Annotated in this window: 97 protein-coding genes and 1 riboswitch (1 of these 98 cut by a window edge); of the genes, 57 read left to right on the top strand and 40 right to left on the bottom strand. The window is 70.6% G+C overall.

The window, feature by feature from the left end; translation table 11 throughout:
• Window positions 1-9 precede the first annotated feature (9 nt).
• A complete protein-coding gene (locus ABD297_RS02970) occupies window positions 10-1,344 on the top strand; it encodes a hypothetical protein (protein ID WP_344252820.1) in 1,335 nt (444 codons plus the stop codon).
• Between the two features lie 150 nt (window positions 1,345-1,494).
• Here the strand turns inward: ABD297_RS02970 and ABD297_RS02965 are convergent, their stop codons facing one another.
• Entirely contained in the window at window positions 1,495-2,469 is a 975-nt protein-coding gene (locus ABD297_RS02965; RefSeq protein ID WP_344252818.1) for a LuxR C-terminal-related transcriptional regulator, read from the bottom strand.
• A gap of 178 nt (window positions 2,470-2,647) precedes the next feature.
• Between ABD297_RS02965 and ABD297_RS02960 the strand changes: the two genes are divergently transcribed.
• The 7 genes from ABD297_RS02960 to ABD297_RS02930 all read left to right on the top strand — a co-directional run bounded on the left by ABD297_RS02960 (window position 2,648) and on the right by ABD297_RS02930 (window position 8,593).
• Window positions 2,648-2,941 (top strand): hypothetical protein, encoded by a 294-nt coding sequence (locus ABD297_RS02960; RefSeq protein ID WP_344252817.1) that lies wholly within the window; start codon window positions 2,648-2,650, stop codon window positions 2,939-2,941.
• A gap of 1 nt (window position 2,942) precedes the next feature.
• Window positions 2,943-3,221, top strand: coding sequence for a hypothetical protein (locus ABD297_RS02955; protein ID WP_344252816.1), 279 nt, complete (start codon window positions 2,943-2,945; stop codon window positions 3,219-3,221).
• Window positions 3,222-3,393: 172 nt separating this feature from the next.
• The gene (locus ABD297_RS02950) at window positions 3,394-3,921 is read left to right on the top strand and encodes a hypothetical protein (protein ID WP_344252814.1); all 528 of its coding nucleotides are present in this window, start codon (window positions 3,394-3,396) and stop codon (window positions 3,919-3,921) included.
• A gap of 19 nt (window positions 3,922-3,940) precedes the next feature.
• Window positions 3,941-4,375 carry a hypothetical protein gene (locus ABD297_RS02945; RefSeq protein WP_344252813.1) on the top strand — a complete coding sequence of 145 codons (435 nt, stop codon included), beginning with the start codon at window positions 3,941-3,943 and terminating at the stop codon, window positions 4,373-4,375.
• Between the two features lie 172 nt (window positions 4,376-4,547).
• A complete protein-coding gene (locus ABD297_RS02940; protein WP_344252811.1) occupies window positions 4,548-5,069 on the top strand; it encodes a glycine cleavage system transcriptional repressor in 522 nt (173 codons plus the stop codon).
• 500 nt (window positions 5,070-5,569) lie between these two features.
• Complete coding sequence (locus ABD297_RS02935) at window positions 5,570-7,459, top strand: glycoside hydrolase family 15 protein (RefSeq protein WP_344252809.1); 1,890 nt, start codon at window positions 5,570-5,572, stop codon at window positions 7,457-7,459.
• Between the two features lie 75 nt (window positions 7,460-7,534).
• The gene (locus ABD297_RS02930) at window positions 7,535-8,593 is read left to right on the top strand and encodes an NYN domain-containing protein (protein WP_344252806.1); all 1,059 of its coding nucleotides are present in this window, start codon (window positions 7,535-7,537) and stop codon (window positions 8,591-8,593) included.
• Window positions 8,594-8,610: 17 nt separating this feature from the next.
• On the opposite strand, the gene ABD297_RS02925 is transcribed toward ABD297_RS02930, so the two are convergent.
• The gene (locus ABD297_RS02925; protein WP_344252804.1) at window positions 8,611-9,081 is read right to left on the bottom strand and encodes a hypothetical protein; all 471 of its coding nucleotides are present in this window, start codon (window positions 9,079-9,081) and stop codon (window positions 8,611-8,613) included.
• Here ABD297_RS02925 and ABD297_RS02920 point away from each other — a divergent pair.
• Window positions 9,068-9,232 carry a hypothetical protein gene (locus ABD297_RS02920; RefSeq protein ID WP_344252803.1) on the top strand — a complete coding sequence of 55 codons (165 nt, stop codon included), beginning with the start codon at window positions 9,068-9,070 and terminating at the stop codon, window positions 9,230-9,232. The genes ABD297_RS02925 and ABD297_RS02920 overlap by 14 nt on opposite strands.
• 127 nt (window positions 9,233-9,359) lie before the next feature.
• On the opposite strand, the gene ABD297_RS02915 is transcribed toward ABD297_RS02920, so the two are convergent.
• A complete protein-coding gene (locus ABD297_RS02915) occupies window positions 9,360-10,715 on the bottom strand; it encodes a DUF6884 domain-containing protein (RefSeq protein ID WP_425581123.1) in 1,356 nt (451 codons plus the stop codon).
• A 68-nt stretch (window positions 10,716-10,783) separates the two neighbouring features.
• Between ABD297_RS02915 and ABD297_RS02910 the strand changes: the two genes are divergently transcribed.
• Together ABD297_RS02910 and ABD297_RS02905 are read left to right on the top strand one after the other, a co-directional pair.
• Window positions 10,784-11,341: a hypothetical protein gene (locus tag ABD297_RS02910; RefSeq protein ID WP_344252799.1), complete on the top strand. Its 558-nt coding sequence runs from the start codon at window positions 10,784-10,786 to the stop codon at window positions 11,339-11,341.
• A gap of 99 nt (window positions 11,342-11,440) precedes the next feature.
• Window positions 11,441-12,118: a hypothetical protein gene (locus tag ABD297_RS02905; protein ID WP_344252796.1), complete on the top strand. Its 678-nt coding sequence runs from the start codon at window positions 11,441-11,443 to the stop codon at window positions 12,116-12,118.
• Between the two features lie 137 nt (window positions 12,119-12,255).
• On the opposite strand, the gene ABD297_RS02900 is transcribed toward ABD297_RS02905, so the two are convergent.
• Window positions 12,256-12,858: a PASTA domain-containing protein gene (locus ABD297_RS02900; RefSeq protein ID WP_344252794.1), complete on the bottom strand. Its 603-nt coding sequence runs from the start codon at window positions 12,856-12,858 to the stop codon at window positions 12,256-12,258.
• A gap of 146 nt (window positions 12,859-13,004) precedes the next feature.
• Complete coding sequence (locus ABD297_RS02895; protein WP_344252793.1) at window positions 13,005-13,658, bottom strand: DUF4352 domain-containing protein; 654 nt, start codon at window positions 13,656-13,658, stop codon at window positions 13,005-13,007.
• A 174-nt stretch (window positions 13,659-13,832) separates the two neighbouring features.
• On the opposite strand from ABD297_RS02895, the gene ABD297_RS02890 reads away from it, so the two are divergent.
• The 10 genes from ABD297_RS02890 to ABD297_RS02845 all read left to right on the top strand — a co-directional run bounded on the left by ABD297_RS02890 (window position 13,833) and on the right by ABD297_RS02845 (window position 30,428).
• Entirely contained in the window at window positions 13,833-15,197 is a 1,365-nt protein-coding gene (locus ABD297_RS02890) for a sensor histidine kinase (RefSeq protein ID WP_344252791.1), read from the top strand.
• Complete coding sequence (locus ABD297_RS02885) at window positions 15,185-15,874, top strand: response regulator (RefSeq protein ID WP_344252790.1); 690 nt, start codon at window positions 15,185-15,187, stop codon at window positions 15,872-15,874. The genes ABD297_RS02890 and ABD297_RS02885 overlap by 13 nt, the downstream gene beginning before the upstream one ends.
• Before the next feature lie 275 nt (window positions 15,875-16,149).
• A complete protein-coding gene (locus tag ABD297_RS02880; RefSeq protein WP_344252788.1) occupies window positions 16,150-16,920 on the top strand; it encodes a hypothetical protein in 771 nt (256 codons plus the stop codon).
• Window positions 16,917-17,450, top strand: a complete 534-nt coding sequence (locus ABD297_RS02875) for a BREX protein BrxB domain-containing protein (RefSeq protein WP_344252786.1) — start codon at window positions 16,917-16,919, stop codon at window positions 17,448-17,450. The genes ABD297_RS02880 and ABD297_RS02875 overlap by 4 nt, the downstream gene beginning before the upstream one ends.
• Window positions 17,450-20,911 (top strand): BREX system P-loop protein BrxC, encoded by a 3,462-nt coding sequence (gene brxC, locus ABD297_RS02870; RefSeq protein ID WP_344252785.1) that lies wholly within the window; start codon window positions 17,450-17,452, stop codon window positions 20,909-20,911. The genes ABD297_RS02875 and brxC overlap by 1 nt, the downstream gene beginning before the upstream one ends.
• 13 nt (window positions 20,912-20,924) lie before the next feature.
• On the top strand, window positions 20,925-24,089 hold the full coding sequence (locus tag ABD297_RS02865) for a DNA methyltransferase (RefSeq protein ID WP_344252784.1): 3,165 nt from the start codon (window positions 20,925-20,927) through the stop codon (window positions 24,087-24,089).
• Complete coding sequence (pglZ, locus tag ABD297_RS02860) at window positions 24,086-26,410, top strand: BREX-1 system phosphatase PglZ type B (protein WP_344252782.1); 2,325 nt, start codon at window positions 24,086-24,088, stop codon at window positions 26,408-26,410. The genes ABD297_RS02865 and pglZ overlap by 4 nt, the downstream gene beginning before the upstream one ends.
• Before the next feature lie 4 nt (window positions 26,411-26,414).
• Complete coding sequence (gene brxL, locus ABD297_RS02855) at window positions 26,415-28,790, top strand: BREX system Lon protease-like protein BrxL (RefSeq protein WP_344252781.1); 2,376 nt, start codon at window positions 26,415-26,417, stop codon at window positions 28,788-28,790.
• Between the two features lie 193 nt (window positions 28,791-28,983).
• On the top strand, window positions 28,984-29,805 hold the full coding sequence (locus ABD297_RS02850) for an FHA domain-containing protein (RefSeq protein WP_344252779.1): 822 nt from the start codon (window positions 28,984-28,986) through the stop codon (window positions 29,803-29,805).
• A gap of 74 nt (window positions 29,806-29,879) precedes the next feature.
• Entirely contained in the window at window positions 29,880-30,428 is a 549-nt protein-coding gene (locus ABD297_RS02845; RefSeq protein ID WP_344252778.1) for a hypothetical protein, read from the top strand.
• Window positions 30,429-30,473: 45 nt separating this feature from the next.
• On the opposite strand, the gene ABD297_RS02840 is transcribed toward ABD297_RS02845, so the two are convergent.
• The 3 genes from ABD297_RS02840 to ABD297_RS02830 form a co-directional block, all read right to left on the bottom strand.
• Complete coding sequence (locus ABD297_RS02840; RefSeq protein WP_344252777.1) at window positions 30,474-31,580, bottom strand: hypothetical protein; 1,107 nt, start codon at window positions 31,578-31,580, stop codon at window positions 30,474-30,476.
• 163 nt (window positions 31,581-31,743) lie between these two features.
• Window positions 31,744-32,517: a glycoside hydrolase family protein gene (locus ABD297_RS02835; protein ID WP_344252775.1), complete on the bottom strand. Its 774-nt coding sequence runs from the start codon at window positions 32,515-32,517 to the stop codon at window positions 31,744-31,746.
• A gap of 43 nt (window positions 32,518-32,560) precedes the next feature.
• Window positions 32,561-34,285 carry a ribonuclease J gene (locus tag ABD297_RS02830; RefSeq protein ID WP_344252773.1) on the bottom strand — a complete coding sequence of 575 codons (1,725 nt, stop codon included), beginning with the start codon at window positions 34,283-34,285 and terminating at the stop codon, window positions 32,561-32,563.
• 358 nt (window positions 34,286-34,643) lie between these two features.
• Between ABD297_RS02830 and ABD297_RS02825 the strand changes: the two genes are divergently transcribed.
• Together ABD297_RS02825 and ABD297_RS02820 are read left to right on the top strand one after the other, a co-directional pair.
• Complete coding sequence (locus ABD297_RS02825) at window positions 34,644-37,526, top strand: MGH1-like glycoside hydrolase domain-containing protein (RefSeq protein WP_344252771.1); 2,883 nt, start codon at window positions 34,644-34,646, stop codon at window positions 37,524-37,526.
• Window positions 37,527-37,528: 2 nt separating this feature from the next.
• Window positions 37,529-38,296, top strand: coding sequence for an SDR family NAD(P)-dependent oxidoreductase (locus ABD297_RS02820; protein ID WP_344252770.1), 768 nt, complete (start codon window positions 37,529-37,531; stop codon window positions 38,294-38,296).
• Window positions 38,297-38,379: 83 nt separating this feature from the next.
• Here the strand turns inward: ABD297_RS02820 and ABD297_RS02815 are convergent, their stop codons facing one another.
• On the bottom strand, window positions 38,380-39,576 hold the full coding sequence (locus tag ABD297_RS02815) for a glycosyltransferase (RefSeq protein WP_344252768.1): 1,197 nt from the start codon (window positions 39,574-39,576) through the stop codon (window positions 38,380-38,382).
• 154 nt (window positions 39,577-39,730) lie between these two features.
• A complete protein-coding gene (locus ABD297_RS02810) occupies window positions 39,731-40,714 on the bottom strand; it encodes a glycoside hydrolase family 68 protein (RefSeq protein ID WP_344252767.1) in 984 nt (327 codons plus the stop codon).
• A gap of 110 nt (window positions 40,715-40,824) precedes the next feature.
• Between ABD297_RS02810 and ABD297_RS02805 the strand changes: the two genes are divergently transcribed.
• From ABD297_RS02805 to ABD297_RS02795, 3 genes are all read left to right on the top strand, one after another.
• Entirely contained in the window at window positions 40,825-42,471 is a 1,647-nt protein-coding gene (locus ABD297_RS02805) for an HNH endonuclease signature motif containing protein (RefSeq protein ID WP_344252766.1), read from the top strand.
• A gap of 227 nt (window positions 42,472-42,698) precedes the next feature.
• Window positions 42,699-43,088, top strand: coding sequence for a tautomerase family protein (locus ABD297_RS02800; RefSeq protein WP_344252764.1), 390 nt, complete (start codon window positions 42,699-42,701; stop codon window positions 43,086-43,088).
• 159 nt (window positions 43,089-43,247) lie between these two features.
• Complete coding sequence (locus ABD297_RS02795; protein ID WP_344252762.1) at window positions 43,248-46,469, top strand: glycoside hydrolase family 38 N-terminal domain-containing protein; 3,222 nt, start codon at window positions 43,248-43,250, stop codon at window positions 46,467-46,469.
• Window positions 46,470-46,710: 241 nt separating this feature from the next.
• On the opposite strand, the gene ABD297_RS02790 is transcribed toward ABD297_RS02795, so the two are convergent.
• The 6 genes from ABD297_RS02790 to ABD297_RS02765 form a co-directional block, all read right to left on the bottom strand.
• Window positions 46,711-47,988: a CehA/McbA family metallohydrolase gene (locus ABD297_RS02790; RefSeq protein WP_344252760.1), complete on the bottom strand. Its 1,278-nt coding sequence runs from the start codon at window positions 47,986-47,988 to the stop codon at window positions 46,711-46,713.
• Window positions 47,985-49,064 (bottom strand): ABC transporter ATP-binding protein, encoded by a 1,080-nt coding sequence (locus ABD297_RS02785; protein ID WP_344252758.1) that lies wholly within the window; start codon window positions 49,062-49,064, stop codon window positions 47,985-47,987. Before ABD297_RS02785 ends, ABD297_RS02790 begins: the two co-directional genes overlap by 4 nt.
• Window positions 49,064-49,897, bottom strand: a complete 834-nt coding sequence (locus ABD297_RS02780) for an ABC transporter permease subunit (RefSeq protein ID WP_344252756.1) — start codon at window positions 49,895-49,897, stop codon at window positions 49,064-49,066. Before ABD297_RS02780 ends, ABD297_RS02785 begins: the two co-directional genes overlap by 1 nt.
• A 26-nt stretch (window positions 49,898-49,923) precedes the next feature.
• On the bottom strand, window positions 49,924-50,805 hold the full coding sequence (locus ABD297_RS02775; RefSeq protein ID WP_344252753.1) for a carbohydrate ABC transporter permease: 882 nt from the start codon (window positions 50,803-50,805) through the stop codon (window positions 49,924-49,926).
• A 43-nt stretch (window positions 50,806-50,848) separates the two neighbouring features.
• The gene (locus tag ABD297_RS02770; protein ID WP_344252752.1) at window positions 50,849-52,276 is read right to left on the bottom strand and encodes an extracellular solute-binding protein; all 1,428 of its coding nucleotides are present in this window, start codon (window positions 52,274-52,276) and stop codon (window positions 50,849-50,851) included.
• A 100-nt stretch (window positions 52,277-52,376) separates the two neighbouring features.
• Window positions 52,377-53,141: a DeoR/GlpR family DNA-binding transcription regulator gene (locus ABD297_RS02765; protein ID WP_344252749.1), complete on the bottom strand. Its 765-nt coding sequence runs from the start codon at window positions 53,139-53,141 to the stop codon at window positions 52,377-52,379.
• 283 nt (window positions 53,142-53,424) lie between these two features.
• Here ABD297_RS02765 and ABD297_RS02760 point away from each other — a divergent pair, with 283 nt between their 5' ends.
• Window positions 53,425-54,498 carry a sodium:calcium antiporter gene (locus ABD297_RS02760; protein ID WP_344252748.1) on the top strand — a complete coding sequence of 358 codons (1,074 nt, stop codon included), beginning with the start codon at window positions 53,425-53,427 and terminating at the stop codon, window positions 54,496-54,498.
• A 32-nt stretch (window positions 54,499-54,530) separates the two neighbouring features.
• Here ABD297_RS02760 and ABD297_RS02755 read toward each other — a convergent pair whose 3' ends face one another.
• Entirely contained in the window at window positions 54,531-55,535 is a 1,005-nt protein-coding gene (locus ABD297_RS02755) for a cation diffusion facilitator family transporter (protein WP_344252747.1), read from the bottom strand.
• Window positions 55,536-55,767: 232 nt separating this feature from the next.
• Here ABD297_RS02755 and ABD297_RS02750 point away from each other — a divergent pair, with 232 nt between their 5' ends.
• Window positions 55,768-58,311 carry a fibronectin type III domain-containing protein gene (locus tag ABD297_RS02750; RefSeq protein ID WP_344252745.1) on the top strand — a complete coding sequence of 848 codons (2,544 nt, stop codon included), beginning with the start codon at window positions 55,768-55,770 and terminating at the stop codon, window positions 58,309-58,311.
• Window positions 58,312-58,684: 373 nt separating this feature from the next.
• A complete protein-coding gene (locus ABD297_RS02745; RefSeq protein ID WP_344252743.1) occupies window positions 58,685-61,057 on the top strand; it encodes a fibronectin type III domain-containing protein in 2,373 nt (790 codons plus the stop codon).
• Between the two features lie 48 nt (window positions 61,058-61,105).
• Here ABD297_RS02745 and ABD297_RS02740 read toward each other — a convergent pair whose 3' ends face one another.
• Both ABD297_RS02740 and ABD297_RS02735 read right to left on the bottom strand, forming a co-directional pair.
• The gene (locus ABD297_RS02740) at window positions 61,106-63,469 is read right to left on the bottom strand and encodes a glycoside hydrolase family 31 protein (protein ID WP_344252741.1); all 2,364 of its coding nucleotides are present in this window, start codon (window positions 63,467-63,469) and stop codon (window positions 61,106-61,108) included.
• 68 nt (window positions 63,470-63,537) lie between these two features.
• Window positions 63,538-64,902 (bottom strand): FAD-dependent monooxygenase, encoded by a 1,365-nt coding sequence (locus tag ABD297_RS02735; protein ID WP_344252739.1) that lies wholly within the window; start codon window positions 64,900-64,902, stop codon window positions 63,538-63,540.
• Between the two features lie 75 nt (window positions 64,903-64,977).
• Here ABD297_RS02735 and ABD297_RS02730 point away from each other — a divergent pair, with 75 nt between their 5' ends.
• Both ABD297_RS02730 and ABD297_RS02725 read left to right on the top strand, forming a co-directional pair.
• Complete coding sequence (locus ABD297_RS02730; protein ID WP_344252737.1) at window positions 64,978-65,421, top strand: cupin domain-containing protein; 444 nt, start codon at window positions 64,978-64,980, stop codon at window positions 65,419-65,421.
• An 18-nt stretch (window positions 65,422-65,439) separates the two neighbouring features.
• Complete coding sequence (locus tag ABD297_RS02725; RefSeq protein ID WP_344252736.1) at window positions 65,440-65,829, top strand: SRPBCC family protein; 390 nt, start codon at window positions 65,440-65,442, stop codon at window positions 65,827-65,829.
• Here ABD297_RS02725 and ABD297_RS02720 read toward each other — a convergent pair.
• The 3 genes from ABD297_RS02720 to ABD297_RS02710 all read right to left on the bottom strand — a co-directional run bounded on the left by ABD297_RS02720 (window position 65,801) and on the right by ABD297_RS02710 (window position 69,648).
• Complete coding sequence (locus tag ABD297_RS02720) at window positions 65,801-67,726, bottom strand: hypothetical protein (protein ID WP_344252734.1); 1,926 nt, start codon at window positions 67,724-67,726, stop codon at window positions 65,801-65,803. The two genes, ABD297_RS02725 and ABD297_RS02720, sit on opposite strands and share 29 nt — an antisense overlap.
• Window positions 67,727-67,982: 256 nt before the next feature.
• Window positions 67,983-69,212: a hypothetical protein gene (locus tag ABD297_RS02715; protein ID WP_344252731.1), complete on the bottom strand. Its 1,230-nt coding sequence runs from the start codon at window positions 69,210-69,212 to the stop codon at window positions 67,983-67,985.
• 1 nt (window position 69,213) lies between these two features.
• Window positions 69,214-69,648 carry a hypothetical protein gene (locus tag ABD297_RS02710; protein ID WP_344252729.1) on the bottom strand — a complete coding sequence of 145 codons (435 nt, stop codon included), beginning with the start codon at window positions 69,646-69,648 and terminating at the stop codon, window positions 69,214-69,216.
• A gap of 211 nt (window positions 69,649-69,859) precedes the next feature.
• Between ABD297_RS02710 and ABD297_RS02705 the strand changes: the two genes are divergently transcribed.
• Window positions 69,860-70,549, top strand: a complete 690-nt coding sequence (locus tag ABD297_RS02705) for a hypothetical protein (RefSeq protein ID WP_344252727.1) — start codon at window positions 69,860-69,862, stop codon at window positions 70,547-70,549.
• 155 nt (window positions 70,550-70,704) lie between these two features.
• Window positions 70,705-72,240, top strand: coding sequence for a S8 family peptidase (locus ABD297_RS02700; RefSeq protein WP_344252726.1), 1,536 nt, complete (start codon window positions 70,705-70,707; stop codon window positions 72,238-72,240).
• Between the two features lie 90 nt (window positions 72,241-72,330).
• Here ABD297_RS02700 and ABD297_RS02695 read toward each other — a convergent pair whose 3' ends face one another.
• Window positions 72,331-73,728, bottom strand: a complete 1,398-nt coding sequence (locus ABD297_RS02695; RefSeq protein WP_344252723.1) for an MFS transporter — start codon at window positions 73,726-73,728, stop codon at window positions 72,331-72,333.
• A 48-nt stretch (window positions 73,729-73,776) separates the two neighbouring features.
• Here ABD297_RS02695 and ABD297_RS02690 point away from each other — a divergent pair, with 48 nt between their 5' ends.
• From ABD297_RS02690 to ABD297_RS02665, 6 genes are all read left to right on the top strand, one after another.
• Window positions 73,777-74,760: a pirin family protein gene (locus tag ABD297_RS02690; RefSeq protein ID WP_344252721.1), complete on the top strand. Its 984-nt coding sequence runs from the start codon at window positions 73,777-73,779 to the stop codon at window positions 74,758-74,760.
• Window positions 74,761-74,836: 76 nt separating this feature from the next.
• Window positions 74,837-75,853 carry a zinc-dependent alcohol dehydrogenase family protein gene (locus ABD297_RS02685; protein ID WP_344252719.1) on the top strand — a complete coding sequence of 339 codons (1,017 nt, stop codon included), beginning with the start codon at window positions 74,837-74,839 and terminating at the stop codon, window positions 75,851-75,853.
• A 99-nt stretch (window positions 75,854-75,952) separates the two neighbouring features.
• Entirely contained in the window at window positions 75,953-76,714 is a 762-nt protein-coding gene (locus tag ABD297_RS02680) for an alpha/beta fold hydrolase (protein WP_344252717.1), read from the top strand.
• Window positions 76,715-76,868: 154 nt separating this feature from the next.
• Window positions 76,869-77,237 (top strand): iron chaperone, encoded by a 369-nt coding sequence (locus ABD297_RS02675; RefSeq protein WP_344252714.1) that lies wholly within the window; start codon window positions 76,869-76,871, stop codon window positions 77,235-77,237.
• A gap of 235 nt (window positions 77,238-77,472) precedes the next feature.
• Entirely contained in the window at window positions 77,473-78,255 is a 783-nt protein-coding gene (locus tag ABD297_RS02670) for a hypothetical protein (protein ID WP_344252713.1), read from the top strand.
• Window positions 78,256-78,281: 26 nt separating this feature from the next.
• Complete coding sequence (locus ABD297_RS02665) at window positions 78,282-79,079, top strand: class F sortase (RefSeq protein WP_344252711.1); 798 nt, start codon at window positions 78,282-78,284, stop codon at window positions 79,077-79,079.
• A 27-nt stretch (window positions 79,080-79,106) separates the two neighbouring features.
• Here the strand turns inward: ABD297_RS02665 and ABD297_RS02660 are convergent, their stop codons facing one another.
• Entirely contained in the window at window positions 79,107-79,817 is a 711-nt protein-coding gene (locus ABD297_RS02660; RefSeq protein ID WP_344252710.1) for a TetR/AcrR family transcriptional regulator, read from the bottom strand.
• A 316-nt stretch (window positions 79,818-80,133) separates the two neighbouring features.
• Here ABD297_RS02660 and ABD297_RS02655 point away from each other — a divergent pair, with 316 nt between their 5' ends.
• From ABD297_RS02655 to ABD297_RS02645, 3 genes are all read left to right on the top strand, one after another.
• Window positions 80,134-80,976 (top strand): mechanosensitive ion channel family protein, encoded by an 843-nt coding sequence (locus ABD297_RS02655; RefSeq protein WP_344252708.1) that lies wholly within the window; start codon window positions 80,134-80,136, stop codon window positions 80,974-80,976.
• 417 nt (window positions 80,977-81,393) lie between these two features.
• Window positions 81,394-81,582, top strand: a riboswitch (cyclic di-AMP (ydaO/yuaA leader).
• 4 nt (window positions 81,583-81,586) lie between these two features.
• Window positions 81,587-82,477, top strand: a complete 891-nt coding sequence (locus ABD297_RS02650) for a CHAP domain-containing protein (protein ID WP_344252705.1) — start codon at window positions 81,587-81,589, stop codon at window positions 82,475-82,477.
• Window positions 82,478-82,745: 268 nt separating this feature from the next.
• On the top strand, window positions 82,746-83,816 hold the full coding sequence (locus ABD297_RS02645; protein WP_344252703.1) for an alkene reductase: 1,071 nt from the start codon (window positions 82,746-82,748) through the stop codon (window positions 83,814-83,816).
• Window positions 83,817-84,427: 611 nt separating this feature from the next.
• Here ABD297_RS02645 and ABD297_RS02640 read toward each other — a convergent pair.
• A complete protein-coding gene (locus tag ABD297_RS02640) occupies window positions 84,428-84,964 on the bottom strand; it encodes a GNAT family N-acetyltransferase (RefSeq protein ID WP_344252701.1) in 537 nt (178 codons plus the stop codon).
• A gap of 86 nt (window positions 84,965-85,050) precedes the next feature.
• Here ABD297_RS02640 and ABD297_RS02635 point away from each other — a divergent pair, with 86 nt between their 5' ends.
• Window positions 85,051-86,049 carry a DUF389 domain-containing protein gene (locus ABD297_RS02635; protein WP_344252699.1) on the top strand — a complete coding sequence of 333 codons (999 nt, stop codon included), beginning with the start codon at window positions 85,051-85,053 and terminating at the stop codon, window positions 86,047-86,049.
• Window positions 86,050-86,051: 2 nt separating this feature from the next.
• Here ABD297_RS02635 and ABD297_RS02630 read toward each other — a convergent pair whose 3' ends face one another.
• The 3 genes from ABD297_RS02630 to ABD297_RS02620 are packed head-to-tail and all read right to left on the bottom strand — an operon-like array spanning window position 86,052 to window position 88,274.
• The gene (locus ABD297_RS02630; RefSeq protein ID WP_344252696.1) at window positions 86,052-86,780 is read right to left on the bottom strand and encodes a potassium channel family protein; all 729 of its coding nucleotides are present in this window, start codon (window positions 86,778-86,780) and stop codon (window positions 86,052-86,054) included.
• Window positions 86,781-86,823: 43 nt separating this feature from the next.
• Window positions 86,824-87,405, bottom strand: a complete 582-nt coding sequence (locus ABD297_RS02625; protein ID WP_344252695.1) for a P-loop nucleotide/nucleoside kinase family protein — start codon at window positions 87,403-87,405, stop codon at window positions 86,824-86,826.
• On the bottom strand, window positions 87,402-88,274 hold the full coding sequence (locus ABD297_RS02620; RefSeq protein ID WP_344252692.1) for an alpha/beta hydrolase: 873 nt from the start codon (window positions 88,272-88,274) through the stop codon (window positions 87,402-87,404). Before ABD297_RS02620 ends, ABD297_RS02625 begins: the two co-directional genes overlap by 4 nt.
• A gap of 77 nt (window positions 88,275-88,351) precedes the next feature.
• On the opposite strand from ABD297_RS02620, the gene ABD297_RS02615 reads away from it, so the two are divergent.
• The 3 genes from ABD297_RS02615 to yidC all read left to right on the top strand — a co-directional run bounded on the left by ABD297_RS02615 (window position 88,352) and on the right by yidC (window position 90,218).
• Window positions 88,352-88,873 (top strand): AAA family ATPase, encoded by a 522-nt coding sequence (locus ABD297_RS02615; protein ID WP_344252691.1) that lies wholly within the window; start codon window positions 88,352-88,354, stop codon window positions 88,871-88,873.
• A 44-nt stretch (window positions 88,874-88,917) separates the two neighbouring features.
• The gene (locus ABD297_RS02610; protein ID WP_344252690.1) at window positions 88,918-89,280 is read left to right on the top strand and encodes a hypothetical protein; all 363 of its coding nucleotides are present in this window, start codon (window positions 88,918-88,920) and stop codon (window positions 89,278-89,280) included.
• Between the two features lie 98 nt (window positions 89,281-89,378).
• Entirely contained in the window at window positions 89,379-90,218 is an 840-nt protein-coding gene (yidC, locus tag ABD297_RS02605; protein ID WP_344252689.1) for a membrane protein insertase YidC, read from the top strand.
• Between the two features lie 111 nt (window positions 90,219-90,329).
• Here the strand turns inward: yidC and ABD297_RS02600 are convergent, their stop codons facing one another.
• Window positions 90,330-91,253 carry a CHAD domain-containing protein gene (locus ABD297_RS02600; protein ID WP_344252687.1) on the bottom strand — a complete coding sequence of 308 codons (924 nt, stop codon included), beginning with the start codon at window positions 91,251-91,253 and terminating at the stop codon, window positions 90,330-90,332.
• Window positions 91,254-91,360: 107 nt separating this feature from the next.
• Here ABD297_RS02600 and ABD297_RS02595 point away from each other — a divergent pair, with 107 nt between their 5' ends.
• From ABD297_RS02595 to ABD297_RS02570, 6 genes are all read left to right on the top strand, one after another.
• Entirely contained in the window at window positions 91,361-92,290 is a 930-nt protein-coding gene (locus ABD297_RS02595; protein ID WP_344252686.1) for a S1C family serine protease, read from the top strand.
• An 82-nt stretch (window positions 92,291-92,372) separates the two neighbouring features.
• Complete coding sequence (locus ABD297_RS02590; RefSeq protein ID WP_344252685.1) at window positions 92,373-93,518, top strand: AAA family ATPase; 1,146 nt, start codon at window positions 92,373-92,375, stop codon at window positions 93,516-93,518.
• Window positions 93,497-94,411, top strand: coding sequence for a DUF58 domain-containing protein (locus ABD297_RS02585; RefSeq protein ID WP_344252684.1), 915 nt, complete (start codon window positions 93,497-93,499; stop codon window positions 94,409-94,411). Before ABD297_RS02590 ends, ABD297_RS02585 begins: the two co-directional genes overlap by 22 nt.
• Before the next feature lie 73 nt (window positions 94,412-94,484).
• On the top strand, window positions 94,485-95,477 hold the full coding sequence (locus tag ABD297_RS02580; protein WP_344252682.1) for a VWA domain-containing protein: 993 nt from the start codon (window positions 94,485-94,487) through the stop codon (window positions 95,475-95,477).
• A gap of 13 nt (window positions 95,478-95,490) precedes the next feature.
• On the top strand, window positions 95,491-96,603 hold the full coding sequence (locus ABD297_RS02575) for a VWA domain-containing protein (protein WP_344252679.1): 1,113 nt from the start codon (window positions 95,491-95,493) through the stop codon (window positions 96,601-96,603).
• 124 nt (window positions 96,604-96,727) lie between these two features.
• Window positions 96,728-98,788, top strand: a complete 2,061-nt coding sequence (locus ABD297_RS02570; protein ID WP_344252677.1) for a transglycosylase domain-containing protein — start codon at window positions 96,728-96,730, stop codon at window positions 98,786-98,788.
• Window positions 98,789-99,365: 577 nt separating this feature from the next.
• On the opposite strand, the gene ABD297_RS02565 is transcribed toward ABD297_RS02570, so the two are convergent.
• On the bottom strand, window positions 99,366-100,052 hold the full coding sequence (locus tag ABD297_RS02565) for an alpha/beta fold hydrolase (protein WP_344252675.1): 687 nt from the start codon (window positions 100,050-100,052) through the stop codon (window positions 99,366-99,368).
• 183 nt (window positions 100,053-100,235) lie between these two features.
• On the opposite strand from ABD297_RS02565, the gene ABD297_RS02560 reads away from it, so the two are divergent.
• A complete protein-coding gene (locus ABD297_RS02560) occupies window positions 100,236-100,946 on the top strand; it encodes a uracil-DNA glycosylase (RefSeq protein ID WP_344252673.1) in 711 nt (236 codons plus the stop codon).
• A gap of 130 nt (window positions 100,947-101,076) precedes the next feature.
• Here the strand turns inward: ABD297_RS02560 and cysM are convergent, their stop codons facing one another.
• From cysM to ABD297_RS02535, 5 genes are all read right to left on the bottom strand, one after another.
• A complete protein-coding gene (gene cysM, locus ABD297_RS02555) occupies window positions 101,077-101,991 on the bottom strand; it encodes a cysteine synthase CysM (RefSeq protein WP_425581122.1) in 915 nt (304 codons plus the stop codon).
• A 114-nt stretch (window positions 101,992-102,105) separates the two neighbouring features.
• A complete protein-coding gene (locus ABD297_RS02550) occupies window positions 102,106-103,428 on the bottom strand; it encodes an NYN domain-containing protein (RefSeq protein ID WP_344252671.1) in 1,323 nt (440 codons plus the stop codon).
• Between the two features lie 297 nt (window positions 103,429-103,725).
• Complete coding sequence (locus tag ABD297_RS02545) at window positions 103,726-104,499, bottom strand: maleylpyruvate isomerase family mycothiol-dependent enzyme (protein ID WP_344253110.1); 774 nt, start codon at window positions 104,497-104,499, stop codon at window positions 103,726-103,728.
• Between the two features lie 386 nt (window positions 104,500-104,885).
• Complete coding sequence (locus ABD297_RS02540) at window positions 104,886-105,719, bottom strand: hypothetical protein (protein ID WP_344252669.1); 834 nt, start codon at window positions 105,717-105,719, stop codon at window positions 104,886-104,888.
• Between the two features lie 193 nt (window positions 105,720-105,912).
• Window positions 105,913-106,707: an NYN domain-containing protein gene (locus tag ABD297_RS02535; RefSeq protein ID WP_344252667.1), complete on the bottom strand. Its 795-nt coding sequence runs from the start codon at window positions 106,705-106,707 to the stop codon at window positions 105,913-105,915.
• Between the two features lie 233 nt (window positions 106,708-106,940).
• Between ABD297_RS02535 and ABD297_RS02530 the strand changes: the two genes are divergently transcribed.
• Together ABD297_RS02530 and ABD297_RS02525 are read left to right on the top strand one after the other, a co-directional pair.
• Window positions 106,941-107,537, top strand: coding sequence for a hypothetical protein (locus tag ABD297_RS02530; protein WP_344252665.1), 597 nt, complete (start codon window positions 106,941-106,943; stop codon window positions 107,535-107,537).
• Between the two features lie 118 nt (window positions 107,538-107,655).
• Window positions 107,656-108,042, top strand: a complete 387-nt coding sequence (locus ABD297_RS02525) for a DUF805 domain-containing protein (protein ID WP_344252664.1) — start codon at window positions 107,656-107,658, stop codon at window positions 108,040-108,042.
• A 115-nt stretch (window positions 108,043-108,157) separates the two neighbouring features.
• Here the strand turns inward: ABD297_RS02525 and ABD297_RS02520 are convergent, their stop codons facing one another.
• The 4 genes from ABD297_RS02520 to ABD297_RS02505 form a co-directional block, all read right to left on the bottom strand.
• The gene (locus ABD297_RS02520; protein ID WP_344252661.1) at window positions 108,158-108,505 is read right to left on the bottom strand and encodes a YciI family protein; all 348 of its coding nucleotides are present in this window, start codon (window positions 108,503-108,505) and stop codon (window positions 108,158-108,160) included.
• 403 nt (window positions 108,506-108,908) lie between these two features.
• Window positions 108,909-109,508, bottom strand: coding sequence for an FHA domain-containing protein (locus ABD297_RS02515; protein ID WP_344252660.1), 600 nt, complete (start codon window positions 109,506-109,508; stop codon window positions 108,909-108,911).
• 106 nt (window positions 109,509-109,614) lie between these two features.
• Window positions 109,615-110,931, bottom strand: coding sequence for an ABC transporter substrate-binding protein (locus ABD297_RS02510; protein WP_344252659.1), 1,317 nt, complete (start codon window positions 110,929-110,931; stop codon window positions 109,615-109,617).
• Window positions 110,838-113,012, bottom strand: a complete 2,175-nt coding sequence (locus tag ABD297_RS02505; RefSeq protein ID WP_344252658.1) for a protein kinase domain-containing protein — start codon at window positions 113,010-113,012, stop codon at window positions 110,838-110,840. The genes ABD297_RS02510 and ABD297_RS02505 overlap by 94 nt, the downstream gene beginning before the upstream one ends.
• Window positions 113,013-113,305: 293 nt before the next feature.
• Between ABD297_RS02505 and ABD297_RS02500 the strand changes: the two genes are divergently transcribed.
• Window positions 113,306-113,644, top strand: a complete 339-nt coding sequence (locus ABD297_RS02500) for a hypothetical protein (protein WP_344252656.1) — start codon at window positions 113,306-113,308, stop codon at window positions 113,642-113,644.
• 68 nt (window positions 113,645-113,712) lie between these two features.
• Here ABD297_RS02500 and ABD297_RS02495 read toward each other — a convergent pair whose 3' ends face one another.
• Window positions 113,713-114,726 (bottom strand): SDR family oxidoreductase, encoded by a 1,014-nt coding sequence (locus ABD297_RS02495; protein ID WP_344252654.1) that lies wholly within the window; start codon window positions 114,724-114,726, stop codon window positions 113,713-113,715.
• A gap of 49 nt (window positions 114,727-114,775) precedes the next feature.
• On the opposite strand from ABD297_RS02495, the gene ABD297_RS02490 reads away from it, so the two are divergent.
• Window positions 114,776-115,343, top strand: partial view of a TetR/AcrR family transcriptional regulator gene (locus ABD297_RS02490; protein ID WP_344252652.1) — the 5' portion only. It continues 2 nt past the right edge of the window; the window shows 568 of its 570 coding nt (coding positions 1-568); its start codon is at window positions 114,776-114,778; the stop codon is cut by the window's right edge — 1 of its three bases falls inside, at window position 115,343.

The following is a 115,343-nucleotide window of genomic DNA, read 5'->3' as shown; positions in this document are numbered from 1 at the left end:
CCACAGCACATGACGATTCGCACCCTGACGACGGCGGCCCTGGCCGCCGGCGCCCTGGTGCTGGCGGCGGGCAGCACCGCGACGGCCAGCACGCACAGCACGACGAGCACCACGGGCTCGACCGCCGGCACGTCGGCGAGCGAGCCCCAGCTGATCAACGACGCCGACCTGAAGGCCCAGTCGATCACGATGGGCGGCGCCTCGGTGCTCCCGTCGACGAAGACGATCCCGCACTTCTACGGCAAGACCACCGACCCGACCAACGGCGTCACCTACGGCTACAACATGGTCGGCGCCGACCCGAACTCGTGCGCTGGCGCCGGGTGCGACGTCACGGTCCAGGTCGACATCACGCCGATCAAGGTCGTCATCGGTGACAAGACCTTCGACGGGTCCGACGTGCTCAAGGCCACCCTCGCGTCGCCGCAGTTCGCGGACAACGACTACGGCTCCACGCCGGCCGCCACCGACGCGCACTTCGCCCGGGGCACCGGCGGAGCGCTGTCGCAGCTCGACGGAGGCCACGGCCTGCAGCTGCAGGACGCGACGATGCGCGCCCAGTTCGCCCAGACGGGCGCGAGCGGCTACCACCTGCGCCTGCACCCCAACGTGCTCCCGGCGGTGACGATCACCGTCCCGAGCAACCAAGCCACGCTGATCCAGAGCGGGCGCGGGGTGCTCGGTGGCAACGTCGACGTCGGCTGGTGGTCCTCGAAGATCACCAACCTCGAGAGCAGCGCCGACCCGACGCACCTCCCGCTCTACCTCACCGACAACATCTTCCTGCACACCGCCAACGACCCGAAGCAGTGCTGCATCATCGGCTACCACGGCACCAAGGCCGCCGGTGACCGTCTCGGCAACGGCAAGACGCAGGGCAACGCGCCGGTGCAGACCTTCGCCTGGGCGTCCTACGTGCGGCCGGGCTTCTACTCCCGCGCCGACGGCGGTGCCAACTGGGCGCTCCAGGACATCCACGCCATCAGCCACGAGATCGCCGAGTGGGCCGACGACCCGTTCGTCAACAACTCGGTCAACCCGTGGGTGACGCCGACGGCGCCGCAGTACGGCTGCACGGGCGTCCTCGAGACCGGCGACCCCGTCGTCTCGATCGGCTTCGCGAAGGGCACGAACACCTACCTCCAGGGCCCGAACCCCAACGGCACCCAGAGCGCCGACGGCTACTACCACCCGGAGGACGAGGCGCTCCTGCCGTGGTTCCTGCGCCAGCCGTCGAACGCCACCGGCTCCGAGGCCAACCAGACGAGCCCCGGCGGCCGCTACACCCTGATGGGCGACCTCAACCCGTTCCCCGGTTTCCGGGCGCCGGCGACGGGCTGCTGAACCAGCGCAACCCTTTGTGACAGAGGCGTGCTCGCCTCACCCGCCATGCGGCATACGCGATCGTGCGTATGCCGCATGGCGCTTCCCGGGGGTCGGCGCAGTCGGGTGGTGGCTCCCCTTCGACGGGACCGCAGGGGTCGGTCGCGGGCTTCAGTCGCGGGCGTCGAGCAGGCCGCGGCGGGCGGCCTCGACCCCGGCCTGGAAGCGGCTCGTCGCGCCCGTCTGCGTCATGAAGTCGCTCATCAGCCGCCGCACCGTCCGGGTGGACAGGCCGAGTCGCCGGGCGGCGGACTCGTCGGTGACGCCCGAGGCGAGCATCTGCAGCAGCTGCCGGCTCGTGGCACTCGTCAGCGGCGCCTCGCGGCGGCGCTGGTCCCCGAAGGGCTCGGCGAGCAGCCACACCATCTCGACGTGCTCGACGAGCGCGGCGACGAGCGCCGGCGACCGCACCTCGATGGCGCCCTGGGACGGGTCGCCGACGACGCGCGGGAGCAGGGCGACCTCACGGTCGACGACGACGAGGAGCATCGGCACCTCGGGCATCGTGCGCGCCTGACCACCGATCTCGGTGAGCCAGCGGGCGTAGTCGAGCGTCGCCGGGTCGTGGCGGAAGCTGTCCTGGTAGACGGCCCGGATCGCCACGCCCCGCTCGAGCGCGCGCTGGTTGAGCGGCTTGCTGGCGGCCATGGCGTCGGGCTTGTGCGCCCGGCCCGGGTTGAGCGAGACGCACTCGGTGCGCGCCTCGAGCGACAGCTCCTCCAGCCGGTCGCGCACGGCCTCGACGGTGCGGTGGTGCACCAGCGCCTCGCGGTGCAGGTGGGCGTCGTGCTCGGCGGCCATCGTCTCCATGAGGGAGCGCACGGCTGCGACGCGACCGGCCTGCACCGCCAGCTCGGCCTCGGCCTCGGCGACGAGCCGCGCCATCCCGACCCGTGGTGGCGACGGGACGAGGACCATCGGGTCGGCGCCGGCCGGCTGCAGCAGTGCGACGTCGGCCAACCGGTCCAGCGCCTTGCGCACGCGAGGACGACTGAGCGACAAGGCTTTTGACAGGTCGGTGACGGTGCGCGTGTGGTCGTCGAGCATCGCCCGGTAGACGGCGGCTGTGTCGTCGTCGAGGTCCATGACCCACCCCCTCTGGGCGGTGACCGCGACGGTCGCGGACCCCCTGGTCGGCCGCCCCGCCCGGTCGTGTCCGCTAGCGGACAGGCCCGTTGCGGCCAGAGCATATCCCTTCCCGCAGGTCTCGCCGAGGAGCAACGTTCACCCCAGCAGACCACCCCTCGCGGAAGGCACCACGGACATGACGCAGTCACCCGCTCCGACCCACAGCCCCTCGCTCGCTGCAGCCCACCTCACCCCTCTCCTCGCCTCCGGCTCGGGCTCCTCGTCCCGAGCGGTCACGGCCATCGCCGCCCTTGCTGCCGCCGTCGGCCTCTGCCTCGCCGGCTCGGCTGGGGCCGTCGCTCCCACGGCCGGCTCGGCCGGCTCGGCCCCCGCGACCTCGACCGTCAGCCACTCGTCCCAGCTCGGGACCCCGGGCTCCGGCGTCGTCGTCGCCGGCGGCTTCGAGTGGGGCTCGACCCGAGGCCGATGAGATGTACCTCCTGTCGCTGACGCTCCGACCGGGGCCGCACGCCTCGCCGGACACGTCGGCGGCGGAGGCCGGCGAGATCATCACCGCCGCGATCCAGCGGATCCCCTTCGTCGAGCACGCGAGGGCCCAGGCCCACGCGGACCGCGTCGACGTCGGCGTCTTCGTCACAGCAGGCAGCCGCGAGCATGCGCTCGCCCGGCAGGGCGAGCTGCACGACGCGGTCGACGCCCTCGGCGGCGACCCCCCGTGGTGGGTCGCCGACCCCGCCGGTCGCCCCTGAGGGCCGGCGCCCCCGACGACCACCACCCCCAGCCCCGACCGGGCGGGCCTCCCGCACCGATCGGCCATGCCGTCCTGCCCACCGGGGCCGGCAGCGGCACCAGAGATGTCCCGCACCACCAGATCCGGCCACGTCGGCCACCACCCTCACCACCACACCAAGGAGAAGAACCATGTCGATCTCGAAGCTCGTCACCAAGGGCGTGGCGGTCGCCGTCGCCACCGCCGCCATCGGCGCAGGTGTCGCCGCCCCCGCCAACGCCGCCGGCTACAAGTGCGAGACCAGCGGCACGACCACCTACTGCTACCAGGTGACGAGCACCGCCGCCTCCAGCTTCGTGGCGCTCTACACCGATGCCCTCGTCAACTCGACGTCGAGCTCGGCGACCCTGACCTGCAGCGTCGAGTACTCGAAGTCCTACACGGCGAGCGCCACGGCGACGGTCAGCACCTCGATCAAGGCCTTCCTCGTGGCATCGGTCGACGCGTCGGTCTCGGCCACCGTCACCAACTCGGTCACGACGACGATCGGCTCGAGCGTCACCTCGAACGTGCCGGCGCACACCACCCGCTACTGCGACCGCGGCACCTACACCTACCGCGGCACCGTGCTGCGGACCGGCGCGAGCGGCATGAACCAGCTGCCCAACTACACCTTCTCGATCACCGCCCCGGCCGTGCTGTCCTGGCGCTTCCGCTGAGGTGACGACGGTGCGCTCCGTGATCTCCCCAGTGATCTCCTCAGTGATCTCCTCCGCCCTCGTGGCCGCGTGTGTGGCGCTGCTGACCGGCTGCGCCGGCGGCTCGACACCGTCGGCCTCCCCTGCGGCTGCCCCCGCCTCCTCCGCCGCGGTCGCGCCTCCGGCCGCACCGGCGGGCGAAGCGGTCATCGCCAGCGTCACGGGAGTGGGGAGCTCGCGGAGCGCCCGCGACATCGCCACCGACGGCAGCTACACGGCCTACCTCGTGTGCCGCGGTGGCGCCGAGGTGGTCGTGGCCTCGACGGCCTCCGGGTCGGACACGGCGGTCCCGTGCACCGGGCACGTCTCCCGGGTCCGCTACCTCACCGACGGCCACGCCGACTCCCTCAGCATCACGGCCGGCGACGGCCAAGCCTGGGCCCTGACGGTCGCCGACGCGAACGTCAGCGGCTGACTCCTCGCACGCTCGACGGCATACGGACCCTCCCCCTCCGTATGCCGTCGAGTGCCGCCCCGCCGCACCGGCACCGCTCGTGGAGGGCAGCACGCCTCGGCGCGGCGGCGCGAAATCCTCGAAATCGGGCGCAGCCCGGTGCGGCCGGGCGTCCGGTCAGTAGGCTGCAGACGTGCCCAGACTCGTGCTCACCGTCATCGGCGACGACCGCGCCGGCCTCGTCAGTGCTCTCGCGGACGTCGTCACCGCGCACGACGGCAACTGGGAGGACAGCCAGCTCGCGGAGCTGGCCGGCAAGTTCGCCGGCATCGTCGTCGTCGGGGTGCCGGCCGAGCGCGTCGAGTCGCTGACGAGCGCGCTGCGTGAGCTCGACGGGCTGCTCGAGGTGACCTCGCACCCGGGCGCCGAGGGGGTGGGCGGCGTCGCGGACGACGCCGATGCCCAGCGGCTGACCGTCGACCTGCTCGGCAACGACTCCCCCGGGATCGTGCGCGAGGTGTCGTCGGTGCTGAACCGTCACGATCTGTCGATCGAGACGATGACGACGGAGACGCGCGAGGCCCCGATGGCGGGCGGCCTGCTGTTCGAGGCGCACGTCGTCGTGCGGGTGCCCGGCGGGTCGGACACCGCGGCGCTGCGCGCGGACCTGGAGCGGCTCGCGACCGAGCTGCTCGTCGACATCGCCGTCGCCTGAGGGCTGCGGTGGGCCGCCGCGGGACGACGATGGGGCCCGCCTCGCGATGCGAGCTCGGGCCCCGAGACGGTTCACGTACCACAACGGGCCAACCGCCGAAGTCTGTGTCGCCGCAGGGGCGACACCATTCAGTGGACGCCTCTTCTGGCGGTGATACGTCCCGATTCGGGAGTCCTTGCGCAACTCTTGCAGTGCTCTTGCGTCGGCGCCTCGCCGCGGGAACCGGCAATCAACGACATTCCCAGTCGGCGGGTAGGACACTGGACTGACGGGGACGATCACGAGCCCACGAGGCGGCGTGAAACCCACGAGCCGCCCACCGACGGGCGATCACCGTCGTCGTGGCGCTGGGCCACTTCCCTCCCTGGCTGCGTGCAGCCGTGGCTCAGCGCTGCGACGACCCGCGCCGCGACGACCCGCGCTCGACGGCCCGCTCGTGCGACGGCTCTCCGGCGCGCTGTCCTCTTGCAGCCGTGTCGGGGTGCGCGCACGCTGAGGGCATGCAGGCACCCGGAGAGATGGCGACCCCGCTGACGCACGCCAAGGCCGTCCCGATCGCGGACTACGGCTTCCTCTCCGACGGCGAGGTGACCGCGCTTGTCGCGCCGGGTGGTGACGTCGACTGGATGTGCCTGCCGCGGCTGGACTCCCCCAGCGTGTTCGGTGCGCTGCTGGGGCGGCACGCGGGGCGCTTCCGGCTCGGGCCGTCCGACATCAGCGTGCCGACGGCGCGGCGCTACCTGCCGGGCACGATGGTGCTCGAGACGAGCTGGGGCACGCCGACGGGCTGGATCATCGTGCGCGACGTGCTGCTCATCGGGCCGTGGCACCACGACGACGGGGTGTCGCGCAAGCACCGGCGCACGCCGGCCGACTACGACGCGGAGCACACGCTGCTGCGCACGATCCGGTGCGTGTCGGGTGAGGTGCAGACGGTGCTGGAGTGCGAGCCGGTACTCGACTACGGGCGGCGGCCGGTGACGTGGGCGTATGCCGAGGACGGCTACCACCAGGGCCATGCGACGGCCGAGGGCGCCGACGTGTCGCTGACGCTGACGACGGACCTGCGGTTGGGCTTCGAGGGCGGGCAGGCTTCTGCCAGAACGCTGCTCAAGGAGGGCGACGAGCGTTTCATCGCCCTGTCGTGGGGTGCGGTGCCGCCGCCGAGGACGAGCGCCGAGGCGCACGACCGGCTCGAGTGGACGGCGCACCACTGGCAGCACTGGCTGGCGCGTGGGCGCTTCCCCGACCACCCGTGGCGCAGCTACCTGCAACGGAGCGCCCTGACCCTGAAGGGTCTGACGTACGCGCCGAGCGGGGCCATCGCCGCCGCCGCGACGACGTCGCTGCCGGAGAGCATCGGCGGGGAGCGCAACTACGACTACCGCTACACGTGGATCCGTGATGCGACGTTCGCGCTGTGGGGCATGTACTCGCTCGGGTTCGACTGGGAGGCAGTCGACTTCTTCTCGTTCATCGCCGACGTGGCCGAGCGGGACGAGGACCTGCAGATCATGTACGGCATCGGAGGGGAGCGTGACCTCCCGGAGTCGACGCTCGACCACCTGCAGGGGTATGCCGCGTCGCGGCCCGTGCGCATCGGCAACGCCGCGCACTCCCAGGTGCAGCACGACGTGTGGGGTGCGCTGCTCGACTCGGTCTACCTCCACTCGAAGGTCGCCGACCACGTCGACGGGCGCATCTGGCCGCTGCTCGGCAAGCAGGTCGAGGCGGCCCTGAAGCACTGGCGCGAGCCGGACGCCGGCATCTGGGAGGTGCGCGGCGAGCTGCAGCACTTCACGTCGTCGAAGATCATGTGCTGGGTGGCGGTCGACCGCGGCGCGCGGCTGGCCTCGACGATCGGGCAGGACTCGCAGGCCGCGGAGTGGCAGCTGGCGGCCGACGAGATCAAGGCCGACATCCTCGAGCACGGCGTCGACGAGCGGGGCGTGCTGACGCAGTACTACGGCACGTCGGCGCTCGACGCGTCGCTGCTGCTCGCGCCGCTCGTGCGCTTCCTCCCGCCGGACCACCCGGTGATCCGCGCGACGGTGCTCGCGATCGCCGACGAGCTGACCGTCGACGGGCTCGTGCTGCGCTACCGCGTCGAGGAGACCGACGACGGCTTCTCCGGGCAGGAGGGCACCTTCACGATCTGCTCGTTCTGGCTCGTGTCGGCGCTCGCTGAGATCGGCGAGACGAAGCGGGCGCACGAGCTGTGCGCCAAGCTGCTCTCCTTCGCCGGGCCGCTCGAGCTCTACGCCGAGGAGATCGACACCGCCACGGGCCGCCACCTCGGCAACTTCCCGCAGGCCTTCACCCACCTGGCGCTCATCAACGCCGTCATGCACGTCATCGCGACGGAGGAGTCGCCCAACCAGGACATGTGACGCGTCCCCGGGCACACGGCATACGCCCGCTCGAGCCACCGCGAGAAGGTGGCCGACTCGTGAGAGCCTGCCCCCATGCGGTCCTACTGCGCGCTCTACGTCGACGTCGGCTACCTGCTCGCGGCCGCGGCGACGCGGGTGACGGGCACGTCGCTGCGCAAGGGGATCGTCGTGAGCTATCCCGACCTCGTCGCGCGCCTCATCAAGGACGCCGAGGCCGCGAGCGGGCTGCCGCTGCTGCGGCTGCACTGGTATGACTCGGGCAACCGTCCCGGCGGCAACCCCGACTCGACGCAGGAGGCCATCGGCATGCTGCCGCGGGTCAAGCTGCGGCTCGGGCGCACGTCGCCGCAGGGTGAGCAGAAGGGCGTCGACCTGCGCATCGGCCTCGACCTCGCGGCGCACGGGCGCAACCGGTCGGTCGACGTCATCTACCTCCTGTCCGGCGACGACGACCTCAGCGAGGCCGTCGAGGAGGCGCAGAGCCACGGCATGCAGGTGGTGCTCATGGCCGTCCCGGACCGCTCGGGCAAGCCGCACGCCGTCTCGCGGCACCTGATCCGTGAGGCCGACGACCTCATCGTGCTCGACGGCGCCGTCGTCGACGACACGGTGCACGTGCGCCAGCTCCAGCCCGACGCACCTCTGCCTGCGGCCGCCGGCCACGTGACGGAGGGGGTGCCGTTGCCCGGTCCGCCCGTCGTCGCCGCCGAGGCGCCGGCTGCGGAGGTCCCGCCCAAGCCAGCTGCCGCACCTCGCCCGACCCCGGCGGTGCTGGCGGGCAGGCCGCAGCCCGCCGCTGCCCAGGGCGCGGCTCCCGGCCGGCTCGTCTGGTCGAGCGCGAGCGACGGCCTCGGCGGCGCCGAGCGCGCCGGGGTCGCCCCCGTCGTGGGCCAGGCCGAGCTCGACCTCATCGACGACGTATGCCGTGGGGTGATCGGCACGTGGTCGATCACCGCGAGCGCCGCCGACCGCACGCGCCTGATGAGCCAGAGGCCGTTCATCCCGGGCGAGCTCGACCGCGCCCTGCTGCTCGACCTGTCGGCGCGGCTGGACCGCTACGACGTCGAGGACCACCTGCGCTTCCTGCTGCGCGACCACTTCTGGGAGCAGGTCAGGCACCTCGACCGCTGACCGGCTGGAGACTGCGATCAGGACTCGCGATGGGTCCCGTCGTCGTTGACGGGGTCAATGCCCACGCTCTTGATCCACCAGCGTCCGCTGTAGGAGAGCTCGACGTAGAGGAACACACGGCCACCCTGAACGCTGCGCACCTTGCGCCCCTTCCTGTCGACCAGGTCGTGCTTCGGCTGCCGCACGTCGGCGACGACACGCACGTCCGGGCTCCAGATCACGACGGAGACTTTCGAGACGACCAAGATCGGGCCTTCATGACGCCTGCCCTCGCGGGCGAGGTTGGCTGCAGCATCACGGAAGTTGGTGCAGGTGCCGCAGTCCTTCGAGGCACGGTTGTCGAGCAACGACGCCTGCGGCCGGGTCCATGAGTCGTTGAGCCGGCTGAGGTAGTCCTTGACGTAGGCCTCGGCCCCCGACTGCGTGTGATCGTGAAGCAGGTCCGGCTCCAGTTCGCGGCGCAGCTTGGCAATCGTGGGCGTGGTCACCTTCGGAGCAGTCGTCGGCGACGACGCAACCGCTGCCGTCGTCGGCGTCGCCGCCGCCGCGGCCTTCACCGGGAGGGCCGGTGGAGGTGCAGAGCAGCCCGCCGACATTCCGACGGCCATAGCCACAGCAGCGAGGAGCGCGATGACCTGACACGGTGAAGACATGTGGGATCCCGTTCGTTGGGTGGACGTCTTCGACGACCCAACCGCACAGGCCCAGATCCATCGCGCCGTTTTCCACAGGGCCGGGAGGCAGCGCTAGCCCAGCGCGACGGGGGTCAACGACTCCGGTGTCGCCCCAACGGCTGGCGGGCCCGCTTCAGCTCCTCACGGACAGGGCTCGTGCTCATGCCCTTGAGGTTGAGAGGCGGGTCGAGTCGCTGGAGGACCGCATGCTCCACCACCCCCAGCACGTCGGGGTCGCCGATGGGCGAGGCAACGACCCGCAGATGGACGGTCATCCATGACGTCAACGCCGTCTCATCGACAGGGCCCGAAGGATCTCCAGGAGCCAGCAGGGCAGCCAAGGTTCGCCGGAAGGTCGAGAACTCGTGCTTCTTGCCGAGGTGCATGCCGACGACTCGGCCCCAGAGCGTGTTGCTCGAGCGACGACCACTGGGCCAGCGGGTCGCACCGGCCTGCCCCGCGTAGATGAGACCCGCGCCGACACGCTGGCCGTCCAGGGCGCGGCTCAGATCGTGCGCTCCCTCCGCGTCGACCCACCAGCTGTAAAGACCCGGACGCTGCAGAGGTCCACGGTCAGACGCCAGCAGCTGTGGCACTGTCACGGCCGACTCAGGGTCACCGAGGACGTGGATGAAGCCCTCCACAAGGTCGTCGACGCTCGCGGACGCATCGGGTGCTGCCGATGGACGGCTCGAGCCGCCCTCCACGCGCTGTTCCTGTTCGTGACGCGGCGACACTGCGTACCAGTGCAGCCGTTGCCCGTGGGACAGCCCCTCCAGCGGCAGCTCCATCCGAGCCCCCGCCTGCTCCAGCGGACCGGCCAGCGCGTTCGCGTAATGGGCGCCGGCGTGCACCTCCACAACGCGACCGCGGAGCGGGCCTTGCAGCAGTTCCAGACGCGCCACCACCCACTGTCCCCAGGCGTCGCGATACGCCGGTGGCGTGTCCGGCAGGTAACGCTCGTAGGGAGCCAGCCATTCTTCGGGCGCCAGCAAACCGTGCTCAGCGGAGAGGATGAACCATGGCCTTCCCGAGTCCTCGGCGTATCTGCGCTGCCCGCGGAAGAGTGGCGAGACGTAGAGATCCTTGGCTGGACCGGGCGTGGCTCTCTTCGTCTTGGCGCAAGAGACCAGCACGACATCTGCGGCTGCGATCGCGGCGGCATTGGGCTCGGCGGGGGTTGCTTTTTGGGCCGTCACCGAGACGCCACCAGTCCTGTAGTGATTAGGCACGAAGGTGACGGACTCGCCGAGTCTGACCGTCTGCAGACGAAAGCCGGCCGACGTCCAAGCGTGCACATGACTTCTGTCACCAGACCACCATGCCCGGTGCTTGCTAGCGGACGGGGGCAAGCCACCCACGATCTCTCGGAGGCTCTCCCACGACAACGACAGCTGATCCGTTCGCCCATCCAAGAAGCGATAGAGGGCGGCCCAGTCAGACGACACCGCGTCAGTGTCGCATCCGGGTCGGGTGGAGACTGGACGTTGGCGTAACCCCAAAGGATTGGAAGTGAATGGCCGTGTCTGACCAGGAGACCTACGTGACGCCGAAGGTGGCGCAGCCCTACTGGGCCAAGCACGCCTACGAGGTGCTGGTCGAGACGGCGGGTCGCTACAACGCGGTCATCACCTACTCAGAGCTGGCGGAGGAGGTGCAGCGCCGTTCGTCGCTCCACACGAAGTCGGCGATGCGCAACTGGATCGGCGGCCTGCTGGCGGACCTCGTCAAGGTCAACCACGTGCGCAGCGAGCCGCCGCTGACGTCCCTCGTCGTGCACAAGGACGACGGCCAGGTCGGCACCGGCTACGACGAGGTGCTGCGCGTCTACGGGCACGCCCCGATCCAGGACCAGCTCGAGCGGGAGACGCACGCGGCGGCCTCGCGCCTCGAGTGCTACCGGCACTGGGGCGCCGACGTCCCCGCTGACGCGAAGCCGACGCTGAGCACGCGGGCGCGCGAGGTGCGCGAGCGCCGCCCTCGAGTCGCGGCGGTCGAGCCCCGACGAGGCGCCGTCTGCCCGACCTGCTTCATGGAGATGCCGGTCTCAGGCATCTGCGCCAACTGCGACTGAATCCGTACGCCGGGTATGCGGGCACTTGTTGCCCGTCGTAACGACCTTTCGCCGTGGCAGTGGGCTTGACTGGCGTGAATCACCTGAAGGGGACATGCCATGACAGAACACGCCGAAGTGATCGCAGCCATTCACGAGCTGGACCTGAAGCCTCGCTCGAAGCGCTGGACCAGCCTGACCTACTGCATCGTCGATGCGGTGTGGAGCATCGGCGCGCGGTACGACTTTGTGGTGGTGCCGGTCGTTCGGGCCGTGGCCACGACCTTCTCCGACGATGAGCCCCTAGCCGATGGCCGGCGGATGCCCGCTGACCCAGTCCCGCTGTCCCGGTTCATGGAGCAGGTCCCCACTGGCGACGCGCTGGCATCCCTCGTCGGCAACCGTCAGCGCACGTCGACCCGCGGGGGCATCCTCAAGGCCGAGGCTGTGCTGCGGTATGCCGAGGTCTTCGCCGCACATGGGGTTGACTCCCTCGAGGGCGCAAACAAGCTGCTCAGCGACCCGAAGCTCGCCGAGGCGATCGAAGTCGACCTCCGCGTGGTTCCTGACGATGGGTCTGCCGGGATCCGTAGGTCCTACCTGTGGATGCTGGTCGGTGACGACACTCGCATCAAGCCTGACCGGATGGTGATGCGTTGGCTCGCTGCCCACGGATTCACTGAGGGCCCATTGGAGGCGAAGGCGCTCATCGTCAAGGCGGCCAAGGACCTCGGCAACGGCGTCACACCATGGATGATCGACCACGCCATCTGGAACGCACAGCGCGCTCGTCGCTGAGCAACACGGGGAGCCTCGGTCCGGTCAACCGCGCCCTGGCTGACAAGCAAGGGGTCTGTCGCCTGTGACGCAGGCGACAGACCCCTTGTCTGCGCCGAGGTGAGCTCAGGCCTCCCAACCAGACGCCTTACTTGTCGTCACCCGTCCGTGTACTTCTTGACGGTGGCGGTGATCATCGAGTCAGGGGCCACCTTGCTGCCCGCCTTGAGGTCCTGCGCCAGTACGACCCAGTTCGAGTCGAGGACAGGCAGCCGATTGGCGCCCGTCGCGTCCTCGGCCGGCGCGACGACCAAGCCCGCCGCGCGCCACAGGTCCTGCGCGTCTTGGTAGTTCATGCCCACCCCGTCGGGGACTGTGATCTTGCTGGCCGGCTTCGCCGCTTGGTTGGCGCCCGAGTCCGCGGCAGCAGCCGGCTTCTTCTCGGGAGCGGCCACGGTCACCGTCGCCTGCACGGTCTGCGTGACGGTCTCGGCCGCCGGGGCAGGAGCGGTCTGCGTGACCACCACGGTCGGCGAGGCTGTCGCCGGAGCAGACGCGTCCGCGTTGCCGCCTCCTGCGGCTCCGATGCCCAGCGCCAGGAGGGCCGTCACGGGGTAGCCGATCAGGTGCTTCCTGCTGCGCTTCTGCGGCTGGGGCTGCGGGACCGGGGCGGCCCAGGCGTGGGGCTGGCCGAGTGCCGGCGGCGGCAGCTGGATGGTCGGCTCGGTCGGGGCGGGTGCGGGCTGGCCCTGGTCGTTCACGTGGCGTCATCGCTTTCTGATCGGTGCAAAAGGCTCATCTTGGACGTCGACCGGGACCGCTGGACCTGTTTTGGCGAAACTGCTCGTGCCATGGTGGGCGCCGCGCCCCCTCACCACGCGGCGCCCACCACACGGCATACGCCCGCTCAGCGCAGCTGGACGGTGACGCCGTCGGAGAAGGCTGAGTCGTGCAGCTCGATGCTGGCCGGCTCGGTGCCCTTGGGCATGTCGAAGACGAGGGTGCCCTTGACCGTGTTGCCGGGGTTGATCTCCTCGAGGAAGACCTTGTTGTCCTTGACGTAGATCGCGGCCGCCGTGTCGCTGGAGAACTCGCGCCCCTTGGCGTCGCGCACCTTCTGCGAGGAGTCCGAGAGCGTCTGCGCGGAGTCGCCGATGTTGCTGACCGTGACGTTGACGAGGACGAACTGGCCCTGCGCCTTCTCGTTGAGGTACTGGTCGCCGACCGACTTCACGCCCTTCTGCACCTTGGTGACGGTGAACTCGAACTGGCCGTCGCGGACCTTCTGGCCGACCTTCGCGGAGGCCGGGGCGTCCTCGGCGGACGCGTCGCCAGCCTGTCCGCCGGCGGCTCCGGACGAGGTGTTCGTGGGCGAGCCCGAGCCTCCCCCGTTGACGGCGCTCGCGACGATGCCGATGAGGACAAGGGCGAGCAGCCCCGTGATGATCTTGTGCCGGGCGAACCAGCTCTTGCCCGGCGGCGCCGGGACGGGCGGCGCGGGGACCATCGGCGGCTGCCAGATGGGCTGCTGGGTCGGGTCGTGCGGCTGGTTGGTGCTCATGGTGAGTCTCCCTGGGATCGGTCTGCTGTATGCCGGGGAGACCGTCTCGCGTGGACGCCGGCTGCCGCCTCGGCCGAGTGGACCGAGTCCGCTGACCGAAAGGATGAGACCTAGAGGGCCAAATCGCCCGAACGGTGGAGGGCCGTGGTCGGCGCCGTGCCCTACCTTTCGGGTATGCCGTCCAGCCTGCCCCCGTGGGTGCGTGACCTCTCGCGCCGCGACCTCTGGTTGCGCCGGCTACGCAGCGTGGGGCTCGGGTTCCTGCTGCTCGTGGACGCGGTGTATGCGTCGGGTGGCTTCGACGGCCGTCGCCGGGCCGCCGCGGGGCTGCCCGTCGCGATGTCCGACACCGCTAGCGGTGTCGGCATGCTCATCGCACTCCTGGGGATGACGCTCATGGTCGCCGTGGCCTGGCGGCAGCGGTGGCCCGTGGTGCTGACGCTCGTCGGGTGCGCCGCCACCCTCGTCCAACTCGGCCCGACGGCGGCCCTCATCGGCCTGATGTCGGTCGTGATCTGCCGGCCTCTCGTCGACGCCTACCGGCTGGCCCCGCTCGTCGTGGCCGCGACCTTCTTCGCTGTGTCGCGCGACCTGCGGTGGACGCCGCGACCGGTCTCCTTCTGGGGCAGTCTCTTTGCCGCCGACGGTGAGCCTGTCGGATGGTTCGTCGTGGTGGTCCTCACCCTGGTGCTCGTGGCGCTCTTCGTCGGCATCGGAGCCTGGCTGCGGACGAGGGCGCAGCTGAAGACGGCGGCTGTCGTCGTGGCGGAGGAGCGCGAGGTGGTCTCGTCGCTGGCCGACCAGGTCTCCAGGCAGGCCGAGCGCGAGCGACTGGCGCGCGAGATCCACGACGGCCTCGGCCACAACCTCTCGATCCTTTCGGTGCACGCCGGCGCTCTGCAGGCGATGGCAGACGCGTCGGCGACGGAGGCGGAGACCGCAGCTGCGGTGCCGCGCCCGGCCACGGCGCAGATGAAGGAGTCGGCGAAGGTGGTGCGCGAGACGGCGGCACGCTCGGTGGCCGAGCTGCACAGCCTCCTCGACCTGCTCCGAAGCTCCGACGACCCCGACGTCGCTGCGCCGACGAAGACGCTGCGCGACGTCCGTGCCCTCATCGACGACTCGGTGACCGCCGGCATGCCACTCGTCGCGACGGTCTACGTCGAGGACGGCGAAGCGCTCGACCCGTACATCGCCCAGGCCGCCTACCGGATCGTCCAGGAGCTGCTGACGAACGCGCGCAAGCACGCCTCCACGGTCAGTGTGCGACTGTCCGTGACCGGCAGTCCGGCCGAGGGCCACCTCGTCATCGCGACCGCGAACCACCTGCCACCGCCGGTCGGGCCGCATGGTGCAGGCGCTGCCGACGGCGGCGCGCGAGCCGGGATGGGCCTGACCGGGATCCGCGAGCGCGTGGAGCACTACGGCGGCGACATGCAGGCTGGCGTCGACGCCGACGCGGCTTTTCGGGTGTCGATCCGCCTGCCGTGGCGCGCTCCCGAAGCTGACTCGACGAAGGGGATCCGATGGACGACGTGAACGCCGGCGGCTCCGAGCGCGCGATACGCGTGATGCTCGTGGACGACGACCCGATGGTGCGGATGGGCCTGCGGCACATGCTCGGTGCGGCCTCGGACCTCGAGGTCGTGGCGGAGGTGAGCGACGGCGACGAGGTGGTCGCCGCGGTGCAAGCGCACCGACCCGACGTCATCGTGCTCGACGTGCGCATGGCTCGCATGGGTGGCATCGAGACGATCGCCGCAGTCAAGGCGCGTCCGGAGGCGCCGAAGGTGCTGATGTTCACCGTCTTCGACCACGACGACGTCGCTCAGCGCGCCATCCGCGCCGGCGCTGACGGCTTCCTACTCAAGACCGCATCGCCGGAGGAGATCTGCGGCGGCATCCGCAACGTGGCCGGCGGGCTCGGAGCTGTGTCACCGAAGACGGCGGCCCAACTGTTCACCCAGGTCCGGGAGGACCCGGCAGCGGCTCAGCGCGCAGAGGCCGCTCGGCTCATGGCGACGCTCACGGCGCGGGAGCGCGACGTCGTCTCGGGGCTGGCTCGCGGGCTGTCGAATGCTGACCTCGCCAGGGAGCTCTACGTCAGCGAAACGACGGTGAAGACCCACCTGCAGAGCGCCTTCACCAAGCTCGGCGTCGACAACCGGGTCCAAGCCGGTGTCATCGCCGACAGAGCGGCGTCCAGGGCGTCGTGACCGGCCACGCCCAAGGGTCAGCACAGGTCTGAGACCGCAGCGGCAGTGGCACCAACCCTCAGAGATCGGCCACAATGTGCCTCCCCCTGCGCCCAGCCCAAGCACCCGGTGGAGACAGTAGACCGGATCGAACACATTCTGTGCCTAAACGAATGCTGGAGGTGCGACAGCGTTCCGAAGCCACGAAGACCGCACAAGTTCGATTGGCGGTGTGGGGTAGCCGGCGAGCCTGACAGACGCTGCTAGTTTGGCGGCGAGATGAGTGGAAGAGTGCGATGACAGAACAGCGCAGCGGGGGCGCTCACACGAGCCGCACCATCCTGCTGTCTGACCTGTCGGCGGTGCTGGCCTCCTGCGACCCGAGATCGTCAGCAGCCGATTACCGCTCGGCGATCATCGACGAGAATGTGGCAGCGAAGGCCTCGGTGTCTTCTCGACAGCGCACGCACCGATACCTCCGCGAGCTGTACGCGCTCGACCCGGAGGTCCCTGCCTTTCGCGCGATGTTGCGGCTGTGGCGTCGCGATCGCGACGGACGGCGCCAGATCGCCATGCTGATGGCGCTGGTCCGTGACGCGGCGTTGTGCGCCACGGTCCCCGCGATCCTTCCCATCGGTGAGGGTGCCATCGTCACCTCGGCGAACCTATCCCGCGCTGTGGAGGCCGAGCACCCCGGCTCCTACTCGCCGGCGATCCGAGACAAGATTGGCCGGAACGCCTTGTCGTCCTGGGCGCAGGCTGGCTACCTCCACCGCGCAGGGCGCACGGTCGCACGGCACCGCGTCGAACCGACCGCCGGAGCGGTCGCCATGGCCTTGGTACTTGGAAGTCAGCAGGGCGTCTCCGGGGAGGGGCTGTTCTCGACGTCAGTCGCCGGATATCTCGACGCGCCAGGTCCGCTTCTCCATGACCGGGCTCACCAGGCCAGTCGCAAGGGATGGCTTGAGTATCGCTCCCGAGGTCACGTGACGGAGATAGACCTCAGCGCCTTGCTGGCGCCCCTCGACAGCGCACGACTGCCCATCATGGAGGGTGATGCACGATGAGTGCCATTGATGACGCCTGCCGCGCCTACGAGCGTCTGCTCCGCGAGCCGTGGCGCTCGTCAGTATCCGGGCCCGAGCGAGTGTGGATGCTGACCTACCGGCCCGATTCGGAGCGTCGCCTGCGCCACCGGCTCCCGATGTTCGAGACCGCCACGGAGGCGGCCGGCCGGACCTGGCAGCTCATCGACATCAGCACCACCTTCGAGACCTGGCTGTCGCAGCACGAGTACCGCGACGCCTATCTCGAGGACCCAGAGGCGCTCCAGTTCGGGGCGCTGGACGAGTTTGCGGAGTACGTCGTTGAGGAGATCTCACGCCAACTTCGCGACGCCAGCGATGCCACAGTTTCGGCCCTCCTCGGCGCAGCTTCACTCTTCGGCCTGGTCAGACTCTCGCGCATCTTGAACGATGTCTCCCGCGTGATCCCTGGCCGCTTCCTCGTCTTCTTCCCCGGCGCCCGGGAAGAGAACAACTACCGACTTCTCGATGCCCACGACGGCTGGAACTACCTCGCCGTACCGATCAACTGATGGAGCCCACGCAGATGCTGAACCGTGACGTGTTCGCTGTCGACCCCACTGGTCGCAAGCTCCCCAACGACGGTGTCACCACGCTGGACCGACCTCGCACGGACGCTGAATGGTCCGTGCTCAAGTACGAGCTGGAACAGTTTGTCGTGGAGGGCGAGTACCGCGAGGGCCTTCGCCGACTGCTCACCTCGTTCTTGGCAAGTGTGGACCGACAGGTACAACCGGCCTGCTGGGTCTCGGGCTTCTACGGTTCCGGCAAGAGCCACTTCCTCCGCGTCCTCAGTTACCTCTGGACCAATCCCACGATCGACGGGGTGTCGGCACGCAGCCTCGTCAACCTTCCCGACGACGTCCGTGACCTACTCAGGGAGATGGACTCTTTCCTGAGGCGCGATCGCGCCGTCACGTTCGCGGCAGGCGGAGTCCTTCGCCAGGGCAGCTCATCCTCCGTGGCGCAGCCGCTGCTGGAGATCGTCCTTTCATCCGCCGACTTGCCCACCCAGTACGGCCCCGCCAGGTTTGCGATGTGGCTTCGCGCCGACGGCCTCTGGGAGGAGTTCCTCAAGGCGCTGGCGAAGCGCGACAAGGGGCCGGATGAGGTCAACCGCAACCTGTTTGTGTCCTCTGCGATCCGGGAGGCCCTCCTGGAGGTGAAGCCGGGTTGGGCCGACTCCGTCGCCGAGGCCGGGCGGTCGATCCAGGCGAACTACCAGATCCGGGACGTGTCCGATGACATGGTCGTCGACACGATCAGGGAGGTGCTCGAGGGCATCGCACGCGACTCCGAGTACGGCGACAGGGCCAACCTCCCGCTCACCCTGCTCGTTGTCGACGAGATGCAGCAGTTCCTAGGCGATGACGTCCAGCTCCTGCTCGAGATGCAGAACATCATCGAGCGGCTGACCCGAGAGTTCGAGGGCCGTCTACTCGTGGTCGCAGCCGGGCAGTCCGCTCTCACGGCCAACGAGATGCTGGCCCGATTCCAGGACCGTTTCACGATGCAGGTCCAGCTGCAGAGCCGCGACGTAGAAACGGTCGTGCGTCAGGTCGTGCTCCGGAAGGACCCCGTTCACCGGCCCGACCTCGAGGATGCTCTGGCGCGAGTGAGCGGCGAGATCGCTCGCCACCTTGGCGGCACCAAGCTTGCGGCGCACCCTGCCGACCAGTCCGACTTGGTGAACGACTACCCGCTCCTCCCGACGCGCCGCCGGTTCATGGAGAGCGCCCTGCGAGCGGTGGATCGAGGCGCCGCCGGCCAGCTCCGCAGTCAGCTCCGGGTCACCCTCGAAGCGGTCGGAGAGGTCGCCCAACAACCGCTGGGCAACGTCGTACCGGGCGACGTCATTTTCCGCAGCAAGCGAGACGACATGCTCAACCAGGGTGTGCTTCTTCATGAGCTGGGGGACCGCATCATGGCGGTCCGCGACGGGAGTGCCGACGGCGACCTGCGCGCCCGCGCGGTGGAGCTCGTCTTCCTCATCAGCCAGCTGGACGAAGGCGAGGGTCTGCGACCGAATACGGAGACCTTGGCCGACCTAATGGTGACCGACCTGAACGCCGGGTCGGCGGCCCTGAGGGCCCGGCTCCCGGCGCTGCTCGATCCTCTGGTTGGGGACCTCCTGGTCCTCGACGAGGGTGAGTACCGCCTCCAGAGCCCGACGGATGCCGAGTGGAACCGCGCCTTCCGCGAACGACGGCAGGCCTACCTCATCAACACGAGCGAACAGCTTCAGGCACGGGACGACGCCCTGAGAACCCGTCTTGGCATGGAAATGTCCACCGTCAAGGTCGTTCAGGGCAGCACGCGGACTCCCCGCAAGTACACCTCACACTTTGGCGAGGCAGCTCCCCACGAAACCGACCAGGAGCTCTTGGTCTGGATCCGCAACGGTTGGGACACAACGGAAGCCCTCATCCGGACGACTGCCGCCGAGCTCGGGATGGACAGTTCTGTCGTCACGGTGTTCGTCCCCAAGACCCGCGACCAAGACTTCAAGAACGCCATCGCCGACTGGCGGGCCGCCGCGTACGTGCTGAGCACGATGGCCGCTCCCACCACGGAGGAGGGCGTGAAGGCACGGGACGCCATGCAGTCACAGGAGAGACGCGCGAGAGAGAAAGTTGAGGGGTACGCCTCCGACGCGGTCCGAGCAGCCCAGATCCTCGCGGGCGGCGGTGATGCGGTCTCCACCGGCGGCACCTTCACCTCCTCCCTGAGCGCAGCACTCTCCAACGCCGCGGTGCGCAAGTTCCCGCAGTTCCGCCAAGCCGACCACAGCGGCTGGGGCACCGTCTTCAAGCGCGCCAAGGAAGGCAACACCGACGCCCTGGGTGTGGTCGGCCATCAAGGGCCGATGGGAAGCAACGTCGTCGTGAAGGAGGTGAAGACGCAGCTTCAAGCGCAGTCCACGACCGGCCTCGCACTGCAGAAGCACTTCTCGGCCGCGCCCTACGGGTGGCCTCGAGAGGCGGTTTGGGGCGCGCTCGCTGCGCTGGTCCTCAGCGAGGAAGTCTCCGCCTGGGACGGCGCCCGGCGAGTGCTCTCCTCCCAGCTCACCGAGAACGGCATGGGCAAGCTGGAGTTCCGCGTCGAGGCGATCGCCCTGACGTTTCAGCAGAGACAGCAGCTGAAGCTCCTCGCCAACAGGGTCGGCGTCTCTGCCAGCCCCCCCGATGTCCCGGCCAGCTTGGACGCGCTGACGGCAGCGGCATCAGCCGCGGGCGGACCTGCTCCTGCGCCAGCATCCCCGGACACTGCCCGTATCGCTCAACTCAAGGGAAAGGTCGGCGTCGAGCGCGACGCTGCCGTCGCGGATGCGGCCGCGGAGCTGGTCGGGTTGTACGAGACTTGGCAGAGCCAAGCGCAGAAGAAGGACGCCCGCCTTCGTGAGTGGGAGGAAGCCGTACGGCTTGTCACGCACGCCGTATCGCTGCCGGCGCATGGTCACTTGGAGTCACAGCTGAACGCCATCCGTGACCAGCGGGCCCTCCTCGACGACCCGAACCCACTGAACGATGTTCTCGCTGCGGCGAGGTCGGCTTTGAGAGACCGGATTCGCGAGCTTCATCAAGCGGCACAGTCGGCGGTTGCTGCGGAGTCCGAGAAGCTCGCGAAGGCCGCGCACTGGAACGAGCTCGACGCCGCTGCCCAGGAGGAGCTCAAACGGGACCACCGGCTCACACCGCCGGCTGAGCCGAGCATCGCCAGCGACTCCGCCCTGTTGGAGCACCTTGCCAAACACCCCGTCGAACTGATGGAGCAGGCCGTCCCTGCGGCTGCCGGGGCCGGAGCGGCCGCCAGGGAGGAGCTCGTGCACCGGTTCGCGCCCCAAGCAGTACCCCTAGCGCTACCGGGGCAAGTGATCGAGACGCACGAACAGGCCGACGCTTACGTCCAGCGCATTAGGGAACTCATCACCAGCCAGCTCGATTCCGGTCGGACCGTCAGCATTCAGGGTTAGGAGAGGCAATCTCGTGGGTCGTGTGTTGTCGTCGGCTGAGCGGCGCCTGCTGGAGGGGGTGGTGGTTGAGGCCCGTGAGGTGGTGGAGGCAGCGTGTGCTTCTCGGGTGGAGCTGCTGGGTGTTGGGGCTGAGCGGGTTCCGGAGGTGCTGTCGGAGTCGGATCGCGTGTTGCGGCGTGGGTTGAGGGCCCGGGCGCGGCAGCTCGGATCAGTTGAGGCCCTGGTTGCCGAGGCGGGCTTCGAGCATTGGCACCGCATGTTGTTCGCACGCTTCCTGGCTGACAACGAGCTGCTGGTGGACGACATCGCTGGACAGCCGGTGTCGGTGGACGAGCTGGCCGAGGTCGCGGCGGAGCTGGGCGAACCGGACCAGTGGGAGGTCGCGGCCCGGTTCGCGTCGGCGATGCTGCCGGGGATCTTCCGAATGGACGATCCCGTGTTGGCGATGCGGCTGCCGGTGGAGACGCGGCAGCGTTTGGAGGATCTGCTGGGATCCTTGCCGGCGGAAGTGCTGCGGGCGGATGACGCGTTGGGGTGGGTGTACCAGTACTGGCAGTCGCGTCGCAAGGATGAGGTGAACCGGTCGGAGCGGAAGATCGGTGGGGCGGACCTGTCGCCGGTGACGCAGCTGTTCACCGAGGACTACATGGTGCGGTTCTTGTTGGAGAACTCGTTGGGGGCGTGGTGGGCGGCCCGCCACCCGGAGTCGCCGTTGGTGTCGGGCTGGGAGTTCCTGCGGGTCACCGACGAAGGGACGCCGGCGGCCGGCTCGTTCGAGGAATGGCCGCAGCGCACGGCTGAGGTGACGGTGATGGACCCGTGTTGCGGGTCAGGTCACTTCTTGGTGGCGGCCTTCGGGATGTTGTGGCGGATGCGGGCCGAGGAGGAGGGCCTGGACCCGGTGGCGGCGCAGGATGCGGTGTTGCGGGAGAACCTGTTCGGGTTGGAGCTGGATCCACGGTGCACTCAGATCGCGGCGTTCGCGTTGGCGTTGGAGGCGTGGAAGTCCGGCGGGTATCGGGTGTTGCCGGTGCCGCAGGTGGCATGTTCCGGGATCCCGGCACGGGCGCCGCTGTCGGAATGGACGGTGCTTGCAAACGGGGACGAACGAGTGGAGGCGGCGTTGGCGCGGCTGCACAGCCTGTTCGTCAACGCTGACACCCTCGGCAGCCTGATCGACCCAGTCCGTGCTGCCGAGGATGCCGGGCTGGAGTCGGTCGACTGGCACCAGGTCGCCCCACTGGTCGGGCAGGCGCTAACCGCTGAGGCCGGCAAACACGGGGATGATCCCGCTGCTGCGGTGTTCGGAGAGGCCGCCGCCGGCATCGCCAGAGCCGCTGACTATCTATCAGGCGACTTCACCTTGGTGGCGACGAATCCTCCCTACTTGGGCCTGGGTCGACAGTCTCCGTCGCTTGCTTCATATCTGCTGCAGCATCTACCTCATTCGAAGAATGACTTGGCGACTGCAATCTTGGAGCGATGGTCCGGGAACCGGGCGAGTCAGACCGCAGTGCTTGTCAGTCCACAGACCCCCCTGTTCCTTAAATCATACAGAACCTTTCGACAGGACCTTGTAGAGAACTTGTCGATTCACCTCGTCGCCCGGCTGGGAGCAGGCGCCTTCCAAGCAATTTCAGGTGAAGTAGTGCAGTCCGCATTACTCATTCTTAGCCGTGGGCAAGACCGGGAAATTCACTCCCTATATCTAGACCTGTCGTCAACCAAAGGCCCTGACGGCAAGGCCCAAAGCCTGGTCTCCGAGCCATTCTCGACGTCGAGGCAAGCGAAAATTCGCTCAGTGCCCAATTTCGTTCTGGCTCCAGTTGCGGATGCCGGGCATCCTTTGCTGGCTGCGTACGTGGAGGCCCATTACGGTTCGAAGCCCGGCCAAACTACGCGCGTCCGTCGAGAGTTCTGGGAGCTTCCAGGTATCTCCCTACCGTGGCAGAGGCTGGAGTCCGGCCCCGATGGCGAGCATCTATTCTCGGGGAAGCGCCAAATAATCCTTGCACCCAAAGAGGCTTGGGCAAGGGGTGTACACGAGTTCGGCATCCGAGGAAGTCACGCATGGGGTAAGAAAGGCGTGATTGTTGCGCGGATGTCAGATCTCCCCGCCGGGATATACTGTGGGGAGATCTTCGACGACAATTCATACGCACTCATCCCGCGAGACTCGAATCATTTGCCAGCGGTTCTTGAATTCCTCACCTCTTCGGAATACGTCTCGGAGGTTCGTCAACGCAATCAAAAACTTGGGGTTGACACCGACTCAATGGTCAACATTCCGTTCGATATTGAGCGTTGGCAATCAGTGGCGGCGCGAGAGTATCCGAAAGGAGTTCCTGAGCCGTTCTCCCCGGATGCTACGCAGTGGTTGTTCAAGGGACAACCGGTTGGATCGGATCAGCCGTTGCACGTGGCTGTGGCGCGATTGTTGGGGTTTAGCTGGCCGGATCAGGTGCCGGACATGCTGGATGGGCTCGCGGATGACGACGGAGTCGTGTGCCTGCCTCCGGTGGGAGGTGAGTTGCCTGCGGCGGACCGCTTGTTGGGTTTGCTGTCGGCGGCGTGGGGCCACGAGTGGTCTCCGGCTGTGCTGGACCAGCTGCTAACCCAAGTAGGCGCGAGGGCGGGGCGTGCCGGCTTGGAGGCGTGGCTGCGGAACGGGTTCTTTAAGGACCACATCAAGGTGTTCGGGAATCGTCCGTTCATCTGGCAGGTGTGGGACGGGACGCCGGATGGGTTCTCGGCGTTGGTGAACTACCACCGGTTAGACCGTCGCCTGCTCGAGCGGCTGACGTATGACTACCTGGGCAGCTGGTGGATGGGGAGGGTCCGTGACGACGTCGCTCGGGAGGTGCCAGGTGCCGCTAAGCGCTTGGCCGCGGCAGAGGACCTGCAGCGCAAGCTGCGGTTGATCCTGGAGGGCGAGCCGCCCTACGACATCTTCGTGCGGTGGAAGGACCTGGCTGAGCAGCCGATCGGGTGGGACCCAGACCTCGACGACGGGGTGCGGTTGAACATCCGGCCATTCATGACGGCCGACATCCTGCGAGTCAAGCCGAACATCAAGTGGACCAAGGACCGGGGTAAGAACCCCGACGGGTCCGAACGCCTGAACGACCTGCACTACACCACCGACGAGAAGCACACAGCTCGAGGAGCCACTGCGTGAGCACGACGTCGACACGCCCCGCACCCGTGACGATGCGGGATGCGCTGATAAATGCGCTGCAAGCGGCGGCCGAGTACAACCCTGGCGACGTCGAAGCACCGCTGGCGATCGTCTGGCCAGATGCCGACCGCGAGTGGGAAACCGTCGTGCGCCAGCTCGAGGCGACGATTCCCGTGCTGCGGCTCGGCGACTACGACCAGGTTTCGTGGACGGGCCCGGCGGCCTTCCTGCGGTTGGCTGTGAGCTCCCAGAGTGCCGAGAATCGCACCCTCCCGCCCGTCGTGTACCTGCCCGGCATCTCACGGCGGCGGCTCACGGATGTCGAGTCCTTGGCCGACGCTCTGAAGCCGCTGGCAGCGCTGATAGTGCGCTCTTCATTCTTCGCTCAACGAAACTCGAACGACTGGACCCTGTACGCATTCCTCACGAACACAGCTCAGGGCCTGGGCCTGGACGTTGCAGCCGATGCGCGGACCAAGTCCGCCCTGTCGAGAGCCATCCCGCGAATGCTCGACCACGAGATGTCGGATCTCCGAGGCCGCCGCCTCGACGCAGATGCGCTCAACGCACTGGTCGTTGACGACCCCATCCGCACCATTCTCCAGTGGCTCGACGACCCCGAGCGCTTCGAAGAGGACGCGCGGCGCGACGACGTTTGGTCGGGCTTCGTGGACCTTGTGTCGGGCAAGTACAAGGTGGATCCAGAGAAGGACGGTCCTCTCGCCGCAGGTGCGAAGCTGGGAGACCGGCAAGGCCCGTGGGCTCAGGTGTGGAGCCGTTTCGCCCAGTCGCCCGCGGCCTACCCCGGGCTGCCGGCCACGCTTCGCAAAGCCAAGCCGGACGATCTGATTCCCCTTCACCCCGATTCTTGGCCGCAGCTCAACGCCGACGCCGAAGCCGACGTGTTCTCGGCCCTCAGCACCCTGCCGGGAAGGTCGGCTCCCGAGATCCGAGCGAGCGTGACCAGACTGATGCAGGCACACCGGGCGCGTCTTCAGACCGTCTGGGCTCAGCTGGGCCAGACGCCGGGTGCACTGGCGGTCACCTCATTGGGCGCGTTGGCTGAGCTGACCGAGACCCTGGCCACGGGAAGCACCGTGGCGGAGCTCGCCACCGAGTACGCCGCCACTGGGTGGAAGGTGGACGATGCGTTCATCCGCGTACTGCAGTCACTCGAGCCCGGGCACGCCCGCCTCCCTGATGTTGTGAAGGCGGGAGAAAGCCTGTACCGCCCGTGGCTGGAGGCCACGGTCGCTACCTTTCGAGGCGCATGGGACGGATCCACCGGAGACAGCGAACGACCGACAGTCTCGACCGAGCCTGCGGGCACCTGCCTGGTGTTCGTGGACGGCCTGCGGCTCGACGTCGCGCAGTCACTCGCCGAGGTCGTCGAAACGAGGGGTCTCGAAGTCGAGCTGCAGTGGCGGCTCGCTGGAGTGCCCACAGTCACGAGCACCTGCAAGCCCTCCGTCTCTCCGGTTGCATCGGCCTTCGGTAGCGGCGAGGGGCTGGCGCCGAAGACAACTGACGGGGCAGGCTACTCCCAAGACCAGCTCAAGCGTGCTCTCGATGACGCAGGATGGCAGTTCATCCCGCCCGGCACGGACGGTGACCCAGCCGGTCTCGGCTGGACCGAAGCCGGCGACATCGACTCGATGGGGCACGACCTGGGGGATCGAATCGCCGCTCACCTTCCCGGCCAGGTGGGCGCCTTGGCGAGACGCGCCGCGGAGCTCTTGGCAGCGGGGTGGACCCGCGTCGTCTTCATCACTGACCACGGCTGGCTCCTGCTCCCGAGCAAGCTGCCAAAGCACCATTTACCCGAGCATCTGACGGTCATCCGCAAGGGTCGGTGTGCCCGTCTGAGGGAGGGCGTTGCTGTGCCAGAGGGAATCTCGACTCTCCCGTGGTCTTGGGACCGCCATGCCGACATCGTGGTGGCCCCCGGCATCCACGCCTTCGAAGAAGGCAAGGTATACGAGCACGGCGGCATCAGCCCCCAAGAGTCCGTTGTGCCCTACCTTGCCGTCAGCGCGCCGAGCACCACATCAGTCGCAGCGAGCGGTGGCGTCGACCTCTCCTGGGTCGGAATGACGCTGCGAGTTGAGTGCGACTGGGTCCCAGAAGGAGCGCGCGTCGACATTCGACGCCACGCGGCCGACTCTTCGACGTCTCTGGTGAGTCGTCCCAAGGAGTTCAAGGGCGGTCGGGCCAGACTGATGGCAGACGACCAGCACGCGGGCGAGGCCGCCTATGTGGTCGTCGTCGACCTTGCCGACCGCCTGCTGGCCCAGAACGCCACATCCATTCCTGAGGACTGACACCGTGGACCGCATCGACACCATCGTCACCGAACAGCTCGAGGGCCTCGTCGTGAGGAAGGACCTCGCTGACAAGTTCCGCGGGCGGTTCTCAGTGCCCACGTACGTCGGCGAGTTCCTCATCGGCAAGTACTGTGCGACCTCCGACGAGGACGAGATCCAGGAGGGGCTCGAAGAAGTCGAGCGGCTGCTCAGCCGGCGCGTGGTGCGGACGGGCGATCACGAGCTGTTCAAGGCCGCGGCGCGCGAGCAGGGATCGATTCAGATCATCGACATCATCCGCGCTAAGCTGGACTCCGGCCGCGACGAGTACATCGCCGATCTCCCCAGCCTTCAGCTCAACGATGCTCTGATCCCCGCCCCGCTCGTGGTGAACAACGACCGGATGCTCACCGGTGGCTTCTACGCTCAGGTGACCCTCACCTACGTCGCTGGCCAGCCGCGTCCGTTCCTCGTCACAGAGGTCCGGCCCATCCAGGCACATGCCCGCGCCGGACTGGATCGGCTCGCCGAAGCTCGCGCCATGCTGTCAACATCGGAATGGAAGGACTTCCTCCTGCGTAGCGTCGGGCTCGAGCCGGCCGCGCTGACGTCTGAGGCACAAGAGGCCTACTTCCTTCGCATGGTCCCCTTCGTGGTGCGCAACTACAACATGGTCGAACTCGGCCCTCGTGGGACTGGAAAGTCGCATCTGTTCCAACAGGTCTCGCCGTACGCGTACCTGCTCTCGGGGGGACAGACGACAGTCGCCCAGCTCTTCGTCAACAACGCGAGCGGCCAGCGAGGCCTCGTCACCCAACACGATGTCGTGGCTTTCGACGAGATCGCAGGTATCCGCTTCAAGGATCGTGACGGCATCAATGTCATGAAGGGCTACATGGCGAGTGGAGAGTTCGCCCGAGGGCGGGAGAGCATCCGGGCCGAGGGTGGCATGACGTTCCTCGGCAACTTCCAGGTCGACGTCGAGAACCAGCTCCGGATGGGTCATCTGCTCAGCCCGATGCCGGAGGCGATGCGTGACGACACGGCATTCATGGACCGTCTCCACGCGTATGTTCCCGGGTGGGACGTCCCTGCTCTCGGCAAGGCGCACAAGACCTCGCACTACGGGCTCGTGAGCGACCTCCTTGCCCAGTGGTGGCATGAGCTGCGCAGCGAGAACCGCTACGTCGCCGTCCGCGGACGCATCGAGACGAACGATGAGTGGAGAGGACGAGACCACGAGGCGGCGGAAAAGACGGTCGACGGCCTGCTCAAGCTGCTGTATCCGGACCCAGACTCAGACGTGGCCTCGGAAGACCTCGAATGGGCGATGCGTCTGGCCACCGTCTCCAGACGCCGGGTGAAGGAGGCGCAAGCGGAGATCGGGGTCGATGAGTTCGGCGCTGTGGAGCTTGGCTTCCGCGTAGACCACGGGCCGCTCGTCACCCCGACTTGCCCTGAGCGCGACCTCGTCCGCGATCCGGAGTTCGACTTCCCGAGTCTGGGAGCGAAGATCGACCCCCACACGCCAGGGCTTCCCACATCTGTCCCCGACCCACTCCCCAACGGCTTCGTCCTCTTTGGCTGGGGCAAGGTGATCGAACAACCCCCTGGAGCTCAGGGGGCCTTCGGGACGATCTACAAGGTGGAGCGGGAGTATGACGGGAAGGCTTTCGCCGGGAAGCTCTTCCGAAAGGATCCAGACGCAAAGTTCGCCCAGCTCGCCGACCAAGCCTTGCGGCAAGAAGTGAAGGCGTTGGAGGAGCTGACCCACCCCAACATCGTCCGGGTGTTCGGACCCATTGCGGTGACGGCAAACGGCGAGTGGATGATCATCTCGGAGTGGCTCGACGGCGAGACACTGGAGGCGGTTACGGGCCGGCCATCGCACGTGCCGGCGACCGACATCCTCCAGTGGGGACGTCAGTTGCTCGCCGCGCTGGTCTACCTCGAGCAGGAAGGTGTCGTTCACCGCGACATCAAACCCGCAAATGTGATGGTGGACGAACGTGGCGCTCTGAAGCTCATTGACTTCAATCTCACCCGGTCGGCCGGTCACCAAACTGCCATGGCGGGGACGATGCCCTACCTTCCACCAGACGCTCTTGCGCACGGGAGCGCCGCCGACAGCTTCGTCGATCGTTTCGCGGCCAGCGTCGTCTTGTTCGAGCTCGCTACGGGCATGCATCCCTACTCCGCCTATTGGGGACAGGGCAACCGGCCCAAGCCGGGCGATCCAGCCACGTCAGCCCAGAGCATCCGCCCAAAGATCAGCCCGGCCCTCGGCGCCTTCTTGGATCGCGGCGTGGCGTCCACGGACGATAGACGATGGGCCACGGCTGCCGACATGCTGGTGGGGTGGGACGCGCTCTCGGCTGACATCAAGGCTCTCGGCTGACGTGCCACCGGCGCGAGCATCCCACGGTCCTGTCATCGTCGACCTGTCCAACGTCGCCAAGGACCCCTCGATTGCCTTCAGTCACTCCCACGCCGCCCTCGTGCGTTGGGACAGGCTGCGAGCGCTCTGGGTGCGCGAGCGTGGCGAGCCTGTCGCATGGCTGCTCGTGGCGGATGAGTCCATTGTGCGAGGCATGTCGCGCAGTGACACGCAGCGCCTCCACGCGATGACGTCACGAGGGGAGGTTGTGATGGTGCCGGACGCTGACACGCACCTGTTGGCATTGGCGATTTCCCAACGTGGCGTGATCCTGAGCAACGATCGGTTCGTCGACCATCTCCGCACCCCAGGTATCGAGCAAGCGCGGCTCGTGGGTTGGACGTTGCGCGACCGCACCCTCTGCCTCGTGGATCGCTCGCTCGATCGTCTGCAAAGTGTCCTCATCAGCCAGCGAGCGGCCAAGCAAGAGCGCAAGCAGCTAGGTCTCATCGAGGGCGCGCCTGAACTCGACTTCAAGTGGTTTTGCCGGTCTGAGCCCTGTCCCCGTGACATGGTCGCTCTGCCGCGGCTGGAGAGGCGTCGTATCCTCTGTCCACAATGCGGGTCCTACCTCGAGCGTGGAGAAGCGTGGCGCAGCCCGGTGTGGCTCAAGATCCTGCACGGATCAGTCGAAATTGCCCGATTCGTCCTGGAGGACGGGGATAGCATCCGGGTAGGACGCGCCTCCGATGGAGCGACTCTTTCCTTGGCAGGCGAGATTGAACTAGCCGACGACGTTCTGCACCTGGACCCCCATCATCTTGAGCTGATGAATGAGGGCGGCACAACCTGGGTGGCGGACCTCAACACCCAACATGGCACCGCGATGCGATACCCAGCCTCAAAACGTTCGAATGTCCTTCTACCCCCGGTGCAACTCGAGGTTGGTAGAGAAGTGGCTCTTCCGTTGGCAGCAAGGGTCGTGATGGGACGAACACCGTTCACAGTGCAGATAGCAGGGCGCCCAGGGGGATAGGCCCAGACGGGTTGGAATCTCCCCCGCAATCAGAGCCAATCCGGTTGACATAAGAACTTTCAAGGAGGACTTACATGACCGCTGACACCACACCTCACGCTTGGAGGCCCGGCCATTTATTTGATTGGGCAGCTGATGCGTCGCGGGGCGATGCAAGGCGAATCATCATTGAGGGGCCTCGCGCCTCTGGACGCACCAAGGCCGCTCTATTTGCCAAACGGCTGCTGAAAAGACAGGGGATGCCAGAAAGCAGAATCGCCATGCTCGACGGCGCCGATCTCGACTCGTCGCTGACCGAGAACTCTGACGCGTGGTGGAGCGCATCTCACCAGGCGATCATTATCGATGACGCAGACTACTGGGTTGCAGGTTTGGACCCCCTCGGCTTTGAAGACCCCGACCGGGTCTCGTGGTGTGAGGACCATCGTCGAGCGCTCGTCTACGCGATGGACGACCTACGGGCCATTCGCGATAAGGCCGTACTCGTTACCATCCGCGACCAGTCGTCGTTGGAGAGTGCAATCGAAGGCGCTGCATCTCATTGGGCACAGGTCGAGCGGATCACACTGCCCGAGTGGCGAGCGCCTGCTGGGGTCGTGAGCCGGCCGCAGTTAACGTGGTGAGGCATCCTAGTTCGCGGTTGTCCTAAGGGAGGCCGTGGGCTCCCCTCAGGTGAAGTCCTTCTCGTCGAGACCGAAGTGCTGAGCGAGCCGTTCAAGCGTGAACTCCTGGCGAAGCTTGCAGGCGCTGTTCTGATTGGCAAACATTCCCTTATCCCAAAAGGCGTCTGACTGCGGCTTCGCTACGATCCACCGGACGGGGAGCACCCACTCGGCCTCGTCATCCGATTCCGCGATGCCACCCTCGCCGTGCCGGTACCAACCGGCGAGCTGCTGATCCGCCAGAGCCGAGTCCACGCCGTCAACGGTTACCTGTGCCGCATCAAAGCGCTCAGCCGGGCCGAGGGTCTCTCCCACAGCCACGTATCCCTGTTGCGGGATGCACACATTGACTCGCGCACCGACGGGCACGTTGCGCAGGGTCCGCGAGTACCACGCGTCACCTCCGGCTGAGACGAAGCCGTACTTTCGCCCGTCCTCCCACTGCCTGCCGCCGGTATAGGCGCCGAAGGAGATAAACCAGTCGCGTCCGTTCCACTCGGCGCGCTTTCCCTTCTTCGACTTTCCGTACGACACGCCGCCCGTTTCACCCTCATCCTCGCGTGCGAGCCAGGACCGGGCCAGGTAGTGGCGGTCGCCGTCCTGCAGATACGAGAAGAAGACGGCATTGACCGGCACCCCGAAGTCGCGGAGGTAGGTGACGATGCGCTCGGAGCCGGCGTCGAGGTCGGTAGCAACGATGGTCATTCGTAGCGCAGCATTGAGCTCATCGGGCGCGGAGATGCCGAAGACCTCCTCGAAGGCGCTCTCGAAAGGGTCGTCGAGATGACCGTTGGCGAGGTCGATGATGGTGTCGCGGTCTAGCGTTCGCACCCAAGAGCCGTAGTCCAAGACCTGGGCCACAACGTCCCGCGGCGTCTTATCACGCTTGAGCTCTAGAACGTTGATGTTGCCCTCGATATCCATCGTGAGCAGGTCGATGATCTTGCCGTGCGGAGTGCGAACCTGGCGGCCGATCACGAGGAGTCGTTCGCCGAGCAATGAGGGGTCATTCTCGAGGTACTGCTCCAGCATCTCCTCGGACGGCAACGTGGCGGCGCTCAGCCGCTTCGGAGTGTCCCCATCGATCCGCCATATCCCCATCTCTACCGGCATGAAAGACAGCCTGCCCCAAAACAGCTATCCGTGCGGCGACCAAGGTGTTCGAAGTCGGATGTATCGCTGGATCCGCCCCGTGAGGGTTTCCCCGAACGCGTGTCTAGAACCGGGATGTCCGTGGGTCGGCACTGTCCGGTGGGGCACCATGCACGCTCCCGGCCTACGAACGCGACGGCGTGAGGGCCAGGCGGTCGCCCTCCCAGCTGACGGCATACGGGTCGGTGATCTCGCCGACGAAGGAGCCGTCGCGGTCGTGGACAAACGCCAGCAGCTTCGTCTCACCGGACTCGCGCTCGGTGACGAACTTGCCGACGTAGAGCGACGGTTCGTCGATGACCTGGGCGCCGGCGATGTTGTAGGGCCCGAGCGGCGACTTCGCGTCCGCGATCCACACCCCGCCGGTCACTCCCTCGGCCCGAGCCGCCTCCGACATGTCACCGATCATGGAGTTGAAGAGCAGCACGTCCCGGCCGTCGACGACGAAGGGCTGCTGCACCTCGAGCTGCCCGAAACCCTGCCCCGGTGACGACAGCGGCTCCCGCAGCTCCCAGGTCTCCAGGTCGGCCGACCACGCGTGTCCGACGACCCCGCGGTCGACGACGTCGCGGTGGTTGGCGCGCGCCGTGATGAGCATGTGCCAGCCGTCCCCGTCCGGGTCGGGCAGCACCCACGGGTCGCGGAACGCCTCGTCGTGCCAGTGCCCGTCGGCGTGCTTCTCGTACCACCGCGGGTCTGCCGACAGCACCGGCCCCGGCGCCTTGTCCCACGTCATGAGGTCGGTCGACACGGCATACCCGATCGACTGCACGTTCGCGCCCACCTCGTTCAGACGCGCCCCCGTGTAGAACATGAACCACCGCCCGTCCGGATGCCGCACCACCGACCCGGTCCACGTCGCGAGCTCTTCGAAGGCCAGCGCGTAAACGACTCCCACATGCATCAGGTCGGAGGCGACCCCGAGCCCGAAGCCGAGCCGTTTACGCGTCCACGATGACGGGGATGATCAGGGGGCTGCGGCGGGCCTGGCGGTGGACCCAGTTGGACATGGCCTGGCGCACCAGGTCCTCGACCTGCTCGATGTCGTCGATGCCCTCCTTGGTGGCGGTCGTCAGGGCCTTCTGGATGGCCGGGGTGGCCTTGGCGAAGTCGCCGGGCTCGTGCTCGAAGCCGTGGGCGAGGTAGTCGGGCTCCTCGACGAGCTTGCCGGTGTCGGCGTCGACGATGCAGACGACGGTGATGACGCCCTCCTCGGCGAGCGTCCGGCGCACGTGCAGGGACTCCTCGGTCGCGCCGCCGACGGTCATGGCGTCGACGTAGACGAGCCCCGCGGGGATCGAGCCGGTGATCTTCGCCTGGCCGTCGACGAGGTCGACGACGGCGCCGTCGTGCCCGATGAGGGCCCGGGTCGGGTCGACGCCGGTGCGGATGGCGATGTCGGCGTTGGCCCGCAGGTGGCGCCACTCGCCGTGGACGGGCAGCACGTTGGAGGGCTGGACGATGTTGTAGCAGTAGGCGAGCTCGCCGGCGCTGGCATGGCCGGAGACGTGGACCTTCGCGTTGCCCTTGTGCACGACGTTGGCGCCCCAGCGGGTCAGCTCGTTGATGACGCGGTAGATGGCGTTCTCGTTGCCGGGGATCAGGGAGCTGGCGAGCAGCACGGTGTCACCCTCCGTGATCCGGATGGGGTGGTCACGCCGCGCCATCCGCGACAGGGCGGCGAGCGGCTCGCCCTGCGACCCGGTGCAGATCATCGCGATCTGGTTCGCCGGGAGGCGCTCGAGCTGCTTGAGGTCGACGACGAGGCCCTTGGGGATGTCGAGGTAGCCGAGGTCGGCGGCGATCCCCATGTTGCGCACCATCGACCGACCGACGAACGCGACCTTCCGGCCGTGGTCGCGGGCCGCGTCGAGCACCTGCTGGATGCGGTGTACGTGGCTCGCGAAGCTCGACACGATGACCCGGCCGGGGGTGGTCCGGAAGACCGCCTCGATGGCGGGTGACAGCTCGCCCTCCGACACGGTGAAGCCCGGGACCTCCGCGTTCGTCGAGTCGACGAGGAAGAGGTCCACGCCCTCCTCGCCCAAGCGGGCGAAGGCGCGCAGATCGGTCACCCGACCGTCGAGCGGGAACTGGTCCATCTTGAAGTCGCCGGTGTGCAGCACGAGGCCGGCGGCGGTGCGGATCGCGACGGCGAGCCCGTCGGGGATCGAGTGGTTGACGGCGACGAACTCGCAGTCGAAGGGCCCGAAGGAACGCCGGTCGCCCTCGCTCACCCGGACCGTGACGGGCTTGATGCGGTGCTCCTGCAGCTTCGCCTCGAGGAAGGCGAGCGTGAGGCGCGAGCCGACGACCGGGATGTCCGGTCGCTCCCGCAGCAGGTAGGGCACTCCGCCGATGTGGTCCTCGTGGCCGTGCGTCAGCACGATCGCATCGACCTTGTCGAGACGGTCCCGGATCCACGAGAAGTCGGGCAGGATCACGTCGACGCCGGGCTGGTGCTCCTCCGGGAACAGGACGCCGCAGTCGACGATGAGCAGCCGTCCGGCGTGCTCGAAGACCGTCATGTTGCGCCCGATCTCACCCAGGCCGCCGAGGGGCACGATGCGCAGGCCGTCGGCCGGCAGGGTGGGCAGGTCCGAGGAGCGTCGCGAGCCCCGTCCCCGCCCGCGGGACTGCTGCCGGCGACCGCCGCCCCCGCTCACGCCCCACGCCCCTGACGGGACGGCACGACAGGGAGGTGCGAGGTGGTCGGGGCCTGCTTCCGGGCCGGCGGCCCGGCCGGCCTGCTCGACTGCGGACTCATGGTGGTCCCTTCGGTTGCTGGGCGACAGCCGGTTGGCCGTTTCTGCGGGCGGAGGCTCTCGGCTGAGAGCTGCGCCGCCGTCTGGGAGATGTCGCAAGGTGCATGCTCCCAGAAGCGTCCCGACGCCGCCTCCCCCGACCCCCTCCCGCACCGGCGGGGCGGCGGCATGGCTGCGCCGGCGAGCCGCGTCACCGGTTCGGCACGGGCGTGGAGCCGAACCTCAGGCCACCCTCGGACTGCTGGCCTAGGGTGCCCCCATGGTGGCAGGGGGCAGCGACGACACGGCCGAGCACCAGCGCCTGCGCGCGGCGCGCGAGGGCAGCGCGGACTGGCGCCTCTGGGGCCCGTACCTGCCTGCGCGACAGTGGGGCACCGTCCGCGAGGACTACTCCGCCGACGGCGACGCCTGGGCCTACTTCCCCTTCGACCACGCGCACCTGCGCGCCTACCGGTGGGGCGAGGACGGCATCGCCGGCCTCAGCGACAGCCACGGGTTCCTCAACCTGGGTCTCGCCGCGTGGAACGGCGCCGACGACCGCCTCAAGGAGCGCCTCTTCGGCCTGACCAACCCGCAGGGCAACCACGGCGAGGACGCCAAGGAGTACTGGTGGCACCTCGACGCCACCCCCACTCACTCCTGGGCGCAGGCGCTCTACCGCTACCCGCAGGCCGCCTTCCCGTATGCCGGCCTCGTCGCCGAGAACGCGTCGCGCGGTCGCGACCTGGCTGAGTTCGAGCTCTCCGACACCGGCGCGCTCGACGACAACCGCTTCTTCGACATCACCGTGACGCACGCCAAGGCCGCCCCGGACGACATCTGCGTCGAGATCGTCGCGACCAACCAAGGGCCCGACCAGGCGCCGCTGCACCTCGTGCCGCAGCTGTGGTTCCGCAACACGTGGGCCTGGGGCCGCGACGACCGCACGCCCTCGATCCGCCAGCTCGACGCCGACCCCGCAACCGATCCCGCGACCGACCCCGCAGCCGACCCCGCCGCCGGGCCGACGCTCGAGGCCACGCACGCCTTCCTCGGCACCCTGACGCTCCACGTCGAGGCCCCCGAGGCGCGAGCGCTCTTCTGCGACAACGAGACCAACGACGTCGCCCTCTACGGGTCACCAGCCAACCGCACGCCCTGGCCCAAGGACGGCATCGACCGCGCCGTCGTCCACGGCGACACCTCCGGCCTCAACCCCGACCACACCGGCACCAAGGCCGCCATCGTCCGCTCCTGGGACGCCGTCGCACCCGGCGCCTCGGTCCGCCTGCGCCTCCGCCTCCGCGGACCGGGCCACGACGACGCGCCCTTCGCCGCCGACACCCAAAGCGCCGCCGACGCCAACGCCGACGCCAAGACCGCCGGCACCGCCACCGCCTTCGACACCGTCCTCGCCGCCCGCCGCGCCGAGGCCGACGCCTTCTACGCGGCCGTCATCCCCGCGAGCGCCGACGAGCCCGACCGCCACATCGCGCGCCGCGCCTTCGCCGGGCTGCTCTGGGGCCGCAAGCACTACCGCTACTCGGTGCGCGACTGGCTCGCCGGCGACCCGGGCCAGCCGCCCCCGCCGGCCGAGCGCACCGCACCCGGCGGCCGCAACACCGCCTGGCGCAGCCTCGCCCTCGCCGACGTCGTCTCGATGCCCGACGAGTGGGAGTACCCGTGGTTCGCCACGTGGGACCTCGCCTTCCACTGCGTCACGCTCGCCCACGTCGACCCCGACTTCGCCAAGGACCAGCTGCTCCTGCTCACCCGCGAGTGGGCACAGGGCCCCGACGGCGCCCTCCCGGCATACGAGTGGGCGTTCGGCGACGTCAACCCTCCCGTCCACGCCTGGGCGGCCTGGCAGGTCTACGTCATCGACGGCGCGCGCGACCACGCCTTCCTCGTGCGCATCCTCGACAAGCTGCTCCTCAACTACGCGTGGTGGCAGAACCGCAAGGACCCTGACGGGTCGAACCTGTATGCCGGGGGCTTCCTCGGGATGGACAACATCGGCCTCTTCGACCGGTCGCGTGACGTACCCGCGGGGTGGCGTCTCGAGCAGTCCGACGCGACCGCCTGGATGGCCTTCAACACGCTCTCGCTCCTGCGCATCGCCCTCGAGCTGTCGCGCCGCGATGCCGCCTACGGCGACCTCGTCACCACCTTCCTCGAGCGCTTCTGTGGCATCGCCGAGGCCATGGAGAGCTTCGGCAGCCAGGGCATCTCGCTGTGGAACGACGAGGAGGGCTTCTTCTACGACGCGCTCGTCTGCGACACCGGCGAGACCGTGCAGCTGCGCGTGCGGTCGCTCGTGGGACTGCTGCCGCTGCTCGCCGTCGACCTGCTGCCGACGTGGGCGACGGCCACCCTGCCGACGCTCGGGACGCACCTGAGCTGGCTCCAGTCCAACCGCCCCGAGCTGCTCAACGCCGTTGCCGGCACCACCGATCGGCCCGACGTGCACCGCCTGCTGCGCCTGCTCGACCCGACCCGCCTGGCCCGGCTGCTCGAGGTGATGCTCGACGAGGACCAGCTGCTCTCGCCGCACGGGGTGCGCTCGCTGTCGGCGGCCTACCGCGACGGGTTCAGCGAGCACGTCGGCGACCGCGACCTCGGCATCCGCTACGACCCCGGCGAGTCCACGACGGGCCTCTTCGGAGGCAACTCCAACTGGCGCGGCCCCGTGTGGATGCCGGTCAACGTGCTCATCGTCAGCGCGCTGCGCCGGCACGCCGAGGGACTCGGCGACGCGCTCACCGTCGAGCTGCCCCGCGGGTCCGGGCGCACCGCGACGCTCGCCGAGGTCGCCGACGAGCTCCAGCGCCGCCTCGTCTCGCTCTTCCGACCCGGCCCCGACGGGCCACCGCCCAGCCATCCGCGCGACCAAGGCCCCGGGCCGCTGTGGACCGACCACCCGACGTTCAGCGAGTACTTCCACGGCGACACCGGCCGCGGCCTCGGAGCCTCGCACCAGACCGGCTGGACCGCGCTCGTCGCCCACCTCATCTGCTCGCCCGATGGCCGCCTCCACGCGCCGCCCCCACCGCCGGCCTCGCCACCGCCGGCCTCGCCACACCCGGCCTCGCCACCAGCGGCGCCGCCGGCACCCGCGTCATCCACACCACCCCCAGCACCCCCAGCACCCGAGGAGAACTGATCATGCTGCTCCAGGACAAGGTCGTCGTCGTCACCGGCGGCAACAGCGGCATCGGCGCCGCCATCTGCGAGGTCGCCGGACGCGAGGGCGCCAAGGTCGTCGTCGACTACGTGACCCGGCCCGAGGACGCCCAGTCCGTCGACGACGTCATCACCCGCGGGGGCTCCGAGGCGATCAGCGTCGACGCCGACGTCAGCAAGGTCGAGGACCTGCGCCGCCTCGTCGACGCGGCGGTGACGGCATACGGCCGCATCGACGTGTGGGTCAACAACGCCGGCATCGAGACGCGCACGTCGCTGCTCGACACCGACGAGGACGCCTACGACCGGGTGCTCGCGATCAACCTCAAGAGCGCCTTCTTCGGCAGCCAGCTCGCCGCGAAGCAGATCATCGCCCAGGGCGGCGGCGGCGTCATCGTCAACGTCACCTCCGTGCACGAGGACTGGCCGATGCCCGGCAACACCCCCTACTGCGTCAGCAAGGGCGGCATGCGGATGCTGACGCGCACCGCGGGCGTCGAGCTCGGGGAGCACGGCGTCCGCGTCGTCGGCGTCGGGCCCGGCGCCGTCGACACCCCGATCAACGCCACGACGACCGCCGACCCGGGCAAGCTGGCCGCCCTCGACGCGGCGATCCCGCTGCGACGCGTCGCCAAGCCGGAGGAGATCGCCGAGACGGTCGTCTTCCTCGCCTCGGACCGCGCCGGCTATGCGACGGCCACGACGGTCTTCGTCGACGGCGGGATCATGCAGGGGTCGGTCGGCCTCTAGCCGGGCGCGCGCCGCACACCTCGTACGGGGTCGCCCGACGACGACCCGACGACGACCCGACGACGACCCGACGACGACCCGCGTCAGGCCCGGGCGTCGGGCGCCCAGCCGCGCATGAGCTCCGCTGCCACGGCGGCCGGCTCGGGCAGCTCGCGCAGGTGGTCCCTCAGCCGTTGCGCGCCGGCCCGCTCGGGCGCCGCCGGGTCGACGAGCGCCGTGACCGCCTCGCGGACGCTGCCGGGAGGATCACCGGGCAGCACGACCCGCGCCGCGCCCTGCTCGACGAGGCGGTTGCCGTTCCAGAACTGGTCGGCGCCCTGCGGCACGACGACCTGCGGCAGGCCGTGCTGGACCGCCCCGAGCACCGTGCCGGAGCCGCCGTGGTGCACCACGAGGTCGACGTGGCCGAGCACCGACACCTGGTCGACGAACGGCTCGACGTGCACGGCCGGGTGCTCGTGCGCGACCTCCTCGGCCAGGTCTGACCGCCCGGTCACGGCCAGCACCTCGCAGCCCGCAGCGGCCACCTCGTCTGCGACCGCGAGCAGCTTCTCGCTGTTGCCGAAGACCGTCCCCAGCGTCAACAGCACCCGCGGCGGGTCGCCCGGGCGCCGTTCTCCCGTCAGCCAGTCCGGCACGGGAGGGCCTGGCTCGGACCACGCGCGCGGCGCCAGCTCGAGCGTCGGGAAGGGCGGGTGCGAGCCGAACGCCGCGTCGTGCGAGCCCTCCCCCGCCTCGCGGAGGAAGACCGGGTGCGCCTCGAGGTAGACGTCGGCCACCTCAGCCACCGAGCTCACGGGCGAGCCGTCGGTGCCGCGCATCCGCGCGCCCCACCGTGAGAGCGCCGCGGCGTAGACGCCGTCCCACCGCGGCCCCCACCCGACGACGCTGAAGAGCGCTGTCGGAGCCCCGATCTGCCGAGCCGCGACGACGCCTGCGACGTCGGTCTGCTCGACGACGACGAGGTCTGGCCGCCACTGGTCGACCACCGCGCAGGTCGGCTCGAGCAGGTGCGGGCTCGCGACGTCGACGAAGAGCACGCGGGCGAAGTCGTCGGACGGCGGACGGCCCTTCGGCATCGTCGCGAACGCCTCGGCGTGCGCGTCCGCGAACCGCCACCCCGGCTCGGCGCCGAGCGTCGTCGGCACCGGCAGCCTCCCGTCGAACTGCGACCCCGTGGCGAAGAGCACGTCGGCGCCCAGGTCCTGGAACGCCGCCGCGAGCGGCACGAGCGGGTAGGTGTGTCCGTGCGCCGGCAGGGCCGCGAAGAGCACCCTCATCCGTCCACGGTCCCACCGCCCCGGCCTCCGCGAGGAAGAACGCGGCGACCCGCTAAGCCCAGGACCGAGCCCTCGCTGAGCGCGTCAGCGAGGGCGGGGCGGGCGCGGAGGGCGACGGGCCGCGGCGCGCTACGGGCGGCGCGCTACGAGTGAGTCAGTGGCCCAGCGGGTCGAGGACCAGGCGGTCGCCGTCCCAGGTGACGGCATACGGGTCGGTGATCTCCCCGACGAACGCGCCACCGGTCTCGTTGCGGAACGCCAGGAACCTCGTCTCGCCGGTCCCGCGCACGGTGACGAACTTGCCGACGTAGAGGCTCGGGTCGTCGATGCGTCGTGCGCCGGCGATGTCGTAGGGCCCGAGCGGCGTCTCGGCCTCGGCGATCCAGACCCCGCCCTCGGTGCCGGTCGCCCTGAGGCGGTCCGACGCGTCGCCGGCGAGGCAGTTGAAGAGCAGCACCTGCCGCCCGCCGACGACGAAGGGCTGCAACACCTCGAGCTGCCCGAAGCCCTGCCCCGGCTCGGCCAGCGGCTCGCGCAGCTCCCAGTGCTCGAGGTCCGCCGACCACGCGTGCCCCACGACACCGCGGTCGACCGTGTCCGACGGGTCATCGACCGGGCCGGCCGCGGAGCGCGCCGTGATGAGCATGTGCCAGCCGTCCCCGCCCGGGTCGGCGAGCACCCAGGGGTCGCGGAACGCCTCGTCGTGCCAGTTCCCCTCCGGCGGCGGCGCGTACCTCTCGTACCAGCGGCCGTCAGCCTGCAGCACCGGCCCGGGCGCCTTGTCCCACGTCATGAGGTCGGTCGAGACGGCATACCCGATGGACTGCACGTTGGCGCCCGAGTCGTTGAGCGAGGCCCCGGTGTAGAACATGAACCAGCGCCCGTCCGGGTGCCGCACGACCGACCCGGTCCACGTCGCGAGGTCGTCGAAGGCCGGCGCGTCCGAGCGCACGAGCGCGTCGACGACCCGCTCCCAATTGACCAGGTCACGCGAGACCGCGTGACCGATCGAGGCGCGGTAGTGCCGCGCGTGCGGGTCCTTGAGCGCGCGTGACGCGTAGAGGAAGAACAGGTGGTACTGCTCGCCGTCGTCGACGGTCCAGAAGTCCCACACCCAGGCCTCAGGTAGACGAAACACGCCTCCACCCTGTCACGGCAGCCGGGCCGCCCGACAGGCCCCGGGGTCGCGCTCCTCGGCGCACTCGTCGTGCCGAAGGCACTGTCGGTGGTCGCCCGTAGTGTCGTCTCATGGCAGAGGACGCAGACGTGCTCGAGCTCCTGAGGGGCCGGCTCGCCGACATGGTGGCGCGGCAGCGCTCCAGCGGTGGCACGTCTGCGAGCGACTTCTGGGAGCGCTTCGCGGGACGTATGCCGTCACCCTCGTCCGAGCCCGACGCCTGCTCCGAGCCCCCGGGCTCGTCGAACGGCAGCCGCCGGCAGGCACGTCGCGTCGCACCGGAGACGCGTCCGGTCACCGCCGCGCACGGCCCGTGGTCCGAGTGGTCGAGCGAGAGCCTGGCGGCGCTCGACCCCGGCAACGTGCGGCCGCTCACCGAGGCGGAGTGGCGCGAGATGGTCGACGACCCCGCCTGGATCGAGGCCACGTCCGAGCAGGCCGCAGCGCACGACGACACGTGTGCCGACAGCGAGCGGCACGAGGCGGTCGCCGTGGACGCGCTGGTCGGTTTCGCCCTCGACCGGCACGCGAGCGCCGACCTCACCGCTGCCGCCGAGCGCGTCGCACGCCAGCGCCGCAACCACGAGGTCATGCTCGTCAACATCGTCTCCGAGCTCGTGGCCAGGGGCGTCGACGCTCCTGACGGACTGTCGCGGGCCGACTGGCTGCGCAGCCACGACGCCTCGCTGACGGCAGGCCAGGCGAAGTCGTTCGTGGCCGTCGGCACCGCCTTGGCCGACCCACGCTGGTCCCGGCTGCGGCTGCTCGTCGCCACCCAGCAGGTCACCGTCGGCAACGCGGCGCAGATCGTCGACTTCGACGCGCGCACCGCGCCGGTCGCCGACCCCGACGACATGGCGACGGCGCTCGCCGACCTCACCGACCAGGGACGGCAGCTGCGCCCCGAGGAGCTGAGCCGCCTCGTGCGCCACCACACCGAGCAGGTGCGGCCACCCCGCGACGAGGACGCCCTCGACCGCGGTCGGCGTGACGCCAGGGGGCTGTGGTTCACCCAGCCCAACGCCACCGGCATGGTCGGGCTGCGCGGGATGCTCGACCCCGAGGGCGCCGCCATCCTCAAGTCCGCCATCGACCCGCTGTCGGTGCCCAGACCCGAGAAGGACGAGCACGGCCGCACCCTCCAGCAGGACGAACGCACCCCCGCGCGGCGGCGGCTGGACGCGCTGCTCGAGATCGTCCAGCGCGGCGTCGCGTCTGCCGCCGGAGTGCCCACCACCGACAAGGCCAAGGTCGTCGTCCTCATCGACCTCGACACCATGCTCTCCGACCTCCGCGAGAGTGTCGGCGACGACCTCCCGGAGCCGTTCCGGCGCACGGGCTCCCGCCGTTCGGGCTCCGGCTCCGCGCTGTCGGGTGACGTCCTGTCGCCCGGCGTCGTGCGACGCATGGCCTGCGACGCGGAGATCATCCCCGTGGTCCTCGGCGGCGACAGCCAACCGCTCGACGTCGGCCGCAGCGAGCGGCTGCACACCCGAGCCCAGCGCCTGGCCATCACCGTCCGCGACCGCGAGTGCACCTGGGCTGGGTGCACCGTGCCCGCGAGCTGGTGCGACGTCCACCACACGATCCACTGGTCCCGCGGCGGCCACACATCCGTCGACACCGGGGCACTGCTTTGCCGCAAGCACCACACCGAGGTCCACGACCGCGACCTCGAGGCGACGGTCAGTGACCGCGGCGTCACCTGGCACACCTGACTGCCCCGCCCCGCTCCCCGCCCACGCCGGCGGGGACTGAGGCATGTCCGCTGGACGCTGGGAACGCCTCGCAGGCCCGTCGGGTACGAAGGAGAAGGGCCGGTCGCGGCGCCCTCTCCACGTGGCCGAGTCGGGTGTGCCGCGCCGACCCACACGCCTGACCCACACGCCGCACCCCCCGGCCCAATCCCCACACGCTCGATCCCCAGAAGAAGAAGGAAGCTGCCATGCCCCTCGTGCGCATCGACGTCATCGAAGGACGGTCCGACGAGGACCTCCGCACCCTCGCCGACACCATCCAGGACGTCCTCGTCGAGCACTTCGCGGCGCCGGAGCGCGACCGCTACCAGATCATCCACGAGCACCGCCCCGGCCGCATCATCGCCCTCGACACCGGCCTCGGCTTCGAGCGCACCCGCGACGTCGTCGTCATCCAGATCACCCAGCAGGGCCGCGACGAGCAGCAGAAGAAGGCCGTCTACGCCGCCCTCGCCGAGCAGCTCGAGTCGCGCTGTGGTCTGGCCCCGACCGACCTCGTCGTCTCCGTCGTCGAGAACACTCCCGCCGACTGGTCGTTCGGCCTCGGCCGCGCCCAGTTCCTCGAAGGCGACCTCTAGACCCGTTGCACGTCGCATCGGCGTAGCCCACCAGGGCTCTTCGCGACGGCGGGCGCGAACGGCATCCGCGGCAGCGGGACGTTGTCGTGCTGCCCGCGCTGGCATTGCCCACGGCGCTCGCCACGACGACGGGCACTGCGGCTGACATGATCGTGAGCCATGACCGCAACGGTGTGGCTCGTGCCCCACACGCACTGGGACCGTGAGTGGTACGAGCCCTTCCAGCGCTTCCGGCTGCGGCTCGTCGACCTCATGGACGACGTCGTCGCCCGGGCTGAGCGCGAGCCTGACTTTCGGTTCACCATGGACGGCCAGATGGCCGCGGTCGACGACTACCTCGAGGTGCGCCCCGAGCAGACCGAGGCGGTGCGCGCCCTCGTCGCCCGCGGCCAGCTGGCCATCGGCCCGTGGCGTGTCCTCATGGACGAGTTCCTGTGCTCCGGCGAGACGATGATCCGCAACCTCGAGATGGGCTGGGCCGACGCCTCACGCCTCGGACCGGTCATGCCGATCGGCTACCTCCCCGACATGTTCGGCCACTGCGCGCAGATGCCGCAGCTGCTCCGGCACGTCGGCATCGAGCAGGCCGTCGTCTACCGCGGCGTGCCCGCGGAGGTCGACAGCCACGAGTTCTGGTGGCGCTCCCCGGACGGCATCGGCATCCGCACCGAGTTCCTCGTCAACAGCTACGGCAACGCCGCCGACGTCTTCGGCAGCGGCGCGGCCGCCGAACGCCTGGCCGCCCGTCTGGCCACGCAGTCGCAGGCGTATGCCGGCGACTTCCTCGCGATGTACGGCACCGACCACGCGGCGCCCCTCCCGTCACTGATGACCGAGGTGGCAGAGCTGAACGAAGCCGCGAACGGCCTGGCAGAGGCGACCGGGCATGGGACCGCAGGTGCGACCACGAGTGGGCTCGCAGACACGACCGTGAGCGGCAACGCAGACCCGACCGTGAGCGGCAACGCAGACCCGACCGTGAGCGGGCCGCGCATCCGGGTCGCCACCCTGACGGACTACCTCGCGGAGCCGCGCCACCCCCGCGAGGCAATGCTCGTGGTCGACGGTGAGCTGCGCAGCCACGGCCGGGCCAACATCCTGCCGGGCGTGCTCTCCGCGCGGTGGCAGCTCAAGGAGGCGATGGCCCGCACCGAGCGGCTGCTGACGCGCTATGCCGAGCCGTTCGCGGCGCTGCACCTGCAGGCGCTGCCGGCGCACTACCTGGCGATGGCCTGGCGACGGGTCATCGACTCCTCGTGCCACGACTCGGTGACCGGGTGCGGTGTCGACGAGACCGCGGTGCAGGTGCTCGCGCGGCTGCAGGAGGGCGAGCACGCGGCCCAGGCCGTGCGCGACCGCGCCCTCGCGTCAGCCGAGGCGATGAGCCCGGCCGGGGCGGTCGTCCTCGCGAATCCGCTTGCCGCGCAGCGGGACGACGTCATCGAGCTCACGCTGCCCGTGCCCGAGCCCTGGGTCGGCGTCGGCTTCGAACTGCCCGACGGGCGCGTGGTACCCGCCCAGGAGATCTCGCGGCCTCCGGTCGAGCTGGCGCGCGAGATGGTCGCCGCGCCCGACCTGCCGCGGCTCATGCACCGCGTGCACGACCGCGAGCTGTTCGGCCTTCAGATGAGCCGCATCGAGGTCGACGGCGAGGCCCTGCGCCTGACCTTCCACCTCGCCGACCACGGCGACCCCGACTTCGACGCGATCGCCGCCGAGGCCCAGCTGCGCAGTGCCGCAACCGAGTCCGGTCCCGACGCCGTGTGGGACGTCGTCACCGCAGACGAGCCCCGACGCCGCCTCGCAGCCGCGATCCCCGTCCCGGCCCTCGGCTGGTCCGCCGTCCGAGTCGCCGACCTGACCCCGGCCCCGCCGACTGAGACGACCACGACAGAGGCGTCCGCGAGGACCGAACCCACAGCCACGCCGGCCGAACCGGCGGTCACGCCGTCCGAACCGTCCGCGACGACCGCGACGACCGCGACGACCGAACCGACAGTCACGCCGGCCAAATCGGCCGCGACGACCGCGACCACCGCGCAGACGGCGCCGACCACGTCCGCCGAACCGAAAGTGACGACCCAGCCGGCGAGCGGTGGCCGGTCTCGCGGCATACGACAGGGTGAGCGGGCGCTCGACAACGGTCTCGTCCAGGTCCGCGTCGCCGACGACGGGACCCTGACGGTGTCGGCCGACGGGATCACGCTGCGGGGCGTCGGAAGGCTCGTCGACGGGGGCGACCCCGGCGACTCCTACAACTACGCGCCGCCGGCGCACGACGTGCTCGTCAGCGAGCCGACGGAGGTGACGGTCACCGCCCTCGGCAGCGAGGGACCCGTGGTCGGCGCGCTGCGCGTCGACCGACGCTACGAGCTGCCCGTCACGAGCGACCTTGCGGGACGATCCGACCGGACCGAGTCCACGGCCGTGGCGATGCACGTCGAGCTCCGGGCCGGAGAGCCCTTCGTCCGGCTTCGGCTCGACTGGCAGAACCTCACCCGCGACCACCGGCTGCGCTTGCACGTCCCGACCGCCGAGCCGGCAGCCGTGTCGCATGCCCAGGGGCAGCTCGCCGTCGTCGAGCGCGGCCGCACCGCAGAGGCGGGCCCCGTCGGTGAGCACCCGCTGCCGACCTTCCCCGCTGAGCGCTTCGTCGACGCGGGCGGGGTTGCGGTGCTCCTCGGCCGGACGGTGGAGTACGAGGTCGTCGACGCCGGCGAGGACGACGGCGAGGACGACGGCGATGACGACGGCGACCGCGAAGGTGGGCGCGCTGGCGGCGGAGACGAACCAGGGGGCACGGAGCTCGCGGTGACGGTGCTGCGCTCGATCGGCTACCTCAGCCGCAATGTGCACCCGTACCGCAGCGAACCGGCCGGCCCCCAGCTGCCGACCCCAGACGCACAGGCGCTCGGACCGTGTCACGTGTCGCTCGCCGTCATGCCCCACCAGGGCTCGTGGGCCGAGGCGCGTGTCGCCGAGGCGGCGGAGGCATACCTCCACCCGGTCGTCGTGACCCGAGGCTCCGGCCCCAGTGACCGGCCGCTCCGGTCGGTCGAGGGACTGAGCCTGCACGGTGACGGTGTCGAGCTCGTCTCGCTGCGCCGCCGAGCCGACGCCGACACGGCCGTCGAGGTTCGCGTCGTCAACATGTCCGACCGGCCGACCGTCGCTGTGCTCGGGTCGGACACGCTACCGGTGACAGCCGCGCAGTCGGTCGACGGTCTCGGCCGACCCCACGAGTCTGGTGCTGGTGCCACTGACAGTGCGGGCCCGCTCGAGGTGGCGGACGGACGAGCGCGACTGCCCCTGCGCCCGTGGGAGATCGCGGCCGTCAAGGTCGAGATCGCCGCACCCCTGCGCCCACCCACGGCCGACTGAGCGCAGGCCCCAAGGTCAAGGTCGAGTGGCCCCGTCGTCGCGAGGCGAAGGCCGATCGCTCACCCAACCCCGTCCCGATCTCAGGTCGAGTGGCCCGTCGTTTGAAACCCAAAGTCGACCGGGCGCCCCCCACCACAAGCGAACAGGGTGCGTGGCCGCGTCGTCCCATTCCCACCCGTCGAGCCAGACGCCCGTCCCAGTATCGAGTCGAGTGAGCGCTCCGGCCCAGCGCTGAGGTCCGTCAGCCGCAGAGGGCGTGGACGACGCGCGCCTCGTCCTCGAGCCAGCACGGCCCGGACCACGCCGGCAACCTGAACCGGTCATCGAGCACCCTGCGCCGCGGCCTCCGCGACCCCGTCAGCAGCAGCCCCTCGGCACCGACGGCGACGAACTCGTCACCCGCACGGACCACGACCGGTCCGTCGACCGAGGCACTGACCGCGGTCCGCCCGGCCCGCACGGCGCCGACCACGTCGTCACCGGCGGCGAGCACCCACGTCGTCGGCGCGCCCGGAAGCCCGTCGTGGCCGTGCTGGTGGAAGTCGCTCCCGCCGATGGGCACCGTCCCCGGCGTCATGAGCCACCACGCCAGGGGCGCGCCCCACCCCGGCACCTGCGCCCACGACGAGTGCCACACTTCCGCCACCGCCGGCCGGTCGACGGGCAGCAGCCAGGCACAGTCCGCGGCGAGCGGGTGGTTGACCGACAGCACGCCGCCGCGGCTCTCGGCCTGGGCCGCCCACGTCTCGGGCGGGCTGCGGAAGTCGACGAGCCCGACGTCGCCGAGCACGTTGGCGTGCCCGACGTCGCGGGTCACCTCCTGCCCCGGCACGAGCACGATGCCGTATGCCGCCGCTGCCGCCGGCAGGTGGGCGTGGTGGCTCGTCGTGTTGTGGTCGGTGACGGCGAGGAAGTCGAGACCCCGCGACACCGCCAGCGCGGCCAGGCCACCGACCGAGAGGGCGCCGTCGGAGTGCACGGTGTGCGAGTGGAGGTCACCGGCGAGCCAGCGCATCCCCTCCACGTCCGGCAGACGCGATGCCGGCGCCGCACGACGTGCGGCCGAGCGACCCACGCCCGACCGACGTTCTGCGGGCGGATCGGCGGCCGCAGGAGGATCCGCCGGCTCGGCACGCCGGTGCTCGCCCACGACCGAGTCGTCGACGACCCGCACCGTGAGCTCCATCGTCACCCCGTCGACGGGCACCCGGTGCAGCCCGACGAGCACCGACCACGTGCCGGCCTCCACCGCCTGGGGCACGTAGCCCGGCGTCGCCCACCCCTGTGAGACGACGACACGGCTACGTGCCCCACCCGACCAGCCGACGTAGCCCCGAGGGCCCTCGAGACCCAGGTCGAGCACGGAGCCCGGCCCGGCGGCATACGTCATCTGGATCTCCACCGCGCCGACCTCACGTGGCACGTCGAAGGGGACCGGGCGGATCTGCGCCTCGGCCCGGTCGTCCGGCAGCCAGCGCTGCGTCAGACGCAGCAGTGTCGTGGTGGTCGCGCCCGTCATGACACCAGCAGCTCGCCGTCCTCGTCGTAGACGAGCACCCGCCCGGGGACGGGCGTGACGCGGACGGTCGAGCCCGGGTCGGGCTCGGATCCCTCTGGCACGACAGCCTGCACGCGGTGGTCGTCGTGCGTGCGGGCGGTGACGAGGACGCTGGCGCCGAGGTTCTCGCTCGTCTCGACCTCGCCCTCGAAGGCGAGCGACCCTGCCTCGTCGACGCGCGCGTACTCCGGCCGGAAGGCCACCGTGACGGCGCCGTCCCGGGCGCCGTCGCCGACCCACCCGGCGGCCAGGGCGTCGACCGGCTCCCGGTCGCCGACCCGCAGCTTCCCGCCGACGAGCTCCCCCGGCAGCATGTTCATCGGCGTCGACCCGATGAAGTTCGCGACGAACGTGTTGGCGGGCCGGCGGAAGATCTCCGACGGCGTGCCGAGCTGGCGGATGCGGCCGGCCTCCATGACGGCGATCTGGTCGGCCATGGCCAGCGCCTCGCTCTGGTCGTGGGTGACGAAGACCGTCGTGACGTCGAGGTCGCGCTGGAGCCGCTTGAGGAAGGTGCGCGCCTCGAGCCGCAGGCGGGCGTCGAGGTTGCTCAGCGGCTCGTCGAGGAGGAAGACGTCCGGCTGGCACGCCATCGCCCGGGCGAGCGCGACGCGCTGCTGCTGGCCGCCGGAGAGCTCACCGGGGCGGCGGTCCATGAGCGCCGAGAGCCCGAGGCCCTCGCCGGTCTCGAGCGCCTTGGCGGCACGCTCGGAGCGGCCGACCTTCTTGATGCGCAACGGGTAGGCGATGTTGTCGGTGACGCTCATGTGCGGGAAGAGTGCGTAGTCCTGGAAGACCATCGCCACGTTGCGGTCGCCGGGCGTCAGGCGCGTGACGTCGCGGTCCCCGATGCTGATCGAGCCGCCCGTCGCGTCCTCGAGCCCGGCGATGGTGCGCAGCAGCGTCGTCTTGCCGCAGCCGGACGGGCCGAGCAGCGCGAAGAACGAGCCGTCCGCCACCGTCAGCTCGAGCCCGTCGATGGCGGTGACGTCACCCGGGTAGACCTTCGTCAGTCCGTCGATGTGGATGCTGGCCATCAGCTCTTGATGCCTCCATGGAAGCGGAACCCGTAGCGCCGGTTGACGAACAGGTAGAGCGCCACGACCGGCGCCGCGTAGACGAGCGAGAACGCCGAGATGAGAGGGAGATTCGCCTGCCCGCCCTCGGAGTAGAAGGTGTACATGACGACGCCCGCGGGCAGCTTCGTCGGGTCACGCAGCAGGATGTAGGAGGTGAGGAAGTCGCTCCACACGTTGACCAGCGCCCACACCGCGATCGTCGCCAGCCCCGGCCGCACGATCGGCAGCACGACGTGCCGCAGCACCTGCAGCGGCGTCGCCCCGAACACGCGGGCGCTCTCCTCGTAGGACTTGGGCGTCGCGTCCATGAAGTCCTTGAGGATGAAGATCGCCGCCGGCAGCAGCCCACCGGTCAGCACGAGGATGACCCCGGAGCGGTCGTCGACGAGGTTGAGCGCGAACATCAGCTGGAAGATCGGCACCATCGCCGCCGTGCCCGTGACGATCGAGCTGAGCAGCAGCAGCCCGTAGAGGATCGTGTTGCGTCCCGGGATGCGCACCCGCGAGAGGGAGTATGCCGCGAGCGCCGCCATCGCGGTCACGCCGAGCATGGTGCCCACCGCGAGGTAGACGGAGTTCTTGAGGGAGGAGAACGCGTACGGGTTCTCCGAGAGCTTGCGGAAGTTCTCGAGCGTCCAGTCGGGCCAGCTGACGTCGAGCCCCGGGTGGGAGTTGAACGGGGCCGTGACGAGCCAGAGCATGGGCAGCGCCCAGAAGGCGATGGCGGCGGCCACGAACGCGACGATCGCGAGACGCCCCACGACCGAACGGGCGCGGATCGGTGTCCCCACGGATGACCTCGTCCTCGTCCGCGCGCTCATCGTCGCTCCCGGAGCAGGCGCACGTAGAAGAGCGCGATGACGAGGTTGATGACCAGCATGATGAAGGAGATGGCCGAGCCGTAGCCGAGCTGGCCGCCGTAGAGCGCCTTGTTGTAGATGAAGACGGGCAGCGTCTCGCTCGCGTGGTTGGGGCCGCCCGCCGTGAGCAGATAGGGCGAGAAGTCGTTGAAGGTCCACAGGCTGATGAGCAGCGTGTTGGTCAGCACGTGCCCGCGGATGTGGGGCAGCACGACGTCCCGCAGCTGCGCGAACGTGCCGGCCCCGGCGAGCCGGGCCGACTCGAGCTGTGACGGCGGCACCGCGCCGAGGGCGGCGGAGAAGAGCAGCATCGAGAAGGCCGTGCCGCGCCAGGTGTTGAAGACGATGATCGAGGCCATCGGGTGCTCGAGCAGCCAGTCGGTCCCGGAGGTGTGCAGCAGGGCGTTGAGCGTGCCGCCGTCACCGGAGAGGTAGGCCACCCAGAGGAAGGCGACGATCGAGCTGGGCAGGATCCAGGCCAGCAGGACGAGCGCCTCGACCCCGCCACGGACGAGGCGCGGCACCGCGCGCAGGGTCCACGCGAGCGCGAAGCCGGCGACCGTCTGCCCGATGATCGCCGAGCCGAGCACGAAGAGCAGCGTCAGCCACAGCGAGTTGCGGAAGTCCGGGTCGACGAGCGCCGCGCGGTAGTTGTCGAGCCCGACGAACTGCGGGTTGGCCGCCTGGATGCCGGTGAGCCGGTAGTCGGTCATGCCGAGGTAGACCGTCCACACCGCCGGGACGACGAGGAAGGCCGTGACGAGGATGAGCGCCGGCGTGACGAGCCCCACGGCACGCCGGCGCCCCAACCCCGCCGCGTCGACCGACGTGACGGTCACCGGGCACCTGCCTCCCCCTGCAGGGGCAGGTGCCCGGTCGTCGTCATGATGACGACACCTTGTCCGCGCCTCCGACCGCCTTCTCTACCGCGGCGGCGTAGGCCTTGGCGGCCTCGTCGACGCTCTTGCCCGACACGATGTCGGCGGTGGCCTGCTGCAGGGCTTGCGAGACCTGCGGGTAGACCGCGAGGCCGGGCCGGTAGTGCGTCACCGGCAGGACCTTCTGCGAGACGAACGACAGGAACGGGTCCTTGGAGAGGACCTGCGCGTTGACGTCCTGGCGGGCGGTGATCTTCGCGGAGCCGTGGAGCAGCGCGTTGATGGCGTCCGGGGAGCCGATGAACTGGAGCAGCTCCCACGCCTGCTGCGGGTACTTCGTGTTCGGGTTGAGGAAGTAGCCGCCACCACCGGACATCGACACGTCGTTGCTGCCTCCGACGCCGCTGCCGGGCTCACGCGCGGGGATGAACGCCCAGCCGACGTCGCTGTCGCGCGAGGCCATCGGCGCGTCACCGTTGTCGGGGTTGATGACCGAGCGCCAGAAGTAGTCGCCCTCGAGCAGGATGCCGACCTTGCCCGCGGCGAAGGCCGCGAACGACTGGTCCCGGCCCTTGGCGGCCTGCTGGAAGTTCTTGTTCTCCAGCCCCTGGTCGAGCAGCTGCTTGTAGAAGGTCAGGACGTCGCGCACCGCCTTGGTGTCGCCCTGCCACTTGCCGCCGGAGTAGATCTCGGACCCGGCCCCGACGAGCAGGGGCAGCACGCCCTGCATGGTCGTCGCCTCACCCATGGCGGTGCCGGCATTGATCTGGATCGGGCTGACACCCGAGATGGACTTGAGCTTCATGCCGGCGTCGACGATGTCCTGCCACGACTTCGGCTGCCAGTCGGCCGGCAGCCCGGCCTGGGCGAAGAGCTTCTTGTTGAAGTAGAGGACGCGGCCGTCCGTCCCAGCCGGTATGCCGTACGTCTTGTCCTCGAAGGAGGCATTGGCCTGCACCGCCTTGGGGATCTGCGACCAGCCCTCCCACGAGGTGACGCCCGGCCCCACCACGTCGGTGAGCGGCTTGAGGTAGCCGGCCTGCGCGAACTCACCGACCCAGATGCCGTCGAGGGCCATGATGTCGGCGCCCGCGCGGCTCTTGAGGTCGAGGGCCACTTTGGTCTTGTACTGCTCGTCGTCGACACCGGACGGCTGGAAGGTCACGGTGACGTTGACGCCCTTGGCCTTCTGCTGCTTGGTGAAGGTGGGGATGACGTACTTGGCGTACCAGTCGGCCTCGTCGGCGTTCTTGCCCCCGGCGATGGAGTTGGACGTGATCGTCAGCGTCACGTCCTTGGCGCCGGCGTTCTGCGACGGGCTGGTGCTGGCGGAGGAGCTGCGGTCGCAGGCGGCGGCCCCGACGAGCGCGAGAGAGGTCGCGACGACGGCCAGCACGCGCTTCCGGACACCGTGGGTCGTGGTGGGTTTCATCGGATGAGCTCCTTCTCTGGGGGTGGTGGAAGGTTCGTGCGACGTGATCGTGGGTGGCGCTGCGCCGGCGAGTGGGCAGGCAGACAGGCCCGGAGGTGGGTCAGGTGAGCAGCACGTCCGTGCCGCGGGAGCGGGCGATCTCGAGGGTCGGGTGGTGGGGGTCGGCGTTGGTGATGAGGGTCGAGACGGCGCCGAAGTCGCAGACCCGGATCGAGCCCTGGCCGGGGAGCTTCGTGCGGTCGGCGAGCAGCACCACGTGGGCGCTCGCCTCGAGCAGCAGCCGCTTGGTGGGCACCTCGACCGAGGTCGTGTCGAGCACCCAGCCGTGCTCGTCGACGCCGCTCGTGCCGAGGAAGACCGTCGAGGCGCGCACGCGGCGCAGCGCCTCCTCGGTGAGCGGCCCGACGAGGGAGTGGTAGGCGCGGCGCAGCGACCCACCGAGCAGGACGATGTCGACGGCCGGGTCGCCCCGCAGCGCGTCGAGCACGGCGAGGCTGGGCGTGATGACCGTGATGGGGCGGCCCTTCAGCTCGCGGGCCAGCGCGCCGGTGGTGGTGCCGATGTCGAGCAGCACCGTGTCGCCGTCGTGCACGAGCTCGGCCGCGCGCCGGGCGATGGCCTGCTTGTCGGCGGCCGCGTCGTCGGCGACCTCCTCGTAGGGACGGTCCACCTCGCCCGGGCCCTCGACGCCTGCCAAGGGCGCGGCGCCGCCGTGGACGCGCCGCACGAGACCGGCGTCGGACAGCTCGGCGAGATCGCGGCGGATCGTCGCGGCCGAGACCCCCAGGCGCACGACGAGGTCCTGCACGGAGACGGCCCCGTCTCGTAGCTCGTCGGTGATGGCCCGATGCCGCGCGTAGCGCACACCAGCACAGTGACACATCGATGATCGAAATTGCGCGTTGCTGAGCAGCCAATGCGCATTTCGTGACCTGGGAGCGGCCCATCGAGCACCACCCGCACGGCGGACCGCCCGCCTGGCCGGTCGGGTGAAGCAGGCGGACGCGGCAACCGAGGTGGTCGTTCCGGAGGGCGCTCGACGGGTGGGCGAGCCGGCCGACCACGAACTCAACGGGCCCGACGGGAGTGCGCACGCGGCATACGCCCGCTTTGAGGTTGTTGCCAAGGTTCGTTCATACGGTGAGGAGGTGAACCTGCTCCCGCACCTGCCGTTGTGGACCGAGCTGCTCGTCTTCGTCGGGAGCGCCGGCGTGATCTGGCTGGCCGGGATCCCGCTGTCGAACTACACCGACATCCTCGCCGACCGGCTCCACCTCGGGCAGGCGCTCGGCGGGCTCATCCTTCTCGCCGTCGCGACCAACCTGCCCGAGATCGCCATCACCTACAGCGCCGCCGCGAGCGGCCACCTCGACGTCGCGGTGAGCAACATCCTCGGCGGCATCGCGATCCAGACGGTGGTGCTCGTCGCCCTCGACGCCTTCGGTGTGCGCGAGCGCCGGCCGCTGACCTACCAGGCCGCGAGCCTCGTGCTCGTCATCGAGGGCGCGATCGTGCTCGCGGTCCTCGTGGTCGTCGTCATGGGCACACAGCTGCCGAAGAACCTCGTCGTCGCGCGCCTGTCACCCGACGTCGTGCTCATCGCGGTCGTCTGGGTGGTCGGGCTGATGCTGACCCAGCGCGCCGGGTCGGCGCTGCCGTGGTCCAACAGCGGTGAGGCGCCCGACAGCCAGCCCAAGCCTCGCGGCCACTCGAAGAAGAGCCGCTCGGACGACGCGACCCGTCGGGGTGTCAGCACCACGCGCGTCGTGCTCGTCTTCGGCGCGGCAGCGCTCGCCACCCTCGTCGCCGGGGCGCTCGCCGAGGAGAGCGGGTCCGCGGCCGCCGACCAGGTCGGCCTCTCGGGGGCGCTCTTCGGCGCCACCGTCCTCGCCGCCGCCACCTCGCTCCCGGAGCTCAGCACCGGGCTCACCGCCGTGCGGCAGGGCGACTACAAGCTCGCCTTCGGTGACATCTTCGGCGGCAACGCCTTCCTGCCCGTGCTGTTCCTGCTCGCCGTCCTCGTCTCCGGCAAGGCGGTCCTGCCCAACGCGCACGCCGCGGACATCTACCTCACCGGCCTCGCCGCGCTGCTGACGATCGTCTACATGGCCGGGCTCGTCTTCCGGCCGGCCAAGGAGCACGCGCGCCTCGGCATCGACAGCATCGCCGTGCTCGTGCTCTACGCCCTCGGCGTCGTCGGGCTCGTCTTCCTGCCGCAGTAGGCCGGTGGCCTCCGACGGTGCCGCCGCGCGGGTCAGGACATCCGGCCGCCGGCCGGCCGCGTCTCCGGCGTGGCCGCCTCGTCGGGGTCGAGCGTCGGGGCGTCGCTGCGCGACAGCGTGACCATGGCCCGCTCGACGAGCTCGTGCTCCTCGATGCGCCGGCCGAGCTCGGCCAGGCGCCCGGCGAGCAGCGACTCCGTGTCGTCGCCCGTCAGGTCGACCGCGGCCACGAGGAAGACCCGTCCCGGACCCACGAACTCCAGGTGCAGGAAGGTGACCCGCTCGACCTCGTCGCTGCCGTTCAGCTCGTCGTAGGCCTGGCGCCACAGCTCCGGCCGCACCGCCTGCCCGACGAGGTAGTCGCGGTTGCGGCCGATGAGGAAGATCGCGACGACACCGAGCAGCAGCCCGACGAGGATCGAGCCGAGCGCGTCCCACACCGCGTTGCCCGTGATCTGGTGCAGCGCGATGCCGATGCCGGCGATGACGAGGCCGACGAGCGCCGCCGCATCCTCGGCGAAGACCGCGCGCAGCGTCGGGTTCGAAGTGTTGGCGATGAACTTCAGCGGCCGCAGCCCGCGCGCCCTCGCCTCGGCCCGGGTCTGCCGCGTCGCCTGGACGAACGACACGCTCTCGAGCACGAAGGCGATGGCGAGCACCGCATACGCCCACGTGTACGACGTCTCCGGCTCCTCGTGCCCGAGCACCGAGATGCCGTGCCACACCGACACGACGGCGCCCGCCCCGAAGAGGCCGAACGCCGCGAACATCGACCAGACGTAGGCCTCGCGCCCGTAGCCGAACGGGTGGGTCGCGTCGCGCGGCTTGGCCGCCCGACGCTCGGCCGTCAGCAGGAAGATCTCGTTGCCGGCGTCGGCCCAGGAGTGCGCCGCCTCCGCGACCATCGACGCCGACCCGGTGATGACGGCGACCACCGACTTCGCGATCGCGATGAGGGTGTTGGCCGCCAGTGCGATGAGCACGGTGGTGAGGCTCTCGCTCTTCTGGCCCTGCTCGTGCTCCGCGGTCTGCGCCATGCTCGTCAGTCTTCCGGTCGGGGGTCACCCGCTCAAGGGGCGCGCGAAGGCGTGCGAGGGGGCACCGGACGGCATACCCGAGAGGGCGTATGCCGTCACGCGGGCGCCGTGCCCACCCGACGTCGGTCGTGGGCTCGCCAACCGGCTCCCCCGTTCGCCGCCGCGCGGGGTCCTGCGCTGGCTACGATGCAGCCGGCCGGCATGGCGCCGGCCGCAGTCGACAGGGGAAGTCGTGGCCGCGCCGCACCGTCACCGCCATCTGACCGCGCGCGTCGTCGCCGGTCTCGCCGCCTCGCTCACGGTCGCCGTCACCGCCGTGACGCTGTGGGGTGCCGCGCCCTCGAGCGCGACCCCGGCAGCCACGGCCGTCACCTCCACGACGAACACGGAGACGGCCACCTCGACAGCTACCGCGACGTCCACCCCGACCGCGACCGACACGGCGACGGCGACTGACACGGCCACCCCGACGACGACCACCAGCACGACGACGCCACCGAGCGACGGCTACGTCCGATGGACGCGGATCTCTCCCAGCACGACCTCCGTCACCCTGACCTGGACGGCCTACCACGCCTCGACCTTCATGGTCCGGCGCGATGACGGCACCGGCACCCCCACCCCGGCGAGCGGCACGCTCGTCTACTCCGGCAACGAGCTCCGCGCCGTCGACACCACCGTGACGCCCTGGACCCGGTACCGCTACGCCGTGTGGGCCGAGGACGGCGCCGGCGGATACCTGCAGCCCGCGGTGACGACGACGACCACGTCGGTCCAGCCCGTGGCCGGCCTGAGCGCCACCGGGACCTCGGCCACCACGGCCGCCCTGACCTGGACCGCCCCGACCGACCCGGGCGTCGCCGCCGTCGTCGTGACGCGCATCGGTCCGCTGGGGGCGCTCCACACCGTCTACTCCGGCACCGGGACCACCGCGACCGACTCCGGCCTGCTTCCCGGCTACGTCTACTCCTACACCGCCGTCGCGCAGGACGCGTCGGGACGGTCGGGCTCGGCCGGCAGAGCCGTCGCCCTGGTCACCTCGCGCACGTGGACGACGACCGCCGCGAGCCCGTATGCCGGATGGCCGGGCGCGATGGCCTGCGCCTCGAGCACGTGGTGCATGGCGGTCGACAACACCGGCTCGTACCAGGTGATGTCCGGCACGACGTGGTCCAAGGCCGTGGCCGCCTTCGGCATGTCGCCGGACCCGGAGTGGGAACCCGTCATCTCATCCCTGACCTGCCCTGCGGCAGGCCGCTGCTCGGCCATCCGCTCCGGTCGTGTCGTCGAGTTCAGCAACGGCGGCTGGCGGTCGGCGGGCTCCCCGTCGTCCGGCTGGACCTCTCTCGACTGCCCGAGCACGACCTCCTGCATCGCGATCCGGCGCGACGGCTGGTCGACGACCCGGGTCGGCACGACGTGGACCGCCCCGGTCCGCATCGGCACCCTGCGCGGCGTGGACTGGAACGACGTCGCCTGCCAGGCCGCAGGCCGGTGCTTCGCCATCGCGACGGGCAGCACGACCTACAGCAGCTGGCGCGGCACCCTGGCGGGAACCGCTTGGAGCACCGGCTTCCTCACCGGCTACCAGACCGGGAGCCTGACGAGCATCTCCTGCTCCAGCAGCAGCTGCCTCGCCCTCGGTGAGCGAGTGCGCGTCATGGTGTCGGGGTCGACGTGGTCGGTGAGATCCCTGGAGCCCAGCACCTACATCGGCAGCACGAGCCAGGTCTCGTGCGCCACGCCCACGCTGTGTGTGGCCCTCAACTTCGACAGCGTCGAGCGCTGGTCCGGCGGGTCCGTGGTCGAGCGCTCCAGGCTCAGCGCCAACATCGGTCAGGTCCGGTCGGTGTCGTGCCCGCGCACCGGCGGCGCGTGCTTCGCGGTCGACGACCGCGGCCGCTTCTACCGCTGGACCCCGACCACGCACTGGGTGCTGCTCGGCACCTACGACCAGACGACCGGCGGCGTCGGGCGGATCGGCTGCCGCACGGCGGACTCGTGCTTCTTCGTCGACCGCAACGGCTGGCTCGTCGGGTGGAACGGGGCGACGTGGACGCGCTCGGGGAAGTACTTCACCCAGCCGGCGACCGTCGAGTGCTCCGGCACCGGCTTCTGCATCGCCGTCGACAGCATCAACAAGGTCTACCGCGTGTGGTCCGGCGGTGCCTGGGGCGCCTCGAAGCCGATGCCGCTCGCCGCTGCCGACCTCTCGTGCGCGAGCCCGACGCTGTGCCTCGCCGTCGACGAGCAGGGCCGCGTCACCCGGTTCACCGGTTCCGGCTGGTCCACACCGGTGGCTGCCCTGACGTCGCAGTGGAACGACGCCCCGCGGGTCTCGTGTCCCACCGGCGGTCCCTGCATGCTCCTCTCGTCGAACGGCAGCTACCGGCAGTACTCCGGCTCGGCGCTGACGGCGACGAAGCAGCTGCCCTCGACCTTCCCCGCGCTGGGCTCACTGCTGTCGTGCGGCAGCCCGACGATGTGCATCGCCGTCGTCGACTCCGGCGACTGGGCACAGTGGAACGGCTCGACATGGACGATCCACCCGCAGGACTTCACCGCCTACCGCCTCGGCACGCTGGCGTGCGTCTCCGCCGAGCAGTGTCTGGCCACCTACGGCTACAGCAACGACGACGTTCCCGTGACGTGGACCCTGGGCGGCTGGGCGGCGGGCCTCCCCTCCTACCCGCCGGACGGGCACGGCCGGCCCGAGTGCGTCTCACTCGAGACCTGCTTCATGGCCGGCACGACGACCGTCTCCCGCTCCAGCTGAACCGGGACGCGGCGCCCGACGTGTGCCGGGAGGCGCCGTCGGGTGCCTCGCCTCGCGCCGCCGGACGGTCGGGCCAATCACCTCCGCGCGCCGTCGTGCGGACGTTACGATCACCGCGGCCGGCACAGCGCCGGCCGCAAGACGACAGGGGAAGTCGTGGTTTCGCCGAACCATCATCGCCCTCGCAGGTCGCTCGTCCCGAGTCCTCGCGCTGGCCCTGACCGCCGCCACCCTCGTGGCGGGTCCCGCGGCCTCCGCCGCCGAACGCACCCTCGCACCCACAGCGAGCACCGCTACGAGCAGCACCACGAGCACGGCCACGCCCTCACCGGCGACCGCGCCACCGACCTCGACCACGCCACCGACCACCTCTGTGCCCTCCACGTCGAGCTCGACAGCACCTGCGACCTCGAGCTCGACCCAGACCTCGACCCCGAGCCAGACCTCGACCTCGGGCGCTGTCGACCCGTCGGTGTCGACGCTCACCGCCACGCCGGGCTCGACGTCGGTCACGTTGTCGTGGTGCTGCGCCACGACCCCGGCGCGCACCTACACGATCCGGCGCGACGACGGCACCGGCACCCCGACCCCCAGCAGCGGCACGCTCGTCTACGAGGGTGACGCCCTCGGCGTCGTCGACCAGGGCCTCGAGCTCTGGAAGCAGTACCGCTACGTGCTCTGGGCCGCGGACGGTGCCGGTGGCTACCTCGCCCCGAAGATGATCGTCACCTCGACCCGCCTGCCGGTCGTGACCGGGCTGCAGGCGAGCGCCGCGAGCGCGACGAGCGCGAAGGTCACCTGGGACGCACCGACGGACCCCTCGGTCGCGGCGGTCGTCATCACCCGCACGGACGCCCGGAACGTCGCGCGTGACATCTACACCGGAACGGCCGCGGAGGTCACCGACACGGGCCTGGTTCCGGGCATGGCCTACACCTATACGGCGCACCCGAAGGACGCGTCCGGCCGCTACGGACAGATCAGCGGCTTCGTGCGGCTGACCGCCCAACGCACCTGGATGACGAGCACCGTCAGCCCGTTCGTCGGCTGGCCGGGTGCACTGGCGTGCGCGACGGCGACGTGGTGCATGCAGGTCAACAACGACGGCACCTACCAGGTCATGTCCGGCACGAGCTGGTCGAAGCCGGTCGCCGCCTTCGCGGGCACCGGGCACCCGGGCATCGCCCTGTCGGTCGTGACGTCCCTGACGTGTCCGGCCGCGGGGCGGTGCTCGGCCATCCGCTCCGGTCGTATCGTCGAGTTCGACAACGGCTGGCGCTCCACCGGCTCCCCCTCCTCCGGGTGGACGTCGATCGACTGCCCCACCACGACGTACTGCCTCGCGATCCGGGTCGACGGCTGGTCGACGGCCCGGGTCGGCACGAGCTGGACCACCCCTGCCCGCATCGGCACCCTCAAGGGCGTCAGCTGGTCCGACGTCGCCTGCCAGGCCGCAGCCCGCTGCTTCGCCGTCGCGGGCGGCAACGCGACCTCGAGCAACTGGCGCGGCACCCTCACCGGTTCCGGCTGGAGCACGGCCTACCTCGGCGGCAGCCAGCAGGGACACCTCGCCCGGATCTCCTGCTCCGCCACCACCTGCCTGGGCCTGGGCCACCGGACTCGTGTCACGGTGTCGGGCACCACGTGGTCCATCTCGGCGCAACCGTCGCTCGACCCCTCCGAGGACTACACGAACGACCTGTCGTGCGGGGCGCCGTCGCTGTGCGTGGCCCTCAACTACGGCAACGTCTCGCGGTGGTCGAGCACGGGCCTGCTCGAGCGCACCCGGCTCAGCGCCGGCATCGGAGAGATCGCCGGCGTCTCGTGCCCCCGCACGGGTGGCGTCTGCTTCGTGGCCGACGACCGGGGCCGCCTCTACCGCTGGACGTCGACGACGCGCTGGGTCCAGGTGGCGACGACCGTCCAGACGACGGGCGGCACCGGCAGGATCGGCTGCCGCGACGCCGCCTCGTGCTTCTTCGTCGACCTCAACGGCTGGATGGTCGCGTGGAACGGCTCGGCGTGGACCCGGTCGGCCAAGTACTTCACCCACCCCGCCATGGTCGAGTGCGCAGGCAGCGGCTTCTGCATCGCCGTCGACCCCACCGGCCGCGTCCATCGCGTCTGGTCCAACGGGTCGTGGGGAGCGTCCCGGACCATGCCCCTCGCCCCTGTGGACCTCTCCTGCAGCGGGCCGACCCTGTGCCTCGCTGTCGACGTGGACGGGCGGGCCTCCCGCTTCGACGGGGCCGGCTGGTCGACACCCGTCGCGGCTCTGGCAGACCCCTACGCGGGAGGGCCGCGGGTCTCGTGTGCCGTGGGCGGGCCGTGCATGCTCGTCTCGTCGCAGGGCACCTATCGCCGCTACGTCGGCGCGAGCCTGACGGCGACGGTCCGCTTCCCGTCGGCCGTGGCCGCCCAGAACAGGCTGGTGTCGTGCGGAGCACCGTCGTCGTGCATCTCGGTCACCTACGACGGCAGCTGGGCGCAGTGGGACGGTGCGACCTGGACGCCCCACCCTGCCGACGCGGGATCCGGCTGGTTCGGCTCCCTGACCTGCCTCACGGCGTCGCACTGCGTGGCCACGCACCAGTTCAGCAACGACTGGCAGGTCACGGTGTGGAACTCCGGGCAGTGGGGGTTCGGCGGCACCTACGCGCCGAACGAGGTCCCCTCGGCCGCCGAGTGCCCGACGATGGAGGCGTGCTTCGTCGCCGGTGGCACGACGGTCTCCCGCTCGAGCTGAGCGGGAGACCGTCGGACCGGCCGCTGTGGACCGGGAGGGCGTATGCCGTCAGGCCGCGTGGCGCACGACGTCGAAGCGGGTGCGCGCGTGGCCGGCATACCCCGGTCCTGACGTCTCGTGCTCGACGCTGACCTGGCCGTCGGCACGGGTGACGACGACGGTCGTCGTGAGCCGCTCCACCTCGTGGGCGGCAGTGCCGTCCACGGCCTTGTCGGTGGGCACGGTGAGGCCGTCGTCCTCGACGAGCACCGACTCCCAGCGGCCGTCGACGACGGGGTCGAAGACGTGCAGCTCGACCGTCTCGGGGCGGTAGCCGTCGGTCGACGCCGGCGCCTCGGTCCACATCGGGATGGCCGCGCCGGCGCGGGCGAAGAGGGGGATCCGTTCGAGCGGCGTCTCGACCGTGATCCGCTGGCCGCCGGGGTGCAGCTCGCCGGTGTGCCAGTCGTACCAGTCCCCCTCGGGCAGGTAGACGGTGCGGGAGGTCTGGCCCTGCTCGGTGACCGGCGCGACGAGCAGGTCGCGGCCGAAGAGGTACTCGTCGTCGATGTCGACGACGGCCTGGTCGTGCTGGTGGTCGAGGACGAGTGGCCGCTGCACGGGCTCGCCCGTCTCGCTCGCCCGGACGAACGCCGAGTAGATGTAGGGCATCAGCCGGTAGCGCAGCCGGACCGCCTCGCGGGCGAGGTCGTGGACCTCCGGGCCGAACGACCACGGGTACTGGTCGATGTTGTCGATCTCGGAGTGGTTGCGGCAGAAGGGAGTCAGCGTCCCCATCTGCATCCAGCGCAGGAAGAGCTCAGGGTTGGTGTCGCCCTGGAAGCCGCCGATGTCGGCGCCGACGAACGGCTGGCCCGACAGCCCGAAGCCGCACGCCATCGGCATGCTGACCCACAGGTGGTCCCAGCGCGCCTGGTTGTCGCCCATCCAGTTCGCGGCGTAGCGCTGGATGCCCGCGAAGCCGGCCCGGGACAGGATGAACGTGCGCGCCTCCGGGCGGGCCGCCCGCAGGCCCTCGATCGTGCCCATGGCCATGAGCAGCGCGTACTGGTTGTGGTAGCGCTCGTGCTTGGCCCGGCCCTTGTCGAAGAGCATCGCCTGCGGCGCGATCTCGCCCGTGGCGGGCTCGTTCATGTCGTTCCAGATGCCCGCGAGCCCCGACTCGACGTGCTTGGCGTTGAGCGCGCCCCACCACGAGCGCGCCTCGGGCGTCGCGAAGTCCGGGAAGGCCGTGTTGCCCGGCCACACCTGGCCGATGTAGGTGTCACCGCCCTCGGTGCGGCAGAAGACGTCCTGCTCGATTCCGTCGTCGTACACGGTGTAGCCCGGGTCGTGCTTGACGCCCGGGTCGACGATCGAGATCGTGCGGAAGCCCTGGTTGGCCAGGCCCTTGAGCATGCCGGCAGGGTCGGGGAAGCGTGCGGAGTCCCACGTGAAGACGCGGTAGCCGTCCATGTAGTCGATGTCGAGCCAGATTCCGTCGCAAGGGAACTCGTCGTCACGGTAGCGCTTGGCGATGCGCTCGACATCGGCCTGGGTGTAGGCGTGCCAGCGGCACTGCTGGTAGCCGAGGGCCCAGATCGGGGGCAGGGAGGCGCGGCCGGTCAGCCACGTGTAGCGCTCGAGGATGCCGGCCATCGACGGCCCGGCGAAGAGGTACTCCGTCCACTGCCCGCCGTGGAAGGTGACGCGGTACTCGTCGTCGTGGCTGAACTCGTACTCCCCCCGGTAGCCGTTGTCGACGAACGAGCCCACCGCAGAGCCGGTCTCGGCGTCACGCTGGTAGAAGAACGGGATCGTCACGTAGTAGGGGTCGAACTCGGTGCTCGACATGTCGGACCTGGGGTCCGAGGCGTCGAGCCCGGCCCGGAACTCCGCCGTGGCGTGCTCGTTGAGAACGTCGGTGTTCCACATCGTGAAGTCACGGCCGCGCCGGTTGTGGTGGCCGCCCTTCTCCCCGAGCCCGTAGACCGCGTCATCGCGGCCGATCCGGCGCCGCGTCGTCCACGCGTCGTTGAGCGTCGCGTAGGTCCAGTAGCGGCCCTCGGAGTCCGGCACCGACTCGAGCACCACCGACCCGTCGGTGCGGTGCACGTCGATGCGGAACGGGTCGAGCCACAGCGTGACGACCAGCTCGTCCGTCACGAGCCGCCAGGCGTCCTCACCCTCGGAGTTCGCGCGCTCGGCCCGCCAGGCCACCGGTCCGTCGGGGGTGGCTCCGAGCGGGTCGACGCACACGGCATACGTCGGCTTCGGGTCGAACGACCCGCCGCGGCTCATCTGGAGGCGCACGACGTCGGGGCGCACCGCGTCGATGCGCAGCAGCTCCCCGTGCAGCCGGGCCAGCAGGCCCCGCTCGGCCTCCTCGACGGAGTCGACGCGCTCGAATCGGATGAAGTGGTCGGTCCTCATGCGTCCACCCTGTCAAAGACGCGCCACGGAGACGACCACCGGTCCACGTCCGGGACGGGGCCGCCGGGTCAGGGAGCCCTGGGCGGACCCACCTGCGGGTGGCGCACCGGGGCGCCGGTCACGGCCGGCGACCTCCTCGAGGCGCGCAGCACCCGCGCCACCGTCGTCGGGCCCAGCAGGGCCGCCGGCGGGTCCTCGAGCTGGAGGACCCGGTTGAAGGACCGGGTGACGGGCAGGGAGGCATGGGCGGCGTGGATGACGCGCACCATGTAGCCGTTGAGCTGTGCCGTCCCGAGTGGCCGGTCACCGACCGTCTGCGGGTGGCCGAAGTCCCCGCCCACCGCGATCCGCCAGGGAGCCTCGATGATGCGGGCAGCCTTGCGGTGGAAGCGTTTCGGCAGATCGTCGGACACGACTCCCGTGCGGGCCACCACGGCCCCGAGCGCCGACGCCTGGAGCGCGGACGACGTCATGCCCTGCCCGTAGATCGGGTCGAAGCTGCTCGACGCGTCGCCGACGGTGACGAGGCCCCGCGGCAGCGCCCGCACCTTCTGGTAGTGCCGGCGCCGGCTCGAGGGGAAGCGGTAGGTCTCGATCTCCGAAACCCGCTCGCAGTGCCGGATGAGCTGGGCCACGGCAGGCGTCGACAGGGATGCCGCGAAGTCCACCAGCCCGTCGTCGGTCGCCGGCGGCAGGTCGCCGTGGACGCCCGACAGCGTCACCTGCCACCGGTCCCCCTCGACCGGCACGACGGCCCCGCCGCGGAACGAGCCCGGGTTCTCGATGCTGACGAGCAGCTTGCCCTCGAAGTCGCCCGGCGACCGGCGCAGGAAGAAGGACGAGTAGCCGATGTCGATGCCGACGGTCGTGACGGGCGGGTCGAGCACGTGGGCGGCGGCGAGGTCGTGGGCGATCCGGGAGCTGCGTCCCGAGCAGTCGACGACGAGGTCGGCCGGCCGGGGCTCGCCGTCCACGACGACCCCGGTGACGCGGCCCAGCCGCAGCGTGACGGCTGCGACGGTCGTACCCTCCTCGATCGTCACCCCCGGGAGGTCGGCCACACGGCCGCGCACGACGTGCTCGAGGAGGGGACGGGTCATGCCCAGGCCGGGATGCCCCCAGTGGCCCCGCGCCCGGTAGCCCCCTCCCTGGTGCACCCAGGCGTCGCGGCCCTCGACGGGGACGGCGCCCAGCGAGACCAGCTCGTCCTCGATCCCCGGGAACCACTCCCGCAACCGCTCGAGGCCCGCGGACAGGAGCACGTGCAGGTGGCGGCCCTGGGGCACGCGACCGCGCGGCGCCACCTCCGCAGGAAGCCGGTCGCGCTCGAGCACGACGACCGACTCGGCGTGGTCGGCCAGCTCCCGGGCCGTGAGCAGCCCGGCCATGCTGCCACCCACGACGACGACCCGACCGGAACGCCCGGCTGCCATGGCCCACCTCATCTCCCTGACGGCGACGACCTCTCAGACCAGACAAGGCTAGAGCTCTGGGGGTTTGATGGGGGCATGACGCAACAGCCCGACCTGCCGGACCTCGCCGCCCAGCCGTGCACCCACGTCGCCGGCGACGAGCTGAGCCCCGCCGACCCGACGCCGGGGATGAGCCGGCAGGTGGCCCTGCACACCAAGTCGATGTGGTCCGGCACCGTCGACACCGAGGCGGGCGCCGTCTCCGGATGGCACCACCACGGCGACCACGACACGACCCTCTACGTCGTGTCGGGCCGGATGCGGCTCGAGTCGGGCCCGGGCGGCGAGGTCGTCGTCGAGGCCGGCCCGGGCGACTTCCTGCGCGTGCCGGCCGGGGCGGTGCACCGCGAGTCCAACCCGGGCGACGGCACGTCACGGGCCGTGATCGTGCGCTGCGGCTCCGGCACCCCGACCGTCAACGTCGAGGGCCCGGCACCGGCCGCGACGCCGGCACCTCCTGCCTCGACCGACGACGTTTGAGCGACAAGGGGACTCGCGGTGCGCGCCACCATCACTGTCACCGGGGACGCCGACCCGTCGGTCGCGTGGTCCCGCTACGAGAACGTCTCGGTCTGGTCGACGTGGTCGCCGCAGATCCAGGAGGTCATCTCCGCCACGCCCCGCATCGCCCCGGGCCTCAATGGGCTCGTCGTCGGACCGCTCGGGGTCCGCGTGCCGTTCGAGGTGCTGACCGTCGACCCCGAGGCGATGGAGTGGAGCTGGAACGTGCGCTTCGGGCCTGTCGACGCGACCCTCGACCATGCCGTGCGCGCCGCTCCGGGCGGGTGCGCCACCGAGCTCGTCATCGACGCCCCGGCGTTCGTCGCGGTCGGCTACCGTCCGCTGGCGGCGCTCGCCCTCAGGCGTCTCGTGCGCTCCGACCTCTAGCGTCGGCGGCCCGGCACGTGTCGACGAGCTCGCGCAGCGCGCCGTCGCGGTCGGCGGCGTGCTCGAGCGCGGTGACCTCCCGGTCGGGCCCGTGGACGCGTATGCCGTGTGGCATCGCCGAGCTCGTCACGAGCGGCAGGGGGTCGGCGTCAGGGTGGCGCAGCGAGACGTCCTCACGGTCGAACCGGCCGACGTAGACGGGCTCGACGCCGCGACCGTTGCGAGTCGGCCGCACGACGACGACGTTCACGTCGTCGGTGGCCGGGGCGATGCTGACGGCCTGCTTGGCGGCCGCGAGGACCGCGGAGGCCAGGCCCGCGGCATACACGATGTTGCGCTCGCGAGCCGTCCGGGGGCGCCAGCCGGGGCGCCCGGCGGGAGCGTCGTCGCGCTGCTCCTCGGCGACGATGCCGATCGTCGGGAAGCGGACGAGCACGGTGACGTAGGCGCGGCCGGTCACGGGGTCGGTCCCGGCGTCGAGGCACGTGACGTCGCTCCCGGAGAGGCGCAGCGCCTCGTCGACGACGGCGACGACCGCTGCCGGGTCGTGGGCGCGCAGCAGCTGCCAGGCTCCCGTCGCCAGGGCAGCCCGGCGGTCGGCGAGGACGCGACGCGCGACGTCGCTCGCGGCCAGGAGGGACTCGGCGCGTTCGGCTGCGAGGGCCCGCAGCTCGGCGGCCCGGGCGCGCGGCAGCCCCGCAGCGGTGGCCCCGGTGGCCGCGAGCACCCGGTCACGGATGTCCGCCGCCTCGGCGCCCGAGAGAGGCGCGAAGGGCGCCGCCACCGGCGGCCGGATCGTGACGAAGCCGACCCGGTGCAGCGAGCGCAGGTCACGCTCGACGGCCAGGGCCTCGTCGCGGTCGCCGGCGTGACGGGCCGCGAGCGCCCTGCGAGCGAGGTCGTGGATCGAGAGGTCGCTGGGCTGGTGGGTCGCCTGGCCGGGCTCGGTCCGGGCGTCCCCTGCGTCCGGCGTGCGCCGGCCTCGCAGGCGCCAGCGCAGGCCCTTGGGTCGCCCGGCGCTCGTGCCTCGACCGACGTCGTCGGTCGAGGGTGGGCGGGTGGCGAGGCCCGGTGTCGCCGCCTCGATCGCGGGCGTCATCACCTCGGCGAGCGCCTCCGCGACCGGACCCCCGACGCGGAACTGGACCCGCAGCCCGGAGGGGTGGGCCACGAGGCGCAGGAGCGGGGACAGCCGGATCCCCGGTGTCATCACGCCCTCGTGCTGGGACTCGTCCTGCGAGGTGTGCTGGGATCCCGGCTCGTCCTCGTGCCCGGGTGCGGCAGAGAGCTCGTCGACGAGCACGCCCGCCGACCCGTTGAGCACCGACCCGTTAGATCCAGACCCATTGGAGACAGACCCGTTGGATCCAGACCCATTGGATACAGACCCGTTGGGCGACGACCCACCGAGCACCGCACCGTGGAGCGCCGACCCGTGGAACTCCGAACCGTTGAGCTCCGAACCGAGGTGCCCGTCGTCCACCGACCCGCCCAGCAGGGCGCCGCCGGCGCCGGCACGGGCACGTCTCGCGGCCTCGGTGCGGCCGCCGGGCTGGTAGTACTCACGCCCCGCCTTCGTCGGCGGGGCGTCGGCGGCCGAGCTGCCGTAGGCCGTGCCACCCTGGCGCCCCCGCTCGGGGAAGAGCACCGCGAGCGACACCGTCGACTGCGCGGCCACCGTGGCGAGGGGGAAGGACACCCGGCGCGGGCGGCTGCCGGTCCGGTCACCACGACCATCGCCGTCGCCGGAGGCCCGACGCGGGGGCGCCGTCACGGACCAGAACGTCCAATCGGTCGGGGGCTCGGGCCAGTCGGGCTCGGGGAGCCAGTCGTCGTGCGGCACCCACGTCGGAGGTGGCACGGGCCACCCCGGCGGCGGGTTGAATCGAATCGTCACAGCACGGCCCCCTCGGCCACCCCTCATGGCCCTCCCCGCCGGGCGACGTCGCACCACGGGCTCGCGGCGGAGGGATGGTTCGGACTCCGCGCACCCGTCGTCGCACTGTAGCGCCGCAACCACCCCCGTGGTCCCTTACCGTCGAGAGGCCACGAACGGCCCCCTCCCAACCGTCGAGAGGCCACGAACGGCCCCCTCCGAACCGTCGAAAGGCCACTGAAGGCCGCTCTGCGTATCAGGAGGGTCGAGCGGTCCGTCAGTCCTTCGCCCGGTCGGTCGAGGGATGGGTGTACGACTCGGTAGCAAGGTCCGTCGCAAGGTCGGTCGCGAAGTCGGACGACGCGTCGGTCGCATAGGGCGTCGCCGGGTCGGTCGCATACTCCGTCGCCGGCTCGACGCCGGCTTCGAGCAGCCCGTCGAGCGCACCGTCGTCGAGAGCCTCGGCGCAGAGCCGGACGATGTCCATGACGTCGGCCTCGGGCGCGACGGCGACGAGGTCGTGCGCGGCACCGTCGAACTTCAGAGGTCGGACCGCCGAGCCGAGCAGCAGCGGCACGGGGTCGGCGAGCGCGGGTCTGAGGGTGACGGCCTCACGGCTCAGGCTGCCGACGTAGATCGGCTCGAGGCCCTCACCGCCCTCGAGGGGGCGCACGACGACAAGGTGCACGTCGTCGGCCGCGACGGCGACGCTGATCGCCCGTCGGGCAGCCGCGAGCGCGAACGACGCGAGGCCGCTGAGGTAGAGGGAGTTGCGCTCCGCGCGGGTGCGACGACGCAGCATCCTCCGGCCGCTGGAGGAAACGCCGGGGCCGCGCTCGCCGACGATGTCGGCGGCGGGGTAGCGCGCGACGATGGTGACGTAGCCCCGAGACGTCTCGGCGTCCCACCCGGCGTCGACGCAGGTGCAGCCGCACGCGGCGGCCTCGAACTCGGCCTCGAGCTCGGCGATGACGGCACAGCGGTCGTGGCCGGCCAGGTCGTTCCACTGGTCGTCGAGGGTGGCGGCGCGGTGCTGGGAGATGACGACCTGGGCGAGGTCGAGGGTGCGGCTGAAGCCGTCCGCCTCGGTCTCGGCGATCGCCTTGGCCTTGGTGCGCGCCGCTCGCTTGAACATCGACACCTGCGGCAGGGCGGCACGGAAGGCCTTGCGCTGCAGGAGGGTCCGCTCCTTGGCGGTGATCGCGGTGGCCTCGGGCGGCTCGGGTCGGCGGCGTGGCGCGTGGTGCTCGAGGTGGAAGGAGGTGAACGCCTCCTCGATCGAGCCCAGGGCGTGCAGGTCCCCGGACGCCTGCGCCTGTCGGGCGCGCGCCTCGAGCTCGGCGAGCGGCAGGTGCTCGACGTGGTCGGCTGCGGAGATGGTGTCGGGGGTGCGCGCCCCGACGCCCGTGCCGAGGTGGCTGCGGTGCGGGTCGTCGAACGACGCCCGGAGCCCGGACGTCGAGGAGCTGAGCCGCACCTCCGGTGCGACCCTGAGCAGGACCTCCACGTCAGAGATCCAGTCGGCCGGCAGAGGCGAGCAGCCCGTCCAGCTCCCACGCGCTGTCGGCACCTGCGCGCTGCCGGGTCGGCTCTGCGGCCGAGCTCGACGAGGTCGCAGCGACCAGGGAGTCGGATGCGGCGCGGGCGCGCAGGGTCGCCAGCCAGCTGCCACGGTCGGTGCCGTAGGCGGCGGCCGCGGAGGACTGCGACGCGGCAGGCGCAGACGCATACGTCGCGGCGGTGCTCCGGGGCGCCGAGCCGAAGCGCGGCGTGCCCACGCCGTCGGCGCCACCGGCGTCGGCCGCGGGCGAGCGGTCCACGAGCCAGAACGTCCAGCCGCGCGGGGGCGTCGGCCAGCTGGGGTCGGGCATCCAGTCGTCGCCAGGAGCCCACGACGCCGACGGAACCGGCCACCCCGGAGGAGCGTTGAAGCGCACCGACATGTCTACCCCTTTGACCCGAGCCCTCACGGGACCGACCCTGACCTCGGCCCTCAGCCGCACGCTACGACCAAAGACGGTCAAAGTCTCCGAAATGGACAAAATGCCCCGCTCGACCCGGCCTCGCGCGCCGGCCACCTCTCAGGGGTCGCTCGGGGACCGGTCGGGGTCGACCCCGATGGGCACCGTCACCGGAGGACGCCACGCTGGACGCATGACGACGAGCACCCTCCTCCCCGCCCGACCGGGCGGCACCGCGACGGTCGACACGGCATACGTGGCGTATGCCGTGTCGCCCACGACCGCGACCGCGGGGGCCTCGCCCACGCGCACGGTCACGGACGTCGTGGACCGGGTGCCGCTCCTGGCCCTGGTCGCGCCGCTCCTGCTCTTCACGCACGGGATCGTCAGCTGGGTGGACGGCCTCGACAGCCTCGACGACACCGGCATCCTCGGTGGTCTCGGCGGTCTGGCGGCTGCTCGCGAGCAGGGCGCGCTGTCGGTTGCAGCGGGCATCCTCCTCGTCACATCCGTCGCCGGGTTCGCCTGGCTGACAACGACTCTCGGCGCTCGACTGAAGCACCTGCCGCTCGCGCTGCCGACGGCGATCCTCGCCGCCTTCGGGGCCGGTGCCACCGGGACCGTCTGGCTCGGGCACCTGACCGGCCTGCTCGGCGACACGCTCCCTGCTGCCCTCTCCTCGGGTGGGGCGGTGCTCACGGGCGTGGCTCTGGCGGCGGTGCTCGTCGCCCTGGCCGTCGAGGGCCGGTTGCCCGTCGGCTCCCTCGCGCTGGCCGCGGTCGGCACCGCCGTGCTCCTCCTCCCGTGGGGGCTCGAGCCGTTGGGCGCCCTGCTGCTGCTCATCGCGCTCGGGCCGCTGACCCGGTCGCCCGACGTCGACTGAGGGGGCGGGACCGGACGAGGCCGGCAGAGGTGCGGTGGCAACACAAATTGGCCGGGTCGCTCGACGCGCGAACCGGCCGGTAGCCCCCGAGGATGTGCTCGTGCGCCCGAAACCCGGGCGCCGGCACCAGTCCCTCACACCATGGGAGCTCACACATGCGACACCCCAGCCTGACCAGACGCGGCATCGTCGCCGTCGCGTCGCTCGCCCTCGCCTCCACCGCCGCCATCGGTGGGGTCGCCGTCGCCTCGACCGATGCCGAACCGGTCTCGACGCCTGTCACCATCGCCGCCCCCGACGGCACGCTCATGAGCTACGTCGTCAACGCCCGCATCGCCAACCCAGGGCAGACCCGCCTCGTCGAGGCAGCCGTCAAGGCCGCCGGCGGCGTCGTCGTCCAGTCGTGGCCGCAGATCGGCGTCGTCGTCGCGCACTCGAAGGTCTCAACCTTCCGTGCCGACGTCGTCGCCAAGGGGGGCAACGCCGTCGACTCCGTCGGCGCGACCCGCACCGTCCCGGTCACCGAGGGCACGCCCGAGGTCGCGGGGGCGTCCTGGGGCCGAGGCGCGTCCGGCTACAAGCAGGGCGCGAAGAAGCCCTTCAACGGTGACCTCGAGTCGGTCGAGTCCCCGGCCACCGCCACCGACCCGCGCGAGGGCGAGCAGTGGGACCTGACGATGATCAAGGCCGACCAGGCCCACAAGATCACCGACGGTTCGCGCAACGTCCTCGTCGGCGTCCTCGACAGCGGCATCGACCCCGACCACCCGGACCTCGTCAAGAACATCGACGTCGCCGACTCGGTCAACTGCACCGACGCCGGTCGCCCCGACACCTCGGCCACCGGCTGGTACCCGACCACGAGCGACCACGGCACCCACGTGGCCGGCACGATCGCCGCGGCCCGCAACGGCGTCGGCATCGTCGGCGTCGCGCCCAACGTGCGCATGGCGGCGGTCAAGGTCGTCAACGACGACGGCTTCATCTACCCGGAGTACGCCGTCTGCGGCTTCATCTGGGCGGGCCTGAAGCACATGGACGTGACGAACAACAGCTACTACGTCGACCCGTTCGAGTTCTACTGCGAGGACCAGCCCGACCAGTACGCCGCCAAGGAGGCCGTGCGCCGCGCGGTCACGTGGTCGACGGAGCAGGGTGTCGTCCACGCGGCTGCGGCGGGCAACTCCGCCCACGACCTGAGCGACAAGTCGTCGTTCAAGGACAACGGCAGCCCCGACGACCAGCCGGCGTCGGGCCAGGTCTCGCGCACGCTCAACAGCGGCTGTGAGGACATCCCGACCGAGCTCGACGGCGTCGTGACGGTCAGCTCGATGCAGCGCTTCCCGGCCGGCACGATGGACAGCCGGCTCTCGTCGTTCAGCAACCGTGGACTCGGCAAGATCGACGTCGCTGCCCCCGGCTCGTCGATCCTCTCGACGATCGTGCGCGACAACGGCTACGGCCTCAAGAGCGGCACGTCGATGGCGTCGCCGCACGTCGCGGGTGTGCTCGCGCTCATGAAGTCGGTCCACCCGACGTGGACGCCCGCGCAGATGATCGAGAAGCTGCGCCAGCAGGCCGACGACAAGGCGTGCAGCGCCGCGACCGGCGGTCCGGCCTGCGTCGGCCCGGTCACCGACAACAGCTACTTCGGTGAGGGTGTCGTCGACGCCCTCGACGCCGTGAGCTGACCGACCCCGCTTGACCACCGAACGCGGTGTTCGGTGTCGAACTCAGTGCTGCAACACGGTTTTCGACACCGAACGCCGCGTTCGCGCGTTTCAGGCCGGGGTGTGGTGGAGGGAGCGGACCGTGCGGGCGAGGAGGGCGAGCGCGACGAGCTGGCTGACGGCCACGACGACGACGAGCGCCGGCACCGACCGGTCGTAGAGCCAGCCGGCCACGAGGCCGCCGACGATCGCGAACGCGCCCTGGACCCCCGCGAAGACGCCGTATGCCGTCGCGCGCCTCGGTGCCTCGACGACCTCCGCGACGAGCGCCTTCACCGTCGAGTCCTGCACGCCGTAGGCCAGGCCCCAGACCCCGACCCCGACGAGCGAGAGCCACATGGACCCGGCCAGCGCGAGCGGGGGCACGAGGGCGACGAGGATCGGCACGGCATACAGCACGGCGCCGCCGCGGCGGTCGTAGACGAGGCCCACGCCGAGGGCGGCGAGCGCCTCGACGGCCATGGCTCCGGCATACACGACCGGGACGGTGGCGACGGGGACGAGCCCGCCGACCGTCAGGTGGTAGCCGATGATCCCGAAGGTGACCAGCCCCCCGGTCATGAGCCCGGCGGCGAAGGCGTAGCCGAAGAACTCGCGCGGCAGCCCCGACCCCACCGCGTCGGCGAACCAGCCACGCAGCCCGCGACCGGCCGGAACCGGCTCAGCCGCAGCGGCGCCCGGCTCCCCGGCAGCGTCGCCCGGCTCCACGACGTCGTAGACGGACGGGTCGGGCACGCGCGAGCGGATGACCGCGAGCAGCAGCATCGCGGCGACCCCGGGGATCGCGAGCACGGCCATGCCGGGCCAGATGGCGCCCGCGGCGGCGATGACGGCGGCGACGAGCAGCGGCCCGGCGAAGGCGCCGACCTGGTCGAGCGCCTTGTGCACCCCGAAGCCGCGACCGCGGCCCACCGCCGACGCGACGTGGGCGAGCAGCGCCGACTTCGACGGGCTGCGCACCGCCTTGCCGGAGCGCTCGAGAAGGATGAGGACGGCCGCCACGACGAGGCCGGCTCCCCCGATGAAGGGCGTCACGGCGAGCAGCGGGACGCAGACGGCGGTGAGGCCGTAGCCGGCGATCGTCAGACCCCAGTAGCGCCCGGTCCGGTCGGCCAGCGGTCCGAAGACGAGGCGCAGCACGAGCGCCATCGCCTCGCCCGCGCCGGTCACGAGGCCGACGACGAGCGCGGACGCCCCGAGCGAGGCGAGCAGCGGGCCGTACATCGAGCGCGCGCCCTCGTAGACCATGTCGGCGGCGAGGCTGACGAAGCCGAACCACCACACGACCCGCCACGCCGACCAGCGTCCGGGGGTGCCGGAGCCCGCCGCACCCGCCGCACCCGTCGCGCTGCCGGGGCTGACCGATCCGCCTGGGCCACCCGGAGTGCCCTGGCTGTGGTGACCACCGGGGTTGCCGGTGTCGGGAGAGGCCGCGGCCGCATCGGTCATGCGCGGCAACCTAGCAACCGGACCTGCCAGCGGGCCTAGCCTGACCATGTGAGCAACCCCGACCGCCACCCCACCGAGATCGTCTGCGGAGAGGGCCCGTCCGCGTCGTCGCAGCCGACGGCCGCCGTCGTGCTGCCCTACCGCGAGGTCCCGCTCGGCGGACCGCGGGCCATGCCGGTCCGTCGCAGCCTGCCCCAGCGCGAGCGGTCGCTCATCGGCGCGTGGTGCTTCGTCGACCACTACGGCCCCGACGACGTGTCGCAGACCGGCGGCATGGTCGTGCCGGGCCACCCGCACACGGGGCTGCAGACGGTGTCGTGGCTCTTCACCGGCGAGGTCGAGCACCGCGACACGACGGGCGTCCACGCCTTCGTCAGGCCGGGCGAGCTCAACATCATGACCGCGGGCCGCGGCATCGCCCACTCGGAGTACTCGACGCCGGACACGACGGTGCTGCACGGGGCGCAGCTGTGGGTGGCCCTGCCCGACGCCGACCGCTTCACGTCGCCGGGCTTCGAGCACTACGCGCCGCCGGTCACCGAGGTCGACGGCGCCCGCGTCCTCGTCTTCCTCGGCTCGCTCTTCGGGCAGACCTCGCCGGTGACGATGTTCTCCGACCTCGTGGGGGCCGAGGTCACCGTGGGCGCCGGCACCTCGTTGACCTTCGAGGTCGACCCCGCGCACGAGCACGGGCTGCTCTGCGACACCGGGCTGCTCACCGTCGGCGACGTCACGGCCAAGCCGGGCGAGATCGCCTTCCACGCCGTCGGCACCGAGCGGATCACAGCCTCGGCCGGACCCGACGAGCCGGCCCGCTTCCTCGTGCTCGGCGGCGCACCCTTCGGCGAGCAGATCGTCATGTGGTGGAACTTCATCGGCCGCAGCCACGACGAGGTCGTCGGCTTCCGCGAGGCCTGGCAGCAGGCTCGCGAGCCGGACGGCTCCGAGGCCTACGGCAGCTTCCCCGACGCCTGGGACCACACCCTTCCCGCGCCGGGCCTGCCCAACCTGCGCCTGCGCTCCCGCGGCTGAGGGGTTCGACCGAAGGCTCGACGAAGGGTTCGACGAGCGTTTGGGTCGGAGTCCCGATCGGGAGAAGGATGGGCGCATGCGCGCGACGACGATCCATGCCCCCGGCGACATCCGCCTGACCGACGTTCCCGACCCCACCATCGAGGAGCCCACCGACGCCATCGTGCGGGTCGTGGCCGGCTGCATCTGCGGCTCTGACCTCTGGCCCTACCGCGGCGCCAACCCCATCGAGGCCGGCTCGACCATCGGCCACGAGGCCGTCGGCGTCGTCGAGGAGACCGGCTCCGAGGTCCGCCGGATCAAGAAGGGTGACTTCGTCGTCATCCCGTTCGTCCACTGCGACAACACGTGCCCGCACTGCCTCGCCGGCATGACCTCCGTGTGCGACCACCAGGGCTGGACCGAGAGCGGGCAGGCCGAGCTCGTCCGCGTCAACCAGGCCGACGGCAGCCTCGTCGCCACCGACGGCATGCCCGACGACGCCCTGCTCCCCTCCCTGCTGACGCTCGCCGACGTCATGGCGACCGGCTGGCACGCGGCCGTCTCCTCGCGCGTCAAGCAGGGCGGCACGGCCGTCGTCATCGGTGACGGCGCCGTCGGCCTCTGCGGCGTCATCGCCGCCAAGGAGCTCGGCGCCGAGCGCATCGTGGCGATGTCGCGCCACGAGCCGCGCCAGGCCCTCGCCCGCGACTTCGGCGCGACCCACGTCATCGCCGAGCGCGACGACGCCGGCGTCGAGGCCGTCATGGAGCTGACCGGCGGCGTCGGCGCCGACTCGGTGCTCGAGTGCGTCGGCACCGACCAGTCGATGAAGACCGCCTTCCGCATCGGCCGCCCGGGCTCGACGGTCGGCTTCGTCGGCGCCCCGCACGGCGTCGAGCTGCCGGTCCGCCAGATGTTCGTGCGCAACGTCGGGCTTGCCGGCGGCATGGCGCCCGTGCGCACCTACCTGCCCGACCTGCTCGAGCGCGTCCTCGACGGCCGCATCGACCCGGGCAAGGTCTTCGACCTGACGCTCCCGCTCGCCGACGTCGCCGAGGGCTACAAGGCCATGGACGAGCGCCGCGCCATCAAGGTGCTCCTGCGCCCCTGAGGGCCCGTCGCCAGGGCTGGACAGTCGCCGCCCGGCGACACCGATCGGGTATGCCGTGTGCACACCAAGCCGTGGACGTGCGGTCTCCGAACCCGTCACGTGACACGCGAGACCGAGCACACGGCATACCCGATCGGGACCAGCACGCAGACCCACACCACGGCCCGGAAGGCGGCGCACCACGTGACGCACGCGCGGCTCATCGACACGGCGGCGCCGAGCGCCCCCCGCGGAATCGCGCTCGTGCTCCACGGCGGGGCCGCGCGGCGACGTCCGATGCGGGTCAGCCCGACCCAGCTGTCGGTGCTGCGCATGGTGCCGATCGCCGGCCGGATCGCCCGCGCCGCCAAGGGTGAGCTCGCCGTGCTGCGCCTGCTCAACTCGACCCGCGGCTGGGACGCGCACCACACCCCCGTCGACGACGTGCGGTGGGCGCTTCGCCAGGTCGCCGACCGCTTCGGCCCCGACCTGCCCGTCACCCTCGTCGGGCACTCGCTCGGCGGGCGCGCCGCCCTGCTGGCTGCCGCGGAGGAGCCCGTCGTGAGCGCCGTGGCCCTCAACCCGTGGGTCTACCCCACGGAGGGACGACTCGACCTGACCGGCAGGCAGGTCCTCGTCGTCCACGGCGACGACGACCGCATCGCCCGGCCCACCAACTCCGCCGCCGTCGCCCGCGACCTCGCCCGCACCGCAGACCGCGTCGGCTACGTCACCGTCGAGGGCGGCAAGCACGCGATGCTCCGACGGGGCACGGTCTTCGACCGGCTCGCCGCCGACTTCACCGCCGCGACCCTGCTCGGACGCCACCCCGAGGGCGTCGTCGGCCGCGTGCTCGACGGCGAGGAGTGGGTCGACGTCTGAGGCCTGGCTCGGCCGACCCGGTCGGGTGTCCCTTTTGGGAGTGGGTGACCATTAGGTCATGCAATGCGAACTTGCTTTGCAGACGCCCCATTGGGCCAATACAGTCGGGGGCATCCCCTCCAACGACCGGTCCGGAACTAGGTGAGGACCTGGCTTGGCCCCGAGATTTGCGTCCGTCGATGACTACATCGCCTCCTACCCCGAGGAGACGCGGACCCAGCTTGCGGACGTTCGGGGCGCGATCCGCGAGGCGGCCCCTCACGCCGGCGAGAAGATCAGCTACGGCATGGCGACCTTCACGGTCGACGGCAAGCCGCTCATCTACTACGCCGGATGGAAGAACCACGTCGGGCTCTACCCCGTGCCGACCGGCGGTCCCGAGTTCGAGAAGGCCATTGCGCCCTTCCGGCGCGCCAAGGACACCGTCCGCTTCCCGAGCAACCGTCCGGTGCCCCTCGAGCTGATCTCCGAGATCACCGCGCTCTGCCTGCAGCGACGGGCCGCCGCCGAGCAGTCCGAGTAGCTCGAGCAGTCCGAGCAGCGCGAGCCGTCCGGGCAGCTCAGCATCTCGACCGGTCCGAGACGCTCAGCAGACGGGGTGGCGCAGCGCCATCGCGCCGGGCCGAAACTTTTTCGGTGGAATGCCAATCCAGTTCCGTCCGCGACGGCGAACCCCCGTGCGGAGACGGTCGACGACGACCCCCCGTCTGAAGCAGAGCAGGATGGACGGTTTGTCTCCTCGTCAAGGAGGAACACAGATGCGCACCACCACCACCACTCGGATCGCCGGCGCCAGCCTCGCCGCAGCCGCCGCCCTGGCCCTCAGCGTCGGGCCGGCCTTCGCCGCCGACGGCTCGGTCAGCGCCAACCTCAAGCCCGTCGCCGGCAACGGCGTCATGGGCAGCGGCACGGCCATGGTCGACGTCAAGGGCAACACGATCACCGTCACGATGGCCGCCACGGGACTGCTGCCCAACAGCCCGCACGCCGCGCACATCCACTTCGGCGCCGCCGCCCGTCACGAGTGCCCGATCCTGTCGGACGACAAGAACGGCGACGGACACATCAACACGACCGAGGGCGGCCCCGCCTACGGCGACATCGTCGTCTCGCTGACCAAGACCGGTGACACGAGCCCGAAGTCGGGCCTGGCCATTGACCGCTTCAGCACCGCCCCCGGCGGCAAGATCGCCTACCAGCGCGGCAGCATCAAGGTCTCGAGCGACGTCGCCCAGGCGATCTCGGCCGGCGAGTCCGTCGTCGTCATCCACGGCGTCGACTACAACAAGGACGGCAAGTACGACGGCAACACCAAGAGCGACCTCATGCCGTCGCTGCCGACAGAGGCCACCGACCCGGCCCTGTGTGGCGCCCTGCGCGTCGCTCCCGCCGGTGGCATGCACACCGGTGGCGGCCTGCCCACCGACACCCTCAAGAGCGGTGGCCAGAACGAGGCCCTCATGCTCGTCGGCGGCGTGGCCCTGCTCGCTGCGGCCGGCACCGGCTCGTTCGCGGCACGCCGTGCCCGGGCGCGCGCCTGAGCGACACGACCGGACGGAGCGGGTCCATGCCTGAGACCACACCTGAGTCCCAGCCCGAGCCCGCGTCGGCCTCGACGGGCCGTCGCGTCACCCGCCTCAGCGCGGGTGTCGCGGCGGCCCTCGCCGCCACGGCCGTCCTGGTCGTCGTCGGGATCGTTGCGCTCGTGCTCGGCCTGCGAGGGTCGTCGGGCGCGCCCGGTTCGCCCCAGCAGGCGGTCGCCGCCGCCACCTCGACGGGCCGGTCCGCCAGCCCCTCGGCCCAGCCCTCGACCCGTCCGTCGGCTTCCCCCGGTCAGGGTGGGACGCCGGCGACGACGAAGTCGGGAGCCTCAGGCTCGGACGGGAGCGGCATCGGGGACTTCCTGGAGGCCTCCGAGCCGACGTCGCTCGAGATCCCGTCGATCGGGGTCCGCTCGACGCACTTCGTGCCCCTGAGCATCCAGCGCAACGGCACGATCTCGGTCCCGGGCACGGCCCAGGAGGTCGGGCTCTACGACGCCGGCCCCACGCCGGGCCAGCTCGGCCCGTCGGTGCTGGCGGCCCACGTCGACACCCCGTCCGGCGTCCCGGGGATCTTCCACGAGCTGCGCCGGGTCAAGGTCGGCGACGTCGTCAAGGTCACGCGGCAGGACGGCTCGCACCTGACCTTCACGGTCGACCGGGTCCAGGCGTTCGAGAAGACGCAGTTCCCGACCGAGCTCGTCTACCGCGGTGACTTCAGCAAGGCCGAGATCCGCCTCGTGACGTGTGGCGGCCCGACCGACAGCCGAAACGAGTACCGCGACAACGTCGTGGTCTTCGGACACCTCACCAGCTCCACCTGAGCGGCACGCCCGGTGGCCCCTGTGGCTCTACTGGGCGTGCTCGAGGTCGAGACGCACCAGCAGGTGCTCGAGGGCCTCCTCGAACTCCTCGTCCGCGTGGTCCTCGGCGAGCGAGGTGCGCAGCCGCGCGACCGTCGGGTAGTTCTCGACGTCCAGCTCCTGGTCCTGGTTCGGCAGGTCCGCGCCGCCCTCGTCGAGCGGCTCCTCGACGGGCGAGAGGGACGCGCCCCGCACGGCCGACTCGAGCAGCAGGTGGCCCAGCAGGAAGCTCGTGAACGACCGGTACGCCTCGACGGCCTGACGGTCGCTGAAGCCGCGTGCCCGCAGGCCCTGGAGGAAGGCCTCCACGACCCTCAGGCTCCGCAGCGGGGGTCGCAGCCACGGCGCCGCAGGGTGGCGGGTCGCGACGAGGGGGAAGGCCAGCGGGTGCTCCTTGGCGAGACGTCGCACGTCGTGGGCCAGCAGCTGCAGGAAGGCCTGCCACCCGTCGACCGGCTGGAGCTCCGCCGGTCCCGGGACCTCGATCGTGTCCACCAGGGCTTCGACCACGGCCTCGAGCAGGTCCTCACGACCGTTGACGTAGCGGTAGAGCGACATGGCCTCGACATCGAGCCGGGTGCCGAGCCGTCGCATCGTCAGGGTCGACGCACCCTTCTCGTCGATCATCTCGATGGCCGTCAGGACGATGCGCTCACGGCTGAGCCCCACTGCTGGACGTCGCGAGGAAGGCGAAGACACAGGGGTCCTCCTAGGTCGGCGTGCCCGGGACCCCTCCTGTCTACCCCATCCCCCGGCCGCGCGTACGGGGTGCGGGCCACGCGGGTCGTATGCCGTGACGACCCGGTGCCTTCGCCCCTCGGTCGGACGCCCTGACCGTTCCTCGGGTCAGGGCCGTGTCGCCCGTCCGCCGTTGGGTACGCGGGACAGCGCACGGGCCGCCGCCGGGCCGGTCGCGCGGCCTCCAGCGCCGCAGGGACCAGCGACCACCGTGACTCCCGGCCGTCTCGCGGGTACGAGCCCCCTGTTGGACTTACAACGTAAGGGAGATTCGACCATGACAGACAACCTCAGCACCGCCCTGACCGACCTGTGGAGATCGGTGGCGCTCTTCGTCCCCAAGTTCGTGGCCTTCCTGGTGATCCTGCTCGTCGGCTGGCTCATCGCCAAGGCCGTCGGCAAGGCCATCGACAAGGTTCTCGAGCGCGTCGGGTTCGACCGCGCGGTCGAGCGAGGCGGCATCAAGAAGGCCCTCGCGAAGAGCCAGTACGACGCCTCGGCGATCGTCGGCAAGCTCGTCTACTACGCGCTGCTGCTCTTCGTGCTGCAGCTCGCCTTCGGAGTCTTCGGCCCCAACCCGATCAGTGAGCTGATCACCGGCGTCATCGCCTTCCTGCCCAAGGCGATCGTCGCGATCATCATCATCGTCGTGGCATCCGCCATCGCCACCGCGGTGCGCGAGCTGATCTCCAACACCCTCGGCGGCCTGTCCTACGGCAAGGTCCTGGCCAACATCGCCGGCATCTTCATCCTCGGCCTGGGCATCATCGCGGCCCTCAACCAGGTCGGCATCGCCACGACCGTCACGACGCCGGTCCTCATCGCCGTGCTGGCCACCATCGCCGGCATCCTCATCGTCGGCGTCGGCGGCGGACTGGTGCGTCCCATGCAGTCGCGGTGGGAGCAGTACCTCGAGACGATGTCGCACGAGACGGACCGCATCCGCGCCCACGTCCAGCAGGCCCCGAGCGTGCGGGAGCAGGCGCAGGCGGCCAAGAGCCGCTACGACGCGGCCGGTCAGGACGACCTGGAGGCCCGCGCGGCGGACGACTTCTACCACGACCGCCCTGCAGCCACCTCGACCCAGGTCATCGACTCGGACCCCACCGGGACCCACTGAGTCAGGGCTTTCGTCAGCGCGACCGAGGCACGATCGAGGCGCGACCGATTCAGGGACGCGGGGACAGGGTCACCTGTCCCCGCGTCCTCCCATGTCTCCGGCCATCCCACGCCCCCTCCCCTCGTGTCTTCATCCCCAGAGCCCCGCCCTCTCACGACCCCTCTACCTCACGTGCGCCAGCCGGACGGCATACCCGAGCAATGCTCACGGCGAGCGCCCCTCGGATGTGACCCCCGTCTCATCCAGCGGAGGGTAAAGCGTTGGTAAAGGCTGAGAAAGCGGACATTCACGGCATCTTCAGCGCGTCGCCGTTACCGTGGCGTGACATTTGCCAGTTGACTCGTCTACTCTTCCGGGAGTCCGGCTACCTGGTCGGGCTCTCGTGAGGTGGACCGCCTAGTCCTGTCACCGCCTCGTCGAGAGAGATCAAACCTTGTGACAGGAGCGGAGGAACCACACGTTTCTCCGGGCGTCCGGCGCAACGAATCCGGACGTCCTTGGGGTTAAGCCTTGGCCCCCGCGCGACGAATTCCGTCTCTCGGGTCCGAGGCCGGGCACCTTTCCGCCCGAACCCGACAGCTAACTTCGTAGGCGCGGAGAGGCAACACGCGTGAACATTGAGAACACCCGCGGCCGCCACCGTGCGCCAGGCCGCCACAACCCCCTCATCGAGCTCAAGCTCCTCGCCCGCGAGTCGGCTCAGCCGGCCATGAAGGCAGGCGCTGTCGTCGCCGCAACGGGTGGCCTCGTCGCCACCTTCGCCAACCCGGCGAGCGCCGACACCCTCAAGCCCGCCTCGGGCAATGTCGCTGCTGCTGCATCGGCCGACTCGGCAGCCCCCGCGGCTGTCGGTCCCGCGACCGCTGCTGCTCCTGCCGCATCGTCCGCGCTCTCGAAGATCGGCTTCGCCCCCGAGGCGCAGCAGGCCGTCGCCCAGCGCGTCTCGACGTCCAAGCCCGAGGTCATCGAGGACGTCCAGGTCCAGGCCCAGCGCGCCGCCGCGAAGGCTGCGGCCGTCAAGGCTGCCGCCGAGCGCAAGGCCGCCGCTGCGCGCGCCTCGCGTGACCTGACCCGCCGCACGCTGACGTCGAGCACGTCGTCCGCCAAGGCGAGCTTCAACGGCTCCGTCCCCGGCGCCTCCGCCGGCATGCGCGCCTCGTCCAACTGGGCCACCGCCGGCCAGTGCACGTGGGGCGCCCTCAACAAGTGGTACCAGTCCGAGGGCTACTACCCCGGCGGCTGGACCGGCAACGCCATGGCCTGGGCCTCGGGCGCACGCTCCGCGGGCTACACAGTGAGCACCGCTCCCCGCACCCGGTCGATCATCGTCCTGCAGCCCGGTGTGGCCGGCTCCTCGAGCGTCGGCCACGTCGGCTGGGTGACCGCCGTCAACGGCAACCAGGTCACCATGATCGAGATGAACGCCACGGCCGGCGCGTACAACTACGACACGCGCACCGTGACCCTCAGCGGGGGCATGAGCTTCATCTACGCGCCGTGATCATCGGCCGGCTCTGACCGAGCCGGACGCGTACCGAAGGGGAGGATGCTGCGGCATCCTCCCCTTCGGCATGCCCGGCCGATCCCCCTGCCCTACCCAGGTCGGCGGGTGTGGCCGCCGTGGGATCGGCCACACGCCCAACCCTGGACAGGCGGGAATGATCCTTCGCCCGGACGGCTTGTCGCCTAGGTAGTTGAAGGCTCCACCGAAACTCGGCGGAGGCCTCCGACATCACCTGCAGTCCCCCAACACGTGAAGGAGACGGCCTGTGTCCACGGCCTTCGACAGCATCCGCATCGGCCGCTGGGACCTCCCCCAGCGCTTCGTCATGGCACCGCTGACGCGCAACCGCGCGGGCGAGGGCCAGGCGCCCACCGCGCTCAACGCCGAGTACTACGGCCAGCGCGCCAGCGCCGGCCTCATCATCACCGAGGGCACCCAGCCGAGCGCCGTGGGCCAGGGCTACCTGGACACCCCCGGCATGCACTCCGACGAGCAGGTCGCCGGCTGGCGCCTCGTCGTCGACGCCGTGCACCAGGGCGGCGGCCACGTCGTCGTGCAGCTCATGCACGCCGGCCGCGTCGCCCACCCCGACAACAAGGGCGGCCTCGAGAGCGTGGCGCCGAGCGCCATCGCCGCGCCCGGCGAGATCGTGACCCCGAAGGGCCAGCAGGCGTATGCCGTCCCGCGTGCCCTCGAAACCGACGAGATCCCCGCGCTGGTCCAGGAGTACGTCCACGCTGCGCGCCAGGCCGTCGCCGCCGGGCTCGACGGCGTCGAGGTCCACGCCGCGAACGGCTACCTGCCGCACCAGTTCCTCGCCCCGAGCAGCAACCAGCGCACCGACGCCTACGGCGGCTCGCCCGAGAACCGGGCGCGCCTCACCGTCGAGATCACCAAGGCCGTGGCCGAGGCGATCGGCGCGGACCGCGTCGGCATCCGCATCTCGCCGGCCCACAACATCCAGGGCGTGCTCGAGGAGGACGAGGCCGACACCGCCGCGACCTACGAGTCGCTCGTCGAGGGCATCGCGCCGCTCGGCCTCGCCTACCTCAGCATCCTGGGTGACCCGGAGTCCGACATCGTCCGCGACCTGCGCAAGCGGTTCGGCGGTCCGGTCATCCTCAACACCGGCTTCGGCAAGGTGACCGAACTGGCCGACGTCGAGGACATCCTCGAGCGCGACCTCGGTGACGCCGTGGCCGTCGGGCGCGAGTTCCTCGCCAACCCGGACCTCGTCCGTCGCTGGCGCGAGGGTGCCGCGCTCAACGAGCCGAACTCCGACACCTTCTACGGCGGCGGCGCCGAGGGCTACACGGACTACCCGGCCCTCCCCTGACCCCAACCCATCGATGGAGCGCCCCGTCACAGACCATCCGTGACGGGGCGCTCACCCGTCCGGGGCAGCCCAGCAAACCCACCACCCCCAGCACGCCAACCCAGCCCCGGCTGACTTGCCGGCGGGCGGTCCAGCCCAGCCCGGCGCGCCAACTCCGCCCCGGCTGACTTGGCGCGCCGATCCACCCCCGGACGGCACGCCGACTCCGCCCCGACCGACCTCACGGCGGCGATCCGCCTCGCGCGGCACGCCAACCCAGCCCCGGCTGACCTCCCGCGGCGATACAGCCCCGCGCGGCACGCCAACTCCGCCTTGGCTAACTTCGCGCAGCGGTTCGGCTTTCGCCCGGCGCGCCAACTCCGCCCCGGCGGACTTCCCTGGCCGATCCAGCCCCCGCCGGCACGCCAACTCCACCCCGGCTGACTTCGCCGGCCGGTCCAGCTCCGCGCGGCACGCCAACCCAGCCCCGGCTGACTTCCTGGGCAGGTCAAGACCCGCCCGGCACGCCAACTCCGCCCCGGCTGACTTGGGCGTCACGGTCGACCCGAGCCCGGCGCACCAACTCCGCCGGGGCTGACTTGGCGGGGCGGGGCGCTCGCTCGACTGTCGGGTCAGGTGGGGTCGGGGGGCTCCACACCCGGAGTGGGGTCGCCGCCGAGGGGCCGCTGCACCCAGGTGACGTCGCGCGGGGCCCCGAGCTTCCAGCCGATGGCCCGGTAGGTCCCCACCGGCTCGAACCCCAAGGCCGCGTGCAGCCGCGCGCTGGCCTCGTTGGGCTGGGTCATCCCGGCCGCCGCCATCCGGTAGCCCCGCGCCGTGAGCTGCTCGAGCAGCTCCTCATAGAGCCGACGGCCGCCACCGCGGCCACGTCGGTCCTGGGCCAGGTAGACCGACACCTCGCACGACCACCGGTAGGCGGCGCGCTCCTTGAACGGGCCGGCATACGCATAGCCGAGGACCTCGCCGTCCTGCTCCAGCACGAGGAAGGCGTGGCGCGCCTGGGCCTTCGCGATCCGACGCGTCATCTCCGCCGCGTCGGGCGGGTCGGTCTCGAAGGTGATCGTCGTGCCGGTGACGTAGGGGGCGTAGATCGCCGCACAGGCCTCGGCGTCGGCGGCGGTGGCGTCCCGCACGAGGGAGTCGGACATGCCGCGATGCTAGGGCCCGACAGCCGGCGCGCACGAAGCACCCATGAACCGCGGACGGCGCGACCGCTGCTCCGGGACACTGAGCCATGCTGACCGCGATCCGGGCCCGCGTGCTGCCCGAGAACCAGCGCCGCACCTTCGAGGAGCTGACGTCGGACCTCGACCTCAACGAGGGCGACCTGCGGGCGAAGCGCTCGGCGTTCTGGACGATGCTCTTCCTCGCCGCCTGCATCGCGAGCGCCGGGGTCATCGCGGACTCGACCGCGACGGTCATCGGCGCCATGATCATCGCGCCGCTCTCGACCCCGATCATGGGGACCGCCCTCGCCCTCGTGAAGCGGGAGCGGACCGGAGGCGTGAAGTTCGTCGTGCTCGGCGGCCTCATGGTCATGGCGGTCGGGGCGGTCTTCTCGCTCATGCTGCCCAGCCCCTACGACCTGCTCACCAACTCCCAGGTCGCGGCCCGCACGAGCCCACGCCTCGTCGACCTCGTCGGCGCCCTCGCCACCGGGTTCGCCGGCGCCATCGCCCTGGCCCGTCGGGACGTCGCGGCGATCCTGCCGGGTGTCGCCATCTCGATCTCGCTCGTGCCGCCCCTGTGCGTCGTCGGCATCTGCCTCGCCGAGGGCAGCCCGAGCCTGGCGTTCGGCGCGCTCGTGCTCTTCCTCTCGAACTTCCTCGCGCTCGTCTTCGCCGGCAGCCTCGTCTTCACGACGCTGGGCTACACGAGCGCGATCCGCGAGCAGGGCGGCGCCTCCCGGCGCAAGGTGCGCGCCACCTTCGCCGTGCTCGTGCTGCTCGTCCTCGTGCCCGTCGTCCTCAACTCGCTCATCAGCCTCGCCGTCGCGAAGCTGACCCAGGTCGGGCGCGACACGACGCGCACGTGGCTGGCGACGACGCGCGGCGCGGAGATCGTCGACGTCACGAACCAGGGCTTCACCCTCGTCATCCACGTCCGGGCACCTGACGGCCTCCCCCTGACCACGGCGCTCATGAGCGATCTCAGCGCGAAGCTGCCGACCGGCATACCCGTCGTGCTCGAGAGGTCCGTCGGGGAGAGCATCCCCCTCGGGTCTACGACCTGAGCTCAGCTCCCGGCGTCCGGCGCACCGTCCGCACCCGCCCCCGTCACTCCATCCGTCGCCGCCCCTGTTGCCGCACCCCGCCCGGGCCCGGCGGCGAAGCGCGACACGATGAGCGCGACGAAGGTGACGAGGAAGACCTGGCCGATGACCGCCTCGCTCGTGGCCGCCAGCCGCGCCATGTCGGTGATCGCGGTGAAGTCGCCGTAGCCCACCGTCGAGATCGTCGTGAGGCTGAAGTACGTGTAGACCGTCGTCGACACCTGTCGCCCGAAGAAGTGATCGGGCGTCGTGCCGTCGATGGTCTGGAAGAGCGTGGCGTAGGCGACGGCGATCTGCAGGTAGGCCGCGACGGCGCCGAGCACGGTCTGCACCCGCACGACCTGGTGCTGGAGCAGCCGTCGTCCGATGATGACGGGCAGGACGAGCGCCGCGACGAGCCACACGCCCTCGGGCTGCACGACGTCGGGCGAGATCGGCGTGGTGCCGCGCGTCGGCAGGAGCAGCAGGAGGTTGCTGACGACGGTGACCGCGACGAGCACGTCGAGGATGCGTCGGGCCCGACGCCTCGCCCCGGACGCGCGCGTCGCGACGACGAGCGCGATCCCGGTCACCGAGTGCGTGACGAACGAGCCCCACACCGAGCCGCGGGTGTCGACGAGCGCCTGGCTGACGATGACGGCGAGGACGAGCAGCAGCACGAGGTCGAAGCGGTCGAGCAGCCGGTTGCTCACCCCACCGAGGATAGGGCGGTCGACGCTCCCGCGCGGTGAGTCGTCAGAGCCCGCGACGACGCGTGACCAGACCCTTGCCGTATGCGTGGTCGACGACCTGCTGGGCGGTCTCCTCGGGTGTCAGCGCGGAGGTGTCGAACCACCAGCCGAGCTCGCCGAAGCCGTCGCGCATCCCGGCGACGAGGGTGTCGTGCCCGTCGAAGGCGAACTGCTCGTCGGCGTGGCGCTGCTCGTCTCGGTCACGGCACGCCTGCGTCCCCGGGTCGAGGACGACGAGGACCAGGCCGCGGTCGACGAGCCCGTCCACGTAGAGGTCGAGCTGGGCCCGGTCGGGCACGATCCAGTCGATGACGGGTGTGATGCCCGCGTCGACGAAGTTGCCCGCCAGTGCGATGAGGTTGTCGTTGCACAGGCGTGTCTGGCGGGCCGCCTCGTCGGCGGGCTCGCCCAGCGCCCAGACGTGTCCGCTGACGACGAGCCGGCTGACGTCGTCCCCACGCATCAGGGCCGAGCGGGTCAGCGCGGCGGCGACGAGGCGGGTGACGGTCGACTTGCCCGAGCCGGGCGCACCCGTGACGAGCAGGCAGGCGCCGCCCCGGTCGATCGACGCATCGGGGGCCGTCATGCCGCACCACCCTCGTCGACCGCGCCGGACCAGACCCAGCGCAGCGCGTCGGGCAGCAGGACGCCACCGTGGTTGGCGCTGTGGCCGCCGTCGCCGAGCACGAGCCGCACGTCATGGCCGGTCTCGGCGAGCGCCGCCGCGGTGCGGAGGTTCTCGGCGAACCAGTTCGCTTGCGGTTCATGCCAGTTCAGGTCTCGGTGCCCTGCCTGGAGGAAGACGCGCAGCGCCTTGCGCGGCACCGTCGGCAGCAGCGCGGGGTACGGGTTGCCACCCGGCATCTGCGCGAAGCTCGAGAGGAAGGCGACGACGCGGCGGAAGCGGTCGGGTCGCTGCCACGCCGCGGTGAAGGCGCCGTTGCCTCCGCTGCTGCCGCCGCAGATGCCCCACCGGTCGGGGTCGTCACTGACGGCCCAGCGCGCGGTGACGAGGGGCATGACCTCGTCGAGCAGGAAGCCCACGTAGCGGTCGTCGAAGGCGTCGTACTCGATGTTGCGGTTCTTGCGGGTGTCCGGGTCCTCGCGATCGGCGAAGATGCCCGGGTCGACGAAAACCCCGATGGTCACAGGGATCTCGCCGGCGTGGACGAGGTTGTCGAGCACGATCGCGCCGCGGATGTCGCCCTCGGGGTCGAGGTACCACCAGCCGTCGTTGAAGACCATGAGCGTCGCCGGCTCGGCCGGGTCATACCCCGCGGGCACGTGCACCCAGACCGTCCGTGAGGTCCCGGGGTAGACGTGGCTGTCGTCGATCCGCAGCTCCACGGTCTCCCCGGCCGGCACGCCCTCGCGCCGCACCGAGTCGGGCCCGTGGTCGTAGACGACGTCCGTCTGGTCGATCGGCAGCGGTCGGTACGGCACGCGGGTAGCCATGCGCCGCAACGTACGGACCCACGAGACCGCGGGCAACGGGATTTCCCCGCCACCCGGCATACGCGAGCATGGGTCGTATGCCGTGTCGCCGCGTCCTCGTGCTCACCGGGCCGCCCGCGGTCGGCAAGTCCACGACGGCCCGCGCGCTCGCGGCGGGGCGGGAGCGGTGCGCGGTCATCGACGTCGACGACGTGCGCCAGCTCGTCGTGTCGGGCGGTGCGGCTCCGTGGGACGGCGAGGAGGGCGTGCGCCAGCAGCGGCTGGGGGCGGTCAACGCGTGCGCCCTCGCCCGCAACGTCTCGGCGGCGGGCATCGACGTCGTCGTCGCCGACGTGCTGACCCTGGAGACGGCAGGGCTCTACCGCGAGCTGCTGCCGGGCTGCCTGCTCGTGCACCTGACCGTCCCGGTCGCCGAGGCGTGGCGGCGGGCCGGGACCCGACCGGTGTGGCTGACCGACGCGGAGTTCGTCGCCCTCCACGAGGCCGACGCGTCGTTGGTCCGCGCGGACGGCCTCGCTGCCGACCACGTGCTCGACACCGGCGACCTCGATGCCGACGGGCAGGCCGCGGCGGTCGAGGGGGTGTGGCGCGGGCGGTGACGTACGCTCGAAACAGGTCCGTGACGAGTGGAAGGAGACGGCGCATGAGCATCCTGCGTGAGCGCGCGTCCTCCCTGACGTCGTCGCCGGCGTCCTCCCTCATCTCGTTCCGGGCGACGTCCCTGCCCGCGCTCGTCGCGAGCCTCGCCGCGACCGTCGTCGTCCTGCTCGGCACGCTGACCAGCTCGGTCACCGACGCGAGCGCCGGCCAGGTGCTGCTCACCGCAGCCGCCGTCGGCGTGCTCACCGCCGTGCTCGCCTCGACCGGTCAGCACGTCGTGCGACCCCTGCCGGCCCGCGCCAACCCCTCGGGTGTTTCCGGCGCGGTGCCCGCGTCGACGGCGTACTGGTGCGCCCTCGACGCCCCGAGCTGTCCCCAGCGTCCTCGAGCCCCGGGTCGGCACTGACCCCGTCCGCCGCACCCGCGACGTCCGGGTCCGCGCCCTGCCCCGTTCGAGAACTGGCCCGCGTCGCGAAGATGCGGGCCGAGCCGAGGAGCTCACCCGTGCCTGATGTCCTGTCTGCCCTGCTGTCCCCCGTCACCCATTCGGTCGCCGCGGTCCTCGCGGCCACCCACGACGCCGCTGGTGCGGTCGGCCTCTCCCCCGGCTCGGCCGGCGCCTGGCTGCTCGCCGTGCTGCTGCTCGTCGTCGCCGTCCGCACCGTCCTGCTGCCCGTGACCGTCCACCAGGTGCGCTCGTCGCACGCCCGCGCCCACGCGGCGCCCCAGCTGCGCGAGCTGCGCCGGCGGTATGCCGGAATCCGTGACCTCGAGCAGCTGACCGCGATGCGCACCGAGCAGAAGGCGATCCACGCCGAGCACGGCGTCTCGGGGTGGAGCCTCGCCCCGGCGCTGCTGCAGCTGCCCCTCTTCTACGCCCTGTACCGCGTCGTCTCCGACCTGACCGCCGGGCACTCGGTGGGGGCGCTCGACGCCGGGCTCGTCGCCTCGGCGTCGGCGGCCTCGCTCGCCGGGCTGCACCTGACGAGCCACCTCGGGGCGACCCTCGCGTCGAACCCGCTGGCGGGGGTCGTCCTCGTCACTGCCGCGCTCGGGGCCGCGCTGCTCAGCCTGCTCTCCCAGCGCTGGTTCGTGCTGCCCATGACCGACGTCGCCGACCTGCCCGAGGGGATGGCCACGGTCCAGCGGCTCATGCCCTGGCTCGGCGCGGTGGGCGTGCTCGCGGCGGCGGCCTTCGTGCCGGCGGGGCTCATCGCCTACTGGCTCTTCAACAACGCGTGGACCTTCGCGCAGCAGGGCCTGGTCTGGCGGTTCGCGCCGACGCCCGGCTCACCCGCGGCAGCGCGTCGCGAGGCCAGGGCGCTGGAAGGCGCCGTGTCCTGATCGGGCGGCCACCCGGCATACGCACGCTCGTCGCGACGCCGGAGTTCCCTCGGGGGCGACGTCGAAGGGACGATCCCGCTCAGCACGCCCTGCCGCGCGAGCACCGACCAGTCAGAACGCCGCGTCGAGCTCCGCTCGAAGCTCGTCGATCGTCTGCCAAGACTGGGCCTCGAGCGTGGCCATGGCGCGCTGCTCGTCCGCGTCGAGGTGCCCGAGCAGAAAGGCCGCCGCCTCGCCGACGGCCTCGTCGAGCGCGAGGTGGCGCAGGGCCTGGCGCGTCATGACGGCGTCGTGGTGCTCACCGAGCGCACCCTGGACGGCCTTGGCCAGCTTGACTATCCGGCGGTACGGCTCGTCGCTGACGGGCCGTGCGGCCTCGGCGGCGTAGCGCAGCCGTTTCGTCGCCTTGCGCACCTCGTGGAGGTGGGCGGCGTGGTCGACGGCGGGTGGAGCCGCGGACCCGTGGTCGTGGGGCGAGGCTCCGTCGGCGCCGAGGTCGGCCCGGGCAGCCTCGGCCAGCCGGGCGAAGCGGCGCGCCTCGTGGCGCACCCGCTTGCGGGCGACCTTGGCGGCGTCACGCTGCGCGGCGTCGGTGAGGGGCGGGTGGGTGACGAGCTCGTCGAGCAGGATGGACAACGCGGCATACCTCGTCGAGTCGAGGATCTCCTCGACGTCCTCGCCCGCGGCGGCCGCGTCGAGCCGGAGCCGGGCGCGCAGGCCCGCGACGGCGTCCTCGTCGAGCCCGTCGAGCTCGACGTCCTCGAGGAGGCGGTCGGTGTTGTCGGTGGCGACCTCGGCGTCGCGGGACTGCCCGAGCCGCCCCGAGGCGTCCTTGAGCTCGGCGCGCAGCGGCTCGGTGACCGACGTGTCGAAGACGGGACGGAACGTCGCGAGCAGCGAGCGGATGCGGCGCATGGCGACGCGGAGGTCGTGCAGGCCGGTCGGGCCGCCGGCTCGCACGGCAGCCTCGGCCGTGCGCAGCGCGTCGCGCTGGTCGGCGAGGCGCTGGCGCACGAGGATCCCGGCGGACGGCATACCCCTCTATACCCGGCGGGCGAGGTACACGTCCTCGCTTCGCCGGATCCTGTGAACTGTCAACAAGGCTCTGCCGCTGGCGTCGCGGGAAACGTACAGTCGAAAAGGTGGCACGGGTCACCGCTCCCCCCGCAGTCGACACCGCCGTCGCGCCAGGCGCCCGGCTGTCCCTGCGCGCGCCGGAGCCTCAGCCCGAGGAGCCTCCCCCGCCCTACCGCGGGCGGCGTTGGCAGACGGTGCGCGCCCGGTTGGCCGCGGTGCCGCGCCGAGCCTGGTGGGTCCTCGTCGCAGCCGTCGTCGCCGTGGGGGTCGTGATCGCGTATGCCGTGTCGCGACCTCCCGGCCCACCCGTCCTGACCCAGCGCGACGTCGACACGAGCGTCCAGCGCGGGATCGCGAGGCAGGCCGAGGCGGCCGCAGCCGCGCCGGCCGACGGGACCGTCGCGCACTCCGTCATCGAGCCGTCGCTCGTGCTCATCGAGACCCGCGACGTCGTGGGCGGCCGCCAGGCCGAGGGCAGCGGCGCCGGGGTCGTCGTCAACGCCGACGGCACGGTGCTCACGGCGCTGCACGTCGTGTCCGGGTCGAGCGCCATCACCGTCACCTTCGCCGACGGCACGACCTCGCCGGCCACGGTCGCGACGCGGTCCCCGCAGAACGACATCGCGACGCTCACGCCGGCGCGACTCCCCCAGACCGTCGTGCCGGCCGTCATCGGTGGCAGCGTGCCGGTCGGGGCCCCGGTCTTCGCCGTCGGCCACCCGCTCGGGCTCACCGACTCGCTGTCGGCCGGGGTCGTCTCGGCGCTCGACCGGACGGTGCGCGTCGACGGCAACCGCAGGCTCGAGCACCTCATCCAGATCGACGCGGCGGTCAACCCCGGCAACTCCGGCGGCCCCCTGCTCAACAAGGCCGGGCAGGTCGTCGGCATCGTCACCGGCCTCGCCAACCCCACCGACCAGAGCCTCTTCGTCGGCATCGGCTTCGCGGTCCCCATCGCGACGGCCGCCGGGGCGGCAGGGAGCCCGCCCCGCTGAGAGGTCACGTGCTCGCCCGGGCGGCGACACGGCATACGCGAGCACCACCAGCCAGAGAGAACCCGAACGGCAGGAGCACGGCATGGACGGCGAGGCAGCCGCTGGTCAACAGGAGTCGCACGGCCAGCACGGTCGGCACGCGCTCGAGCAGGCGCTCTACGAGGTGAAGCGGACGATCGTCGGGCAGGACCTGCTCGTCGAGCGGATGCTCGTCGCACTGCTCGCCCGCGGGCACCTGCTCGTCGAGGGCGTGCCGGGGCTGGCCAAGACGATGGCGGTCAAGACGCTCGCCCAGGCGATCGGCGGCGACTTCCAGCGCATCCAGTTCACGCCCGACCTCGTGCCGGCCGACCTCGTCGGGACGCGGATCTACAACCAGAAGGAGGGCGAGTTCCAGGTCTCGCTCGGGCCGGTCTTCGCCAACCTCGTGCTCGCCGACGAGATCAACCGCGCGCCGGCAAAGGTGCAGAGCGCGCTGCTCGAGGTCATGCAGGAGCGCCAGGTGACGATCGGCCGCGAGAGCTACCCGGCGCCCGACCCGTTCCTCGTCATGGCGACGCAGAACCCCATCGAGTCGGAGGGGACGTATGCGCTTCCCGAGGCGCAGGTCGACCGCTTCATGCTCAAGGTGCTCATCGGATATCCCTCTGCCGCTGAGGAGTTCGTCGTCGTCGAGCGCCAGATCGCGGCGGCCGCGGCGACGGTCCAGGTGCTCGACCCCGAGATGCTGCGCGGCTTCCAGCGCGAGGCCGACGCCGTCTACGTCGACCCCGCGGTGATCGAGTATGCCGTCCGGCTGGCCACCGCGACCCGCGAGCCGGCAGGCGTCGGCCGGGACGACCTGGCGCGGCTGCTGACCTACGGCGCGAGCCCGCGGGCCTCGATCAACCTCGTGCTGGCGGCTCGTGCGCTGGCCTTCCTCCGCGGGCGCGACTTCGCGCTGCCGGGCGACGTGCGCGACCTCGCGCGGGAGGTGCTGCGGCACCGGATCGTGCTGTCCTACGAAGCGCTGGCCCAGGACCTGTCGCCGGACGACCTGCTGACGCCGATCCTCGAGGCGGTGCCGGTGCCGACGGCTCCGCTGCGCGAGCAGGAGCGGCAGGCCATGCGGGCCGGCGGCGTGGCCGGCAGTGCGGGGGGCGGCGCGTACGGCGCCGAGTCCGGCGGGATCCCAGCGGGCGGCACGGCGGGACCGGGTGACTCGACATGGGCCCGACCGCCCCGCTGACCGCCGAGGCCCTGCTGCGTCGCCTCGAGTGGAGGGTGGTGCGGCGCCTCGACGGACGACTCCAGGGCGACTACCGCACCCTCTTCCGCGGGTCGGGGATCGACTTCACCGACCTGCGCGAGTACGTGCCGGGCGATGACCTGCGGCACATCGAGTGGAACGTGACGGCGCGGCTCGACGAGCCCTACGTGCGCGAGTTCGTCGAGGACCGGGAGCTGACGGCGTGGCTGCTGCTCGACCACTCGGCGTCGATGGGTTTCGGACCGGTCGACCGGCAGAAGGACCTCGTGCTCGCGGAGGTGGCGACGACCCTCGCGCACGTGCTGACCCGTGGCGGCAGCCGGGTCGGGGCGCTCGTCATGGACACGGGGGTCGACCTCGTGGTCCCGCCGGCCTCGGGCCGCAACCAGGTGCTGCGCATCGCCCACCACCTGCTGGGGCGCCGCGACTCGCGCGCCGGCGACCCCGCCCCGCCGGGGAGGGTCACGGACCTCGGGGGGATGCTCGCCGCGGCATACGGGATCGCGAAGCGGCGCTCCCTCGTGCTCGTGGTCTCGGACTTCATCACGGCGGACGGGTGGGAGGCGCCGCTGTCACGGCTGGCGCGGCGGCACGAGGTCGTCGCGATCCAGGTCGTCGACCCGCGCGAGAGCGAGCTGCCCGACGTGGGCGGCGTCTACGTCGAGGACGCGGAGACGGGCGAGCAGATCTTCGTCGACACGAGCGACGTCGGGTTCCGGGCGCGGCTGGCGGCGGCTGCGGCGGCGCGGCAGGCGGAGCTCGAGGCGCGGGCGCGGCGGGCGGGCGTCGACCTCTACCCGGTGCGGACGGACGAGGACCTCGTGCGGTCGCTCCTGCGGGTCTCCGAGCTGCGGCGACGGAGACGGCGATGAGCTGGTCTACGGGTTCGGGCGACGAGGTCGGCGACGGGGCCGGTCATGCGGTGGGCGCGATGAGGTGGCCGGGGTGAGCGGGCTGTCGCTGACGTGGCCGTGGGCGCTGGCGGGGCTGCTCGTCGTGCCGGTGCTCGTCGCGCTCTACCGGCGGGGGCTGCGCGCGCAGGAGAGACGGCGGGCAGCGCTGGCGGCGGACGGGCTCGTCATGGCGGCGCCGGCCCGGTCGCGGTGGCGCCACCTGGGTCCGGCTCTGCTCGTCGCGGCGCTGGCGGTGATGCTGCTGTCGCTGACGCGGCCGGTGGCGTCGGTCGCGGAGCCGCACCGGGAGGGCACGGTCGTGCTGGCCTTCGACGTGTCGGGCAGTATGGCGGCGACCGACGTGAAGCCGTCGCGGCTCGAGGCGGCCAAGGCCGCGGCACGTGCTTTCGTGGCGAAGCAGCCGGCGTCGGTGCGGATCGCGGTGGTCGCCTTCGGCGGGACCGGGCTCGTGACGCAGCGGCCGACGGACGACCGGGCCGCGGTGCTCGCGGCGGTGGCCCGCCTCAAGCCGTCGGGTGACACGTCGCTCGCGGACGGGATCCTCGGCGGGCTGAGCGCGATCGTCGGGAAGCCGGTCAAGGCACCGGGCGACGCGGAGCTGGGGACCGCCCAGGAGACACCGATCGGCTACCACGGCGGGACGGCGATCGTGCTGCTCACGGACGGGGAGGACACGTCGGACGCGGGCCCGGCGGGAGCGGCGCAGCTCGCGTCCGCGGCCGGGGTGAGGATCGAGCCGATCGGGCTGGGGACGCCGGCGGGGACGACGATCCAGGTGGACGGTTTCAGCATCGCGACGGCGCTCGACGAGTCGTCGCTGCAGGCGGTCGCGCAGACGACGGGCGGGACCTACCGTCGCGCGTCCGACGCGGCGACGCTGGCGGCGGTCTACGACTCCATCGAGCTGCAGTGGACGACGCGGACGGTGCCGCACGAGGTGACGTCGTGGGTGGCGGCGCTGGCGGCGGTGCTGCTCCTCGGCGGCGCGACGGTGTCGGTGCTGCGTCAGGGGCGGGTGATCTGAGGTGTCGTTCGGTGTGCCGCTGCTGCTCGTGACGCTGGTCTTCGTGCCCGTGCTCCTCGGGCTCTACGTGTGGCAGCTGCGCCGTCGGCGGCGGCAGGTCGTGCGGTTCTCCAACGTCGCGCTGCTGCGGGCGGCCGGCGCGGGGTCGGCGTCGTGGAGGCGGCACGTGCCGGTGGCGATGGTGCTGTGCGCGCTGGCCCTGCTCGGGCTGGCGAGCGCCCGGCCGACAGTGCGCGCCGCGGTGCCGACGTCGAGCGCGACGGTGATCGTGGCGCTCGACGTGTCGGGCTCGATGTGCGCGACCGACGTCGTGCCCAACCGGCTCAGCGCGGCGCAGGCGGCGGTGCGGACGTTCGTCGAGGGGCAGCCGGACGAGACGAAGGTCGGGCTCGTCGTGTTCTCGGGGTTCGCGGAGCTCGCCGTGGCGCCGACGACGAACCGGGACGGGCTGTTGGCGTCGCTGGACGCGGTGACGACCGGGCGCGGGACGACGATCGGCGCCGCGATCCTGCGGTCGATCGACGCGATCGCCGAGCTCGACCCCAACGTCGCGCCGGCCGACGCGGTGGACGAGCCGACGACCGACGGGCCGGGCCTCGGCACGCCGACGCCCACGCCGTCGCCCGGTGGTGGCGCGGACCTGGGCGCCGGGGCCGTCACCGGATCGGCGACGGACAAGGCGCCCGAGATCGTCGTGCTGCTGACCGACGGCGCCAACACGCGCGGGGTGACGCCGGCCCAGGCGGCGGAGCAGGCGGCCGCCCGCGGGGTGCGGGTCTACCCGATCGGCTTCGGCACGACGAACCCGACCCAGATGGCGTGCACGCGCGACCAGTACGGCGGCTTCACGCCCCGGGTCCGCGACTCCGGCATCGGCGCGGGGTCGTTGGCCGGCCGCAACTTCCTCGTCGTCGACGAGGCGGCGCTGCGAGGCGTGGCCCGGACGACAGGTGGCGCTTACTTCGCCGCCACCGACGCCGACGGCCTCACCAAGGTGCTGGCGGACCTGCCCAAGCACGTGACGGTGAGCGAGCAGGACGTCGACCTCAGCGCGGCCGCGGGCATCCTGGCGGCGGTGGTCCTGCTCGCCGGACTCGCCGTCTCGCTCCGCCGGATCCCGACCTGACGAGCTCGTGGGAGACGTCCGAAAGGCTGTCGGCGCCGCTCGGGGCCGCCGTCCGGTGGTGTCTGCCGCCCGCTGCGCGGGCTTCAGGTAAGGCTCAGAGCCGCCGCTTATCGTCGACATGGTGGTGAGAGTTCACAGACAAGACCTGCACACGACCGCGCGGCTGCTCGTGGCCTTCGTGGCGGCCGCCTTCACGCTCGGCGTGCTGGCGGCGGGCATCTCCGCCCCGGCCGTTGCCGCCATCGGCCAGCTGACGACGGCCGGCGACTCGACCTTCATGTCGCTGCCGAGCTCCATCACCGTCGCGCAGCTCACCCAGGGCTCGCGCATCCTCGCTGCCGACGGCTCCGTGATCGCCACGCCGGAGGACACCGACCGTCGGCTCGTCACGCTGAGCCAGGTCGCGCCCGTCATGCGGCAGGCGCAGGTCGCCATCGAGGACAGCCGCTTCTACTCGCACGGCGCGATCGACCCCCAGGGCGTCACGCGCGCCGTGATCGAGGACCTGCGCACCGGGACCGCCAGCGAGGGCGCCTCGACCCTGACCCAGCAGTTCGTCAAGATGACGCTGCAGGCCCAGGCCCTCAGTGCCGGCAAGGACGCCGCCGCCCAGGCGGCCGTCGCCAAGACCCTGCCGCGCAAGCTCACCGAGCTGAGGTATGCCGTGGGGCTCGAGCGCACGTGGAGCAAGGACCGCATCCTCGAGGGCTACCTCAACCTCGCCTACTACGGCGACGGCGCCTACGGCGTCGAGGCTGCCGCCCGGCACTACTTCGGGGTGCACGCGAGCGCGCTGACACTCCCGGAGGCGGCGACGCTGGCCGGTCTCGTGCAGAGCCCGAGCACGACCGACCCGGTCAACCACCTCAAGCAGGCCCAGGCCCGGCGCGACGTCGTGCTCGGCCGCATGCACGACCTCGGGCTCGTCACGACCGCCCAGTGGCAGGCGGCGCTGCACCGGCCGCTCACCAAGGACCTGCACGTGACGTATCCGCCCGCCACGTGCGCCGCCTCGCCCTACCCGTACTTCTGCTCCTTCGTGATCAGCTGGCTGGAGCAGCAGCCCGCCCTCGGGTCGACCGCCCAGGCCCGGCACGACCGGCTCTTCAGCGGCGACCTGACCGTGCACACCACCCTCGACCCGTCGGTCGAGCGTCAGGCCAACGCGGCGCTGCGCGCGGTCGCCCCCACGAACAACTCGCTCGGGGTGGCGGCGGCGGCCTACGTCACCCAGCCGGGGACCGGCAACGTGCTCGCCCTCGGCCAGGACACGGCATACGGCTCCAAGGGCGCCAGCGCCACCGAGCTCAACTACTCGGTCGACACGAAGTACGGCGGGTCGCGCGGGTTCCAGTTCGGCTCGACCGCCAAGGCCTTCGCCCTGGTCACGGCGATGGCCCAGGGCCTCGGCACGTCGGCGACGGTCGAGGCGCCGGCCGCCGACAACAACAACCCAGCGACCTTCCACCCCAGCCAGTTCCCGCAGCCGTGCGGCCTCTCCAGCGACTGGAAGGTCTACAACGACGAGGCATGGGGCGGGGGCTCGATGCCGCTCATGACCGCGACCGCGCAGTCGACCAACACGGCCTTCGTCCAGCTCGCGAGCCAGATCGGCGTCTGCGCCATCCACCAGACGATGAGCGCGTTCGGCATGCACGACGCGAACGGCAGCCCCATCGGCACCTATCCGCCGCAGGTCATCCTCGGCGCGCAGCAGGTCTCGCCCCAGACCCTCGCCAACGCGTATGCCGCCATGGCCGCCGGCGGCGTGCTGTGCCAGACCCGACCGGTCACGAGCATCACCCAGGGCACCACCGTGCTCCTCGCCCCGAAGCCGTCGTGCATGCGCGTCGCGGACGCCAGCGCGGTGAGCCAGGCGACGCAGTACCTCGAGCACAACATGACGAACGGCTCGGGCATCCTCAACCAGCTGGCCGGGCGTCCCTCCGCGGGAAAGACCGGCACGGCCGACGGCAACTCGCAGTCGTGGTTCGTCGGCTACACCCCGCAGCTGACGACGGCCGTGTGGGTGGGCAACCCCGTCAACCAGAACCGGAAGATGTTCAACGTCTCCATGGCCGGCAAGAGCTGCGCGTCGATGACCGGCGCCTGCTACGCGGCCCCGATCTGGCGCCGGATCATGGATGCCGCACTGGCTGACCAGCCGGTCGCGCCCATGCCCTGACCGATGTCGACCCGACGCGTCGCTCTCTCGGAGCAGCCGGGTATCGCTGCTCAGCTGTCGCCTCCCGCACGAGCTCGCCGTCGCGGGGCACGAAACGACGAGCCGGCCGAGAGCCTTTGACGCACTCCAGAAAGGCGGCTCCGATACGGGCCTCTAGCTCGGCGAGCCATCGCTTTCAGGATCTTCCGAGATCCAGGTCAGCCCGCACCGTTCACACTCGCGGTCATGTCCCGGATGCATGCAGCCCACCCACTCGACCCAGGCTGGCGAGTTGGTCACAGCATCCGGGTCGCCTGGAAGCCCGATCACGAGGTGTCGAACCTCGCCCACGCCGCAGGCCGGGCAACTGCCGCGCGGAAGGTCGTATGCCATGGCCTCGTCAGCGTCCGTGCCAGCCGGCGGAATCATCCCGGCATGGCCTCATCACCGTCCGACGACTGTCGGGGCTTCACAGGTGATTCCACGTGGCGAACACCGAGCCCGCAGACGACCGCGGCCGCAACGCGAATGTCGGGGCTCTTCGGCGCGGCCCGCGGACGACTCAGCGAACGACTCAGCGAACGACTCAGCGAACGACTCAGCGGGCGTCGCCGGAGCGGGTCGCCTGCAGCAGGTAGTCGGCCACCAGCCGAGGCTGCACGAGTGGCAGCAGATGGCCACCCGGAACGACGTCGGCCTCGACACCCAGACGCTCGCGGGCGACCCGGCGCTGCAAGCCGACCGGGAAGAAACGGTCGTCAGCGCCCACCAGGACCCGGATCTTGATCGCCGGCCACGCCGTGAAGTCACACACCGACTCAAAGACGACGTCGGCCTCGTCACGCTGATAACGCTCGCCCTCGGCCGCGACCTCGGCGTCGACATCGTGCAGAAAGTACGTCATCACGTCGAAGGGACCGTAGCCACCGGCGCGGGCTGCCTGCTCCTGGGCTTCAGCGGCACCCGTGTGCGCCCACCACTCGCCCGCAGTCTCGCCCGGCTCAGGGATCATCGCGTTGACCAGCACCAACTCGCCGACAGGCACCCGCTCACAGACGAGCGGCGCCGTGAACCCTCCCAGCGACCCTGCCACGAGCACGGGGTCGGCGCGTGAACCGATCGCGTCCACCACCAGCTCCGTGTAGCGATCCAAGCCGGCAGTTTCGTCATCGCCGGGCAGATCGACCGCAAGCACTTCGTGCCCCGCCTCGAGCAGGAACGCCGCAACCCGACTCCAGACCCACGCTGACCCACCTGCTCCCGGAATGAGAACGAAGGTGGTCATGCCCGACTGTAGGCAGACCGACGGCGCGTGTCACAGACCATCGCAGGACTACGTCCTCCCGCGGCCTGTCGCCCTTGAGCCGGGGTGACGTCTTTCACCCGCTCGCTCACCGCCAACGCACGCGGAGGAGCATGGGGAAAGACGGCCATGCCGTCCAGGCGGGGTCAGCCCGAGGAGATACTTATGACCGCAAGGCCGGACGCGTCCGAGCTCCCCGAGGACTGGGCCAGTGCTCTGGCCAAGCGCGGGCTCGACCGAGAGGCTGTCGTCGCGCTCGTGGCTGACACCTATGGACACAGTCCCGCGGCCGTCCACCCAGACCGCTCAGACGTGTTCCGAGCGTTCCACCTGACCAGACTGAAGGACGTTCGAGTAGCGATCCTGGGACAGGACCCATACCCGCACCCCGGGCAGGCCAACGGACTCGCGTTCTCCGTCCCCGAGGACGAGCCGACCCCGCGATCGCTCAGAGCCATCTATACCAACCTCCGGGACGACCCAGCGAATCAGATCGCGCAACCACTTCACGGAGACCTGTCCGCTTGGGCTAAGAACGGCGTCCTCCTCCTCAACACTGCGCTGACAGTCCAGGACGGCCACCCCGGGTCACACGCTCGGCGATGGGAGCATTTCACCGATCTCGTTCTGCGGGTGCTCAACGAAGACTGCGGCCATGTGGCGTTCCTTCTGTGGGGATCAAAAGCCATCCGCAAGGCAACGTCCATCCCGATCGACGAGCCACCGCACACTGTCATCCGATCCGCTCATCCAGCCGTATGGGGCAAGACCAAGGAACGGCGTTTCATGGATTGCCACCCGTTCAGCGAGGCAAACGACTTCCTGCGGACACACAGACTCCCGCCCGTCGCCTGGGACCTACCGACGGCGAAATGACGACGACCTGAGAGCGCCCGTCACGTCTCACGAGCCGGGCCTGGTCGCCGCGTGTATGGCAATCGCGCGGTAGCGCGGCGGAGGGACGGTCCCACCCTCGGCAGCTGTCTCCGAGCGGCAGCGGAGACTCTCAGGCGGGGAACACGCCGCTGGAGAGGTACCGGTCGCCGCGGTCACAGACCACGAAGACGATGGTCGCCCCCTCGACCTCCTGGGCCACCTGCAGGGCGGTCCAGCAAGCGCCGGCCGCGGAGATACCTCCGAAGATGCCTTCTTGGCGGGCCAGCTGGCGGGCCGTCTCCTCGGCGTCGGCCTGGGTGACCTCCACGGTCCGGTCCACCGCCGAGGGGTCGAAGATCTTCGGCACGTACTCCGCAGGCCAGGCACGGATCCCGGGGATCTTCGAGCCCTCCGCGGGCTGTGCCCCGACGATCTGGACACCGGGGTTGCGTGACTTCAGGAACCGCGAGACCCCGGTGATGGTGCCTGTGGTGCCCATCGCGGACACGAAGTGCGTGATCCGTCCGTCGGTCTGTCGCCACAGCTCCGGGCCGGTCCCTTCCTCGTGGGCTCGCGGGTTGTCCGGGTTGCCGAACTGGTCCAGGACCCGACCACGGCCCTCCCGCTCCATCCGCGCGACGACGTCCCGGGCCTCTTCCATGCCGCCACGCGCCGGGGTCAGGACGAGCTCGGCCCCGTACGCCTTCATCGTCTGGATCCGCTCGGTGGAGGCGTCCTCGGGCATCACGATGACCAGTGGATAGCCGCTGATCGCCGCCGCCATCGCCAAGCCGATCCCGGTGTTGCCGGAGGTGGCTTCCAGCAGGGTGTCGCCGGGAGAGATCTCCCCTCGCTCCTCGGCGCCGCGGATCATGCTGATCGCAGGCCGGTCCTTCACCGAGCCGGCCGGGTTATTCCCCTCGAGCTTGGCGAGCAGCACGTTGCCGCGGCGTTCGTTCCCCACCCCCGGAAGGCGCTGCAGACGCACCAGCGGCGTGTCGCCGATGACGTCCTCCATCGTTGGGTACGCCGGAGGATTGCTCACGCGCCCGAGTCTACGGCGGCGGTCCCCCAACCATCTCGGCCCGCTGCTGGACCTCCACGCATCCACCGATCGCGAAGAGGTCCGCCGCCACGACAGAGACAGCTGCGCACGGCTTCATCCAGGTGGTGCCGCCAGCCACTGCTTGATCTCGACGCGTTCTTCGTTGGTCAAGGGAATCCCCGCTGCTTCGGCCCGAGAGAGGGTGTTCGCGGCGAAGGCGTCCCGGATCTCGTCGGAGCCGGGCGCGGGCTCACGAAAGAGGGGAGCGCCCCCGTAGGCCGATCCGCGTGCGACGACGCCCACAGCCGATCGGTTGGCAGGCACACCGAGGGTAGAAAGGCGGTCTCTCGTCCACCGGGTGCACTCGGTGAGGTTGAAGGGTCGGTGAGACTGGGCGTACTCAGCTAGCTCGTCGTACACGGCCTGCCAGTCGGCCGCGCCGAGCCTAGGTAACGACAGCGCCGAGCGCACACGCTGGATCGCAGGTGGCTGGCCCGATTCGGTGGAAGCGGGCGCATCGTGGCGCGTGGAGTCCCAGAGCTCGTGCTGGCTGAAGACTGCACCGGGCAGGGCCAACCGCCTAACGAAGCGCACGAATCCTTCGGCGCCGAACCATTGGGTGTCGACAACCGGCTGCCCGACCTCGGCGCGGACGCGGGCGGCGAGCGAGGCGACGTTGATGGGCCCGTCTGCTGCGTCGTACGCAGAGCGCACCATCTCCGTCGCGCGCTGCAGAGCCCGCGTCGTGTCTTGGTCCGAAGGTGCTGTAGTGGCGACATCTATCGGCGCCGTGCCTGATTCGAGCGGTTCACCTGCCTCCTCGTCGAACTCGTCCTCGGGCTCTTCCTCGACGGGCTCCCCCTGGACCAGCTCCAAGACCTGCACCCCACTGATGCTCCGGTCGGCGACCGCGATGAATCCCGCCGCGGCGTCTGAGGGGGAAACGACGGTCGTCCTCCGGTCCTCAGCGCGAAGCCTCACAAGTAGCGGCGTCATGTCCGAGTCGCCGGAAGCGATGACGAACTCGTCGTAGCGGGTCGTGCCGCGCACGGCATCCATCGCGTCGACGACGAGGCGGATGTCCGCTGCGTTCTTCGTGTGCGTGATGCGAGGACAGTCCACGACGTCGAAACCAGCGCGCGTATAGGGCGGCCGGAACTCCGAGAAGTACAGACGTTCCCCCGGCCGCTCCGGGTGTGGCACCCAGCCGTTCGGATTGAGGTAACAGCGCAACACCAGAAAGCGCCGATCCCCGTCGATCACGAGCGTCGAAGCGAGCCGTCGGAGCCAAAGCTCGGGAGCGCGTGCGAATGTCAGGGCCACTGGCGGGTCGAGTTTGAGTAGTCCGCCAAAGACGTTGTCGAAATCCAAGTACAGAGCCGTTCTGACTGGTTCCAATCTTTCCCCCTCGACGATGGAGCGCGGCAACTTGCTCATCGAGTCGTGTCTATCAAGTTTTGGAGGTGCCCCTACGACGTGTTGCTCGGCGAACTCCGGTGCGCAACGGTTGAGGCGCTTCCTGTACGGCGAAAGGGCACCGGACTCGCTGCACACAACACGGCTGCTGGCCCAGCCTGCCAGCGCCGACGCGCTACGCCTTCCAAGTCAACCCTGCGTCACACCGACACCTGCTGGCGTACACGCTTTACCCGCTTGATGAATATGCGAGGACGTGGGCTCGTGAGGCTGTCCCGAACTGTCGACGTCTGGCGCGGCTTCGGGGGGTCTTGCTGCTCAGTAGCCGGGGAAGACCTTCCGGAGCTCGTCCAGCGTGACGTTTCCGGTCACGGTCACGCCGGCAGCGTGTTCGGCGCCGAGCCGTCCGCTGAGCAGCCGCACCACGGCTTCCGCCGCACCCTCGAACGTGGCCGTTGCATGATCGACAGAGTCGGTCACCGCGACCGCGTCGGTGATCTCGAGAGCGCCACCCGGGATCGCCAGGCGGACCTCCTGTTCGATCGTGTCCGGCTTTGCGGAGAACCCCAGCAGGAAGGCCAACGGCCCGCGGAAGAGCTCGACGAGCAGCTCGGCAGAGTCCGGGTCCACGGTCGCCGACGGGTCGACTCCGACGCGCACGTCCCAGGCATGGTTGGCGACTTCATTGAGCCGCATGCCGAGCGCGACCAACAGCGGCACCGGCTCGGGAAGGAAGCCCAGGTCGACCATCAAGGTGTCGTGCTGCTCGGTGCTGAGCGCCTCGACGGTGTCGAGGTACGCCTCGTCGTGCGTGACGAACGCGGCTGCCTGGTCGGCCGGCGAAGACGCGTTCCATCGTGCCCAGATGGACTGGTTGTCCTCAGCTTCGACCCGCTCGCCCGCGGCGGTCGCGATCGGCTTGCGGCCGATCTCCGCACCGCTGCCGAGGTGCGAGAGCGCCTGCGCGACGGTCCACTCCGCCGCCCCACTGGGGGCGCTCAGGTCGTCCTCGGACAAGGTCGGCACCAGGGCGGCGAGGGAGTTGTGGTTGACACGCAGCGCCTCGACGGTGCGCTCGACAAGTGTGGTCATGACCACGCAACCATGCAGACCACGGCCTTCTTCCCGCGGTCCCCCAGCACCTCGCAACCGCCGGATCCGGTTGCTCGCCCTCCAAGGCCGGCCGGGACTGGACGAGCACCACGGCGGTGGCGATCCTCTGGACGGCGGCCATGTCCGATCAAGGGCCCTCCGTGCGGGGCCAACGGGATGGAGCGGTGGACGCAGTGACACGACCTCGTCGCCCAACCGCGGGTCTCGGCATACGCCATGCCGCCGCTCGTGCGCCTCCATCGTCCGAGGCTCGACGGACGCGGCTGATGCCACTCGCCCGAACCGCCGACCCACGAGCGGCTGAGAGGACGCCGGACCGGTGGGCGAGGCCCCCCGGGGTTCTCGACCCGGACGTGCACCTTGACCTAAGTCGCGGCCACACGGTCGCCTGCAGTTGCCCAAAGGCCAGGAGCGAGTGCTTGCTCGCCTGGGAAGCTCGCCCATGACTCCAGAAAGCGGAGCACGTTGCGTCGACTCCTGCTTCTACTGACGAAGTCGGTCTTGATAGACCGGACGACAACGCGTACCTGGCCGAGGTGCTGCTCCGACACGGCGACCCAGATGATCTCGCCCATCCACATGTCTTGGCCGAATGAGACGCCAGTCGCGGCGAGGATCCTGGCCCCCTCGACGCGTACGACCCGAGCTCCCAGGTCGACCAGCGCTGCGAGACTGTGCTGCTTGACGTCGTCTTCGTTTCCTGAGACCAGGACCTCCCCCTGCTGGGGCGTGGCTGCTGATCCGCGCCCGGGATCTCGACGAACGTCGCGGATGGTGCGAGCGAGCACGATATCGACGCCGACGCCGACCATGAGTGCGAGAACCAGAGACCATCCTGGCAGATGCGTGACCCTTGGGCCGTACACCAGATAGGCGCCTGTCAGAAGGGTTGCGCTGATTACCCCGGCGCCACAGATCCACAACGTGCGCGTGCGCATGCGCTCACGGGCCGTCTGCGCTTCAGGATCGTCGGCTGCTGCGTCGTACCGGCGTGCGAACAGTTCGGAGAAGGGCGGGGGCGCGGAGTATGAGCGGACGCGTGATGGCGAGTGGCGGCCCGACAGCGCATGCGATCTGCGGCTGCGCGAGGAGGTGACAAGGTTTGGGATCGCACGCAGCGCCGCGGCCAGCACCGCGAGAACGCCCGGCAGGATCTTTATCAGGTCCTGCGCTGTGATCTCCACACCAAAGAATTCCATGTCTCACCTCGCATCGAGCCAACGCCAGAGAGTCGGCCAGCGATCATTGAATTGGTCAGCGATCGGGCGAAATCTCTTCCTGTAGAGGAGGGCGTGCTACGTGGTGATACCTGTCATATCGAACAGGTCCCTGGACAGGGCGCGGCCCACTCCTGCCTCGACGGGACAACCGCCGCGAGTCGGCGGGCCTGAGCTATTGCACTTCTCGCACGCGAAGGTGCAGCACGCTGTTGCCGTTCGCCCCAGGCACCTCGCGGATTTCGAGGTTGGGTTGGTCGCGGACGAGCTGTCCGAGTCGGGCATAGCCGTAGTTTCGCGAATCGAAGGTGGGGTGATTTGAGACGAGCTGAAAACCGACGTTGGAGAGAAGCGCCCAACCATCATCGCCCTGACACGCGGCGAGCGCGGAGTTCAACATCTCGTCAAGATCGGGGGCTTGCCCGGCCGTGGGCGTAGTCGCTGGCTGCGCTGCTGAGTCTCCAGATGGCTCAGGCTCTTCGAGTCCGCCGATCGACCCGGTCATCAACTCGTCAGGCTCAGCGAGGACGGGTGCGGCACCGAGCACCTCGACAAAGGTGAATCTGTCGCATGCGCTACTGAAGGCGGCTGGTGTGTGCTTGGCTCCGATGCCGATCACGCGCTTCCCAGCTTCACGCAGCCGCATCGCCAACCGCGTGTAGTCGCTGTCGCTGGCAACGAGACAGAACGTGTCAACTTGCCCGGAGTACAAGAGATCCATGGCGTCGATGACAAGTGCCATGTCGGTGGCGCCTTTGCCTGCCACGTAGGCAATCTGCTGCACGGGCTGAATGGCGAGCGGCACCAGCTGCTGTCGCCATCGGCTCAGATGGGGACTTCCCCAATCGCCATATCCCCGCTTGACTCCTAGGACCCCGTGCGTGGCCGCTTCAGCGATCACCGCCGAGGCTCGCTGCCAACTGACGTTGTCGCAGTCAAGAAGGACTGCAACCCGAGGCTGATTGGTCATTCGGATCCCCCGCTCTGTGCTGTCTACCGTGATCAGGCTAGGGGGCCGCGACGTCAAGAAACCGGCTCGGGCCTAGACCAGTCTTCTGCTGATCAGCCGGTCTCTCGACATTCCTGGTCAGATGCCCGTCTGCGCCTATTCGCCACCTCTCCGCGCGGCGCTGCTGCGAGCATGGAGAGAGTCGCAACGTGCCAGGGCCGCACGTTGCGGGGCGCAGACAGGGGGCGGTTGTCGTGACCGGGTCGCAGAGGTTGGTGCTCGCCGGCGCCATCGCCGCCATGCTGGGTGGCCTGTTCTGGGCGATGAAGGCGACCGGCCTGATGGTCGCCCGCTACCAGCCGCCGGTCGTCTACGAGATCGCGCCGATCTTCTTCGCCTTCGCGGTCATCGGCCTTCACGCCAGTCTCGGCGCCTCTCGGTCGCGGTTGGCGCGAGCAGGCTTGGTGCTGGCGGGAATTGCCGAGCTGTGCGCCGTCGTGGCCGCACTGGGGCAGTTCCTCGGGCCCGCCGACTGGATCCCCACCGGGGACACCGTCACCGTGCTCACCCCGTTCATCACACTGTCCATGCTGGGCTCGGTCGCGGGTCTCCTGCTCGTCGGCCTCGTCGTCCGACGCACCGCAGCGCTGCCCGGCCGGTGGGCGGGCTACCCTCTGGCCCTTGCCATTTCGGTGATCCCACTCATCGCGTCGAGCGCCGTCTTCCAGGCCATCCACCCGCGGCTCTTCGAGCTCCCGACCCTGGTGGTCGGCCTCGGGTGGATCGTCCTCGGCGCCGTCATGGCCCGTCGCCCTCCCACGAGGCCCGGTGAACACCCGGAAGACGCCTGACGACGCGCGCGCATCGAATCGCGAATTGCGTCCCTGATCGGGTCTGACGACTGCTAGCCTCCGCTCGGCGCTCAGCAGGGCGCCACCCAAACGCTGTCACACCCAGGGGGTTGCCCGAATGTCATTCGGTGAAGCACTGAGCACTGTCTACACCCAGAAGTACGCCACGTTCAGCGGTCGCGCGCGCCGGTCCGAGTACTGGTGGGCCTACCTCGGCAACCTCATCGTCGCCATGGTCCTCAACGTCCTGGTGACGGTCACGCACTCGAGCGCCCTGCAGATCGTCCTCGTCATCTTCGCGCTCGCGGTCCTGATCCCGGGCCTGGCCGTCACGGTCCGCCGCCTGCACGACACCGGTCGCAGCGGCTGGTGGATCCTCATCGGCCTCGTGCCGTTCGTCGGCGCCATCGTCCTGCTCGTCTTCCTCGTGGGCGACAGCCAGGCCGGCCCCAACGCCTACGGCCCGCCGGTCAAGAACATCGACGCCTACCCGGTCACCGCCTGACCCACGCGTCGGCGGGCGCAGACCCGTCACCGAGCGCCGCCCCCGACCTGCCAGGTGCAGGTCGGGGGCGGCGTTTCGCTTGTGTATGCCGTGTGGCGCGCCAGCGAGCGGACGCTCAGTCCTCGGGCACCTCCGGGCCGTCCGAGATCTGGCGCAACGTGGAGATCACGGTGACCTCGGGCCAGTGCTCGGCGTGCAGCTCGGCGAACCGGCGCTGGTCCGCCACGGCCTCCTCGACGGTGTCGTACTTCAGGAGCGACCAGCCTCCGATGACCTCCTTGGCCTCGGCGTACGGTCCGTCGTGCTGGGTGACCTCGCCCCCGCTGACGACGAAGTTCACGGCGTCCTCCGTGCCGTACAGGCCTCCACCGTCGAGGAAGACGCCTGACGCGGCGCGCTCGCCGATGTAGACGTCCATCGCGTCGAAGAGCGCCTTGGGCGGCGTCCCGATTCCCTCTGCCATCTTCACGAACCCCATGAAACGCGGCATGTCGATCTCCCTACTGGTTGCTGGTGGTGTCCTTCGTACTCGTACGTCGACCGGCTGTGGCGCTCTTCGACACGCCCGTCGAAACTTCTTAGGCGGGCCTCCGAGGCGGCCAGGTGGTCGGCGGGGCTAGAGCGTTGAGCCGCCCAGCGCGGCCTGGCGGATGTCCCAGAGCCCTGACCAGCATCGTCGGGCTTCTGTTTGACGTTTCTCACGGCGAGAACGACGTGATCTCGAACATCGTGGTCGACGCTACTGACACCCGACTCCTGTTCTCGGACCAGAAGGAACGCGGCGGCCAGGTGCCTCTGGTCTCCCGGACCCCCACCGGCGCCTGGGCAAAGTCGACGGTGCCCAGAAGATGCGTCTTGCTTGGGCTTCAGGTGGCCGGGGGGCGAATGTCCGCAAGGCTGACGACGCCACGCCGGAGAGACTCGTTGGCCAGCCGCGCTCGCGTGCGCTCGGCCGGGAGCGCGAGAGCGAACTTGTCGTAGAGCTTCACCAGATGCTGCTTGACCGCGGCATCGGTGACATGGAGCACCGTCGCGATCTCGTGGGTCGTGGCGGGCTCGAAGAACACAGCATCCGGGAGCCTGCCTCGAAACAGTGCGAGGAGCACGTCCCGCTCGCGCCTCGTGAGGTCAGGAACACCGAGCGGCGTCGCCGTCCGGTCGATGGCCCGGGTGGACGACTCCGGGCGATACACCAGGCGTGAGCGACCGATGCGGATCTCGTCACCGCGATGGAGCGGTCTCTCGGACAGAACGCGCTCACCGTTGACGAAGGTGCCGTTGCGGGAGCTCAGGTCGCGCACACTCCACGACCCGGCGAGCGGTTCCAGCAACGCGTGAACTTCGGAGGCTTCCGGGTCGGCGAGGGTGATTTCGTTCTCCGCGCCCCGCCCGATGGTCATACGCCGGCCCTCGAGAAGCACCAAGCTCGCCCGGCCGAGCGACCAGAGCTCCAGCACGTCAGCCATGCTCCGCAGTCTAGGTCGAGATGGTTGGGGAGGCAGCCGGTCTGGCCCCACCTCCGACGGGGTGACTGACCTGTCGTGCGACGGCTCACCCCTCAGGTCAGGTGGCTCACACGATCCACATCTGGTCGAAGAGGACACCGAGGACGGGATGACGGAGGTAGTTGTTCACCCGACGGGACACGGTGTCGACGGAGGACGGGTTGACCAGCGGGATCCACGGTGACGCATACGTGACGCGCTCGTCCGCCCGGGCCCAGAGGTCGTTCGCGGCCTGCCGCGACGTCGACTCGAGCTGCCGGGCCCGCGCGATCAGCGCGTCGATGCTCGGGTCGCAGAACCCGGCCCAGTTCGTGTTCTGCGTCGGGCGGGTGGCGGAGAAGGAGTCGCAGGCGAACAGCGGAGCGATGAAGTCCGCTCCGTTCAGGTCGTCCGCACCCCAGACGACGAGGGCGGCCTGCACCTGGTGCCGGGAGTCGGCGACGTACCCGAAGAAGTCACCCCCGGGATCTCCGATCTTGAGGGTGACGCGGCGATACCCCAGGTCAGTCAGAGCGTTCGCGACCTGCCTCAGCGCGGGCGCCTTGTCGGGGGGTGACCAGAGGGTGATCGGCGCGTTCTTGGTGTGCGATGCGGCGACGAGCTTCTCGGCGCTCACGAAGTCCGGCGAGGCCCACGACCCTCCCTGGTTGGGTCGCAAGGTGAATGGGCAGTTGGGCCGGTAGCCAGGGAAATTGGGCGGGATGATCTGGCAGGTGAGCTTCGCGGAAGTGGGCCAGGCGGCGACGGCCGCAGCCCGGTCCACGGCGAAGTTCAGGGCACGGCGCACCCTCTGGTCGTCGAACGGCGGGATCCGGGTGTTGAGGAAGACCCCGATCGTTGCGTTGCCCGGCGTCTCGTGCAGCCGATCCCCGAATCTTGCGCTCAGCTCCGCCACCGGGGCGGCGACGCGGGCATCCGCCCAGTCGTCCCGTCCCGCTTCGACGTTCGCGACCCCGACCTTCGCCTCAGCGACCGAGATGGGCGATCCGCCGCGCGCGATCTCGTAGTCGATGGTGGTCGGGTACCCATCCGGTTGCGCCACCGCCGACCATTGCCGGAAGTACGGGTTCCTCATGAGGGTGATCGCCTTGCCGGGGAGGTAGGTGCCGATCCGGTAGGGTCCGGTCCCTGGCACGGGAACGACCTTCTGCTCAGCCAGGGGAGTACCTGCTGGTACGGCAGGGCACCAGGTGGCGACCTGGTCGAGGAATACGGCATTCGGCCGGACCAGGTGGACGGTGACGGTCCCTGCGGTCGGGTCGACCGCGATACCGCTGACGTGGCAGGTCTTCACCGTGCAGCCGCTGGCGCCCACGATCTCGTTCTGGATGAGGGAGAGGCCGGACACAATGGCCCGTTCGAACCCCCGTCGGACGTCGAACACGGTGAGCGGGACACCGTCCGACCATCGGTGCCGTCGCGCAGACGAAAGACATAGGTGCGCCCGTCATCGGTTGGGTTCGGGAGCGAGGTCGCGAGATCCGCGACGAGCTCGGACCCGTTCGCCCCTGCAGCGTGGCGGTAACCGATCAACCCGTCGTACGTTCCGGTGAGCAAACCGGACATCTGCTTGGTGCCGCTGTAGGAGGGGTCGACCGTGTCGGGGCGTACGCCGTGCATCACGAGGCGGCCACCCCGGTGACGAGCCGGATCGATGGTCCCGGTCACCCACACCACGTCGCCGCCGTCCGATGACGTGAGACCGGCGGGGATGACGCCGAGTGGGACCGAGCGGATGAGTCGTGGTGTGGACGCCCGGATGTCGACCTCGTACAACCTCTCGCTGGTCGTCGAGCCGATCCAGAGCATCCCACCCGCCTCGACCATCGCAGCCGGCTGGGATCCCGCTCCGAGAGTCAGAGTGGCCGTGACCGACGTGGCCGGTGGCGCGATCCGGACGACGGTGCCGTCCAGGTTGTTCGTCACCCACACGTCGTTACCGACCACGTGAATGCCCTCGGGGTCGCGACCGACCGGGACGGTGCGCAGTACGTGACCGCTTCGCGGATCGATCTCGGACACGGTGTTCGACCTGGCGTTGGCCACCCAGATGTCCTTGCCGCCGCTGATCGCCCCGGGGCCGGACCCGACCCCGACGGTCTGGACCACCTTGTTCTGGGCTGGATCGATCCGCATCACCGTCGCGTCGGCGGTGTTCGTGACCCACACCGCCCCGTCGGCAAAGGCCACGCCGCTGGGGTAGGAGCCGACCGTGATGCTGCGCGTCCGTTCTGTGACAGGGTCGATGCGAGTCACCGTTCCCGAACCGCCGTTGGTGACCCACACCGAGCCGTCGCCGGTCGTGATGGCGGACGGTGCCGAGTCGACGACGATTCGCCTGACCACGCCAGTGGCGTGATCGATCCGAGAGACCGTGCCCGAGGTGGTGTTGGCCGTCCAGATCGCGCCGAACCCTTCGACGACAGCTGCCGGCCCGGCGTCCACGGGCGTGCTGCTGGTCAACGAGCCGGTCGCAGGGTCGAGCACGCCGACCGAGTTCTCACCGACCGCGCTGATCGTGGCACTGGCGTCATCACCGCCGGAAACGGCCGCCAGCACCGAGGAGACGGCCAAGAGGCTCACGGTCACCAGGGATGCCACTACTCCACGCGACCGACGAGGACGAAGCAGCACCGCCCAGGGGCGACGCAACGCGGGACGCCGCGTACCTGCAGTTTCATCGAGAGCCGACCTGGCCGCCACGGCCAGGTCCGTGGCGCGCCGGTACCGCCGTTCCGGATCCTTGGCCATCCCCCGCTCGATCACCCTGTCGAACATGGCCAGTGCCGACACGCTCGCCGACGGTCTGGGCGGCGGCGCCTCGAGATGCGCGTACAGCAGGTCCGGCAGTGTTGAACTCTCGAACGGACGACGTCCTGTCAGGCATTCGTACAACAGGCAGGCCAGCGCGTAGACATCCCCCGACGCCGCCGGCCGTGCGCCGCGGAACCGCTCGGGCGCCATGTAGGCCAGCGTCCCCACGGGTCGATCCTCACGGGTGACCGTCGGGGCATCGACCGCCCGGGCGATGCCGAAGTCGACCAGGTAGGCGAAGTCCGCGCCTCCTGAACCGTGGGAGATGAGGACGTTGGAGGGCTTGACGTCGCGGTGCACGAGGCCCTCGTCGTGAGCCGCTTCCAACGCACCAGCCACCTGCTCGACGATGTCCACCGCCCGTCGTGCAGGAAGCGCCCCGGCCTCGAGCACCGCGGAGAGGTCCGAGCCGTCGACGAGCCGCATGTCGAGGTACAGACGACCGTCGATCTCACCGAACCCGTGGACAGGGATGACGTGGGGGTGTCTGAGCCGCGCGACGATCTGAGCCTCGAGCCGGAACCGGGCCGCCAGGTCCTCATCCTCGCTGACCTCGCGCGACAGGAGCTTGAGGGCGACGTAGCGGTCGTGCCGACCGTCAAAGGCGTTGTGGACCTCGCCCATGCCTCCGCGGCCGATCAGCCAGTTCAACGTGTACGGACCGAACTGCGTCGTCGGAATGGGGATCAGCCTCCCCTGTCGGAGTGAGGCCCCCTGTCGAACGACCGTGCCGCTCGCAACCCACACATGGCCTGGTATCGACCTGTCCTCGGGTGAAGAAACCCTTCCCCGATGTGAGGTCAGTCTAGCCGCTGGGGCATAACGCATCGAGGCGATTGAAGCCACTCTCGAAGGAGTACTCCATCAGGGGTGCAACACACCTGCTGAGCATCCTGCACAGCGAGCCGGGCTCGACCCGACACAAGGAGATCGAGGCGAAGAACATGAGAAACATTCTGAGTCGGGGCGCCGCCGCTGTCGGCGTCGCCACCATCGGCGCCATCCTCCTGGCGGGCCCCACGCTGGCACAGACGCCCCCTGGCGACGGAGGGGCCAGCGTCAGCATCTCCGACCGAGGTGCGCGGGTTCGCGCCGACCTGGCTGACCTGGCCGCCAACCAGGCCGCGGGATCGTTGCCCGGTCTCCAGTCGGAGACGCCGAGCACCGGGACAAGCCCGGACCTCACCATCATCGGCGGTGGGGCTGCAGGCCTGGTGGTCGTGGCTGCAGCCGGGGTCACCATCGCCCGGCGCCACACCGCGACGACCGCCCGCACCGCATGATCCCAGCGCGAGATCCCGCACACCCGCCGACGCTCTTCCAGCAGGCGGCCTGTGCCACATCGCCGAGGTCAGCGATGGGGTGCCCAGTCGGCCTCTGACGAACGGGTGTAGCGACCGGCGTCGAGGTCCTCGAGGAGCGTCGGACCGGTCGGCTGCCAGTCGAGCAGGTCGCGCGTGGCCTGGCTCGACACGGGCGAGTCCACGCCGATGAACCCGCCCAGCCAGCCGAAGTGGGCCGGCGCGTCGGCCGGGTCGATCGACCTGACCGGCATGTCGAGCCGGCGTCCGATGGACTCGGCGACGTCACGCAGGGCCACGCCCTCCTCGGCGACGCCGTGCAGCGTCGAGCCGGCCGGCGCCTGCTCGAGGGCGAGGCGGTAGAGCCGGGCGGCGTCGGACCGGTGCACCGCGGGCCACCGGTTCGAGCCGTCGCCGACATAGGCCGAGACCCCCTTCTCCTTGGCCACCGCGACGATGGCGGCCATGAATCCCTCGTCACCCGCGCCGTGCACCGTCGGCGCCAGCCGGACGGTGCCGGCGCGGACGCCCCGCGCGGCGAAGGAGAGGGCGAGCTCGGCGTTGAGCGCCCGAACTGCCGGGCCGACGGCGCTGGGGTCGACGTCGTGCCCGTCCGCCTCCGTCGCGACCAGGCCCGGGGCCGTCAGTCCCAGCACGCCGGACGCGATGAAGAACGGCCTGCCCGACCCCTCGAGGGCCGAGCCGAGGGCCTCGATGGCCTCCCGGTCCGAGGTCGCCGCGCCGGCGAAGTCGCCCGAGAAGGCGATGTCGTGCCTGAAGGCGAGGTGGACGACGCCGTCCGACGCCGCTGCCGTCTCGCGCAGGACGTCGAGGTCGTCGATGCTGCCGCGCACGACCTCCGCCCCCGCGTGCTCGAGCGCCGCGACCGACGCGTCGGAGCGGGCGAGACCGACGACCTGGTGGCCGTGGCCGAGCAGCTCGGGGACGACGGCCGACCCGATCCAGCCTGATGCTCCGGTGACGAAGACGCGCATGGTGACCCTCCTGATCCCGACCGACGCGACGCTGCCGGATGCAGCGACGGTGATGTCAGTCTGTGACATCAGCACGATAGCCCTGATGTCAGGATCTGTCATCGCTAGGATTCAGGCCATGGGTCGATGGGAGCCGGACGCGCATGGTCGTCTCATGGCGGCGGCGATCGAGCTGTCGCTCGAGCACGGCTTCGAGCAGACCACCGTCGCCGACATCGCGGCGCGCGCCGGGCTCACCGAGCGCACCTTCTACCGGCACTACGCCGACAAGCGCGAGGTGCTCTTCTCCGGGTCGATCGACCTGCACGCCCTTCTGGCCGAGTCCATTGCGGCACAAGCCGACTCGGCTCCCCCGATCGAGGCCGTCGCTGCCGCCCTCGACACCGTGAGCGGCCTGATGCAGCAGAACCGCGAGGGCTCCCGGCTGCGACAGCGCGTCATCGACGCCAACCCCATGCTGCGCGAGCGCGAGCTCATCAAGCTCGCCTCCCTGGGCGCCGCCATGGCCGAGGCCCTACGGGCTCGCGGCGTCACCGACCCCACCGCGAGCCTCACCGCCGAGGCCGGCATCGCCGCCTTCAAGGTCGGCTTCGAGACGTGGATCAACGACAGCACCGACGCCCACGACCTGCAGCACCACGTGAGCGAGTGCTTCGCTCAGCTCCGGGCCGTGACTGCCGGACACT

It is taken from the genome of Terrabacter carboxydivorans (genome assembly GCF_039532035.1).
GTDB classification, from domain to species: domain Bacteria; phylum Actinomycetota; class Actinomycetes; order Actinomycetales; family Dermatophilaceae; genus Terrabacter; species Terrabacter carboxydivorans.
This window is presented reverse-complemented; position numbering and strand designations above follow the sequence as displayed.

Excerpts from the sequence above, each read along its gene's own strand:
- ABD297_RS02970 (WP_344252820.1), top strand. The coding sequence starts at position 10 with ATGACGATTCGCACCCTGACGACGGCGGCCCTGGCCGCCGGCGCCCTG.
- ABD297_RS02965 (WP_344252818.1), bottom strand. The coding sequence starts at position 2,469 with ATGGACCTCGACGACGACACAGCCGCCGTCTACCGGGCGATGCTCGAC.
- ABD297_RS02960 (WP_344252817.1), top strand. The coding sequence starts at position 2,648 with ATGACGCAGTCACCCGCTCCGACCCACAGCCCCTCGCTCGCTGCAGCC.
- ABD297_RS02955 (WP_344252816.1), top strand. The coding sequence starts at position 2,943 with ATGTACCTCCTGTCGCTGACGCTCCGACCGGGGCCGCACGCCTCGCCG.
- ABD297_RS02950 (WP_344252814.1), top strand. The coding sequence starts at position 3,394 with ATGTCGATCTCGAAGCTCGTCACCAAGGGCGTGGCGGTCGCCGTCGCC.
- ABD297_RS02935 (WP_344252809.1), top strand. The coding sequence starts at position 5,570 with ATGCAGGCACCCGGAGAGATGGCGACCCCGCTGACGCACGCCAAGGCC.
- ABD297_RS02930 (WP_344252806.1), top strand. The coding sequence starts at position 7,535 with ATGCGGTCCTACTGCGCGCTCTACGTCGACGTCGGCTACCTGCTCGCG.
- ABD297_RS02910 (WP_344252799.1), top strand. The coding sequence starts at position 10,784 with ATGGCCGTGTCTGACCAGGAGACCTACGTGACGCCGAAGGTGGCGCAG.
- ABD297_RS02905 (WP_344252796.1), top strand. The coding sequence starts at position 11,441 with ATGACAGAACACGCCGAAGTGATCGCAGCCATTCACGAGCTGGACCTG.
- ABD297_RS02895 (WP_344252793.1), bottom strand. The coding sequence starts at position 13,658 with ATGAGCACCAACCAGCCGCACGACCCGACCCAGCAGCCCATCTGGCAG.
- ABD297_RS02890 (WP_344252791.1), top strand. The coding sequence starts at position 13,833 with ATGCCGTCCAGCCTGCCCCCGTGGGTGCGTGACCTCTCGCGCCGCGAC.
- ABD297_RS02885 (WP_344252790.1), top strand. The coding sequence starts at position 15,185 with ATGGACGACGTGAACGCCGGCGGCTCCGAGCGCGCGATACGCGTGATG.
- ABD297_RS02880 (WP_344252788.1), top strand. The coding sequence starts at position 16,150 with ATGACAGAACAGCGCAGCGGGGGCGCTCACACGAGCCGCACCATCCTG.
- ABD297_RS02875 (WP_344252786.1), top strand. The coding sequence starts at position 16,917 with ATGAGTGCCATTGATGACGCCTGCCGCGCCTACGAGCGTCTGCTCCGC.
- brxC (WP_344252785.1), top strand. The coding sequence starts at position 17,450 with ATGGAGCCCACGCAGATGCTGAACCGTGACGTGTTCGCTGTCGACCCC.
- ABD297_RS02850 (WP_344252779.1), top strand. The coding sequence starts at position 28,984 with ATGTCGCGCAGTGACACGCAGCGCCTCCACGCGATGACGTCACGAGGG.
- ABD297_RS02845 (WP_344252778.1), top strand. The coding sequence starts at position 29,880 with ATGACCGCTGACACCACACCTCACGCTTGGAGGCCCGGCCATTTATTT.
- ABD297_RS02840 (WP_344252777.1), bottom strand. The coding sequence starts at position 31,580 with ATGCCGGTAGAGATGGGGATATGGCGGATCGATGGGGACACTCCGAAG.
- ABD297_RS02825 (WP_344252771.1), top strand. The coding sequence starts at position 34,644 with ATGGTGGCAGGGGGCAGCGACGACACGGCCGAGCACCAGCGCCTGCGC.
- ABD297_RS02820 (WP_344252770.1), top strand. The coding sequence starts at position 37,529 with ATGCTGCTCCAGGACAAGGTCGTCGTCGTCACCGGCGGCAACAGCGGC.
- ABD297_RS02815 (WP_344252768.1), bottom strand. The coding sequence starts at position 39,576 with ATGAGGGTGCTCTTCGCGGCCCTGCCGGCGCACGGACACACCTACCCG.
- ABD297_RS02805 (WP_344252766.1), top strand. The coding sequence starts at position 40,825 with ATGGCAGAGGACGCAGACGTGCTCGAGCTCCTGAGGGGCCGGCTCGCC.
- ABD297_RS02800 (WP_344252764.1), top strand. The coding sequence starts at position 42,699 with ATGCCCCTCGTGCGCATCGACGTCATCGAAGGACGGTCCGACGAGGAC.
- ABD297_RS02795 (WP_344252762.1), top strand. The coding sequence starts at position 43,248 with ATGACCGCAACGGTGTGGCTCGTGCCCCACACGCACTGGGACCGTGAG.
- ABD297_RS02790 (WP_344252760.1), bottom strand. The coding sequence starts at position 47,988 with ATGACGGGCGCGACCACCACGACACTGCTGCGTCTGACGCAGCGCTGG.
- ABD297_RS02785 (WP_344252758.1), bottom strand. The coding sequence starts at position 49,064 with ATGGCCAGCATCCACATCGACGGACTGACGAAGGTCTACCCGGGTGAC.
- ABD297_RS02770 (WP_344252752.1), bottom strand. The coding sequence starts at position 52,276 with ATGAAACCCACCACGACCCACGGTGTCCGGAAGCGCGTGCTGGCCGTC.
- ABD297_RS02755 (WP_344252747.1), bottom strand. The coding sequence starts at position 55,535 with ATGGCGCAGACCGCGGAGCACGAGCAGGGCCAGAAGAGCGAGAGCCTC.
- ABD297_RS02740 (WP_344252741.1), bottom strand. The coding sequence starts at position 63,469 with ATGAGGACCGACCACTTCATCCGATTCGAGCGCGTCGACTCCGTCGAG.
- ABD297_RS02735 (WP_344252739.1), bottom strand. The coding sequence starts at position 64,902 with ATGGCAGCCGGGCGTTCCGGTCGGGTCGTCGTCGTGGGTGGCAGCATG.
- ABD297_RS02730 (WP_344252737.1), top strand. The coding sequence starts at position 64,978 with ATGACGCAACAGCCCGACCTGCCGGACCTCGCCGCCCAGCCGTGCACC.
- ABD297_RS02710 (WP_344252729.1), bottom strand. The coding sequence starts at position 69,648 with ATGTCGGTGCGCTTCAACGCTCCTCCGGGGTGGCCGGTTCCGTCGGCG.
- ABD297_RS02705 (WP_344252727.1), top strand. The coding sequence starts at position 69,860 with ATGACGACGAGCACCCTCCTCCCCGCCCGACCGGGCGGCACCGCGACG.
- ABD297_RS02700 (WP_344252726.1), top strand. The coding sequence starts at position 70,705 with ATGCGACACCCCAGCCTGACCAGACGCGGCATCGTCGCCGTCGCGTCG.
- ABD297_RS02695 (WP_344252723.1), bottom strand. The coding sequence starts at position 73,728 with ATGACCGATGCGGCCGCGGCCTCTCCCGACACCGGCAACCCCGGTGGT.
- ABD297_RS02685 (WP_344252719.1), top strand. The coding sequence starts at position 74,837 with ATGCGCGCGACGACGATCCATGCCCCCGGCGACATCCGCCTGACCGAC.
- ABD297_RS02670 (WP_344252713.1), top strand. The coding sequence starts at position 77,473 with ATGCGCACCACCACCACCACTCGGATCGCCGGCGCCAGCCTCGCCGCA.
- ABD297_RS02665 (WP_344252711.1), top strand. The coding sequence starts at position 78,282 with ATGCCTGAGACCACACCTGAGTCCCAGCCCGAGCCCGCGTCGGCCTCG.
- ABD297_RS02655 (WP_344252708.1), top strand. The coding sequence starts at position 80,134 with ATGACAGACAACCTCAGCACCGCCCTGACCGACCTGTGGAGATCGGTG.
- ABD297_RS02640 (WP_344252701.1), bottom strand. The coding sequence starts at position 84,964 with ATGTCCGACTCCCTCGTGCGGGACGCCACCGCCGCCGACGCCGAGGCC.
- ABD297_RS02635 (WP_344252699.1), top strand. The coding sequence starts at position 85,051 with ATGCTGACCGCGATCCGGGCCCGCGTGCTGCCCGAGAACCAGCGCCGC.
- ABD297_RS02625 (WP_344252695.1), bottom strand. The coding sequence starts at position 87,405 with ATGACGGCCCCCGATGCGTCGATCGACCGGGGCGGCGCCTGCCTGCTC.
- ABD297_RS02620 (WP_344252692.1), bottom strand. The coding sequence starts at position 88,274 with ATGGCTACCCGCGTGCCGTACCGACCGCTGCCGATCGACCAGACGGAC.
- ABD297_RS02615 (WP_344252691.1), top strand. The coding sequence starts at position 88,352 with ATGCCGTGTCGCCGCGTCCTCGTGCTCACCGGGCCGCCCGCGGTCGGC.
- ABD297_RS02610 (WP_344252690.1), top strand. The coding sequence starts at position 88,918 with ATGAGCATCCTGCGTGAGCGCGCGTCCTCCCTGACGTCGTCGCCGGCG.
- ABD297_RS02600 (WP_344252687.1), bottom strand. The coding sequence starts at position 91,253 with ATGCCGTCCGCCGGGATCCTCGTGCGCCAGCGCCTCGCCGACCAGCGC.
- ABD297_RS02590 (WP_344252685.1), top strand. The coding sequence starts at position 92,373 with ATGGACGGCGAGGCAGCCGCTGGTCAACAGGAGTCGCACGGCCAGCAC.
- ABD297_RS02585 (WP_344252684.1), top strand. The coding sequence starts at position 93,497 with ATGGGCCCGACCGCCCCGCTGACCGCCGAGGCCCTGCTGCGTCGCCTC.
- ABD297_RS02565 (WP_344252675.1), bottom strand. The coding sequence starts at position 100,052 with ATGACCACCTTCGTTCTCATTCCGGGAGCAGGTGGGTCAGCGTGGGTC.
- ABD297_RS02560 (WP_344252673.1), top strand. The coding sequence starts at position 100,236 with ATGACCGCAAGGCCGGACGCGTCCGAGCTCCCCGAGGACTGGGCCAGT.
- ABD297_RS02550 (WP_344252671.1), bottom strand. The coding sequence starts at position 103,428 with ATGAGCAAGTTGCCGCGCTCCATCGTCGAGGGGGAAAGATTGGAACCA.
- ABD297_RS02545 (WP_344253110.1), bottom strand. The coding sequence starts at position 104,499 with ATGACCACACTTGTCGAGCGCACCGTCGAGGCGCTGCGTGTCAACCAC.
- ABD297_RS02540 (WP_344252669.1), bottom strand. The coding sequence starts at position 105,719 with ATGGAATTCTTTGGTGTGGAGATCACAGCGCAGGACCTGATAAAGATC.
- ABD297_RS02535 (WP_344252667.1), bottom strand. The coding sequence starts at position 106,707 with ATGACCAATCAGCCTCGGGTTGCAGTCCTTCTTGACTGCGACAACGTC.
- ABD297_RS02525 (WP_344252664.1), top strand. The coding sequence starts at position 107,656 with ATGTCATTCGGTGAAGCACTGAGCACTGTCTACACCCAGAAGTACGCC.
- ABD297_RS02520 (WP_344252661.1), bottom strand. The coding sequence starts at position 108,505 with ATGGCAGAGGGAATCGGGACGCCGCCCAAGGCGCTCTTCGACGCGATG.
- ABD297_RS02515 (WP_344252660.1), bottom strand. The coding sequence starts at position 109,508 with ATGGCTGACGTGCTGGAGCTCTGGTCGCTCGGCCGGGCGAGCTTGGTG.
- ABD297_RS02500 (WP_344252656.1), top strand. The coding sequence starts at position 113,306 with ATGAGAAACATTCTGAGTCGGGGCGCCGCCGCTGTCGGCGTCGCCACC.
- ABD297_RS02495 (WP_344252654.1), bottom strand. The coding sequence starts at position 114,726 with ATGTCACAGACTGACATCACCGTCGCTGCATCCGGCAGCGTCGCGTCG.